This is a genomic window from Variovorax paradoxus NBRC 15149, assembly GCF_001591365.1.
Classification (GTDB): Bacteria; Pseudomonadota; Gammaproteobacteria; order Burkholderiales; family Burkholderiaceae_C; genus Variovorax; species Variovorax paradoxus.
Genome location: NZ_BCUT01000007.1, coordinates 1 through 110,496 on the forward strand (window position 1 = coordinate 1; position 110,496 = coordinate 110,496).

The 110,496-nt window shown below is 67.8% G+C and carries 106 protein-coding genes and 1 tRNA gene (1 of these 107 only partly in view); 63 read left to right on the forward strand and 44 right to left on the reverse strand.

What is annotated here, in order from left to right:
- Window positions 1–61: 61 nt before the first annotated feature.
- Window positions 62–1,762 (forward strand): bifunctional protein-serine/threonine kinase/phosphatase, encoded by a 1,701-nt coding sequence (locus VPA02S_RS25625; RefSeq protein ID WP_062366833.1) that lies wholly within the window; start codon window positions 62–64, stop codon window positions 1,760–1,762.
- A gap of 17 nt (window positions 1,763–1,779) precedes the next feature.
- On the opposite strand, the gene VPA02S_RS25630 is transcribed toward VPA02S_RS25625, so the two are convergent.
- Window positions 1,780–3,048 (reverse strand): MFS transporter, encoded by a 1,269-nt coding sequence (locus VPA02S_RS25630; protein WP_062366425.1) that lies wholly within the window; start codon window positions 3,046–3,048, stop codon window positions 1,780–1,782.
- 257 nt (window positions 3,049–3,305) lie between these two features.
- Here VPA02S_RS25630 and VPA02S_RS25635 point away from each other — a divergent pair, with 257 nt between their 5' ends.
- The gene (locus VPA02S_RS25635) at window positions 3,306–4,607 is read left to right on the forward strand and encodes an ANTAR domain-containing protein (RefSeq protein ID WP_062366426.1); all 1,302 of its coding nucleotides are present in this window, start codon (window positions 3,306–3,308) and stop codon (window positions 4,605–4,607) included.
- Between the two features lie 25 nt (window positions 4,608–4,632).
- Here VPA02S_RS25635 and VPA02S_RS25640 read toward each other — a convergent pair whose 3' ends face one another.
- The 4 genes from VPA02S_RS25640 to VPA02S_RS25655 form a co-directional block, all read right to left on the reverse strand.
- Window positions 4,633–5,442: an ABC transporter ATP-binding protein gene (locus tag VPA02S_RS25640; protein WP_012748620.1), complete on the reverse strand. Its 810-nt coding sequence runs from the start codon at window positions 5,440–5,442 to the stop codon at window positions 4,633–4,635.
- Window positions 5,439–6,350 (reverse strand): nitrate ABC transporter permease, encoded by a 912-nt coding sequence (ntrB, locus tag VPA02S_RS25645; RefSeq protein ID WP_081247633.1) that lies wholly within the window; start codon window positions 6,348–6,350, stop codon window positions 5,439–5,441. Before ntrB ends, VPA02S_RS25640 begins: the two co-directional genes overlap by 4 nt.
- Before the next feature lie 13 nt (window positions 6,351–6,363).
- Entirely contained in the window at window positions 6,364–7,608 is a 1,245-nt protein-coding gene (locus VPA02S_RS25650; RefSeq protein ID WP_012748618.1) for a CmpA/NrtA family ABC transporter substrate-binding protein, read from the reverse strand.
- A gap of 347 nt (window positions 7,609–7,955) precedes the next feature.
- Complete coding sequence (locus tag VPA02S_RS25655) at window positions 7,956–9,236, reverse strand: nitrate regulatory protein (RefSeq protein WP_062366428.1); 1,281 nt, start codon at window positions 9,234–9,236, stop codon at window positions 7,956–7,958.
- Between the two features lie 77 nt (window positions 9,237–9,313).
- Here VPA02S_RS25655 and tsaD point away from each other — a divergent pair, with 77 nt between their 5' ends.
- The gene (tsaD, locus tag VPA02S_RS25660; RefSeq protein WP_012748616.1) at window positions 9,314–10,372 is read left to right on the forward strand and encodes a tRNA (adenosine(37)-N6)-threonylcarbamoyltransferase complex transferase subunit TsaD; all 1,059 of its coding nucleotides are present in this window, start codon (window positions 9,314–9,316) and stop codon (window positions 10,370–10,372) included.
- Here the strand turns inward: tsaD and VPA02S_RS25665 are convergent.
- Both VPA02S_RS25665 and VPA02S_RS25670 read right to left on the reverse strand, forming a co-directional pair.
- Entirely contained in the window at window positions 10,311–11,066 is a 756-nt protein-coding gene (locus VPA02S_RS25665; protein WP_018905845.1) for an alpha/beta hydrolase-fold protein, read from the reverse strand. The two genes, tsaD and VPA02S_RS25665, sit on opposite strands and share 62 nt — an antisense overlap.
- A gap of 191 nt (window positions 11,067–11,257) precedes the next feature.
- Window positions 11,258–11,629, reverse strand: coding sequence for an Hsp20/alpha crystallin family protein (locus VPA02S_RS25670; RefSeq protein ID WP_062366429.1), 372 nt, complete (start codon window positions 11,627–11,629; stop codon window positions 11,258–11,260).
- Window positions 11,630–11,750: 121 nt separating this feature from the next.
- Between VPA02S_RS25670 and VPA02S_RS25675 the strand changes: the two genes are divergently transcribed.
- From VPA02S_RS25675 to VPA02S_RS25795, 25 genes are all read left to right on the forward strand, one after another.
- A complete protein-coding gene (locus tag VPA02S_RS25675; RefSeq protein WP_018905847.1) occupies window positions 11,751–13,031 on the forward strand; it encodes a branched-chain amino acid ABC transporter substrate-binding protein in 1,281 nt (426 codons plus the stop codon).
- A gap of 12 nt (window positions 13,032–13,043) precedes the next feature.
- Window positions 13,044–14,201, forward strand: a complete 1,158-nt coding sequence (locus VPA02S_RS25680) for a pyridoxal phosphate-dependent aminotransferase (RefSeq protein ID WP_062366430.1) — start codon at window positions 13,044–13,046, stop codon at window positions 14,199–14,201.
- Between the two features lie 233 nt (window positions 14,202–14,434).
- Entirely contained in the window at window positions 14,435–14,701 is a 267-nt protein-coding gene (rpsO, locus tag VPA02S_RS25685; protein ID WP_007837783.1) for a 30S ribosomal protein S15, read from the forward strand.
- Window positions 14,702–14,917: 216 nt separating this feature from the next.
- Window positions 14,918–17,236 (forward strand): polyribonucleotide nucleotidyltransferase, encoded by a 2,319-nt coding sequence (pnp, locus tag VPA02S_RS25690; protein WP_062366432.1) that lies wholly within the window; start codon window positions 14,918–14,920, stop codon window positions 17,234–17,236.
- Between the two features lie 93 nt (window positions 17,237–17,329).
- A complete protein-coding gene (locus tag VPA02S_RS25695; RefSeq protein ID WP_012748610.1) occupies window positions 17,330–18,328 on the forward strand; it encodes an NAD(P)H-quinone oxidoreductase in 999 nt (332 codons plus the stop codon).
- Entirely contained in the window at window positions 18,322–19,107 is a 786-nt protein-coding gene (gene tpiA, locus VPA02S_RS25700; protein ID WP_018905851.1) for a triose-phosphate isomerase, read from the forward strand. The genes VPA02S_RS25695 and tpiA overlap by 7 nt, the downstream gene beginning before the upstream one ends.
- 39 nt (window positions 19,108–19,146) lie before the next feature.
- Window positions 19,147–19,560: a preprotein translocase subunit SecG gene (secG, locus tag VPA02S_RS25705; protein ID WP_062366434.1), complete on the forward strand. Its 414-nt coding sequence runs from the start codon at window positions 19,147–19,149 to the stop codon at window positions 19,558–19,560.
- A gap of 117 nt (window positions 19,561–19,677) precedes the next feature.
- Window positions 19,678–19,762: transfer RNA gene (locus VPA02S_RS25710), tRNA-Leu, on the forward strand.
- Window positions 19,763–19,830: 68 nt separating this feature from the next.
- Window positions 19,831–20,190: an NADH-quinone oxidoreductase subunit A gene (locus VPA02S_RS25715; protein ID WP_012748607.1), complete on the forward strand. Its 360-nt coding sequence runs from the start codon at window positions 19,831–19,833 to the stop codon at window positions 20,188–20,190.
- Between the two features lie 15 nt (window positions 20,191–20,205).
- The gene (locus VPA02S_RS25720; protein ID WP_012748606.1) at window positions 20,206–20,685 is read left to right on the forward strand and encodes a NuoB/complex I 20 kDa subunit family protein; all 480 of its coding nucleotides are present in this window, start codon (window positions 20,206–20,208) and stop codon (window positions 20,683–20,685) included.
- Between the two features lie 13 nt (window positions 20,686–20,698).
- The gene (locus VPA02S_RS25725; RefSeq protein WP_012748605.1) at window positions 20,699–21,310 is read left to right on the forward strand and encodes an NADH-quinone oxidoreductase subunit C; all 612 of its coding nucleotides are present in this window, start codon (window positions 20,699–20,701) and stop codon (window positions 21,308–21,310) included.
- A 1-nt stretch (window position 21,311) separates the two neighbouring features.
- Window positions 21,312–22,565 carry an NADH-quinone oxidoreductase subunit D gene (locus VPA02S_RS25730; protein WP_018905852.1) on the forward strand — a complete coding sequence of 418 codons (1,254 nt, stop codon included), beginning with the start codon at window positions 21,312–21,314 and terminating at the stop codon, window positions 22,563–22,565.
- A 10-nt stretch (window positions 22,566–22,575) separates the two neighbouring features.
- Window positions 22,576–23,124, forward strand: a complete 549-nt coding sequence (locus VPA02S_RS25735) for an NADH-quinone oxidoreductase subunit NuoE family protein (RefSeq protein WP_012748603.1) — start codon at window positions 22,576–22,578, stop codon at window positions 23,122–23,124.
- A complete protein-coding gene (gene nuoF, locus VPA02S_RS25740; RefSeq protein ID WP_012748602.1) occupies window positions 23,124–24,464 on the forward strand; it encodes an NADH-quinone oxidoreductase subunit NuoF in 1,341 nt (446 codons plus the stop codon). Before VPA02S_RS25735 ends, nuoF begins: the two co-directional genes overlap by 1 nt.
- 76 nt (window positions 24,465–24,540) lie before the next feature.
- Window positions 24,541–26,703, forward strand: a complete 2,163-nt coding sequence (nuoG, locus tag VPA02S_RS25745) for an NADH-quinone oxidoreductase subunit NuoG (protein WP_062366436.1) — start codon at window positions 24,541–24,543, stop codon at window positions 26,701–26,703.
- On the forward strand, window positions 26,700–27,776 hold the full coding sequence (gene nuoH, locus VPA02S_RS25750) for an NADH-quinone oxidoreductase subunit NuoH (RefSeq protein ID WP_012748600.1): 1,077 nt from the start codon (window positions 26,700–26,702) through the stop codon (window positions 27,774–27,776). The genes nuoG and nuoH overlap by 4 nt, the downstream gene beginning before the upstream one ends.
- Before the next feature lie 17 nt (window positions 27,777–27,793).
- The gene (gene nuoI / locus VPA02S_RS25755) at window positions 27,794–28,339 is read left to right on the forward strand and encodes an NADH-quinone oxidoreductase subunit NuoI (protein ID WP_012748599.1); all 546 of its coding nucleotides are present in this window, start codon (window positions 27,794–27,796) and stop codon (window positions 28,337–28,339) included.
- 38 nt (window positions 28,340–28,377) lie between these two features.
- Window positions 28,378–29,034 carry an NADH-quinone oxidoreductase subunit J gene (locus VPA02S_RS25760; protein WP_018905854.1) on the forward strand — a complete coding sequence of 219 codons (657 nt, stop codon included), beginning with the start codon at window positions 28,378–28,380 and terminating at the stop codon, window positions 29,032–29,034.
- Window positions 29,031–29,339, forward strand: a complete 309-nt coding sequence (nuoK, locus tag VPA02S_RS25765) for an NADH-quinone oxidoreductase subunit NuoK (protein WP_012748597.1) — start codon at window positions 29,031–29,033, stop codon at window positions 29,337–29,339. The genes VPA02S_RS25760 and nuoK overlap by 4 nt, the downstream gene beginning before the upstream one ends.
- A gap of 7 nt (window positions 29,340–29,346) precedes the next feature.
- Entirely contained in the window at window positions 29,347–31,377 is a 2,031-nt protein-coding gene (nuoL, locus tag VPA02S_RS25770; RefSeq protein WP_062366438.1) for an NADH-quinone oxidoreductase subunit L, read from the forward strand.
- Window positions 31,378–31,402: 25 nt separating this feature from the next.
- Window positions 31,403–32,878 (forward strand): NADH-quinone oxidoreductase subunit M, encoded by a 1,476-nt coding sequence (locus VPA02S_RS25775; protein WP_062366440.1) that lies wholly within the window; start codon window positions 31,403–31,405, stop codon window positions 32,876–32,878.
- A 107-nt stretch (window positions 32,879–32,985) separates the two neighbouring features.
- Window positions 32,986–34,473 (forward strand): NADH-quinone oxidoreductase subunit NuoN, encoded by a 1,488-nt coding sequence (gene nuoN, locus VPA02S_RS25780; RefSeq protein WP_018905857.1) that lies wholly within the window; start codon window positions 32,986–32,988, stop codon window positions 34,471–34,473.
- Window positions 34,474–34,489: 16 nt separating this feature from the next.
- Entirely contained in the window at window positions 34,490–34,798 is a 309-nt protein-coding gene (locus VPA02S_RS25785) for a DUF2818 family protein (RefSeq protein ID WP_062366442.1), read from the forward strand.
- 5 nt (window positions 34,799–34,803) lie between these two features.
- Entirely contained in the window at window positions 34,804–35,409 is a 606-nt protein-coding gene (locus VPA02S_RS25790; RefSeq protein ID WP_026284159.1) for an NUDIX domain-containing protein, read from the forward strand.
- Between the two features lie 7 nt (window positions 35,410–35,416).
- On the forward strand, window positions 35,417–35,890 hold the full coding sequence (locus tag VPA02S_RS25795; RefSeq protein WP_012748591.1) for a DUF1178 family protein: 474 nt from the start codon (window positions 35,417–35,419) through the stop codon (window positions 35,888–35,890).
- A gap of 18 nt (window positions 35,891–35,908) precedes the next feature.
- On the opposite strand, the gene VPA02S_RS25800 is transcribed toward VPA02S_RS25795, so the two are convergent.
- Window positions 35,909–37,693 carry an ABC transporter transmembrane domain-containing protein gene (locus VPA02S_RS25800; protein WP_018905859.1) on the reverse strand — a complete coding sequence of 595 codons (1,785 nt, stop codon included), beginning with the start codon at window positions 37,691–37,693 and terminating at the stop codon, window positions 35,909–35,911.
- A 77-nt stretch (window positions 37,694–37,770) separates the two neighbouring features.
- Here VPA02S_RS25800 and VPA02S_RS25805 point away from each other — a divergent pair, with 77 nt between their 5' ends.
- Genes VPA02S_RS25805 through VPA02S_RS25820 form a run of 4 tightly spaced genes read left to right on the forward strand, consistent with a single transcriptional unit; the run spans window position 37,771 to window position 42,760 of the window.
- Window positions 37,771–38,307 (forward strand): MarR family winged helix-turn-helix transcriptional regulator, encoded by a 537-nt coding sequence (locus VPA02S_RS25805; protein ID WP_062366445.1) that lies wholly within the window; start codon window positions 37,771–37,773, stop codon window positions 38,305–38,307.
- The gene (locus VPA02S_RS25810; protein WP_062366447.1) at window positions 38,300–39,781 is read left to right on the forward strand and encodes an efflux transporter outer membrane subunit; all 1,482 of its coding nucleotides are present in this window, start codon (window positions 38,300–38,302) and stop codon (window positions 39,779–39,781) included. Before VPA02S_RS25805 ends, VPA02S_RS25810 begins: the two co-directional genes overlap by 8 nt.
- Before the next feature lie 39 nt (window positions 39,782–39,820).
- Complete coding sequence (locus VPA02S_RS25815) at window positions 39,821–41,167, forward strand: HlyD family secretion protein (protein WP_012748587.1); 1,347 nt, start codon at window positions 39,821–39,823, stop codon at window positions 41,165–41,167.
- 30 nt (window positions 41,168–41,197) lie between these two features.
- Window positions 41,198–42,760, forward strand: a complete 1,563-nt coding sequence (locus VPA02S_RS25820) for a DHA2 family efflux MFS transporter permease subunit (protein WP_012748586.1) — start codon at window positions 41,198–41,200, stop codon at window positions 42,758–42,760.
- Between the two features lie 34 nt (window positions 42,761–42,794).
- On the opposite strand, the gene VPA02S_RS25825 is transcribed toward VPA02S_RS25820, so the two are convergent.
- Entirely contained in the window at window positions 42,795–44,030 is a 1,236-nt protein-coding gene (locus VPA02S_RS25825) for an AGE family epimerase/isomerase (protein WP_062366449.1), read from the reverse strand.
- Window positions 44,031–44,212: 182 nt separating this feature from the next.
- Here VPA02S_RS25825 and VPA02S_RS25830 point away from each other — a divergent pair, with 182 nt between their 5' ends.
- The 5 genes from VPA02S_RS25830 (at window position 44,213) to VPA02S_RS25850 (ending at window position 48,906) form a co-directional block, all read left to right on the forward strand.
- Window positions 44,213–44,983 carry an ABC transporter ATP-binding protein gene (locus tag VPA02S_RS25830; protein WP_012748584.1) on the forward strand — a complete coding sequence of 257 codons (771 nt, stop codon included), beginning with the start codon at window positions 44,213–44,215 and terminating at the stop codon, window positions 44,981–44,983.
- Between the two features lies 1 nt (window position 44,984).
- Complete coding sequence (locus tag VPA02S_RS25835) at window positions 44,985–45,701, forward strand: ABC transporter ATP-binding protein (RefSeq protein ID WP_062366451.1); 717 nt, start codon at window positions 44,985–44,987, stop codon at window positions 45,699–45,701.
- Window positions 45,702–45,757: 56 nt separating this feature from the next.
- On the forward strand, window positions 45,758–46,954 hold the full coding sequence (locus VPA02S_RS25840; RefSeq protein ID WP_012748582.1) for an ABC transporter substrate-binding protein: 1,197 nt from the start codon (window positions 45,758–45,760) through the stop codon (window positions 46,952–46,954).
- An 84-nt stretch (window positions 46,955–47,038) separates the two neighbouring features.
- Window positions 47,039–47,914, forward strand: a complete 876-nt coding sequence (locus VPA02S_RS25845; protein ID WP_012748581.1) for a branched-chain amino acid ABC transporter permease — start codon at window positions 47,039–47,041, stop codon at window positions 47,912–47,914.
- Between the two features lie 5 nt (window positions 47,915–47,919).
- Window positions 47,920–48,906, forward strand: a complete 987-nt coding sequence (locus VPA02S_RS25850; RefSeq protein ID WP_012748580.1) for a branched-chain amino acid ABC transporter permease — start codon at window positions 47,920–47,922, stop codon at window positions 48,904–48,906.
- 47 nt (window positions 48,907–48,953) lie between these two features.
- On the opposite strand, the gene VPA02S_RS25855 is transcribed toward VPA02S_RS25850, so the two are convergent.
- From VPA02S_RS25855 to VPA02S_RS25870, 4 genes are all read right to left on the reverse strand, one after another.
- Window positions 48,954–50,789 (reverse strand): bifunctional metallophosphatase/5'-nucleotidase, encoded by a 1,836-nt coding sequence (locus tag VPA02S_RS25855; RefSeq protein ID WP_062366452.1) that lies wholly within the window; start codon window positions 50,787–50,789, stop codon window positions 48,954–48,956.
- 84 nt (window positions 50,790–50,873) lie between these two features.
- Window positions 50,874–51,329, reverse strand: coding sequence for a hypothetical protein (locus VPA02S_RS25860; RefSeq protein ID WP_062366454.1), 456 nt, complete (start codon window positions 51,327–51,329; stop codon window positions 50,874–50,876).
- A gap of 99 nt (window positions 51,330–51,428) precedes the next feature.
- Entirely contained in the window at window positions 51,429–52,505 is a 1,077-nt protein-coding gene (locus VPA02S_RS25865; protein ID WP_062366456.1) for a lipocalin-like domain-containing protein, read from the reverse strand.
- Window positions 52,505–53,581, reverse strand: a complete 1,077-nt coding sequence (locus VPA02S_RS25870; RefSeq protein ID WP_062366458.1) for a PLP-dependent cysteine synthase family protein — start codon at window positions 53,579–53,581, stop codon at window positions 52,505–52,507. Before VPA02S_RS25870 ends, VPA02S_RS25865 begins: the two co-directional genes overlap by 1 nt.
- A gap of 99 nt (window positions 53,582–53,680) precedes the next feature.
- Here VPA02S_RS25870 and VPA02S_RS25875 point away from each other — a divergent pair, with 99 nt between their 5' ends.
- Window positions 53,681–56,224: a penicillin acylase family protein gene (locus VPA02S_RS25875; RefSeq protein WP_062366460.1), complete on the forward strand. Its 2,544-nt coding sequence runs from the start codon at window positions 53,681–53,683 to the stop codon at window positions 56,222–56,224.
- 594 nt (window positions 56,225–56,818) lie between these two features.
- Here the strand turns inward: VPA02S_RS25875 and VPA02S_RS25880 are convergent.
- Complete coding sequence (locus VPA02S_RS25880) at window positions 56,819–59,425, reverse strand: FtsX-like permease family protein (RefSeq protein WP_174545097.1); 2,607 nt, start codon at window positions 59,423–59,425, stop codon at window positions 56,819–56,821.
- A gap of 100 nt (window positions 59,426–59,525) precedes the next feature.
- On the opposite strand from VPA02S_RS25880, the gene VPA02S_RS25885 reads away from it, so the two are divergent.
- Entirely contained in the window at window positions 59,526–60,929 is a 1,404-nt protein-coding gene (locus VPA02S_RS25885; RefSeq protein ID WP_244883761.1) for a serine hydrolase domain-containing protein, read from the forward strand.
- A gap of 18 nt (window positions 60,930–60,947) precedes the next feature.
- On the opposite strand, the gene VPA02S_RS25890 is transcribed toward VPA02S_RS25885, so the two are convergent.
- From VPA02S_RS25890 to VPA02S_RS25910, 5 genes are all read right to left on the reverse strand, one after another.
- On the reverse strand, window positions 60,948–62,177 hold the full coding sequence (locus VPA02S_RS25890; RefSeq protein ID WP_062366464.1) for an RNA polymerase sigma factor: 1,230 nt from the start codon (window positions 62,175–62,177) through the stop codon (window positions 60,948–60,950).
- Entirely contained in the window at window positions 62,174–62,545 is a 372-nt protein-coding gene (locus VPA02S_RS25895; RefSeq protein WP_062366466.1) for a YciI family protein, read from the reverse strand. The genes VPA02S_RS25890 and VPA02S_RS25895 overlap by 4 nt, the downstream gene beginning before the upstream one ends.
- Window positions 62,546–62,693: 148 nt before the next feature.
- Window positions 62,694–64,058, reverse strand: a complete 1,365-nt coding sequence (locus VPA02S_RS25900) for an NAD(P)H-dependent oxidoreductase (protein WP_062366468.1) — start codon at window positions 64,056–64,058, stop codon at window positions 62,694–62,696.
- A gap of 4 nt (window positions 64,059–64,062) precedes the next feature.
- Window positions 64,063–64,968 (reverse strand): phytanoyl-CoA dioxygenase family protein, encoded by a 906-nt coding sequence (locus VPA02S_RS25905; protein ID WP_062366470.1) that lies wholly within the window; start codon window positions 64,966–64,968, stop codon window positions 64,063–64,065.
- On the reverse strand, window positions 64,965–65,672 hold the full coding sequence (locus tag VPA02S_RS25910; protein ID WP_062366472.1) for a GntR family transcriptional regulator: 708 nt from the start codon (window positions 65,670–65,672) through the stop codon (window positions 64,965–64,967). The genes VPA02S_RS25905 and VPA02S_RS25910 overlap by 4 nt, the downstream gene beginning before the upstream one ends.
- 114 nt (window positions 65,673–65,786) lie before the next feature.
- Here VPA02S_RS25910 and VPA02S_RS25915 point away from each other — a divergent pair, with 114 nt between their 5' ends.
- Window positions 65,787–66,743, forward strand: coding sequence for a threo-3-hydroxy-L-aspartate ammonia-lyase (locus VPA02S_RS25915; protein WP_062366474.1), 957 nt, complete (start codon window positions 65,787–65,789; stop codon window positions 66,741–66,743).
- 5 nt (window positions 66,744–66,748) lie between these two features.
- Here the strand turns inward: VPA02S_RS25915 and VPA02S_RS25920 are convergent, their stop codons facing one another.
- From VPA02S_RS25920 to mutL, 4 genes are all read right to left on the reverse strand, one after another.
- Window positions 66,749–67,399: an ABC transporter ATP-binding protein gene (locus VPA02S_RS25920; RefSeq protein ID WP_062366476.1), complete on the reverse strand. Its 651-nt coding sequence runs from the start codon at window positions 67,397–67,399 to the stop codon at window positions 66,749–66,751.
- On the reverse strand, window positions 67,396–68,385 hold the full coding sequence (gene miaA, locus VPA02S_RS25925; protein ID WP_062366478.1) for a tRNA (adenosine(37)-N6)-dimethylallyltransferase MiaA: 990 nt from the start codon (window positions 68,383–68,385) through the stop codon (window positions 67,396–67,398). Before miaA ends, VPA02S_RS25920 begins: the two co-directional genes overlap by 4 nt.
- A gap of 33 nt (window positions 68,386–68,418) precedes the next feature.
- Window positions 68,419–69,417 (reverse strand): alpha/beta hydrolase, encoded by a 999-nt coding sequence (locus tag VPA02S_RS25930; protein ID WP_012748564.1) that lies wholly within the window; start codon window positions 69,415–69,417, stop codon window positions 68,419–68,421.
- Window positions 69,418–69,602: 185 nt separating this feature from the next.
- Entirely contained in the window at window positions 69,603–71,486 is a 1,884-nt protein-coding gene (gene mutL / locus VPA02S_RS25935; RefSeq protein ID WP_062366480.1) for a DNA mismatch repair endonuclease MutL, read from the reverse strand.
- A 198-nt stretch (window positions 71,487–71,684) separates the two neighbouring features.
- Here mutL and VPA02S_RS25940 point away from each other — a divergent pair, with 198 nt between their 5' ends.
- Window positions 71,685–72,353: a DedA family protein gene (locus VPA02S_RS25940; protein WP_062366482.1), complete on the forward strand. Its 669-nt coding sequence runs from the start codon at window positions 71,685–71,687 to the stop codon at window positions 72,351–72,353.
- A 74-nt stretch (window positions 72,354–72,427) separates the two neighbouring features.
- Here the strand turns inward: VPA02S_RS25940 and VPA02S_RS25945 are convergent, their stop codons facing one another.
- The 3 genes from VPA02S_RS25945 to tsaE all read right to left on the reverse strand — a co-directional run bounded on the left by VPA02S_RS25945 (window position 72,428) and on the right by tsaE (window position 74,914).
- Window positions 72,428–72,718 (reverse strand): YMGG-like glycine zipper-containing protein, encoded by a 291-nt coding sequence (locus VPA02S_RS25945; protein WP_230537887.1) that lies wholly within the window; start codon window positions 72,716–72,718, stop codon window positions 72,428–72,430.
- A gap of 133 nt (window positions 72,719–72,851) precedes the next feature.
- On the reverse strand, window positions 72,852–74,408 hold the full coding sequence (locus tag VPA02S_RS25950) for an N-acetylmuramoyl-L-alanine amidase (RefSeq protein WP_018905883.1): 1,557 nt from the start codon (window positions 74,406–74,408) through the stop codon (window positions 72,852–72,854).
- Complete coding sequence (gene tsaE / locus VPA02S_RS25955) at window positions 74,405–74,914, reverse strand: tRNA (adenosine(37)-N6)-threonylcarbamoyltransferase complex ATPase subunit type 1 TsaE (RefSeq protein WP_062366485.1); 510 nt, start codon at window positions 74,912–74,914, stop codon at window positions 74,405–74,407. Before tsaE ends, VPA02S_RS25950 begins: the two co-directional genes overlap by 4 nt.
- Between tsaE and queG the strand changes: the two genes are divergently transcribed.
- A complete protein-coding gene (gene queG / locus VPA02S_RS25960; RefSeq protein WP_062366487.1) occupies window positions 74,900–75,988 on the forward strand; it encodes a tRNA epoxyqueuosine(34) reductase QueG in 1,089 nt (362 codons plus the stop codon). The two genes, tsaE and queG, sit on opposite strands and share 15 nt — an antisense overlap.
- On the opposite strand, the gene VPA02S_RS25965 is transcribed toward queG, so the two are convergent.
- Window positions 75,985–76,902, reverse strand: a complete 918-nt coding sequence (locus VPA02S_RS25965) for an AEC family transporter (protein ID WP_012748557.1) — start codon at window positions 76,900–76,902, stop codon at window positions 75,985–75,987. The genes queG and VPA02S_RS25965 overlap by 4 nt on opposite strands.
- A 106-nt stretch (window positions 76,903–77,008) precedes the next feature.
- Here VPA02S_RS25965 and VPA02S_RS25970 point away from each other — a divergent pair, with 106 nt between their 5' ends.
- The 6 genes from VPA02S_RS25970 to VPA02S_RS25995 all read left to right on the forward strand — a co-directional run bounded on the left by VPA02S_RS25970 (window position 77,009) and on the right by VPA02S_RS25995 (window position 82,345).
- Window positions 77,009–77,983 (forward strand): tripartite tricarboxylate transporter substrate binding protein BugE, encoded by a 975-nt coding sequence (locus tag VPA02S_RS25970; protein WP_012748556.1) that lies wholly within the window; start codon window positions 77,009–77,011, stop codon window positions 77,981–77,983.
- 69 nt (window positions 77,984–78,052) lie between these two features.
- Window positions 78,053–78,964: a site-specific tyrosine recombinase XerD gene (xerD, locus tag VPA02S_RS25975; protein ID WP_062366489.1), complete on the forward strand. Its 912-nt coding sequence runs from the start codon at window positions 78,053–78,055 to the stop codon at window positions 78,962–78,964.
- Window positions 78,965–79,010: 46 nt separating this feature from the next.
- Window positions 79,011–79,967, forward strand: a complete 957-nt coding sequence (locus VPA02S_RS25980; protein WP_062366837.1) for a Bug family tripartite tricarboxylate transporter substrate binding protein — start codon at window positions 79,011–79,013, stop codon at window positions 79,965–79,967.
- Window positions 79,968–80,011: 44 nt separating this feature from the next.
- Window positions 80,012–80,602 carry a TetR/AcrR family transcriptional regulator gene (locus VPA02S_RS25985; protein WP_018905889.1) on the forward strand — a complete coding sequence of 197 codons (591 nt, stop codon included), beginning with the start codon at window positions 80,012–80,014 and terminating at the stop codon, window positions 80,600–80,602.
- Between the two features lie 93 nt (window positions 80,603–80,695).
- Window positions 80,696–81,829 carry a thiolase family protein gene (locus VPA02S_RS25990; protein WP_062366491.1) on the forward strand — a complete coding sequence of 378 codons (1,134 nt, stop codon included), beginning with the start codon at window positions 80,696–80,698 and terminating at the stop codon, window positions 81,827–81,829.
- A gap of 39 nt (window positions 81,830–81,868) precedes the next feature.
- Window positions 81,869–82,345 carry a MaoC family dehydratase gene (locus VPA02S_RS25995; RefSeq protein ID WP_012748551.1) on the forward strand — a complete coding sequence of 159 codons (477 nt, stop codon included), beginning with the start codon at window positions 81,869–81,871 and terminating at the stop codon, window positions 82,343–82,345.
- A 9-nt stretch (window positions 82,346–82,354) separates the two neighbouring features.
- On the opposite strand, the gene VPA02S_RS26000 is transcribed toward VPA02S_RS25995, so the two are convergent.
- The gene (locus VPA02S_RS26000) at window positions 82,355–83,167 is read right to left on the reverse strand and encodes a ferritin-like domain-containing protein (protein WP_062366493.1); all 813 of its coding nucleotides are present in this window, start codon (window positions 83,165–83,167) and stop codon (window positions 82,355–82,357) included.
- A 37-nt stretch (window positions 83,168–83,204) separates the two neighbouring features.
- On the opposite strand from VPA02S_RS26000, the gene VPA02S_RS26005 reads away from it, so the two are divergent.
- Together VPA02S_RS26005 and hslO are read left to right on the forward strand one after the other, a co-directional pair.
- Window positions 83,205–83,729: a gamma carbonic anhydrase family protein gene (locus VPA02S_RS26005; RefSeq protein WP_062366495.1), complete on the forward strand. Its 525-nt coding sequence runs from the start codon at window positions 83,205–83,207 to the stop codon at window positions 83,727–83,729.
- A gap of 34 nt (window positions 83,730–83,763) precedes the next feature.
- Entirely contained in the window at window positions 83,764–84,771 is a 1,008-nt protein-coding gene (gene hslO / locus VPA02S_RS26010) for an Hsp33 family molecular chaperone HslO (protein ID WP_012748548.1), read from the forward strand.
- A gap of 54 nt (window positions 84,772–84,825) precedes the next feature.
- Here hslO and VPA02S_RS26015 read toward each other — a convergent pair whose 3' ends face one another.
- The 8 genes from VPA02S_RS26015 to pyrG all read right to left on the reverse strand — a co-directional run bounded on the left by VPA02S_RS26015 (window position 84,826) and on the right by pyrG (window position 91,654).
- Entirely contained in the window at window positions 84,826–85,791 is a 966-nt protein-coding gene (locus VPA02S_RS26015) for a hypothetical protein (RefSeq protein ID WP_062366497.1), read from the reverse strand.
- 3 nt (window positions 85,792–85,794) lie between these two features.
- Complete coding sequence (locus tag VPA02S_RS26020; protein WP_081247640.1) at window positions 85,795–86,496, reverse strand: AAA family ATPase; 702 nt, start codon at window positions 86,494–86,496, stop codon at window positions 85,795–85,797.
- Entirely contained in the window at window positions 86,493–87,119 is a 627-nt protein-coding gene (pnuC, locus tag VPA02S_RS26025) for a nicotinamide riboside transporter PnuC (protein ID WP_062366499.1), read from the reverse strand. Before pnuC ends, VPA02S_RS26020 begins: the two co-directional genes overlap by 4 nt.
- 100 nt (window positions 87,120–87,219) lie before the next feature.
- Window positions 87,220–87,498, reverse strand: coding sequence for a cell division protein FtsB (gene ftsB / locus VPA02S_RS26030; RefSeq protein ID WP_012748544.1), 279 nt, complete (start codon window positions 87,496–87,498; stop codon window positions 87,220–87,222).
- Between the two features lie 17 nt (window positions 87,499–87,515).
- A complete protein-coding gene (gene eno, locus VPA02S_RS26035) occupies window positions 87,516–88,799 on the reverse strand; it encodes a phosphopyruvate hydratase (protein WP_018905898.1) in 1,284 nt (427 codons plus the stop codon).
- A gap of 34 nt (window positions 88,800–88,833) precedes the next feature.
- Window positions 88,834–89,124 (reverse strand): DUF1330 domain-containing protein, encoded by a 291-nt coding sequence (locus VPA02S_RS26040; protein ID WP_012748542.1) that lies wholly within the window; start codon window positions 89,122–89,124, stop codon window positions 88,834–88,836.
- Complete coding sequence (gene kdsA, locus VPA02S_RS26045) at window positions 89,121–89,978, reverse strand: 3-deoxy-8-phosphooctulonate synthase (RefSeq protein ID WP_012748541.1); 858 nt, start codon at window positions 89,976–89,978, stop codon at window positions 89,121–89,123. Before kdsA ends, VPA02S_RS26040 begins: the two co-directional genes overlap by 4 nt.
- Window positions 89,975–91,654, reverse strand: coding sequence for a CTP synthase (gene pyrG / locus VPA02S_RS26050; protein ID WP_012748540.1), 1,680 nt, complete (start codon window positions 91,652–91,654; stop codon window positions 89,975–89,977). The genes kdsA and pyrG overlap by 4 nt, the downstream gene beginning before the upstream one ends.
- Before the next feature lie 123 nt (window positions 91,655–91,777).
- On the opposite strand from pyrG, the gene coaBC reads away from it, so the two are divergent.
- The 4 genes from coaBC (at window position 91,778) to VPA02S_RS26070 (ending at window position 94,574) form a co-directional block, all read left to right on the forward strand.
- A complete protein-coding gene (gene coaBC / locus VPA02S_RS26055) occupies window positions 91,778–93,001 on the forward strand; it encodes a bifunctional phosphopantothenoylcysteine decarboxylase/phosphopantothenate--cysteine ligase CoaBC (protein WP_062366501.1) in 1,224 nt (407 codons plus the stop codon).
- Window positions 93,001–93,450: a hypothetical protein gene (locus tag VPA02S_RS26060; RefSeq protein ID WP_018905901.1), complete on the forward strand. Its 450-nt coding sequence runs from the start codon at window positions 93,001–93,003 to the stop codon at window positions 93,448–93,450. The genes coaBC and VPA02S_RS26060 overlap by 1 nt, the downstream gene beginning before the upstream one ends.
- Before the next feature lie 2 nt (window positions 93,451–93,452).
- Window positions 93,453–93,899: a dUTP diphosphatase gene (gene dut, locus VPA02S_RS26065; protein ID WP_012748537.1), complete on the forward strand. Its 447-nt coding sequence runs from the start codon at window positions 93,453–93,455 to the stop codon at window positions 93,897–93,899.
- 174 nt (window positions 93,900–94,073) lie between these two features.
- A complete protein-coding gene (locus tag VPA02S_RS26070) occupies window positions 94,074–94,574 on the forward strand; it encodes an outer membrane lipoprotein (protein ID WP_012748536.1) in 501 nt (166 codons plus the stop codon).
- Window positions 94,575–94,650: 76 nt separating this feature from the next.
- On the opposite strand, the gene VPA02S_RS26075 is transcribed toward VPA02S_RS26070, so the two are convergent.
- Complete coding sequence (locus VPA02S_RS26075) at window positions 94,651–95,175, reverse strand: FKBP-type peptidyl-prolyl cis-trans isomerase (RefSeq protein WP_028256233.1); 525 nt, start codon at window positions 95,173–95,175, stop codon at window positions 94,651–94,653.
- A 14-nt stretch (window positions 95,176–95,189) separates the two neighbouring features.
- Between VPA02S_RS26075 and VPA02S_RS26080 the strand changes: the two genes are divergently transcribed.
- From VPA02S_RS26080 to VPA02S_RS32255, 3 genes are all read left to right on the forward strand, one after another.
- Window positions 95,190–96,335 (forward strand): JmjC domain-containing protein, encoded by a 1,146-nt coding sequence (locus VPA02S_RS26080; RefSeq protein WP_062366503.1) that lies wholly within the window; start codon window positions 95,190–95,192, stop codon window positions 96,333–96,335.
- Window positions 96,325–96,840, forward strand: coding sequence for a hypothetical protein (locus tag VPA02S_RS26085; protein ID WP_062366504.1), 516 nt, complete (start codon window positions 96,325–96,327; stop codon window positions 96,838–96,840). Before VPA02S_RS26080 ends, VPA02S_RS26085 begins: the two co-directional genes overlap by 11 nt.
- A gap of 93 nt (window positions 96,841–96,933) precedes the next feature.
- A complete protein-coding gene (locus tag VPA02S_RS32255) occupies window positions 96,934–97,209 on the forward strand; it encodes a hypothetical protein (protein ID WP_012748532.1) in 276 nt (91 codons plus the stop codon).
- A 78-nt stretch (window positions 97,210–97,287) separates the two neighbouring features.
- On the opposite strand, the gene VPA02S_RS26095 is transcribed toward VPA02S_RS32255, so the two are convergent.
- The 6 genes from VPA02S_RS26095 to VPA02S_RS26115 form a co-directional block, all read right to left on the reverse strand.
- Window positions 97,288–98,064: an MBL fold metallo-hydrolase gene (locus VPA02S_RS26095; RefSeq protein WP_062366507.1), complete on the reverse strand. Its 777-nt coding sequence runs from the start codon at window positions 98,062–98,064 to the stop codon at window positions 97,288–97,290.
- 5 nt (window positions 98,065–98,069) lie between these two features.
- Window positions 98,070–99,164, reverse strand: a complete 1,095-nt coding sequence (gene bamC, locus VPA02S_RS26100; protein ID WP_062366508.1) for an NlpB/DapX family lipoprotein — start codon at window positions 99,162–99,164, stop codon at window positions 98,070–98,072.
- Between the two features lie 142 nt (window positions 99,165–99,306).
- A complete protein-coding gene (gene dapA / locus VPA02S_RS26105) occupies window positions 99,307–100,233 on the reverse strand; it encodes a 4-hydroxy-tetrahydrodipicolinate synthase (RefSeq protein ID WP_370880727.1) in 927 nt (308 codons plus the stop codon).
- Between the two features lie 43 nt (window positions 100,234–100,276).
- The gene (locus VPA02S_RS26110) at window positions 100,277–100,846 is read right to left on the reverse strand and encodes a class I SAM-dependent methyltransferase (RefSeq protein ID WP_062366510.1); all 570 of its coding nucleotides are present in this window, start codon (window positions 100,844–100,846) and stop codon (window positions 100,277–100,279) included.
- A gap of 8 nt (window positions 100,847–100,854) precedes the next feature.
- A complete protein-coding gene (locus VPA02S_RS32030) occupies window positions 100,855–100,995 on the reverse strand; it encodes a hypothetical protein (protein ID WP_018905906.1) in 141 nt (46 codons plus the stop codon).
- A 23-nt stretch (window positions 100,996–101,018) separates the two neighbouring features.
- Window positions 101,019–102,242 carry an MFS transporter gene (locus tag VPA02S_RS26115; protein ID WP_012748526.1) on the reverse strand — a complete coding sequence of 408 codons (1,224 nt, stop codon included), beginning with the start codon at window positions 102,240–102,242 and terminating at the stop codon, window positions 101,019–101,021.
- A gap of 179 nt (window positions 102,243–102,421) precedes the next feature.
- On the opposite strand from VPA02S_RS26115, the gene VPA02S_RS26120 reads away from it, so the two are divergent.
- From VPA02S_RS26120 to VPA02S_RS26140, 5 genes are read left to right on the forward strand one after another with little or no spacing between them, the layout of a single operon-like run.
- Window positions 102,422–104,419 carry a DNA topoisomerase IV subunit B gene (locus tag VPA02S_RS26120; RefSeq protein WP_062366513.1) on the forward strand — a complete coding sequence of 666 codons (1,998 nt, stop codon included), beginning with the start codon at window positions 102,422–102,424 and terminating at the stop codon, window positions 104,417–104,419.
- A gap of 26 nt (window positions 104,420–104,445) precedes the next feature.
- Window positions 104,446–105,333, forward strand: a complete 888-nt coding sequence (locus VPA02S_RS26125) for a lytic transglycosylase domain-containing protein (RefSeq protein WP_062366840.1) — start codon at window positions 104,446–104,448, stop codon at window positions 105,331–105,333.
- 43 nt (window positions 105,334–105,376) lie between these two features.
- Window positions 105,377–106,498: a Kelch repeat-containing protein gene (locus VPA02S_RS26130; protein WP_062366841.1), complete on the forward strand. Its 1,122-nt coding sequence runs from the start codon at window positions 105,377–105,379 to the stop codon at window positions 106,496–106,498.
- Window positions 106,499–106,544: 46 nt separating this feature from the next.
- Complete coding sequence (parC, locus tag VPA02S_RS26135; RefSeq protein ID WP_062366515.1) at window positions 106,545–108,941, forward strand: DNA topoisomerase IV subunit A; 2,397 nt, start codon at window positions 106,545–106,547, stop codon at window positions 108,939–108,941.
- A complete protein-coding gene (locus VPA02S_RS26140; RefSeq protein ID WP_062366517.1) occupies window positions 108,941–109,129 on the forward strand; it encodes a hypothetical protein in 189 nt (62 codons plus the stop codon). The genes parC and VPA02S_RS26140 overlap by 1 nt, the downstream gene beginning before the upstream one ends.
- Window positions 109,130–109,141: 12 nt before the next feature.
- Here VPA02S_RS26140 and VPA02S_RS26145 read toward each other — a convergent pair whose 3' ends face one another.
- Entirely contained in the window at window positions 109,142–110,245 is a 1,104-nt protein-coding gene (locus VPA02S_RS26145) for an MBL fold metallo-hydrolase (RefSeq protein WP_062366519.1), read from the reverse strand.
- A gap of 197 nt (window positions 110,246–110,442) precedes the next feature.
- Between VPA02S_RS26145 and VPA02S_RS26150 the strand changes: the two genes are divergently transcribed.
- Window positions 110,443–110,496, forward strand: partial view of an esterase/lipase family protein gene (locus tag VPA02S_RS26150; protein ID WP_012748519.1) — the 5' end (the start) only. It continues 1,539 nt past the right edge of the window; 54 of the gene's 1,593 nt are visible here — the first part of the coding sequence; the start codon lies at window positions 110,443–110,445; the stop codon falls past the right edge of the window.

Consider the following 110,496-nt stretch of genomic DNA (forward strand, 5'->3'; position numbering starts at 1 on the left):
TTCAACGAATCAAGCAAAGGAAGCGCACGGCGCGCGCGGAAAGCATGTGGAGAATGGCGCCATGAGCTTTGAAGTGGACATCGGCTACAGCAGCCAGCGCGGACCGCGCGACGTGAACGAAGACTTCGCGGGCGCCGTGAACGCGCCGCCTGGCGACGAGTCGCGCGGGCTCATCGCGGCCATTGCCGATGGCGTGTCCACAGGCGGGCGCGGCCTGGAGGCGGCGCAGACCACCGTCATGGGCCTCCTGGCCGACTACTTCGCGACGCCCGACACGTGGGAGCCGACCGCCGCGCTCGACCGCCTGGTTGCCGCGCAGAACGCCTGGCTCGCCGACCACAACCGGCGGCGGCAGGGCAGCGCCACCGCGCTCACCACGCTGACGGCGCTGGTGCTGCACGGCCAGAGCTACACGCTCGCGCACGTGGGCGACACGCGCGCCTGGCGCGTGCGCGCCGGCGGCGAGCCGGCCATGCCGCTGACACAGGACCACGCCTTCGAGCATCCCGACATGCGCAGCCGCCTGACGCGCGCCATCGGCCTGGACGACCAGGTGCGCGTCGACTATGCGCAGGGCGACGTGCGCGTGGGCGACTGCTTCTTGCTCAGCACCGACGGCGTGCACGGCGTGCTCAAGCCGCAGCGCCTGGCCGCGCTCGCCCTGCAGGGCAGTGCCGAGGAGGCGAGCGAAGCGCTGGTGCAGGCGGCGCTGGACGCAGGCACGCGCGACAACGCGACCGCACTGGTCATCCGCGTCGTCGGCCTCGATGTGCGGCAGCTGGACGACGAGCTCGGCGACGGCCGCCGCCTGGCACCGCCGCCCTTCCTGAAGGTGGGCGACGCGCTCGACGGCTATGTCGTCACCGCGCTGGTGGCCGACACCGGCGTGCACCTGCTGTACCAGGCGCGCAATGCGGCCACGCGCGAACTGGTGGCGCTCAAGACGCTGCATCCCTCGCGCGCCAGCGACCCGCAGGAGCGCGCGATGCTCGCACACGAAGCCTGGCTGGGCCAACGCGTGGGCAACAGCGGATTCGTGCGCGTGCACGAACGCGCCGAGAACGCGAGCGCGCTCTACATCGTGTTCGACTGGCACGGCGGGCGCACGCTGGAGCAGATGCGCAAGTCCGGCGCGCGCGGCGCGGTGGCCGAGGTGGTTGCCGCGGCCATCGAAGTGACCAAGGCCCTGGGCCGGCTGCACCGCCACGGCGTGGTGCACCGCGACATCAAGCCCGGCAACCTGCACCTGGGCGACGACGGCCGCTGGCGCATCCTCGACCTGGGCGTGGCGCTGTCGGGCCGCGAAGGCGCGGCCCAGCGGGAGCTGCATGCCGGCACGCCGAGCTACATCAACCCCGAGCAGTGGGAGGGCGCCGAAGCCGACACCGCGAGCGACCTGTTCGCGCTCGGCGTCACGCTGTACCAGTGGCTCGGCGGCCATCTGCCCTATGGCGAGATCGAGCCCTACCAGGTGGCGCGCTACCGCCGCGATCCGGCCGCGCTCTCGCGCCTGCGGCCCGATGTGCCCGTGTGGCTCGACCATCTGGTGCGCAAGGCCGTCGCGCGCGATCCGCGCGAGCGCTTCGAAACCGCCGAGGAAATGCTGCTCGCACTGGAGCGCGGCGCTTCCCGCCCCGTGAGCGCGCCCGCCGCCACGCCGCTGATCCGCCGCGACCCGGCCGCGCTCTACAAGATCGCGCTGGCCGTGTCGCTGCTGTTCAACGCACTGCTCGTGGTGTGGCTGCTCTTCTTGCCACGTTGAGGGCGGGCGGAGGAAGGTCATGGCCGCGCCGTCTTCCTCGCCGGGGGCACGTACTTGGCGTCGGCCGTGTGGGGCGAGGTGCGCGCGCGGCCGCCTTTCTCCGCCCAGGTGCGCGTCCATCGGATCTGCATCACGCGCATGACGCCCAGCATCACGAGCGACAGCGCACCGAAGAACACAAAGCCCCAGACATAGCTGCCCAGGTACTGCTTCGACAGGCCCATGGCGTTGGGCACCAGCCCGCCGCCCAGTGCGCCGATCTCGCCGATCATCGAGCCGGCCACCGCGGTGCTCGTGGGCCAGCGCAGCGGCACCAGTTGGAACAGCGCGCCGTTGCCTGCGCCCAGCGCGGCAAAGCACAGGATCAGCAGCAGCGTGGTGAGCGCGAGCGAGCCCGACGAGATGCCCACCAGCACCAGCCCGACGGCCACCACCAGCAGCACCACGGTCAGCGTGTTGACGCCGCCCCAGCGGTCGGAGATCCAGCCGCCGACGATGCGCACCGCCGCGCCCATGAAGGCGGCCAGCATCGTGAGCTGCCCGGCCTGCACCTTGCTCACGCCGAACTGGTCGTAGTAGTAGGAAGGCAGGAAGGTGGTGAGCCCGATGAAGCCGCCGAAGGTCACGCCGTAGATCAGGCTGAACACCCAGCCGTCCTTCTCGAACAGGCAGGCAATGTGCGCGCGGAAGCTCGCATGGCTGTCGACATCGGGCGGCTCCTTGGCGAACACGATCATCACGATCATCGGCACGAGGATCGCGCCGGCCGCCACGCCGTACACCGCCTGCCAGCCCAGCCACTGCGCGAGCGGCGGCGCCACCAGCACCGACACCGCCGTGCCCACGTTGCCGGCGCCCACCAGGCCCATTGCCAAGCCCTTGTGCTGCGGCGGGAACCAGCCCGAGCCCAGCGACAGCGCCACGCCGAAGCTCGCGCCCGCAATGCCCAGCAGCACGCCCATGGCGAGCAGGTCGTTGAAGCTCTTCACGAAGAAGAAGCCGAACAGCATCGCCACGGCGATCAGGCCCATCTCGACCAACGTCGCGTTCTTGCGGCCGATGTACTGCGACAGGATGCCGAGCGGAAAGCGCATCAGCGCGCCCGCGATGATCGGCACCGACAGCATCAGGCCCTTCTGCGCGGGCGAGAGGTCGAAGGTCTCGCCGATGAAGGGCGCCATCGCGCCGTTGAGCACCCAGATGCAGCACGAGAACGAGAAGTACAGGAAGGACGCAAACAGCGTCGGCCCGTGGCCGGAATGCAGAAAGGTCTTGAAGCTGGACATGGCGTTCAATCGTGCGAAATGCCGCGGCGCGGCCTTGCAGGAGCCGTGTCGACGGACGGGGTTGGGGCGGGATGCCGGCGGCGGACGCTGCCGGCGTGGGGGTGCTTCCCGGCACGTGCAGTGCCAGGACGGATGCAGGAGCCTGCAGCCTCACCAAAGCGGTGCTTCGTTACACCGCACCCTGTTCCACGCAAGAGGCGTGCCTGCGAAAGCGCGCGGGCCTGGCCTATGCTTGCACTGCTCTGCATCACCTCGCCATGATTTCCCTTCTCGCCGTCCTGCCCAATGAATTCGCCGGCTCCGCGCCGTTGCCGGAGCTGCCGGAGCCGTTGCGGCTGGCGCTCGAGGGGGCGAATGCCACCGTGCTCGGAAGGGCCACCTGCCACACGCTGGTGCAGCAGGCGAGTGCGCTTGCACCGCAACAGGCCCTGGTCCATCTGCCGGAGCCGGCGGATCAGCTGCCGGCGCTGGTCGATGCATTGCAGGCCTGGGGTGGTGCGCCGCCTTGCGCGCTGAGCCTGGCGAGTGCGCCGCTGAGCGGAGAACAGCACGAGGCGCTGGCCGCGCTCGGCGTGCATGCATGGGCGCCCATCGATGCGCTGGACGCCGTGTCGCTCGCGGCACTGCTCGCCCGCGCGCAGGCCCGCTGGCAGCGCGAGGCCGCGCTGCGCACCGAGCTCGACGCGCTGCGCACGCGCATGGACGAGCGCAAGTGGGTCGATCGCGCCAAGGGCCTGCTGATGTCGGCGCGCGGCATCGGCGAAGACGAAGCCTTCGGCCTGCTGCGCGGCGCCGCGATGCATGCCAACCTTCGGCTGGGCGAGGTGTCGCGCTCGGTCATCGAGGCCGCGCAGTGGGCCGATGCGATCAACCGCGCCGGGCAGCTGCGCATGCTCTCGCAGCGGCTGGTGCGCGTGGCGGCGCAGCTGCTGTCGGGCATCGACGTGCAGCGCGCACGGGTCCTGCGCACGCAGTCGACCGAGCGGGTGCAGCAGAACCTCGATCATCTGGGCACCCTCGAGCTGGGCGCGGCCGGCGTGCTCGCGCTGGGCGAAGTGCAGGCCGCCTGGAGCGCGCTCGCCACCTCGCTGGCCGCGCGTCCCGCGCAGCAGGGGCTGGCCGAGATCGATGCGCGCGGCGAGGCCTTGCTGTCGGCGGCCGAGGCCATGACCGAAGCGCTGGAGGCCTCGGGCGCGCGGCGTGCGCTGCGCATCGTCAACATCTGCGGTCGCCAGCGCATGCGCGCGCAGCGCCTCGCGAAGGATGCATTGCTCGCATCGATCATTGCGGCCGAGGCGTCGCGCGAGCGGCTGCTGCCGACCATGAACGAGTTCGAGGCCGCGCTGCTGGAGCTGGAGCGCGCGCCCCTCAGCTCACCCGAGATCCGCGCCGCGCTGGCGGCCGCGCGCGACGAATGGCTGCGCCTGGTCGGCGGCGTGCAGGCGCTGGACAGCCCCGAAGGCCGCGCGACGCTGGTGCGTTCGAGCGAAGCCCTGGTGGACACCTTCGAGCGCCTTACGGGTTGGTACGAGCACAGCCTGCAGGTCATCATGTCCTGACTCCGGTCGCGCCGCGCCCGTGGGATCAGGCTGCGACTTTCTCCACGTGCGCCTGGCGCGTGTAGAGGAAATCGATCACGGCCTTGCGGGCATGAACATAGGCCGGGTCTTCGGCCAGCTCGACGCGGTTGCGCGGACGCGCGATGTCGACCTTCAGCACCTCGCCGATGGTGGCGGCCGGGCCGTTGGTGAGCATCACGATGCGGTCGGAGAGCAGCACCGCCTCGTCGACGTCGTGCGTGACCATCACGACAGTGCTCTGCGTCTTCTGCACGATCGCGAGCAGCTCGTCCTGCAGCTTGGCGCGCGTGAGTGCGTCGAGGGCGCCGAAGGGCTCGTCCATCAGCAGCACCTTGGGTTCCATCGACAGCGCGCGCGCAATGCCCACGCGCTGCTTCATGCCGCCGGAGATTTCACCCGGGCGCTTCTGCGCAGCCGCCGAGAGGCCGACCATCGCAAGCGCCGCGTCGGTGCGCGCGCGCAGCTGCGCCTTGCCTTCGGTGGCCGCAAAGACGCGCTCGACGGCCAGGTACACGTTCTCGAAGCAGGTGAGCCAGGGCAGCAGCGAGTGGTTCTGAAAGACCACCGCGCGCTCGGGGCCGGGGCCCTTGATTTCCCTGTTCGCGCACAGCAGCACGCCCTGCGTCGGCGTGGTCAGGCCGGCGATGAGGTTCAGCAGCGTCGACTTGCCGCAGCCCGAGTGGCCGATCAGCGTGACGAACTCGCCCTTGGCCACGTTCAGGTTGACGCCCTGCAGCGCAAGGAAGCTGCCCTTGGCCGTCTTGAAGCGCTGCTCGACGTTGTGGATCTCGATGTACTTGGAATCATCATTCATGACTTCACCTCTTCGAACGTGAATGCAGTGGCGAGCTTGATGAGCGCGAACTCCAGCACCAGCCCGACGATGCCGATCACGAAGATCGCGATGATGATGTTGGCGACGTTGAGGTTGTTCCACTCGTCCCACACCCAGAAGCCGATGCCCACGCCCCCGGTCAGCATCTCGGCCGCGACGATCACGAGCCAGGCGGTGCCCACGGCCAGCCGCACGCCGGTCAGCATGTAGGGCAGCACGGCCGGGAACAGGATCTTCGTGAAGATCTTCCACTCCGACAGGTTCAGCACCTTGGCCACGTTCATGTAATCGCTCGGCACGCGCTGCACGCCAACCGCGGTGTTGATCACCATCGGCCAGATCGAGCAGATGAAGATGGTCCAGATGGCCGCCGGGTTGGCGCCCTTGAACACCAAGAGGCCGATCGGCAGCCAGGCGAGCGGCGACACCGGGCGCAGCAGGCTGATGAGCGGATTGAGCATGCGCGAAAGAAACTCGAAGCGCCCGATCGCAAAGCCCGCCGGAATGCCGACCGCCGCCGCCAGCCCGAAGCCCAGCGCCACGCGCTGCAGCGACGAGAGCACGTTCCAGCCCACCCCCTGGTCGTTCGGCCCCTTGCTGTAGAACGGGTCGCTGAACACCGTGAGCGCCTGCTGCCAGGTCGCGAGCGGCGACGGAAAGCCGGTGGTGCTCTTCATGGCCACCAGCTCCCAGATCAGCACCAGCAGGCCGAAGCCCGCGAGCGGCGGCAGCACGCGCATCCAGAAGGCGCGCAGGTCGAGGGGGGGGCGTTGCTTTTTGGGGTGAGGGGCCGCCTCGGCGCGGACCACACCCTCACCCCGACCCTCTCCCGCACGCGGGAGAGGGAGAGATGCGTCCATCGGCGAATGAAATACAGCGCTGACCATGATGTGTTCCTCCTCAGGCATGCAGCTTGAAAGACTCGGCGTACTTCTTCGGATCCTTGCCGTCCCACACGGTGCCGTCGAACAGCTTGCTGCTGCGCATCGTGTCCTTGGGCACCGGCGTCTGCGTGGCGGCGGCGGCCTGCTTGTAGATGTCGATGCGGTTGATCTCGGTGGCCACCTTCAGGTAGTCCGGATGCTCCTTGAGCAGGCCCCAGCGCTTGTGCTGCGTGAGGAACCACATGCCGTCCGACAGGTAGGGAAAGCTCACGGCGCCGCCGTTGTAGAACTTCATGTGGTTGGGGTCGTCCCAGCTCTTGCCCATGCCGTTGACGTAGCGCCCGAGGATGCGCTGGTTGATCGCATCCACGCTGGTGTTGACGTAGCTCTTGTCGGCGATGGTCTCGGCCATCTTGTTCTTGTTCTGCAGGCCGGTGTCGATCCATTTGCCGGCCTCGATGATGGCCGCGGTGACGGCGCGCGCGGTGTTGGGGTACTTCTTGACGAAGTCGCCCGTGGTGCCGAGCACCTTCTCGGGGTGGTCCTTCCAGATGTCCTGCGTCGTGATGGCCGTCACGCCGATGCCGTCCATGATCGCGCGCTGGCCCCAGGGCTCGCCCACGCAGTAGCCGTCCATGTTGCCCACGCGCATGTTGGCCACCATCTGCGGAGGCGGCACCGTGATGTTCTTGACGTCCTTGAACGGGTCGATGCCGGCCGATGCAAGCCAGTAGTAGAGCCACATCGCATGCGTGCCCGTGGGAAAGGTCTGTGCGAAGGTGTATTCGCGCTTTTCGCTCGCGATCAGCTTGGCGAGCGAGGCCGCGTCCACCGCGCCCTTGTCCGCGAGCTTCTTCGACAGCGTGATCGCCTGGCCGTTGTTGTTGAGGGTCATGAGCACGGCCATGTCCTTCTTGGGGCCGCTCAGGCCCAGGTGCATGCCGTAGACCAGGCCGTAGAGCACGTGCGCCATGTCCAGGTCGCCGTTGGAGAGCTTGTCGCGCACGCCGGCCCAGCTGGCTTCCTTGCTGGGCACGATCTTCACGCCGTACTTCTTGTCGATGCCCAGCACCGAGGCCATCACCACGCTGGCGCAATCGGTCAGCGGGATGAAGCCGATCTTCACTTCTTCCTTCTCGGGCTTGTCGGAGCCCTGGGCCCAGACGGCGGCGCGCAGCGCGGGATTGACTCCCACGGCGCCGATGGCGGCGGCTTGCAGTACGCGGCGGCGGCTGAGGCGGGTTTTCAGCGGGTCGGTCATGTGGCGGGCTCCGGTTGAAGAACAACAAACAAACAAAGGAAGGCAAAAAACAAAAAGGCGTCCCGCACCGCGCAGGGGCTGCTCGAAAACGAGCCCTTGCGGGATGGGGGACGCCTTTGTCCGATCGCGGTGGGCAACACCCGCCGTTGGGTGCCGCCTGCCTGGGACCCGAAGGTCCATGGACTACTTCAGCAAGCTGTGTGCCAGCTTTTGCGGCTGCCGGTTGCTATCGAATCGGCAGCAGGAGAGCGGTTGCCGGCGCATGCGCAAGGTCTGCCGGGCGGAAATCCGCAGGCATGCACGCTTGTTGTGCGCTGCACCAATCCGAACGCTTTTTGGGGCGGCGCTCAGCGCCGGGGCGCTGCATCGAGCGGCAGGTAGTCGGCCATGGCGAGCATCGACTCGGCCACGTCGACCAGGCGGCGCTTCTGGTTCATGGCCGTCTGCAGCAGCATCTTGTGCGCCTCGTTCTCGCTCATGCGGCGGTGCGCCATCAGCAGACCCTTGGCGCGCTCGACCAGCTTGCGCTCGTTGAGGGAAGCGCGCACGGTTTCGAGCTCGTCGCCCATGGCCTGCAGCCGGCGCGACTGCTCCTGGACCATGTCGAGCACTGAGCGCTCCAGGTGGCGGCCGTACTGCGCGGGCTCGGTGGCCCGGGTGTCGGCGTCGTCGAAGAACACCGCGCCCTCGGGCTCTGGCGCCAGGTTGCCGAGCACCTGCTGGTAGCGCTGCAGCTCGCTGCGTGCCTGCGCGGTCTTGCGGGCGCAGAGCTCGCGCAGGTCGGCGGCCAGCCGGTCCTCGACGGTCTTCATGGCGTCGATGCGGCGCGTGCACCAGTCGAACCAGGCCTGGCTCAGCCGGGGGTCGGGCGCAGCCGCCGAAGCCGCCTGCGCGGAGCTCACGCTCATGCGGCGCTGGCGCTCGATCTCGGCCATGACGGCCTCGGACTGGCTGTGGTGCCAGAGCGCCAGCACGCCGCTGCTCGAAAAGTCGGTGAAGACCTGGAAGCAGCGCTCCTGCAGTTCGATGAGGTGCAGCCATTGCTGGCGCTGCGCCTCGTCGCCGCGGCCCAACGCCAGCGAGGCGGCGCCGAAGGCACGCTCCTGGCCGGCAAATTCCTTGCCCTGCATGAAGTTGAACATCGCCACCAGCAGGCGCGAGATCTCGGGATCGGTGGCGCCGTCGGCCGCCTCGAATACCACCGCCAGCAACCCGGCAACGAGCTTCGCGAACGCGGCGGTGGCCTGCGCGGGCGTCAGCTCGAGCGCGCCGATGCGCCGGCGCAGGGCGGGCAGGCCGTCCAGCCCCGGAAGCACCCAGGCAATGCGGCTGAAGAGGCGGGCGCTGTTGCCGGCGGTGGCGCCGGGGTGCGCTTCGGTCTCGAGCTGGTCGAATCCGGCACGCACCTCCTGCTCGAGCGCCAGGCATTCGGCGATCTGCGGATCGCGCTGCTCGGCGAAGCGGCCGCCGCGCGAGGCGAGGAACACGTTGGACATGCCGCGCTCCCGCTGCAGCGCATGGACCAGCCGCGCGATCAGGCCGACCAGCTCGCTGGTGCGCGCGAGCTGGTCCAGCTCGTCGATTTCGCACTTTCTGGCGGCGATCAGAAAACTCAGTCCGGATTTCATGGTGGGGGAGGGGAAGCAAAGAGCTTGCTGCAACATCCGTGCCGCACGGGCATTCCTCGCCGCCTACACTCCCGGGCATGCTTCTCCTGGGAATCGAATCATCCTGCGACGAAACCGGCGTGGCGCTGGTGGAAACGCATGGCAGCGCGCTGCCGCAGCTGCGCTCGCATGCGCTGCACAGCCAGATCGCCATGCACCAGGCCTATGGCGGTGTGGTGCCCGAGCTGGCCAGCCGCGACCACATCCGCCGCGTGCTGCCGCTGACCGAAGCCGTGATGGCCGAGGCGGGCCGCTCGCTGGCCGAGATCGACGTGGTCGCCTACACGCGGGGGCCCGGCCTGGCCGGGGCCTTGCTGGTGGGCGCGGGCGTGGCCTGCGCGCTGGGCGCGGCGCTCGGCAAGCCGGTGCTCGGGGTGCATCACCTCGAAGGGCATCTGCTGTCGCCGTTCCTGAGTGCCGATCCGCCGGAATTTCCCTTTGTGGCGCTGCTCGTGTCGGGCGGCCATACCCAGCTGATGCGGGTCGACGGCGTGGGCCGCTACGAGCTCCTGGGCGAAACCATCGACGATGCGGCCGGCGAGGCCTTCGACAAGAGCGCCAAGCTCATGGGCCTGCCGTATCCGGGCGGCCCCTGGCTGGCCAAGCTGGCGGAGGCGGGCAACCCTGCGGCGTTCAAGCTGCCGCGGCCGCTGCTGCACAGCGGCGACCTCGATTTTTCATTCGCCGGCCTGAAGACGGCCGTGCTGACGCAGGCCAAGAAGCTCGGCGCCGAGCTCGAAGCGAACAAGGCCGACCTGGCCGCGTCCACGCAAGCGGCCATCGTCGAGGTGCTGCTGAAGAAATCGCTGGCAGCGCTCGGGCAGACGGGCCTCAAGCGGCTGGTCGTGGCCGGCGGGGTGGGCGCGAACCGGAGCCTGCGGGAACAGTTGAATGCCGCCTGCGCCAAGCGCGGCGTGCGCGTGCACTATCCGGAACTGCACCTGTGCACCGACAACGGCGCGATGATTGCCATGGCGGCCGCCATGCGGCTGCAGTCGGGTTTGGCAGAGGCGAGCGAGCGCTATGCCTTCGACGTCAAGCCGCGATGGCCCATGGCTTCGCTGATGGCGTCATCCGCGGCGCCGGTGGCCGCGTAGCCGACGACCCGCGCGAGCGGCCGAGCGATGGCAGCGGCAGCACATCGAGCACATTGCGCCAGAGCTGGCGCCATTGCGGCCAGTCGTGGCCGCCCTCGGTGGTGAAGACGCGGCCTTCGGGCAGGGCGTCCGCCAGCAGCTTGTGGTTGCTGGCAAAGCGGTCGCTGAGGCCGAAGCCAAGGTAGAGCTGGGGCAGGCTTTGGGATTTCTGCGGCTCCAGGTACTGCTGGAACCAGGGCCACAGCTTGCGGTCGACTTCCTCGTCGGGCAGGGGGCCGGCCGGCGCCTGCCAGGTGCGCAGGCCGCCGGCCTTGAGGATCTCGGCACCCAGCACGCGGCGCCCCAGGTAGGGCGCCAGCGCGACGATGCCGTCGACCGAGCCCGGCCGCGACAGCTCATGGATCAGCGCGCCAAAGCCGCCAATGGAGATCCCGACCAGCCAGATCGACTTGTAGCCCTTGGCGCGCTGCGGCTCGATGACGTCCGCATGCAGCCGCTCGCTGAGCGTCTGGTCGTAGTAGTAGGAAACATCGGCATCCACCAGCAGCGAGTCGGCCGCCAGATGGCGCTCGCGCACGGCGCTGATGAAGCCCTCGCGCTCGAACTCGTCAGGTTTCAGGTAGGCGCCCGGAAGGAAGACCAGGAGCGTATCGGACCGTTCATCGTCTTTGGCTGACTTGAGGTGCGTGATCATGGCGTGCCTTGAGGGGCACCCGAATCCGCACCGTCATGGATTCGGTGCGTCTGTCGAAACGCCCACGAAGAAAGGAAAATGTGAAAACGTCACATGATGTGACGTTATTCGCTGTCGTATTGTGATTAGGGAGCGTCTTCAAAGTCAAAAACAATAGATAACGACACTTTCCTCTTGTGGGCTTTGCAGGCTCAGTTGATCGGCAGCTGCGAAACCTGGCTGACCGGCACCCGCTTGCCCAGCTTCAGCGTGAGCACGCCGTTCTCGAGCTTGGCTTCGCTCGAGGACACGTCGATGTCCAGCGGCAATTCGTAGGCTGCCTTGAACTGGCGCTTGGCTTCTGCCTTGCTGTCGATGCGGACCACGGCGCCTTCGATGCCGATGGCGAGGTCTTCGCGCGAGAGGCCCGGCACGTCGACGGAAAGCGTCCAGCTCTTGTCGTCCTGCTCGACGAGCGGCGAGGTGCGCGTGCCGGCAAAGGCCTCGTTGACGAAGCGCTCGAAGGCGCGGTCGTACGAACGGGGTGCAAAGCGGGCGGTGCGAAGGGTGGGTGCGAAAAACATGTGAGAACTCCTGAATGAACACAATGGGGACAAGAAATGTGTGTCCCTTACACTGCGCGGCCATTCAATCTGAGTGCCGCTTGACACCTCATCTAGGCACAGCCGCACTCGTTTCAAGACAATGAATCCTCCCTTTATTTGGCGTCGCAAGGCCTTGAAATTTGCGGCGCTGGCGCTATGCGCGGCGCCCTTCGCAGCGCAGGCGCAGGCAGCGCCCGCGCCGATCCGCCTCGCGCTGATCGAAAGCATGAGCGGGCCGTTCGCCAACACCGGCGAGGCGGTGTTCCGCAACCTGCTGTGGGCCGTGGAGCGCGTGAATGCGCGCGGCGGCATCAAGCTGCCCGGCGGCGCACGGCCGCTGCAGCTCGACCGCTACGACAGCAAGGGGCAGAACGAAGAAGCGCTGTCGGCGCTGCGCGCGGCCATCGACGACGGCGCGCGCATCGTGCTGCAGGGCAACTCGTCGGCCACCGCCGCGGCGCTGGTCGATGCCATCGAGAAGAACAACGAGCGCGACCCCGCGCGGCGCGTGATCTTCCTCAACTACGCGGCGGTCGATCCGGCGCTGACCAACGAGCGCTGCAGCTTCTGGCACTTCCGCTTCGACGCGCACGCCGACATGCGCGTGGCCGCGCTCATGCAAGTGGTGAAGGACGATGCGGCCATCAAGCGCGCCTACCTGATCGGGCAGGACTACAGCTTCGGCCAGGCAGTGCTGCGCGAATCGAAGCGCCAGCTCGGCCTGCAGCGGCCCGACATCGAGATCGTCGGGGAAGAGCTCCATCCGATGGGCAAGGTGAAGGACTTCGCGCCCTATGCCAGCAAGATCATCGCGAGCGGCGCGCAGGCCGTGTTCACCGGCAACTGGGGCAACGACCTCACGCTGCTCGTGAAGGCCGCACGCGAGGCCGGCTTCAACGGCAGCTTCTATACCTTCTACGGCAACGCACTCGGCGCGCCGGCAGCCATCGGCGACGCCGGCATCGGCCGCGTGATCGCGGTGGCCGACTGGCTGCCCAACGTGCAGAGCGCGCAGTCCGAGGCCTTCTACCGCGCCTTCCGCACGCGCTTTCCCAAGCCTGCCGACGACTACGTGCACATGCGCATGCAATTGCTCATCGAGTCGCTCGCGCAAGCGGTTGCACGCGCGGGCAGTGTCGACGCGGTGGCCGTGGCGCGCGCGCTCGAGCAGGCCGACGTGAGCCTCTACGGACAGCGCGGCCGCATGCGCGCGGCGGACCACCAGTTCCAGCAGCAGCTGGTGGTCGGCGTGATGGACAAGCAGGGCAGCCCGGGCGTGCAGTTCGATGTCGAGGGGTCGGGCTACGGCTTTCGCGTGGTCAAGACCATCGCCCCCGAACGCGCCGAACTGCCGACCACCTGCAAGATGAAACGAATCTAGGAAACAAAAGACATGCGTGAAGCCATCCACAACCTCGAAGCCTCCAAGATCCGCGAGGTTGCCAATGCCGGACTCGGCCGCGACGACGTGCTCGCCTTCTGGTTTGGCGAAAGCGACGAGGTCACGCCCGAGGTGATCCGCCAGGCCGCCATCGACTCGCTGCAGCGCGGCGAGACCTTCTATGCGCACAACCTCGGCCTGCCCGAATTGCGCGAGGCCATCGCGCGCTACACCAGCGCGCTGCATCCCGCGGTCGATGCGTCGCGCATCGCGGTCACGTCCGGCGGCGTCAGCGCGCTGATGCTCGCGGTCCAGGCGCTGGTCGATGCGGGCGACGAAGTGGTCGCGGTCACGCCGGTGTGGCCCAACCTCACGGCGCAGCCCGCGATCCTCGGCGCCCAGGTGCGCACGGTGCCGCTGGTGCCCGCCGATGGCCAATGGACGCTCGACCTGGCCGCGCTGCGCAAGGCCGTCACGCCAAAGACCAGGCTGCTGATCGTCAACGCGCCCAACAATCCGACCGGCTGGACCATGACGCGCGAAGAGCAGCAGGCCGTGCTCGACCACTGCCGCGAGACCGGCACCTGGATCCTGGCCGACGAGGTGTACGAGCGGCTGTACTTCGAGCCCACCCTGAACGGCTGCGCGCCGAGCTTCCTCGACATTTCCAGGCCCGACGACCGGCTGGTGGTGACGCACAGCTTCTCCAAGAGCTTCCTCATGACCGGCTGGCGCCTCGGCTGGCTCGTGCTTCCGCCCGCGCTGGTCGACGGCATCGGCAAGCTGATCGAGTTCAACACCTCCTGCGCCAGCGTCTTCACCCAGCGCGCCGCCGTTGCCGCCATCGAGCACACCGCGGAGATCACACCCCGCGTGGTGGCCCACCTGAAGCAGTGCCGCGACACCCTGGTGCCCCTGCTGGCCGCGCTGCCCGGCGGGCAGGTAGCCCCCGCCAAGGGCGGCATGTACGCCTTCTTTCGCCTCGAAGGCTTCGGCGACTCCCTCGACCTCGCCAAGCGCCTGGTCGTCGAAGCCGGCCTCGGCCTGGCCCCCGGCAATGCCTTCGCCCCCGAAGCCCAGGGCTGGCTGCGCTGGTGCTTCGCCTCCAAGGACCCGCAGCGGCTGGTCCAAGGTGTGGAGCGCCTCAAAACCTGGCTATCCAAACAGTAGAAGGGCACCAGGGGGGGGCGAGGCCGCAGGCGAGCCGCCCGTTCCAGAGATGCCGCGGAACCGGCTCCGCCGGGCCGCAGGCATCGCCCCCGGTAGGGGGAGGGAGGAGCGACACGAAGTGCGCGGAGCCTGGGGGCGAGCTATAATGAATGGCTTTGCATGCCGCAAGGCGCACGGTGAGGGCAGTTCCAGCGCTCACCGCAAGTCAAACATCCCGGAACAAGGAAATCAACATGATCGCAGCCTCCATCAAGGCCGAAGTCGTCAAGGACAACGCCCGCGCCGCCAACGACACTGGCAGCCCCGAAGTGCAAGTCGCACTGCTGACCGCCCGTATCAACGAGCTCACCCCCCACTTCAAGACGCACGCCAAGGACCACCACGGCCGTCGCGGCCTGCTGCGCATGGTGAGCCGCCGCCGCAAGCTCCTGGACTACCTCAAGTCCAAGGATGCCGACCGCTACACCGCGCTGATCGCCAAGCTGGGTCTGCGCAAGTAAATCGAATCGCATGAAAAAACGCCTGGGTTAGTCCGCTAGCTCAGGCGTTTTTTACTTCGCGATCCACTTTCGGAGTGCCAAAACAGAGCGAAGCTGTGTCATTCCAATGAAGTTCCCGCCGAGCTTCGCTGGAATGGCATCGTGTTCTGAGAAGCCTCCGTCCCTGCGGAACCTGCGCCCAATGCAGGTCATCCGCTCTCAAAACAGGAGCAAAACATGAGCCTCTTCAATAAAGTCACCAAGTCCTTCCAATGGGGCGACAAGACCGTCGTCATGGAAACCGGTGAAATCGCCCGCCAGGCCAGCGGCGCCGTGGTGGTCGACATCGACGGCACCGTGATCCTCGCGACCGTGGTCGCCTCCAAGACCGCCAAGCCGGGCCAGGACTTCTTCCCGCTGACCGTCGACTACATCGAGAAGACCTACGCCGCGGGCAAGATCCCCGGCAGCTTCTTCAAGCGCGAAGCCAAGCCCAGCGAACACGAAACCCTGACCAGCCGCCTGATCGACCGTCCGATCCGCCCGCTGTTCCCCGAGGGCTTCCTGAACGAAGTGCACGTGGTCATCCACACGCTGTCGCTCAACCCCGAAGTCGACGCCGACATCGCCGCCATGATCGGCGTGAGCGCCGCGCTGTCGATCTCCGGCATTCCGTTCAGCGGCCCGATCGGTGCTGCCCGCGTGGGCTACATCAACGGCCAGTACGTGCTGAATCCGGGCCAGACCGCCCGCAAGGATTCGCAGATGGACCTCGTGGTGGCCGGCACCGAAGCCGCCGTGCTGATGGTCGAGTCCGAAGCACGGCAACTCAGCGAAGAAATCATGCTGGGCGGCGTGGTGTTCGGCCATGAACAGGCCAACATCGCGATCAATGCGATCCATGAACTCGTGCGCGACGCCGGCAAGCCGGTGTGGGACTGGCAAGCGCCGGCCGAAGACGAAGCCTTCGTTGCCAAGGTCAAGAGCCTGGCCGAGGAAAAGCTGCGCGCCGTCTACCAGATCCGCAGCAAGCAAGCCCGCACGCAAGCCCTGCGCGAAGCCAATGCCAGCGTGATGAACACGCTGAAGGAAAGCGGCGAGCCCTTCGACGCCGGCAAGGTCAACGACCTGCTGTTCGCTATCGAATCGAAGATTGTCCGCAGCCAGATCCTGTCGGGCGAACCGCGCATCGACGGCCGCGACACGCGCACCGTGCGCCCCATCGAGATCCGCAACTCCGTGCTGCCGCGCACCCACGGCTCGGCGCTGTTCACGCGCGGCGAGACGCAGGGCCTGGTCGTCACCACGCTCGGCACCGAACGCGACGCGCAGCGCATCGACGCGCTGGCCGGCGAGTACGAAGACCGCTTCCTGTTCCACTACAACATGCCTCCCTTTGCCACCGGCGAAGTGGGCCGCATGGGCTCGACCAAGCGCCGCGAAATCGGCCACGGCCGCCTGGCCAAGCGCGCGCTCGTCGCCGTGCTGCCGACCAAGGAAGAGTTCCCCTATACCATCCGCGTGGTGTCTGAAATCACCGAATCCAACGGCTCCTCGTCGATGGCCTCGGTGTGCGGCGGCTGCCTCTCGATGATGGACGCCGGCGTGCCGATGAAGGCCCACGTGGCCGGCATCGCCATGGGCCTCATCAAGGAAGACAACCGCTTTGCGGTGCTGACCGACATCCTGGGCGACGAAGATCACCTGGGCGACATGGACTTCAAGGTGGCCGGCACGACCAACGGCATCACCGCACTGCAGATGGACATCAAGATCCAGGGCATCACCAAGGAAATCATGCAGGTCGCACTGGCCCAGGCCAAGGAAGCGCGCATGCACATCCTCGGCAAGATGCAGGAAGCCATGGGCGAGGCCAAGACCGAGGTGTCGCAGTTCGCACCGCGCCTGACCACGCTGAAGATCAACCCCGAGAAGATCCGCGACGTGATCGGCAAGGGTGGCGCGGTCATCCGCGGCCTGCAGGAAGAAACCGGCACGACGATCAACATCGACGAAGACGGCACCATCACCATCGCCTCGACCGACCCTGAAAAGGCCGAGTTCGCCAAGAAGCGCATCGAGCAGATCACGGCCGAAGTCGAAATCGGCAAGGTCTACGAAGGCCCGGTCACCAAGATCCTGGACTTCGGCGCGCTCATCAACCTGCTGCCCGGCAAGGACGGCCTGCTGCACATCAGCCAGATCGCGCACGAGCGCGTCGAGAAGGTGACCGACTACCTGAGCGAAGGCCAGATCGTCAAGGTCAAGGTGCTCGAGACCGACGAAAAGGGCCGCGTCAAGCTGTCCATGAAGGCCCTGACCGAGCGTCCGGCCGGTATGGAATACAGCGAGCGTCCGCCGCGCGAAGACCGTGGCGACCGCGGTGACCGTGGCGGCGAGCGCCGCGAGCGTTCGGACCGCGGCGACCGTGGTGGCGATCGCGGCGAACGCGCTCCGCGTTTCAACAGCGAGCAGCAACAGCAGCCGCGCAGCAACGAGCAGCAGCCGGCACCCGTCGGCGAGCAGCCGTACGCACCGCGCGATTCGCAAGAGTAAGAAGGCAGGGCGCGGCGGCAGACATGCCGCTGCCGTCCCGCTTTCCAGTATTCGCTAACTACGCCCGGAAACGGGCGTTGCAGGCCAAAGACCATGAAAGCCATTGAAATCACTTCGTACGGCGCCCCCGAGGTGCTGCGCGCCGTGGAGCGCCCCGATCCGGTGGCCGGCGTGGGCGAACTGCTGATCCGCGTCGCGGCCAGCGGCGTGAACCGTCCGGACGTGCTGCAGCGCAAGGGGCACTACCCGGTTCCGCCGGGCGCCTCCGACCTGCCGGGCCTCGAAGTGGCCGGCGAGATCGTGTCGGGCGACGCCGCGGCCCTGGCCGAGGCGGGGTTCAAGGTCGGCGACCGCGTCTGCGCGCTGATCGCGGGCGGAGGCTATGCCCAGCTGTGCGTGGCGCCCGTGGCGCAATGCCTGCCGGTGCCCAAGGGCTGGAGCGACATCGAGGCCGCCTCGCTGCCCGAGACCTTCTTCACCGTCTGGAGCAACGTGTTCGAGCGCGGCCGCCTGCAAAAGGGCGAGACCCTGCTGATCCAGGGCGGAACCAGCGGCATCGGCGTGACGGCCATCCAGATCGCCAAGGCGCTGGGTGCCACCGTGATCGCCACGGCCGGCAGCGACGACAAGTGCGAGGCCTGCAAAAAGCTGGGCGCCGACCACGCCATCAACTACCGCACGAGCGACTTCGCCGAAGAAGCGAAGAAGCTCACCGGCGGCAAGGGCGTGGACGTGGTCCTGGACATGGTCGCGGGCGACTACGTGGCGCGCGAGATCGAATGCATGGCCGAAGACGGCCGGCTCGTGATCATCGCGGTGCAGGGCGGCGTCAAGAGCGACTTCAATGCGGGCCTGGTGCTGCGCAAGCGGCTGGTGATTACCGGCTCCACACTGCGTCCGCGGCCGGTGGCCTTCAAGGGGGCCATTGCCAAGGCGCTGCGCGAGAAGGTCTGGCCGCTGCTCGAAAGCGGCGCGGTCAAGCCGGTGATCCACAGCACCTTTGCGGCCGATGGCGAACCCAGCGGGGCAGCGCAGGCGCATGCGCTGATGGAATCCAACCAGCACATCGGCAAGATCGTGCTGACATGGTGACGGACAACAACACGATGACCACGAAAAAGAAGCTGATCGCGGGCAACTGGAAGATGAACGGCAGCCTGGCTGCCAACGAGGCGCTGGTGAAGGCCCTGCAGCAGGGCCTGGCCGCGGCGCCGGCCAACTGCGGCATCGCGCTTTGCGCGCCGGCCCCGTATTTCGCGCAGCTGCAATCGCTGCTGGCGGGCTCCTCGGCCATGGCGCTGGGGGCACAGGACATCTCGGCGCATCCGCAGGGTGCGTTCACGGGCGAGCATTCGGCCGTCATGCTGAAGGATTTCGGCGTGCGCTATGCCATCGTCGGCCATTCGGAGCGCCGCCAATACCATGGCGAGACCGATGAGGCGGTGGCGGCCAAGGCGGCGGCTGCGCTCGCGAACGGCATCACGCCGATCGTCTGCGTGGGCGAAACGCTGGCCGAGCGCGAAGCAGGGCGTACCGAAGAAGTCGTCAAGCGCCAGCTGGCCGCGGTGATCCACGTCAATGGCCATTGCATCAGCGAGATCGTCGTGGCCTACGAGCCGGTCTGGGCCATCGGCACCGGCAAGACGGCCACGCCGGAACAGGCGCAGGCGGTGCATGCCGTGCTGCGCGCACAGCTGCACCATGCCGCGAGCGAGCACGCCGCCGGCATCTGCATTCTTTATGGCGGCAGCATGAACGCGGCCAACGCCGCGCAGCTCCTGGCGCAGCCCGACATCGACGGCGGCCTGATCGGCGGCGCGTCGCTCAAGGCCCCCGACTTTTTGCAGATCATTTCCGCCGCTTCCCGCTGAACGCGGGCAGTGGCCGATATCAATTAGGAGTAAGAACGAATGAATGTGGTCCTCAATCTACTGGTCGGCGTGCAGATGCTGTCGGCCCTTGCAATGATCGGGCTGATCCTGATCCAGCACGGCAAGGGCGCCGACATGGGTGCGGCCTTCGGCAGCGGCAGCGCGGGCAGCCTGTTCGGTGCGAGCGGCAGTGCGAATTTCCTTTCGCGCACCACGGCAGTGCTGGCGGCGGTATTCTTTGCATGCACCTTGCTGCTGGCCTACTTCAGCCACGCACGGCCTGCGGGCGGCGGCAGCCTGCTGGAGCGCGCGGCCGTCGGTACGCTGGCAACGCCCGCTTCGGGCGCGGCAGGGCAGATTCCGGGCGGCACCTCGGGCGCAGCCCCTGCCGGTGCACCTGCTTCGGCGCCTGCCGCACCCGTTTCGGGCGCGGGCCAGATCCCGAACAAATAATCAAGTTGTTTTCATGAAGCTGTCAGTGAGAAACTGCTTCATTTCAGGGTAAACTCTAAAGCTGTTCGGAAAGCCAAACACCTTTCCAGGTACCTCATGCCATCCGAACAAAAAACCGCGGTCGTGGTGAAATTGGTAGACACGCTATCTTGAGGGGGTAGTGGCGAAAGCTGTGCGAGTTCGAGTCTCGCCGACCGCACCAAATCTCACCGGCAGAAAACCTCATCCAGAGTGTTTTCCTGCCGGTGGCAAGCGGTGAAAAATCTCCCGATGAACCTCGATTCCTATCTCCCCGTCCTCTTGTTCATTTTGGTCGGTGTCGGTGTAGGTGTCGCACCGCAAGTCATCGGCTACATCCTGGGTCCCAACCGGCCCGACGCAGCGAAGAACGCTCCCTACGAGTGCGGCTTCGAGGCCTTCGAGGATGCGCGCATGAAATTCGACGTGCGCTATTACCTCGTCGCCATTCTCTTCATCCTGTTCGATCTCGAGATTGCCTTTCTCTTTCCATGGGCCATTGCGCTCAAGGAAATCGGCGCCGTCGGCTTCTGGGCCATGATGATCTTTCTCGCCATCCTCGTCGTGGGCTTTGCCTACGAGTGGAAAAAAGGCGCGCTCGACTGGGAATGACAAGGAATCGACAAAATGGCCATTGAAGGCGTCATGAAGGAAGGCTTCGTCACCACCACCTACGACTCGGTGGTGAATTGGGCGAAGACCGGATCACTTTGGCCGATGACTTTCGGTCTGGCCTGCTGTGCCGTCGAAATGATGCACGCAGGCGCAGCCCGCTACGACATCGACCGTTTCGGCATGCTGTTCCGGCCCAGCCCGCGCCAGTCCGATCTGATGATCGTGGCCGGCACGCTGTGCAACAAGATGGCGCCGGCATTGCGCAAGGTCTACGACCAGATGCCCGAGCCGCGCTGGGTTCTTTCCATGGGCTCGTGCGCCAACGGCGGCGGCTACTACCACTACAGCTATTCGGTGGTGCGCGGCTGCGACCGCATCGTGCCGGTGGATGTCTACGTGCCGGGTTGCCCGCCCACCGCCGAGGCGCTGCTCTACGGCGTGATCCAGCTGCAGCAGAAGATTCGCCGCACCAACACCATTGCGCGCGCCTGAGGGATTGCCGACGATGACTGATTTTGCAATTTCGCCGGAGGTGCTGCGCGCCACCATTGCCGAGACGCTTGGCGCTCGCGCCAAGAGCGTGACGCTCGCACTGGGCGAGGTAACCGTAGTGGTTGCTGCCGACGCCTACATCGAGGCGGCCATGCTGCTGCGCGATGCGCCCGGCTGCCGCTTCGAGCAGCTGATCGACCTCTGCGGCATGGACTACTCCGACTACCGCGAAGGCGAGTGGCAGGGCGAGCGCTATGGCGTCGTCACGCACCTGCTGTCGGTGAGCCTCAACCAGCGCGTGCGCCTCAAGGTGTTTGCGCCGAACGAAGACCTGCCCGTGGTCGACTCGCTCCAGCCCGTGTGGAACGCCGCCACCTGGTTCGAGCGCGAAGCCTTCGACCTCTACGGCATCGTGTTCGAAGGCCACGACGACCTGCGCCGCATCCTGACCGACTACGGCTTCATCGGCCATCCGTTCCGCAAGGACTTCCCGGTGTCGGGCCACGTCGAGATGCGCTACGACGAAGAGCAGAAGCGCGTGGTCTACCAGCCGGTATCGATCGAGCCGCGGGAAATTACCCCTCGCGTGATCCGCGAAGACAACTACGGCAGCGGTTTGCACTGATATGGCCGAAATCAAGAACTACACACTCAACTTCGGTCCCCAGCATCCGGCCGCCCACGGCGTGCTGCGCCTGGTGCTCGAGCTCGACGGCGAAGTGATCCAGCGCGCCGATCCGCACATCGGCCTCCTGCACCGCGCAACCGAAAAGCTCGCCGAATCGCGCACCTTCATCCAGTCGCTGCCGTACATGGACCGTCTCGACTACGTGTCGATGATGAGCAACGAGCACGCCTACTGCCTTGCCATCGAGCGGATGATGGGCCTGGACGTGCCGATCCGCGCGCAGTACATCCGCGTGATGTTCGCCGAGATCACCCGGCTGCTGAACCACCTCCTGTGGCTCGGCGCACACGGCCTGGATTGCGGCGCGATGAACATGCTCATCTACTGCTTCCGCGAGCGTGAAGACCTGTTCGACATGTACGAAGCCGTGTCGGGCGCGCGCATGCATGCGGCGTACTTCCGCCCGGGCGGCGTCTACCGCGACCTGCCCGATGCGATGCCGCAGTACAAGGTCAGCAAGATCAAGAACGCGAAGGCGATCGAGAAGCTCAACGAGAACCGCCAGGGCTCGCTGCTCGACTTCATCGACGACTTCTGCAAGCGCTTCCCCGGAATGGTCGACGAGTACGAAACGCTGCTCACCGACAACCGCATCTGGAAGCAGCGCACCGTGGGCATCGGCGTGGTGACGCCGGAGCGCGCGCTGAACCTCGGCTTCACCGGCCCCATGCTGCGCGGCTCGGGTGTCGAATGGGACCTGCGCAAGAAGCAGCCCTACGACGTCTACGACCAGATGCAGTTCGACGTGCCGGTCGGCAAGACCGGCGACTGCTACGACCGCTACCTCGTGCGCGTGGAAGAAATGCGCCAGGCCAACAGGATCATCCAGCAGTGCTCGGCCTGGCTGCGCGCCAACCCCGGCCCGGTGATCACCGACAACCACAAGGTCGCCGCACCCGCGCGCGAATCGATGAAGGCGAACATGGAGGAACTGATCCACCATTTCAAGCTCTTCACCGAAGGCTTCCACGTGCCCGAAGGCGAGGCCTATGCCGCCGTCGAGCACCCGAAGGGCGAGTTCGGCATCTACCTGGTGAGCGACGGCGCCAACAAGCCGTACCGCCTGAAGATCCGCGCGCCCGGCTTCCCGCACCTCGCCGCCCTCGACGAAATGTCGCGCGGCCACATGATCGCCGACGCTGTCGCGGTGATCGGCACGATGGACATCGTGTTCGGCGAAATCGACAGGTGAGAAAGAGCGAATGACGACTTCCTCGACCCACCATGACACGGCGCCCTCGGCGCCTTCCGCTCCTCTGAAGCCCGCGATTCTCGAGCGCTTTGCGCGCGAGGTCGCCAAGTACCCCGAAGCCGGCAAGCAGTCGGCCGTGATGGCTTGCCTGGCCATCGTGCAGCAGGACGAAGGCTTCATCAGCATGCAGCGCGAGCGCGAGATCGCCGAGTACCTCGGCATGGCGCCGATCGCCGTGCACGAGGTCACGACCTTCTACAACATGTACAACCAGCATCCGGTGGGCAAGTTCAAGCTCAACGTTTGCACCAACCTGCCGTGCCAGCTGCGCGACGGCGTCACTGCGCTGGTCCACCTCGAGAAGAAGCTCGGCATCAAGATGGGCGAGACCACGGCCGACGGCATGTTCACGCTGCAGCAGAGCGAATGCCTGGGTGCCTGCGCCGATTCGCCCGTGATGCTGGTCAACGACCGCACCATGTGCAGCTTCATGAGCAACGAGAAGCTCGACCAGCTCATCGACGGGCTGCGTGCTTCCACCAAAGGGGAGGCCGCCTGATGTCGCCCGAACAAGTGCTCCAGCAATTCCAGGCCACGGGCGTCCAGACCTGTTTCCATGACCGCCACATCGAGCCGCAGATCTATGCCGGCCTGAACGGCACCAACTGGCGCCTGGCCGACTACGAGGCGCGCGGTGGCTACAAGGCGCTGCGCAAGATCCTCACCGAGGGCCTCACGCCCGACCAGGTGATCGCCGAAGTCAAGGCCTCGGGCCTGCGCGGCCGCGGCGGCGCGGGCTTCCCCACGGGCCTGAAGTGGAGCTTCATGCCCCGCCAGTTCCCGGGCCAGAAGTACCTCGTCTGCAACTCCGACGAAGGCGAGCCGGGTACCTGCAAGGACCGCGACATCCTGCAGTTCAACCCGCACATCGTGATCGAAGGCATGGCCATCGCCGCGTATGCGATGGGCATCAGCGTGGGCTACAACTACATCCACGGCGAGATCTTCCAGAGCTACGACCGCTTCGAGGAAGCCCTCGAAGAGGCGCGCGCCGCCGGCTATCTCGGCGACAAGATCATGGGCAGCACGTACAACTTCCAGTTGCACGCGGCCCACGGCTTCGGTGCCTACATCTGCGGCGAGGAAACCGCGCTGCTCGAATCGCTCGAAGGCAAGAAGGGCCAGCCACGCTTCAAGCCGCCGTTCCCGGCGAGCTTCGGCCTCTACGGCAAGCCGACCACCATCAACAACACCGAGACCTTCGCGGCGGTGCCCTGGATCATCAACAACGGCGGCCAGGCCTACCTCGAATGCGGCAAGCCGAACAACGGCGGCACCAAGATCTACTCGGTGAGCGGCGACGTCGAGCTGCCGGGCAACTACGAAGTGCCCATGGGCACGCCGTTCTCCAAGCTGCTCGAACTGTGCGGCGGCGTTCGCAAGGGCCGCACGCTCAAGGCCGTGATCCCCGGCGGATCGTCGTCGCCGGTGCTGCCGGCTTCGATCATGATGGAATGCACGATGGACTACGACTCCATCGCCAAGGCCGGCTCCATGCTGGGCTCGGGCGCGGTGATCGTGATGGACGACAGCCGCTCGATGGTCGAGTCGCTGCGGCGCCTCTCGTACTTCTACATGCACGAATCCTGCGGCCAGTGCACGCCGTGCCGCGAAGGCACGGGCTGGCTGTACCGCGTGGTGGACCGCATCCACAACGGGCAGGGCAGGGCGTCGGACATGGACCTCTTGAACTCCGTGGCCGACAACATCCAGGGCCGCACGATCTGCGCGCTCGGCGACGCGGCGGCCATGCCGGTGCGCGCCATGATCAAGCACTTCCGTCACGAGTTCGAGGCCCTGATCCCGGGCTACGTCCCGAAGGCGTCGGTCCAGGCATGAACCGCCGGGCCGTTCCCAAGGTGAATACCGCAGCCGAAGGCGGAGGCTGTCCGTTGGCGCGAGAAGAAACATACTCATGATCGAAATCGAACTCGACGGCAAGAAGGTCGAAGTGACCGAAGGCAGCATGGTGATGCATGCGGCCGACAAGGCGGGCACCTACATCCCGCACTTCTGCTATCACAAGAAGCTCAGCATCGCGGCCAACTGCCGCATGTGCCTGGTCGACGTGGAAAAGGCGCCCAAGCCGATGCCGGCCTGCGCCACGCCCGTCACGCAGGGCATGATCGTTCGCACCAAGAGCGAAAAGGCCATCAAGGCGCAGCAGTCGGTCATGGAGTTCCTCCTGATCAACCACCCGCTCGATTGCCCGATCTGCGACCAGGGCGGCGAGTGCCAGCTGCAGGACCTGGCCGTGGGCTACGGCGGCTCTTCTTCGCGCTACGAAGAAGAAAAGCGCGTCGTCTTCCACAAGGACGTCGGCCCGCTGATCAGCATGGAAGAGATGAGCCGCTGCATCCACTGCACGCGCTGCGTCCGCTTCGGCCAGGAAGTGGCCGGCGTGATGGAGCTCGGCATGACCCAGCGCGGCGAGCACTCCGAGATCGAAACCTTCCTCGGCGATTCGGTCGACTCCGAACTGTCGGGCAACATGATCGACATCTGCCCGGTCGGCGCGCTCACGAGCAAGCCGTTCCGCTACAGCGCCCGCACCTGGGAACTGTCGCGCCGCAAGTCGGTGAGCCCGCACGATTCCACCGGTTCCAACCTGATCGTCCAGGTCAAGAACAACCGCGTGATGCGCGTGGTGCCGCTCGAGAACGAAGAAGTCAACGAGTGCTGGATTGCCGACCGCGACCGCTTCTCGTACGAAGCGCTCAACGGCCCCGAGCGCCTCACGCAGCCCATGCTCAAGCAGGGCGGCCAGTGGCAGCAGGTCGACTGGCAGACCGCGCTCGAATATGTGGCCAATGGCCTCAAGCAGATCAAGGCCGACCACGGTGCGCAAAGCATCGGCACGCTGGTGAGCCCGCACAGCACGCTCGAAGAGTTGCAGCTCGCCGCCATGCTCACGCGTGAACTCGGCAGCGACAACATCGACTACCGCCTGCGCAACGCCGAATTCTCGGCCTTCGAAGGCGTGCGCTGGCTCGGCACCTCGATCGCATCGCTCACGCAATTGCAGCGCGCGCTGGTCGTCGGTTCGAACCTGCGCAAGGACCATCCGCTGTTCGCGCAGCGCATCCGCCAGGCCGTGCGCAAGGGCGCCGCGCTGTCGGTGATCACCTCGGCCGGCCTGATGGCCGACCGCGACGCCTGGGCCATCAGCGTGGCGCAATCGACCATCGTCGAGGCAGGCCAGTGGGTCGAGGCACTCGCGGCAGTCGCTGCCGCCATCGGCAAGACCAACGGCGCGACCGCACCGCTGGCACCCAAGAACGAGCCCGACGCCGCCGCCCAAGCCATCGCGGCCTCGCTGCTCGGCGGCGAGCGCAAGGCCATCCTGCTCGGCAATGCCGCCGCCCACCATGCAGAGGCCAGCAGCCTGCTGGCCCTTGCCAACTGGATCGGCGCGCAGACCGGCGCCACCGTCGGCTACCTGACCGAAGCCGCCAACACCGTGGGCGCGCAGCTCGTCGGCGCGTTCCCGAAGAACGGCGGCCTCGATGCCGGCCGCATGCTGGCCGCGGGCTCGGGCCTCAAGGCCGTGCTGCTGCTCAACAACGAACCGGTGTTCGACTCGGCCGCGGGCGCCGCGGCCGCCGACGTCATCGGCAATGCACAGATGGTCGTCACGCTGAGCCCCTTCAAGGCCAACCTCGAGTTCAGCGATGTGCTGCTGCCGATCGCGCCATTCACCGAGACGCCGGGCACCTTCGTCAATGCCGAAGGCCGCGTGCAGGGCTTCCATGCCGTAGTGAAGCCGCAAGGCGAGACGCGTCCGGCCTGGAAGGTGCTGCGCGTGCTGGCCAACCTGCTCGGCCTGCCGGGCTTTGCATTCGAATCGACGGCTGACGTGCTGCGCACCATCGGCGACAACGGCGCCGTGCCGGCCAACGCGCTGGACAACGCCACCGCCGCCAAGGCCGTCGCTTTGAGCGGTGCCGCTCCCGCGCCCGTGGTTGCGAGCATCTATCAACTCGACTCTATCGTGCGCCGCGCACCGTCGCTGCAACTCACCGCCGATGCGCGCAACGCATCGGCTGCTCCGGCCCGTGCCGAGGAGGCATTGGCATGATCGACGCAGTGCATGCTTTCGGCCAGGGACTGGTCCACGCGGGCTGGTGGACGGGCCTGGCCTGGCCCGTGATCTGGACGCTGATCAAGATCATCGTGGTCGTGCTTCCGCTGATGGGGGCCGTGGCCTACCTCACGCTCTGGGAACGCAAGGCGATCGGCTTCACGCAGATCCGCATCGGACCGAACCGCATCGGACCGCTGGGCCTGCTGCAGCCCATCGCCGACGCGCTCAAGCTGATGACCAAGGAAATCATTCTTCCGACGGTCGCCAACAAGGGCCTGTTCCTGCTCGGCCCGATCATGACCATCATGCCGGCGCTCGTCGCATGGGCCGTGATTCCCTTCGGCCCCGACGTGGCGCTGGCCAACATCAACGCCGGCCTGCTGTTCGTGATGGCCATCACCTCGCTCGAGGTCTACGGCGTGATCATCGCGGGCTGGGCATCGAACTCGAAGTACGCCTTCCTGGGCGCGTTGCGCGCCTCGGCACAGATGGTGAGCTACGAGATCGCGATGGGCTTCTGCTTCGTCGTGGTGCTGATGGTCTCGGCCAGCCTGAACATGACCGACATCGTGACGGGGCAGGGCAAGGGCACCTTCGCCGACATGGGCATCGGCTTCCTGTCGTGGAACTGGCTGTCGCTGCTGCCGATCTTCGTCGTCTACTTCATCTCGGGCCTGGCGGAAACCAACCGCCACCCCTTCGACGTGGTCGAAGGCGAGTCCGAGATCGTTGCGGGCCACATGATCGAGTACTCGGGCATGAGCTTCGCGATGTTCTTCCTGGCCGAGTACGCCAACATGTGGCTGGTCTCGATCCTGTGCACCGTGCTGTTCCTCGGCGGATGGCTGCCGCCGTTCGAGTTCCTGAGCTTCATCCCGGGCTGGATCTGGCTCGGTGCCAAGACCTTCTGCGTGGTCACCATGTTCCTGTGGGTCCGATCCACCTTCCCGCGCTTCCGCTATGACCAGATCATGCGGCTCGGCTGGAAGATCTTCATTCCGGTCACGCTCGTGTGGCTGGTCGTGGTCGGTGCCTGGATGCAGACCCCGTTCAACATCTGGAAATAACTGGAAGCGCCAACATCATGACTGCTGCGCATACCGCCGGCGCGCTCGCGCGCCCTTCCAAGCTCGCATCCGCGCCTTTCTCGCTCAAGGACTTCCTGGGCAGCTTCATGCTGTTCGAGCTGTTCAAGGGCCTGGCCATCACCGGCAAGTACGCCTTCGCCCGCAAGATCACGGTGCAGTTCCCCGAAGAGAAGACGCCGCTGTCGCCGCGCTTTCGGGGCCTGCATGCGCTGCGCCGCTATGAGAACGGCGAAGAGCGCTGCATTGCCTGCAAGCTCTGCGAAGCCGTGTGCCCGGCGCTGGCCATCACCATCGAATCCGATGTGCGCGACGACGGCTCGCGCCGCACCACGCGCTACGACATCGACCTGACCAAGTGCATCTTCTGCGGCTTCTGCGAAGAGAGCTGCCCGGTCGATTCGATCGTGGAGACGCACATCTTCGAATACCACGGCGAAAAGCGCGGCGACCTGTACTTCACCAAGGACATGCTGCTGGCCGTGGGCGACCGCTACGAAAAAGAAATTGCAGCGAACAAGGCGGCCGACGCCAAGTACCGCTGATCCCGCTCAGCCCGAACCCCGTACCAATTCGAATTCCAATGGACGTCAAGACCGGTCTGTTCTATCTCTTTGCCGCGGTGCTGCTGTTCGCAGCCTTCCGCGTCATCACCGCCCGCAATCCCGTGTACGCCGCGCTGTACCTGGTGCTGGCCTTCTTCCAGGCTTCGGCGATCTGGCTCTTGCTGCGCGCCGAGTTCCTGGCGATATCGCTGGTGCTCGTCTACGTGGGAGCGGTGATGGTGCTGTTCCTGTTCGTCGTGATGATGCTGGACATCAACGTCGACGGCCTGCGGCAGGGCTTCTGGAAGCACTTTCCGCTGGCTGCCGGCGTGGGCGCGCTGATTGCGCTCGAAATGGCCGCCGTGCTGATGGGCGGCTTCCGACTGGAGGCACCGCGCGCCGGTGCCGCCGCGGCAGCCCACGGCTCGAACACGCTCGAGCTCGGCAAGCTGCTGTACTCCGAGTACCTGTATCCGCTGGAGATCGCGGCCGTCATCCTGCTCGTGGCGATCGTGGCGGCCATTGCGCTGACGCTGCGCACCCGCAAGGACAGCAAGTACGTCAACCCGTCCGACCAGGTGCGCGTGAAGGCGCGGGACCGCGTGCGCATCGTGCAGATGCCGGTCACGCGCGCCGCCGAACCCGTGGTGGAAGCACCCGCAGACGCAGCTGCGGCAAAGGAAAACAAGGCATGACGCTCACGCTCGGACACTTCCTATCGCTCGGCGCCATGCTCTTTGCGCTGTCGGTGATCGGCATCTTCCTGAACCGCAAGAACCTCATCGTGCTGCTGATGGCCATCGAGCTGATGCTGCTTGCGGTGAACATGAACTTCGTGGCGTTCTCGTACTACCTGGGCGACATGCACGGCCAGATCTTCGTGTTCTTCATCCTGACGGTGGCCGCGGCCGAGTCGGCCATCGGCCTTGCGCTGCTGGTCCTGCTGTTCCGCAACAAGTCGAACATCAACGTGGACGAACTCAACTCGCTCAAGGGTTGAAAGCAACATGAGCGCAACCCTTTCCGCATCCACCCTGCTGGCCGTTCCGCTGGCACCCCTGGTCGGCGCCGTCGTCGCCGGCCTGTTCGGCACCAAGTTCGGCGGCAATCACATCGGCCGCAAGGTCACGCATTCGCTGACCATCCTCGGCGTGCTCGTCGCCTTCATCATCTCGGCCATGACGCTCAAGAGCGTGGTGGCCGACGGCGCCCGCTTCAACGCCACCATCTATGAATGGATGGTGGTGGGCGGCCTGAAGATGGAAGTCGGCTTCCTGGTCGACGGCCTCACGGCCATGATGATGTGCGTGGTGACCTTCGTCTCGCTGATGGTGCACGTCTACACCATCGGCTACATGGAAGAAGACGAGGGCTACAACCGCTTCTTCGCGTACATCTCGCTCTTCACCTTCTCGATGCTGATGCTCGTCATGAGCAACAACATGCTCCAGCTGTTCTTCGGCTGGGAGGCGGTGGGCCTGGTGTCGTACCTGCTGATCGGCTTCTGGTTCAACAAGCCGACCGCGATCTTCGCGAACATGAAGGCCTTCCTGGTCAACCGCGTGGGCGACTTCGGCTTCATCCTGGGCATCGGCCTGATCGCCGCCTACGCCGGCACGCTGAACTACGGCGAAGCCTTCGCCAAGGCCAACACGCTGGCCGGCATCACCTTCCCCGGCACCGAGTGGATGCTGGTGACCGTGATCTGCATCTGCCTGTTCATCGGCGCCATGGGCAAGAGCGCGCAGTTCCCGCTGCACGTGTGGCTGCCCGACTCGATGGAAGGCCCGACGCCCATCTCCGCGCTGATCCACGCCGCAACCATGGTGACGGCCGGCATCTTCATGGTGGCGCGCATGTCGCCGCTGTTCGAACTCAGCGACACGGCCCTGAGCTTCATCCTGGTGATCGGTGCCATCACGGCGCTGTTCATGGGTTTCCTCGGCATCATCCAGAACGACATCAAGCGCGTGGTCGCGTACTCGACGCTCTCGCAGCTGGGCTACATGACGGTGGCGCTCGGTGCCTCGGCCTACTCGGTCGCGGTGTTCCACCTGATGACGCATGCCTTCTTCAAGGCGCTGCTGTTCCTTGGCGCGGGCTCGGTGATCATCGGCATGCACCACAACCAGGACATCCGCTGGATGGGCGGCGTGCGCAAGTACATGCCGATCACCTGGATCACCTCGCTCCTGGGTTCGCTCGCGCTGATCGGCACGCCGTTCTTCGCCGGCTTCTACTCGAAGGACAGCATCATCGAAGCGGTGCACGAAAGCCACCTGTGGGGCGCGCAGTTCGCCTACTACGCGGTGCTGGCCGGCGTGTTCGTGACGGCGTTCTATTCGTTTCGCATGTACTTCCTGGTGTTCCACGGCAAGGAGCGCTACGACCAGAACCCCGACGCGCACCACCACGACGAACATGCGGAGCACGACGACGACCATGGCCACGGCCACAAGCCGCATGAATCGCCCTGGGTGGTGTGGCTGCCGCTGGTGCTGCTGGCGATCCCGTCGGTGGTGATCGGCTTCATGACGATCGAGCCGATGCTGTTCGGCGAGTTCTTCAAGGGCGCCATCGCGGTCGACGCAAACAAGCACCATGCCATGACGGAGCTCGCAGAAGCCTTCCACGGCCCGATGGCGATGGCCATCCATGGCCTGCAGACCCCGCCGTTCTGGCTGGCCCTGGCAGGCGTGGTGCTCTCGTTCTACATGTACATGGTCAACCCGGCGCTGCCGGCCGCGATCAAGCGCGCCTTCGGCCCGGTCTACCGCCTGCTCGACAACAAGTACTACCTCGACTGGATCAACGAGAACATCATCGCCCGCGGTGCGCATGCCTTCGGCACCGGGCTGTGGAAGGGCGGCGACCAGGCGCTGATCGACGGTGCGGTGGTCAACGGCTCGTGGAAGGTGGTTGGCCGCGTCTCCGGCGCGGTGCGCTGGCTGCAGTCGGGCTACATCTATCACTACGCCTTCGCGATGCTGCTCGGCATCTTCATCCTGATGACGTACTTCGTCTGGTTCAAACGCTGAGCTTTAGCGCTGGAGAAAAACAAAAATGGGTTTGTTGAGCCTTGCCATCTGGGTGCCGATCGCATTCGGTGTCGCGTTGCTGGCGTTCGGCCGTGACGAGCATGCCAGGGGCGTGCGCTGGGTCGCGCTGGTCGGCGCGATCGTGAGCTTCCTGGTGACCGTGCCGCTTTACACGGGCTTCGAGAACGGCACTGCCGCGATGCAGTTCGTCGAGAAGGGCAGCTGGATCGCGCGCTTCAATGTCAACTACCACCTGGGTGTCGACGGCCTGTCGCTCTGGCTGGTGCTGCTGACCTCGTTCATCACGGTGGTGGTCGTGATCTCGGCCTGGGAAGTGATCACCGAGCGCGTGAACCAGTACATGGGCGCGTTCCTGATCCTCTCGGGCTTCATGATCGGCGTGTTCGCCGCGCTGGACGGCATCCTGTTCTACGTGTTCTTCGAAGCCACGCTGATCCCGATGTACCTGATCATCGGCATCTGGGGCGGCCCGAACAAGATCTACGCGGCCTTCAAGTTCTTCATCTACACCTTGCTCGGCTCCCTGCTGATGCTGGTGGCGCTGATCTACCTGTACAACAAGTCGGGCGGCAGCTTCGACATCCTGAGCTGGCACAAGCTGCCGCTGGGCTCGACGGCGCAGACCTTCCTGTTCTTCGCGTTCTTTGCCGCCTTCGCCGTCAAGGTGCCGATGTGGCCGGTCCACACCTGGCTGCCGGACGTGCACGTCGAGGCGCCGACCGGCGGCTCGGCCGTGCTGGCCGCGATCATGCTGAAGCTCGGCGCCTACGGCTTCCTGCGCTTCTCGATGCCGATCGCACCCGATGCCTCGCACGAATGGGCCTGGCTCATGATCGCGCTGTCGCTGATCGCGGTGATCTACGTCGGCCTGGTGGCGCTGGTGCAGGAAGACATGAAGAAGCTCGTGGCCTACTCGTCGGTTGCCCACATGGGCTTCGTGACGCTCGGCTTCTTCATCTTCAACGAGCTGGGCGTGTCCGGCGGCATCGTGCAGATGATTGCCCACGGCTTCGTCTCGGGCGCCATGTTCCTTGGCATCGGCGTGCTCTACGACCGCGTGCATTCGCGCCAGATCGCCGACTACGGCGGCGTGGTCAACACCATGCCCAAGTTCGCCGCGTTCGCGCTGCTGTTCGCCATGGCCAATTGCGGCCTGCCGGGCACCGCCGGTTTCGTGGGCGAGTGGATGGTCATCCTGGGTGCGGTCAAGGCCAACTTCTGGATCGGCGCCGGCGCCGCCACCGCGCTGATCTTCGGTGCGGCCTACACCTTGTGGATGTACAAGCGTGTGTACCTCGGCCCGGTCGGCAACGACCACGTCAAGGAACTCACCGACATCAATGCCCGCGAATTCCTGATGCTGTCGCTGCTGGCCATTGCCGTGCTGTGGATGGGCATCCATCCGAAGCCGTTCACCGATGTGATGGACGCTTCCGTGACCGAGCTTCTTCGCCATGTGGCGATCTCGAAGCTGCCCTGATATGACCCCCACGTTTGCGGCTACGCCGCTGCTCTGCCCCCCGAGGGGGCCCTGGACCGGCTTGGGGCGGCCCTGCGCCGTCCAGCCACGCTGAAGAAGAGAACGAGATGATTGACAAACTCAGCTGGGTCGCGATCTACCCCGAAATCGTGCTGCTGGTCATGGCCTGCATCATTGCGCTGGTCGACCTGTCGAGCACCAGTGCGCAGCGCACGCGCACCTACATCCTGACGCTGCTCACGCTGGCCGCGGTGGCCGTGCTCACGGGCCTTGCCGCCAACGACGGCAAGACGGTCTACGGCTTCGGCGGCATGGTCGTGAGCGATCCCATGGGCAACTGGCTCAAGTGCTTTGCCACCGTGGCCCTGATGGTCACGCTGGTCTACGGACGGCCCTATGCGGCGGACCGCGACATGCTGCGCGGCGGCGAGATGTTCACCATCGGCATGTTCGCGCTGCTGGGCATGTTCGTGATGATCTCGGGCAGCAACTTCCTGCTGATCTACCTCGGCCTCGAGCTGCTCACGCTGTCGAGCTATGCGCTGGTGGCGCTGCGCCGCGACAACGCGGTGGCCAGCGAAGCGGCCATGAAGTACTTCGTGCTCGGCGCCATGGCCAGCGGCTTCCTGCTCTATGGCCTGTCGATGCTGTACGGCGCGACCGGTTCGCTCGACACCAACGAAGTGTTCAAGATCATCGCGAGCGGCAAGGTGAACCACCAGGTGCTGGTGTTCGGCCTGGTGTTCATCGTGGCGGGCCTGGCCTTCAAGGTGGGGGCGGCGCCTTTCCACATGTGGGTGCCCGACGTCTACCAGGGCGCTCCGACGGCGGTCACGCTGCTGATCGGCGCGGCGCCCGAGCTGGCCGCCTTTGCCATCATCATCCGCCTGCTGGTGGAAGGGCTGCTGCCGCTGGCCATCGACTGGCAGCAGATGCTGGCGCTCCTGGCCATCGCCTCGCTGCTGGTGGGCAACCTGGCCGCCATCGCACAGACCAACCTCAAGCGCATGCTGGCCTACTCGACCATTGCGCAGATGGGCTTCATGCTGCTCGGCCTGGTGGCGGGCGTGGTCAACGGCAACACCTACAACGCACAGTTCGCCTACAGCGCCTCGATGTTCTACATCGTGACCTACGTGCTGACCACGCTGGCGAGCTTCGGCATCATCCTGCTGCTGGCGCGCGAGGGTTTCGAAAGCGAAGAGATCACCGACCTGGCCGGCCTGAACCAGCGCAGCCCGCTGTACGCCGGCGTGATGGCCATCGCGATGTTCTCGCTGGCGGGCCTGCCGCCGCTGGTCGGTTTCTACGCCAAGCTGGCGGTGCTGCAGGCGCTGATCGCCTCGGGCCAGGCGCTCTACATCGGCCTGGCGGTGTTTGCGGTGGTCATGTCGCTGATCGGCGCCTTCTACTACCTGCGCGTGGTCAAGGTCATGTACTTCGACGCTCCGGTCACGGCCAGCACCGTGTCGGCGCCGCGCGACGTGCGCACCGTGCTGTCGATCAACGGCCTGCTGATCCTCGTGCTGGGCATCGTGCCCGGCGGCCTCATGACGCTGTGCGCCAAGGCCATCGTGGCCACGCTGGCGAACTGATCCCGGCCCGCCCACGGTGTCGCAAACCGCATCGGTCTGGGTCGTTCTGCTGGTGGCGCTGGTGGCGGCCAACCTGCCGTTCTTCAATGACCGGCTGTTCGGCGTCGTGCCCCTGGCCACGCGGCCCAAGCCGCTTTCGGTGCGGCTCGCCGAACTGGTGGTGCTGTATTTCGCCGCGGGCGGCGTGGGCTTGCTGTTCGAAAGCCGGGCAGGGCAGATCGCCCCCCAGGGCTGGGAGTTCTACGCGGTGACCGGCGCGCTTTTCATCGTGCTGGCCTTTCCAGGGTTCACCTGGCGCTACCTCATGAAGCACAGGCACGGATGACCGACATGACTTCTCCCATCGCCGATTCGCACCTGAAGGAAGAACGCACGGCCAGCGAGGTGCTGGTCAAGGGCAACTTCCTCCAGGTCTGCCGCGACACCGTGCGCCTGCCCGACGGCCACAGCGCCACGCGCGAGTACGTGATCCACCCGGGCGCGGTGGTGGTGATTCCGCTGCTCGACGACGGCCGCGTGGTGCTGGAGCGGCAGTACCGCTATCCGGTCGGGCACGTGATGGTCGAGTTTCCGGCCGGCAAGCTCGATGCGGGCGAAGACCCGCTGGTGTGCGGCCAGCGCGAACTGCTCGAGGAAACCGGCTACACCGCGAGCGAATGGGCCTACGCCGGCGCCATGCACCTGGCCGTGGCGTATTCCACCGAGATCATCCACATCTACTTTGCGCGCGGCCTGTCGCTCGGCAAGCGGCAGCTCGACCACGGCGAGTTTCTCGACGTGTTCACGGCCACGCCGGCCGAAGTTGCGCTCTGGTGCCGCGACGGCACGCTCACCGATGCCAAGTCGCTGACCTGCACGCTGTGGCTGCAGAACGTTCTTTCGGGTGCATGGTCACTTGATTGGCAAGCCACCGCTTCGCAGGGCGGCGCGGGATAATCCGCGCATGAAGGTTCTCGATCTGCGCTGCTCGCATGGCCACGGCTTCGAGGGCTGGTTTGCGTCCAATGAGGCTTTCGAAACCCAGCTGGCCGCCGGACTGGTGGAATGCCCGGTGTGCGCCGACACGCGCATCGTCAAGCTGCTGAGCGCGCCGCGCCTGAACCTGGGCAACGCGAAGGCGCCGGCGGAGGCTGCCGCGGCATCGGCAGCGCCATCTTCGGCACCTGCCAAGGCCCAGGCACCCGCCGAACAGTCCCCGGAGGCCCGCTGGATGCGCGCCGTGCGCGAGGTTCTCGCAAAGACAGAGGACGTGGGCGAACGTTTTGCCGACGAGGCGCGCAGGATGCACTACGGCGAAGCCGAAGAGCGCGGCATCCGCGGCCAGGCGACCCGCGAGCAGGCCGAGGCGCTGCTCGAAGAGGGCATTCCGGTGATGGCCCTGCCCATCCCCGCAGCGCTCAAGGAAACGCTGCAGTAGCCTGCAGCCGGTCCAGCATCAAGCCGTGAACTGCAGCGCGGCCAGGCGGGCATAGACCCCGCCTTGCGCCACCAGCGTGGCGTGCGTTCCCTGTTCGACGATGCCGCCGTGGTCCAGCACGATGATGCGGTCGGCCTTCTGCACGGTGGCCAGGCGGTGCGCAATCACGAGCGTGGTGCGGCCTTCCATGGCCGATTCGAGCGCCGCCTGCACCATGCGCTCGCTCTCCGCATCGAGCGCGCTGGTGGCTTCGTCGAGCAGCAGCAGCGGCGGGTTCTTGAGAATGGCGCGCGCAATCGCGATGCGCTGGCGCTGCCCGCCCGACAGGCGCACCCCGCGCTCGCCCAGGAAGGTGTCGTAGCCCTCGGGCAGCGCCTGCAGGAAATCGTGCGCGAAGGCCGCGCGCGCGGCGGCATGCACTTCGTCGGTGGTCGCGTCGGGGCGGCCGTAGCGGATGTTCTCCAAGGCGCTGGCCGAGAAGATCACGGCGTCCTGCGGCACCAGGCCAATGCGGGTGCGCAACTCGGGCAGCGCGAGCGAGGCCAGCGGCGCGCCGTCCAGCAGCAGGCGGCCGGACTGCGGATCGTAGTAGCGCAGCAGCAGCTGGAACACCGTGCTCTTGCCGGCGCCGCTCGATCCCACCAGGGCCACCGTTTCGCCGGGCGCGATGTCGAGGCTGAAGTCCTTGAGCGCCGGCGTGCCGGGCCGCGAGGGGTAGTGGAAGGTCACCGCCTCGAGCTGGACGGCGCTACCGGCCACGGGGACGGGCGCAGCCACCGGATCGGGTGGTGAAACGATGGCCGCCGGGGCATGCAGCAGTTCCATCAGGCGCTCGGTTGCGCCGGCCGCGCGCAGCAGGTCGCCATAGACCTCGCCGAGTACCGCGGTCGCACTCGCAAGAATGGCCACGTACACCACCGTCTGGCCCAGGTGGCCGGCCGTGATGTCGCCGCGCAGCACCGCCTGCGTGCCCTGGTAGAGGCCCCAGAGCAGCGCCGCCGAGGTGGCGATGATGATGAAGGCCACCAGCACCGAGCGCGCCTTGGTGCGGCGCACCGCGGTCTTGAAGGCGTTCTCGGTCGAGGCCTTGAAGCGGCCGGCCTCGCGCGATTCGGCCGTGTAGCTCTGCACCACCGGAATCGCGTTGAGCACCTCGGCCGCGATGGCGCTCGAATCGGCCACGCGGTCCTGGCTCGCGCGCGAGAGCTTGCGCACGCGCCGTCCGAACCACATGCTCGGCAGCACCACCAGCACCAGGATGCCCAGCACCTGGACCATCACATAGGGGTTGGTCCAGATCAGCACCGCGAGCGCGCCGACGCCCATGACGGCATTGCGCAGGCCCATGCTCAGCGACGAGCCGACCACCGTCTGGACCAGCGTGGTGTCGGCCGTGAGGCGCGACAGCACTTCGCCGGTCTGGGTGGTTTCGAAGAACGCCGGGCTCTGGCGCAGCACGTGGCCGTAGACCGCGTTGCGCAGGTCGGCCGTGACGCGTTCGCCGAGCCAGCTCACCGTATAGAAGCGCGCGGCCGAAAAGAGGCCGAGCGCCACGGCCACGGCAAACAGGGCGCCGAAGTGCTCGCGCAGCGCCATGGTCTGCGCGCCCTTGTCGGCGCTCACCAAACCGCCGTCGATCAGGCTGCGCAGCGCCAGCGGAAACACCAGCGTGGTGACGGCGGCCATCACCAGGAAGATGCCCGCCAGCACGATTTGGACGCGGTAGGGCCGAAGAAAAGGGCTCAGGCCCGACAGCGATCGGGGCGAGCCCTTGGCCGGTGAAGACAGAGGGGAAGAAGCCATGGCGCGGATTCTACCGACCCTTGCCATCGCAAAGGTGGCCTTGACAATAATTGCCCAGACAATTAATATTCCGACCCATGAGCGATGCAGACAATCCGCAACTCCCGCCAGCCTCCGGCGACACCGGGCGCCGGCCGGTCGACTTCTACCGTGCCGAGGACTACAAGGCCGAGGAAAGCATCGGGTATTTGATGCGCCGCATCCTCAGCGCGGTGGCCCAGGCGGTAGAAACCCGTATGTGCGAGCCCGGTGGTCCCACTTTTCCGCAATGGTTGCCGCTGTACAAGCTGCATGTCGGCGCTGCCACCACGGTGGCCGAACTGGCCCGGGCCTGCGAGCTCGACGCGGGTGCCATGACGCGCCTGCTTGACCGCCTCGAGGCCAAGGGCCTGTGCCGCCGCGTGCGTTCGCTGGAAGACCGGCGCGTGGTCAACATCGAGCTCACCGAGGAAGGCCGCGCCGCCGCCCAGGAGGTGCCGTACGTGCTGAGCCGCGTGCAGAACGAGCACCTGGCGGGCTTCACCAAGGAGGAGTGGGAGCAGCTCAAGGGCTACCTGCGCCGCATTCTCGACAACGCCCAGGCCCTGGCGGCCCGTGGAGATAAAAATGACTGAATCCCTTGCCGCGCGCGCCTTGCGCCGCACCCCCGTTGTTGCCGCCGTGCTGCTTGTGGCCGTGCTGGCCGGCTGCGCCGACATGGCCGGCATCGGCTCCGAGGCCAGGTTGCGCGACGCCGCGTCGCTCGGCCTTGCCGCGGACCGCAGCGCCGCCGCCGTGCCGGCCGTCGAGCGCCAATGGTGGCTCGCCTTTGGCGATGCGCAGCTCAACACGCTGATCGACCAGGCCGTGGCCGGCAATCCGAACCTGCAGGTGGCGCGGGCGCGGCTCGCGCGCGCGCAGGCCTCGGCGGACATCGCCGAGTCGGCACTGAAGCCCAAGGTCAACGGCGAACTCGACCTCAAGCGCCAGAAGTTCAACAGCAACTACATCTATCCCGCGCCGCTCGGCGGCTCCACGCAGAACATCGGCCTGCTGCAGCTCGGCGCGAGCTGGGAGCTCGACTTCTTCGGCAAGAACCGCACCGCGCTCGAAGCCGCCATCGGCGCCGCCAACGCCGCGGCGGCCGACGCCGATGCCGCGCGCGTGCTGCTGGCCAGCAACGTGGCGCGCAGCTACTTCCAGTGGGCGCGCCTGAACGAGCAGCTCGGCGTGGCGCGGCGCACGCTGGCCCAGCGCGAGGAAACGCTCAAGCTGGTGCATGACCGCGTGTCCGCGGGCCTCGATACCCGTCTCGAGCTGCGCCAGAGCGAAGGCGGCCTGCCCGAAGCGCGCCAGCAGATCGAAGCCCTCGGTGAGCAGATCGCGCTGCAGCAGCATGCGCTCGATGCGCTCGTGGGCCAGCCCGACGTGTCCGCATCGCTCAAGCCGCCGATGCTCGAAGCCGTCAAGCCGATGGCGCTGCAGGCCAGCATTCCGGCCGACCTGCTGGGCCGCCGCGCCGACATCGCCGCCGCGCGCTGGCGCGTCGAGGCCGCCACCAGCGACGTGGCCAACGCCAAAACCCAGTTCTATCCCAACGTGAACCTCACGGCCTTTGCCGGCTTCCAGAGCCTGGGCTTCGGCAAGCTGCTCAAGTCGGGCAGCGAGCAGTGGGGCGTGGGCCCCGCGATCCACCTGCCGATCTTCGAAGGCGGCCAATTGCGCGCCAACCTGCGCGGCAAGGCGGCCGACCTGGACGCCGCGATCGAGAGCTACAACGCCACCGTGCTCGACGCGGTGCATGACGCGGCCGACCAGGTGTCCAGCGCCCAGTCGATCACGCGCCAGCAGGCCGAGCAGCGCGCCGCGCAGGCCGCTGCCGAAGGGGCCTACGACATCGCCGTGCAGCGCTATCGCGCGGGCCTGGGCAACTACCTCAACGTGCTGACCGCCGAAACCGCCGTGCTCGCGCAGCGCCGGCTGGCGGTCGACCTGGCCGCACGCGCGCTCGACACGCAGGTGGGCCTGGCGCGCGCGCTCGGCGGCGGCTGGCAGCCGCCGGCAACCGCCACCGCCGCGGCCACCGCTTCACCTGCCGCATCGAACTGAACTGAACTGACTTTTTTCGTCTTCGGAAAGAACTCCATCATGAGCGACAACAACACTCCGACGCCCGCTGCAGCCAACGCTTCCGCAGCTCCCGAAGCACCCGCCGGCAACGGCAAGCGCCGCCGCGCACTGACCGCGCTGGCGGCCGTGGTGATCGTCGCCGGCGGCGGCTGGGGCCTCTACGAATGGCTGGTGGCCAGCCACTACGAGGACACCGACAACGCCTACGTGCAGGGCAACGTGATCCAGATCACGCCGCAGATCGGCGGCACCGTCATGGCCATCAATGCCGACGACACCGACTTCGTGAAGGCCGGCCAGCCGCTGGTGCAGCTGGACCCCGCCGATGCGAAGGTGGCGCTCGAGCAGGCCGAGGCCGCGCTCGCGCAGGCCGTGCGCCAGGTGCGCACGCTCTATGCCAACAACGGTTCGCTGGCCGCGCAGATCACGCTGCGCCAGGCCGACATCGTCAAGGCGCAGAGCGACATCGCCAAGGCGCAGGACGACCTGCAGCGCCGCCGCGCGCTGTCGGGCAACGGCGCGGTCTCCAAGGAAGAACTCAACCACGCCGAGACGGCGCTGGACAACGCCAAGAGCCAGCTCGCCGCCGCGCAGGCCGGCGTGGTGGCTGCGCGCGAAGCGCTGGCCAGCAACCAGTCGCTGACCGAGGGCACCAGCGTGGCCCAGCACCCGAGCGTGCTGGCGGCCGCCGCCAAGGTGCGCGAGGCCTACCTGGCCACCCAGCGCGTCGCGCTGCCGGCGCCGGTCGACGGCTACGTTGCCAAGCGCACCGTGCAGCTCGGCCAGCGCGTGGCGGCCGGCACGCCGATGATGTCGATCGTGCCGCTGAACCAGCTGTGGGTCGACGCCAACTTCAAGGAAGTGCAGCTGCGCAACATCCGCATCGACCAGCCCGTGAAGCTCAGGGCCGACGTCTACGGCAAGAAGGTGGAATACACCGGCAAGGTCGCGGGCCTGGGCGTGGGCACCGGCAGCGCGTTTGCGCTGCTGCCCGCGCAGAACGCCACCGGCAACTGGATCAAGGTGGTGCAGCGCGTGCCCGTGCGCATCGCGCTCGACCCCGAGCAGCTCAAGGCCAACCCGCTGCGCATCGGCCTGTCGATGGACGCCGAGATCGACATCTCGCAAAAGAGCGGCAAGATGCTGGCCGACGCGCCGCGCCCCACCGCCATCTCGCAGACGCAGGTCTACAGCAAGCTCGACCAGGGCGCCGACGCCGAGGTCGACCGCATCGTGGCCGCCAACCTGGGCCGCGGCGCACCGGCCGCCTCTGCGGCGCCGGCACCGGCTGCGGGCCGCTCCGCCGTGCCCGCGGCCGCCGCCGGCACCGCGGCACAGGCTGCTTCGCAATCCCATCCCGGCTGATCGCCGTTCACGGTTTCCGAGGCAAAGCCAATGGCCACTGCTGCTCCCGCCTACGTCGCGCATCCGCCGCTCGAGGGCGCCGCCCGCGTCTGGGGCACGATCGCGCTGTCGGCCGCGACCTTCATGAACGTGCTCGATTCGTCGATCGCGAACGTGTCGCTGCCGGCCATCTCGGGCGACCTGGGCGTGAGCACCACGCAAGGCACCTGGGTCATCACCAGCTTCGCGGTGGCCAACGCCATCGCGGTGCCGCTCACGGGCTTCATGACGCAGCGCTTCGGACAGGTGCGCCTGTTCATGGCCAGCGTGATCCTGTTCATGGTCAGCTCGCTCCTGTGCGGCCTGGCGCCGAACATGACCACGCTGATCCTGTTCCGCGCGCTGCAGGGCTTTGTCGCGGGGCCGATGATCCCGCTGTCGCAGACGCTCCTGCTGTCGAGCTATCCGCGCGCCAAGGCGGGCCTCGCAATGGCGATGTGGTCGATGACCACGCTGGTCGCGCCGGTGATGGGGCCGCTGCTGGGCGGCTGGATCACGGACAACATCTCGTGGCCGTGGATCTTCTACATCAACATTCCCGTGGGCATCGTCGCGGCCGGCATCACCTGGGCGCTCTACCGCAAGCGCGAGAGCAACACGCACAAGGTGCCGATCGACGCCATCGGCCTCGCGCTCCTGGTGCTGTGGGTCGGCTCGATGCAGCTCATGCTCGACAAGGGCAAGGAGCTCGACTGGTTCCACTCGCCCGAGATCGTCACGATGGCCGTGATCGCGGTGGTCGGCTTCGCGTTCTTCCTGATCTGGGAGTTGACCGACAAGCACCCGGTGGTCGACCTGTCGCTCTTCAAGCGCCGCAACTTCTGGTCGGGCGCCGTGGCCACCGCCGTGGCCTATGGCCTGTTCTTCGGCAACGTGGTGCTGCTGCCGCTGTGGCTGCAGCAATGGATGGGCTACACCGCCACGCAGGCCGGCATGATCATGGCGCCCGTGGGGCTGCTGGCGATCTTCTTCTCGCCGGTGGTCGGGCTCACCGTGGCCAAGATCGATCCGAGGCGCTACGCCACCTTCTCGTTCCTGGTGTTTGCGCTGGTGCTGTGGATGCGCTCGAACTTCAACACGCAGGCCGACTTCGTGACGATCATCATCCCGACGATCATCCAGGGCATCGCGATGGCGTTCTTCTTCATTCCGCTGGTGACCATCACGCTCTCGGGCCTCACGCCCGACCGCATCCCGGCCGCATCGGGGCTGTCGAACTTCCTGCGCATCACCGCGGGCGCCATGGGCACGTCGATCACCACCACGCTGTGGGAGAACCGCGCGGCGCTGCACCACTCGCAGCTCGCGGAGTCGGTGAACCCGGGCAACAACGCAGCGGCCAGCGCGATGTCGGGGCTGGCGAGCAGCGGCCTGAGCACCGAGCAGGTGATGGGCCAGATCAACCGCATCGTCGACCAGCAGGCCTTCATGCTGGCCACCAACGACATCTTCTATGCGTCGGCGATCCTGTTCCTGCTGCTGATTCCGCTGGTGTGGCTGGCCAAGCCGCAGCGCGGCGGTGCCGGGGGCGACGCCGCAGCCGGCGCGCATTGAGGGCGGTGAGGGCGGTGAGGGCGGGCGCTGCTCTTCAGGCGCCGAGTGCGCGCAGCACGTCGTGGCACGCGCCCATGGTGTGGTAGTCGGTCTTGCCGGCCGGGCTTTTTTCGTCGCTGATCTTGCGGTTGTCGGGCGTGAGGATGCGGTACCACGCGCCATGGCGGTGGTCGACGAAATGCGCCCAGCTGCAGGCCCAGATGCGGTCGTACCAGCTCCAGTAGCCGGCATCGCCGGTGCGCACGGCCAGCAGGGCGGCGGCGGCAAAACTCTCGGCCTGCACCCAGAAGTACTTGTCGCCGTCGCACACCGCGCCGTCGGGGCCGAATCCGTAGGCGAGGCCGCCATGCGCCGCGTCCCAGCCACGCAGCATCGCGGTGTCGAAGAAGTGCCTGGCGCGCGGCACAGCCCACTCCGCTTCGCGGCCCGCGGCAGCCAGCGCGCGCTCCAGCTGCAATAGCAGCTTGGCCCACTCGGTCAGGTGCCCGGTCTGGAAGCCCCAGGGCCGGAAGATGTTGCTCTTGTCGCCGCGGTTGTAGTCCCAGTCGACCGACCAGTCTTCGCGGTAGTGCTCCCAGACCAGTCCGCCGGCCAGCGCCGCCTGCCGGCCCGTGACCGACTCCGCCAGCGCGAGCGCGCGATCAAGGTAGCGCGCGTCCTGCGTGGCCTCGAAGGCCGCAAGCATCGCTTCGCAGGCGTGCATGTTGGCGTTCTGGCCGCGGTACGTACCCACGTGCCAGTCGGGGCTGGCTTCGTCGGCATAGAGCGCGTGCCGAGGCTCCCAGAAATGCCGCTCCATCAGCTGCCAGGTGGCCTCGAGCCCTGAGCGCGCTTCTTCGATGCCGGCCATGAGGGCATGCGCATGCGCGAGCAGCACGAAGGCCAGGCCGTAGCAATGCTGCGTGCCGTCCTGCACGGTGGCGCGGCCCTCGTGCCAGTCGACCTGCCACGCATAGCCGCCGCCGGGCTGCGCATGCGCGCGCTGCACGAAAGCCAGGCCGTGGCGCACACCGTCGAGGTGCTTCGGATCGCCGAAGCGCCGGTACGCCATCGCATGGTTGAAGACGAAACGCGCGCTGCTGACGAGGTGGCGCGTGCGCCGGTCGTACACCGTGCCGTCGTCCTTGAAGAAGTGGAAGAAGCCGCCGGATGGGTCGCGGCAGACCGGCTCATAGAAGGCCAGCGTGTGCACGATGTGGCCGGTCAGGAATTCGGGCGAGCGGAAGTTCGGCATGGGACTGAAGGGTTCGAACCGATGGGTCATTGTCATTGTGACGACAGTCGCGCGCCGCAGTGAGCGGCCGCGGGCGGAAGGTTGCACTGCAGCATAGGCATTTGCCCCAGTATGCAAGCGGGAGGCGGCCACGAACAATCGGTCCGCGCTCGACAGTGGCGCGATGAGATGGACCGCATGACCCACATATCTTTCCTGAACCCGGGCGACTTCGCGAGATGAGCGACGTCATCCTCGAAACACGCCAGCTCACCAAGGAATTCAAGGGGTTCACTGCGGTCAGCAAGGTCGATCTCTCGGTGGTGCGCGGCTCGATCCATGCGTTGATCGGCCCGAACGGCGCCGGCAAGACCACCTGCTTCAACCTGCTCACCAAGTTTCTCGAACCCACCAGCGGCACGATCCTGTTCAACGGGCAGGACATCACGGGCGAGCGGCCGGCGCAGATCGCGCGGCGCGGCATCATCCGCTCGTTCCAGATCTCGGCGGTGTTTCCGCACCTCACGCTGCTGGAGAACGTGCGCCTCGGACTGCAGCGCGCGCTCGGCACCTCGTACCACTTCTGGAAGAGCGAGAAGACGCTCGAGCCGCTCGACGCACGCGCCCGCGAACTGCTGGCCGAGGTCGGCCTCGCGCACGAAGCCGACGAACTCACGGTGAACCTGCCCTACGGCCACAAGCGAGCGCTCGAGATCGCGACCACGCTGGCCATGGACCCCGAGCTGATGCTGCTCGACGAGCCCACGCAGGGCATGGGCCATGAAGACGTGCACCGCGTGGCCGAACTCATCAAGCGCGTGTCGGCCGGCCGCACCATCCTGATGGTCGAGCACAACATGAGCGTGGTCTCGACCATTGCCGACACCATCACGGTGCTGCAGCGCGGCGCCGTGCTGGCCGAAGGGCCGTACGCCGAAGTCTCCAGAAATCCGCAGGTGATGGAGGCCTACATGGGCACCACCGACGGCCAGCTGCAAGGAGCCCATTGAGATGACCGCCGCGCTCGAAATCAAGGGCCTGCACGCCTGGTACGGCGAATCACACGTGCTGCATGGCGTCGACATGGTGGTGCAGCCCGGCGAGGTGGTCACGCTGCTCGGGCGCAACGGCGCGGGGCGCACCAGCACGCTGCGCGCGATCATGGGCCTGACCGGCTCGCGCAAGGGCAGCATCGAAGTCAACGGCGTGCAGACCATCGGCATGGCCACGCACCGCATCGCGCACCTGGGCATCGGCTATTGCCCCGAGGAGCGCGGCATCTTCGCGAGCCTCTCGGCCGAGGAGAACCTGCTGCTGCCGCCGCCGCTCAAGAACGGCAAGGGCGTGGGGCAGGGCATGTCGGTGGCCGAGATATACGAGATGTTCCCCAACCTGGCCGAGCGCCGCAACAGCCCGGGCACGCGGCTGTCGGGCGGCGAGCAGCAGATGCTCGCGGTGGCGCGCATCCTGCGCACCGGCGCCAAGCTGCTGCTGCTCGACGAGATATCCGAAGGCCTCGCGCCCGTCATCGTGCAGGCGCTCGCGCGGATGATCCACACGCTGCGCGCCAAGGGCTACACCATCGTGATGGTGGAGCAGAACTTCCGCTTTGCCGCGCCGCTGGCCGACCGCTTCTACGTGATGGAGCACGGCCGCATGGTCGAGGCCTTCGGCGCCAAGGAACTCGACGCCAAGATGCCCGTGCTCAGCGAGCTGCTGGGCGTGTAGGCGAGCGCACGCCAATTTTTTCTGTCGACGACCCTTTCAACTATTCAGGAGACACCATGCAAACCAAGCTCAAAATCATTGCTCTCATGCTCGGGGCCGCGGGTCTTGCGAGCCATGCCGTGCAGGCGCAGGAGAAGGTCGTCATCGGCTACATCAGCGACCTGTCGGGCCTGTACGCCGACCTGGAAGGCAAGGGCGGCGCCACGGCCATCCAGATGGCCATCGACGACATGGGCGGCAAGGTGCTCGGCCAGCCGGTCGAGGTGCTGAGCGTCGACCACCAGAACAAGCCCGACATCGCGGCCTCGAAGGCGCGCGAATGGATCGACACCGCCGGCGCCACGATGATCTTCGCGGGCACCAATTCGGGCGTGGCGCTGGCCACCGCCAAGGTGGCGCAGGAAAAGAAGCGCGTGTTCTTCACCAACGGCGCGGCCACCTCGGCGCTCACCAACGCGCAGTGCAGCCCCTACACCGTGCACTACGCCTACGACACTGTCGCGCTCGCCAAGAGCACCGGCGGCGCGGTGGTCGACACCGGCGGCAAGAGCTGGTTCTTCCTGACGGCCGACTATGCCTTCGGCCATGCGCTCGAGGCCGACACCGCCAAGGTCGTCAAGGCCAAGGGCGGCTCGGTGGTGGGCACGGTGCGGGCGCCGCTCAATGCGTCGGACTTCTCGTCCTTCCTGCTGCAGGCGCAGAACTCCAAGGCCCAGGTGCTGGGCCTGGCCAATGCCGGCGGCGACTTCATCAACTCGATGAAGGCCTCGAAGGAATTCGGCATCGACAAGTCGATGAAGATCGCGGGCCTGCTGGTGTTCCTCACCGACGTGAAGAGCCTGGGCCTGCCGGCCACGCAGGGCCTGCTGCACACCACCAGCTGGTACTGGGACGCCGACGACGAGTCGCGCAAGTGGGCCGCGCGCTACGAAGCCAAGACCAAGAACAAGCCGACCGACATCCAGGCCGCCGACTACTCGGCCACCATGGCCTACCTCAAGGCCGTGGAGGCGGTGAAGAGCACCGATGCCGACAAGGTCATGGCCTACCTCAAGAAGACGCCGATCAACGACTTCTACGCCAAGGGCGTGATCCGCGCCGACGGCCGCATGGTGCACGACATGCTGCTGGCCGAGGTCAAGAAGCCTTCGGAATCCAAGGGCCCCTGGGACCTGCTGAAGATCGTCAAGAAGGTGCCGGGCGACCAGGTCTACACGACCAAGGAAGAAAGCACCTGCGCGCTGTGGAAGTAAGCGTTGCCTGAGCGGGAGGCGGCCGTACGCGGCGCCCCCCGCGCGAAGCCGCTGCCTCCTTTCTGAACCTCGATTCCATTCACGATGAATATTTCTATGCCTGCCCTGTTGAGCCAGCTCCTGCTGGGGCTGGTCAACGGGTCGTTCTACGCGATCCTGAGCCTGGGGCTGGCGGTGATCTTCGGGCTGCTCAACGTCATCAACTTCGCGCATGGCGCGCTGTTCATGATGGGGGCGGTGCTGTCGTGGATGGCGATGAACTACTTCAACGTCAACTACTGGGTCATGCTGGTGGTGGCGCCGGTCATCGTCGGCCTGTTCGGCGTGCTGATCGAGCGGCTGCTGCTGCGCTGGATCTACAAGCTCGACCACCTTTACGGCCTCTTGCTCACGCTGGGCCTCACGCTGCTGATCGAAGGCGGCTTCCGCTCGGTGTACGGCGTCTCTGGCCTGGCCTACAGCACGCCCGAGGCGCTGAGCGGCGGCACCAACCTGGGCTTCATGTTCCTGCCCAACTACCGCGCGTGGGTGGTGGTGGCGTCGCTGGTGGTGTGCTTTGCCACCTGGTATGCAATTGAGAAGACGCGGCTCGGTGCCTACCTGCGCGCCGGCACCGAGAACCCGCGGCTGGTGGAAGCCTTCGGCGTCAACGTGCCGCTGATGGTGACGCTGACCTACGGCTTCGGCGTGGCGCTGGCGGCCTTCGCGGGCGTGCTCGCGGCGCCGGTGATCCAGATCTCGCCGCTGATGGGGCAGAACCTCATCATCATCGTGTTCGCGGTGGTCGTGATCGGCGGCATGGGCTCGATCATGGGCGCCATCCTCACGGGCCTGGGGCTCGGCGTGGTCGAGGGGCTGACCAAGGTGTTCTATCCGGAGGCCTCGGCCACGGTGGTGTTCGTGATCATGGTCGTGGTGCTGCTGATCCGTCCGGCCGGCCTGTTCGGCAGCGAGAAGTGAAGTCCATGAAGAAAATATCGCTCGTCGTCTACGGGGTGCTGCTGCTGGCGCTCATCGCGGCACCTTTCATCGGCTTCTATCCGGTGTTCGTGATGAAGGTGCTGTGCTTTGCGCTCTTTGCCTGCGCCTTCAACCTGTTGCTGGGCTACACCGGCATGCTGTCCTTCGGCCATGCCGCGTTCCTGGGCGGCTCGGCCTACCTCACGGGCCATGCGCTCAAGGTCTGGCACCTCACGCCCGAGCTCGGGCTGATCGCGGGCACGCTGGCCGGCGCGCTGCTGGGGCTGGTGTTCGGCTGGCTGGCGATTCGCCGCCAGGGCATCTATTTTTCGATGATCACGCTGGCGCTCGCGCAGATGATGTACTTCGTCGCGCTGCAGGCACCGTTCACGGGCGGCGAGGACGGGCTGCAGAGCGTGCCGCGCGGCAAGCTCTTCGGCCTCATCGACCTGCGCGACGACCTCACGATGTACTACGTTGCGCTGGTGATCGTGGTGGCGGCCTTCCTGCTCATTGCGCGCACCGTGCATTCGCCGTTCGGGCAGGTGCTCAAGGGCATCAAGGAGAACGAGCCTCGCGCCATCTCGCTCGGCTACGACGTCAACCGCTTCAAGCTGCTGGCCTTCGTGATCTCGGCCGCGCTGTCGGGCCTGGCCGGCTCGCTCAAGACGCTGGTGCTCGGCTTCGCTTCGCTGAGCGACGTGCACTGGACCGCCTCGGGCCACGTGATCCTCATGACGCTGGTGGGCGGCCTGGGCACGCTGTCGGGCCCGCTGGTGGGCTCGGCGGTGGTGGTGCTGCTGGAGAACAAGGTGGGCGACTTCGGCAGCTTCATGGCGCACCTCACCGGGGTCGACTGGTTCAACACGCTCGGCGAGTCGGTCACCATGGTCACGGGCCTGATCTTCGTGATCTGCGTGCTGGCGTTCCGCAGGGGCATCATGGGCGAGGTCATCGCCTTCATCGACCGGCGCCGCGGCAAGAAGGCCTGAAGCGAAACAAGGCGGATTCTGTCCGCCTTCTTCGTTTCTGGCCCCCCTCAGGGCAGCGCCGTGATGCGGTTGGCCGCGGGCGGCGCGAGCGGGCTGTTCGCCTTGATGTAGGCCTCGAGGGCGTCCACGTCCTGGTCGCCGCCGAGCGTGTCGGTGCCCTGGTTGAAGACCGTGAAGTTGTCGCCGCCGGTGGCCAGGAAGCTGTTCATCGTCACGCGGTAGCTCGCGCCGTCGGTCATCGCGGTTCCGTTGAGCGCCATGTTGCCGATGCGCGAGCCCGCGGGTGCCGAGAGGCTGTAGCTGTAGCTCAGGCTGCGCGAAGGCAGCAGCACCCTCGGCGAGGCGACCGTGTTGCTGCCGCTGTTGAACTGCTGCTCGAGCAAGGCCTTGATCTGCGCGCCGGTCATCGTCTTCACCACCAGGCTGTTGCCGAAGGGCTGCACGCTGAAGATCTGGCCATAGGTCACGCTGCCGTCGCCGGCCGGCACCAGGTCGGCGCGCACGCCGCCCGGATTCATGAACGCGATCTGCGCGCCGCCCTTGTTGCTGGCACTGGTGGCGGCGAGCTGCGCATCGGCGATCAGGTTGCCCAGCACGCTTTCGCGCGAGGCCGCCTGCGTGCGCGTGGCGGGGCCGGAGAGCGTGCCCACCACCCGCTGCACCAGCGGCGCCGCGACGGACAGGTACTGGCTGACGAGCCCGGCCACTTCCTGGTTCTTGCCGAACACGGGGTACTGGTCGGTCAGCGCCACCGTGGTTGCGCCGCTGGTGTAGGCCTCGCCCTGGACGATCACGTTGTCGGCCGACTTGGCCGTGACCTTGCGGGTGCGCGTGTCGATCGTCAGGTTGATGTCGGTCAGCAGGGTGCCGTACTGGCCGGCGCTGGTCAAAAGGAAGGGCTTGGCCGGGTTGGTCTTGCCGTAGTCGCAGGTGTAGGAGCGGTGCGTGTGGCCCGAGATCACCACGTCGACGGAGGCGTCGAGCTTGTCGAGGATCGGCAGGATGTCGCCGTTCAGGCCGGCGCAGCTCTTGTCGTTGTAGCCCACGGTGGTGGTGCCGCCCTCGTGGACCACCACCACGATGGCGTCGGCGCCCTGGGCCTTCAGCTGCGGAATCAGCGCGTTGGCCGTGTCGGCCTCGTCCTTGAAGCTCAGTCCCGCAACGCCGGCCGGCGTCACGATGCTGGGCGTGCCCTTGAGCGTCATGCCGATGAACGCGACCTTCACCGTGGCGCCGTCCTTGGTGAAGCTCTTGATGCCCGTGGCGGGGAACAGCGTGGTGCCGTCGCTCTTCACGGTGTTGGCCGCCAGGAAGCCGAAGTTGGCACCCGGGAAGGCCTTGTTCACGCGGCAGGGCTCCAGCGGCGTGTTCTTGGTGCAGCCGCCGTTCTTCATGCGCAGGAGCTCGGTCTGGCCCTTGTCGAACTCGTGGTTGCCGACCGCGTTGAAGTCGATCTTCATCGCGTTCACGGCCTCGATGGTCGGCTCGTCGAGGAACAGCGCCGACACCAGCGGCGAGGCGCCGATCATGTCGCCGGCCGAGACCACGGCGTTGTTCTCGTTCTTCGCCTTGAGCGACGCGATGGCCGAAGCGAGGTAGGCGGCGCCGCCGGCGGGCACCGGCACCATGCCGCCGCCGTTCGCCGGGGCGGTGATGGAAAGCCGGGGCGGCTCGAGGTTGCCGTGCAGGTCGTTGAAGGCGATGAGCTTCACGTCCATGCTGCCGGGCGCGGCGGGCGCCGGCGCAGGGGGCGGTGCCGGCGCCGGTGCGGGCGGCGGGAGGAACGGAATGAACCCGTTGTTCGAATGGCTGCTTCCGCCGCATGCGGACAAGGTGGCCAGGACCACCCCCGCCAGGGCGAGATGTTTCAACGATGCGTGCATGAGCCTCTCCTCTTTGGATGGAATGCAGCGCATGCTGGACATGGCAGATGACGTCGCCATGACCGCCCCGCGCAGGAAGCGTGATCAGGGCAGGGGAACCACGCGGATGGCCACGCCGGGGCCGAAGGCGCGCTGCAGCAATTCGCCCGCCTGGGCGCTTTGCGCGTCGCCGGGCGACTGCACGGCCAGCCATCCTTCCGCGGCTCGTCGCTGCAGGTGCCAGCCCTCCTGCCCGATGCGGATCAGGCTGGCGAGCGACGCGGCGTCCGCGATGGGCAGCGCCGCGGGCACGATGTCGAGCCAGTCCACCACCTGGTCGGCTTCGCCGCCGAGCCGCGCGGTCGCGCCGTCCACCAGCGCGCGCTGCGTGGCGGCATCCCTGACCGCGCCTTGCAGCACGATGCCGTTGCCGTGCCAGCGGATTTCAAGCGCTGCGTTCGTTGCCGATGGGGCCGGCCGCGCGGCCGCGAACACCCACGCGGCGCCTGCCGCGGCCAGCAGCGCCATCAGCAGCGCGATGAGCCGGAGTCGTCTGTTCATTCGAGCCTTGGCGCACGACCATCGTGCAAACGTCGAGTGCCGAGTTCAGGGGCCCGGCATGACGGCGTGATGACAGCCGCACAGGGCTGCTGCGCGGCCTCAGAGCCGCAGCGGTGCGGCGTAGCCGGTCATCTCGAGGTAGCCCCGGCCGACACGGCGGCCTTGCACATCGACGAGGTCGCTCAGGCCTTCCCAGTACACCCCGCCGGTGGAGCCGCGGCTGTCGAGCTCCTGGTCGTCGAGCAGCGCGCGCACCTCGAAGCTGCCTGAGGGCGTTTGCACGCGCCACCGGGTCGGGTACTTCGCCTGCGTGCGCGGGCTGGTCCACGTATCCGCGCCGTCGAAGCGCACCTCGTCATTGTTGAAAACGCGCAGTGCGCCATCGCGCATGCGAAACGATCCGCCGGCCCATAGCGCACTGCCGTCGCGGCGCCGCAGGCGAAAGGCGGTGAGGGCGCTGCCGTCGTCCAGGTTCATGCCGATCCAGTCCCAGCCCACGGCCTCCGGATGCATCAGCGCCTCGCTCCATTCGTGGTCGAGCCAGGCGGTGCCGTCGACGTCGAAGGCCTGGCCCTTGAGCGCGAGCCGGCCCTGGGTGCGCAGCTGCGGCTCGCTGTAGTAGTAGCTCGCCTGCGCTTCGTCCGGTCCCTTGCGCGAGAGCCCGGCCTTGCCCTGCAGCAGCACCGGCTGCGTGGGCGTGAAGCGCAGGTCGAGCGAGAACTCGCCGGCCGGGATGCGCGCCGAATAGCTGCCGTCGTCCCTGCGCACCAGCGACCAGTCGCGCAGTCGCACATCGGTGTCGGTTTCGCTGGCCGATGCAACGCCGAAGCCCACGCGCGCAATGCGCTGGTCGTGCAGCAGCACGCGGCCTTCGAGATCGGTGACGGCCGCATGCGCGAACACGAGGTGCCTGGCCGCGAAGGCCGAGCGCAGGCCCTGCGCTGCATCGATGCGCGAACGGAAGAAAGTCACCTGGAAGCCGAACTCGCGTCCCGCCGCGGTCTTCGCATGGCCCGTGATGTACCACCACTCGGTCTGCAGGTCAGGGTGGCTGCCGAAGTCGCGCGGGAACTGCAGCGTGCGCGCGGGCAGTGCCCAGCCTGCGGGCGCGGCGGCCAGCGCCGCAAGCAACAGGCTGCGGCGCGAGAGCTTGTGAAAGAAGGCAGGCGGCGGCATCACCCCGCAACCAGTGCGTCGATGCGCCGCTGCGCCGGCCCGATGTCGCCGAACGCGTTCTGTACCCAGGTCGCATCGTGATAGCTCGGCAGGTAGCGCTCGCCCGCATCGCACAGCAGCGAAAGGATGGAGCCCTGCCGGCCGGCCGCGCGCATCTCGCCGGCAATGGCGAGCATGCCGACGAAGTTGGTGCCGGTCGACGGGCCCACCTTGCGGCCGAGCAGCGCCGAGAGCGCGTGCATGGCCGCCACCGAATCGAGATTGGGCACTTCGATCATCCGGTCGACCAGCGAACGGATGAAGCTCGGCTCCACGCGCGGCCGGCCGATGCCTTCGATGCGCGAGCCCGCCGCGGTCAGCGTGGCGTCGCCGCTGCGGTGGTAGGCCGAGAACACCGAGCCCTCGGGATCGGGCACGCACACCTGCGTGTCATGGCAGCGGTAGCGCAGATAGCGCCCGATGGTGGCGCTGGTGCCGCCGGTGCCTGCGCCCACCACGATCCACGCCGGCACCGGATGCCGCTCGCGCGCCATCTGCTGGAACATGCTTTCGGCGATGTTGTTGTTGCCGCGCCAGTCGGTGGCGCGCTCTGCGTACGTGAACTGGTCCATGTAGTGGCCGCCGGTCTGCTCGGCGAGCGCGTGCGCTTCCTCGTAGACCTGCGCCGCATGGTCGACGAAGTGGCAGCGCGCGCCGTAGAAGGCGATCTGCGCCACCTTCTCGGGCGAGGTGCTGCGCGGCATCACCGCGATGAAGGGCAGGCCCAGCAGCCGCGCGAAATAGGCCTCGCTGACCGCCGTCGAGCCGCTCGAGGCCTCGACGATGGTGGTGCCCTCGCGCACCCATCCGTTGCACAGCGCATAGAGAAAGAGCGAACGCGCGAGCCGGTGCTTGAGGCTGCCGGTGGGATGGGTCGATTCGTCCTTCAGGTACAGGTCGATGCCGGCCGCGGCGAGCGCGGGCAGCGGCAGCGGGATCAGGTGCGTGTCGGCGCTGCGCTGGTAGTCGGCCTCGATGCGGCGGATCGCGCCGCCGAGCCAGCCGCTGCAGGAGGAAGAGGAGGGTGTTTGCTGCATGTAGGAGGAAGTCTACAAGTCATCCCTCGCAGCACCCAGCGAACGCGCAAATCGGGATACTGTGCGCTGCCAAATTCCACCCGGCAGGAGACAAGACGCATGAGAACAAGACACCTGCGCCCCACGTCGCGGCGTTCGTTAGGTCAAAGGCATTCCATTGGCGCCACGGCGCTCGCGGCCCTGGTGCTCGCGGGTTGCGCATCCGGACCACCCGATGTGCAGACGCCGCCGCGCGCGCCGTCGTCCTTCGCGGTGCCCGGCCTGGAGAAGCCCGCCGAGGTGCTGATCGACCGCTGGGGCGTGCCGCATCTCTATGCGGGCACGCTCTACGACGCGTTCGTTGCGCAGGGCTTCATTGCCGCGCGCGACCGGCTCTGGCAGATGGACCTCTGGCGCAAGCGCGGCCTGGGCGAGATGGCCAAGGACTTCGGCCCCGCCTGGGTCGAGAGCGACCGCGCCGCGCGCGCCGTGCTCTACCGCGGCGACATGTACCGCGAATGGCTGGCCTACGGCTCCGATGCCAAGCGCGTGGCCGAGGCCTTCACGGCCGGCGTCAACGCCTATGTGGCGCAGGTGCGTGCGCAGCCGGCGCTGCTGCCGAAGGAGTTCGCGCTGCTGGGCTACCAGCCATCGCCCTGGTCGGCCGAGGACGTGGTGCGCATCCGCCATCACGGCCTCACGCTCAACTTCACGTCCGAGATCGACCGCGCGCGCGCCTTCTGTGCCGGCGGCCAGGGCATCAAGGCCGACTGGCTGCGCCGCGAGCTCGATCCGCCGGTCACGCCCAAGGTGCCCGTGGGGTTCGAGCCCTGCACCATCCCGGCGGCCGAGCTGCGCGCGGCCTACCTGCGCGCCACCGAGCCGCCGCGCTTCACCAAGGACAACACACGGCTGGCCGGGGCGGCGACCGCGTCCGTGCTCCTGCAGCCCGGCAGCGCCGAAGCTGCAGCACGCAGTGCCGAGGAGGAGAAAGAGCAGCAGCAGGCGCTGCAAGGCGATCCGACGGCCGCCTATGGCAGCAACAACTGGGTCATCGCGCCGAAGCTCACCGCCACCGGGCGCCCGATCCTTGCCAACGATCCGCACCGCGCCCACGGCGCGCCGAGCCTGCGCTACATGGCGCATCTCAGCGCACCCGGCATGGACGCGATCGGCGCCGGCGAACCCTTCCTGCCGGGCCTCTCGATCGGCCACAACGGCACCATCGCCTTCGGTCTCACGCGCTTCTACATGGACCAGGAAGACCTGTACGTGTACCAGCTCAATCCCCGGAACCCGAACGAGTACCGCTACCAGGGCCGATGGGAGCCGATGACCCGCGTCACCGAGCGCATTGCCGTGCGCGGCGAGAGCGCGCCGCGCGAGGTGGTCAACACCTTCACGCGGCACGGCCCGGTGCTGCTGTCCGAGCCCGGCAAGCGGCGTGCATTCGCGCTGCGCGCTGCGTGGCTCGAGCCCGGCATGGCGCCGTACTTCGGTTCGATGGACTACATGCGCGCACAGAACTGGGACCAGTTCCGCGCCGCCATGAACCGCTGGGGCGCACCCGGCGAAAACCAGGTCTATGCAGACCGCAATGGCAACGTCGGCTGGATTCCGGGCGGCCTCACGCCGATCCGCCCCAACTGGGACGGCCTCATGCCGGTGCCGGGCGATGGCCGCTACGAGTGGTCGGGCTTTCGCAACGGCGACGAACTGCCCTCGGAGTTCAACCCCGCGCGCGGCTATGTCGTGACCGCGAACGAGAACAACATCCCGCCCGATCATCCGGCCGCGAAGAAGGGCATCGGCTACGAGTGGAGCGACGGTGCGCGTGCGCGCCGCCTCAAGGAGCTGTTCGAGAGAAAGGCCGCCTCGGGTTCGCGCTTCACGCTCGAGGATTCGGAGCGCATGCAGAACGACATCGTCGCCACGCCGGCCCAGCGCCTGCTCAAGCTCCTGGCCGGCCTGCGCAGCGACGATGCCCGCACGGCCGCCGGCTTGCGGCTGCTGCAAGGCTGGGACGGCACCATGGACCGCGACAGCGCCGCCGCTGCGCTGTATGAAGTGTGGAGCGCCAAGACGCTGCGCGCGGCGGTGCTCAAGGCCGGTGCCGGCGAAGCCGCGGCCTCGCTGGCAGCACCCGGGGACAACACGCGCATGCTGCTGCTGCTGGAGAACCCCTTCGGCTGGGTGAGCGATGCACAGCGCGATGCGCTCTTGCTCGAAACCCTGCCGCCCGCGATGCAGGAGCTCACGGCCAAGCTCGGGCCCGACATGTCGGCGTGGAAGTGGGGCGCGCTGCACCGCGCGGAGTTCCGCCATCCGCTCGGCGGCGTGGTCGATGCGGCCACGCGCAAGAAGCTGGAAGTCGGCGACTGGCCGATGTCGGGCTCGGCGTTCACGCCGATGGCGGCCAGCTACCGCGCCAATGACTACAAGCTCACGTCGGGAGCTTCGTTCCGGATGGTGCTGGACGTGGGGAATTGGGATGCCTCGCGGGCGATCAATACGCCGGGGCAGTCGGGGGATCCGGACAGTCCGCACTATCGGGATCTGGCGCCGCTCTGGCTCGAGGGGAAGTACGTGCCGCTGGTTTATAGCCGGGGGGCGGTGGAGAGGGAGACTGTGGAGAGGGTTCGGTTGATGCCTTCTTTGCCTTAGGTTTTTTGGGTTCGGGGGCCGGGTCTCGCCCCGGCGGGCGAGCTACTTTCTTTTGCTTCGCCAAAAGAAAGTAGCCAAAGAAAAGGCGACCCCACTGTCTGCGACCCTCCGCTTCGCTACGGGCAACCTGCGGTGCTCGCGTTTCGCGGGGTCTCGCAGAACTCGCCTTCGGCTCAAACAGCTGCGAGCCCTGATCCGCGAAACGCTGCGCTCCTCGGCGCATACAGAGGGGAGGGCAAACCACACGGGCCTTTGCTTCGCTCGGCCACCAAGCCACCGCGGCGCGCAGCGCCGCGGTGGTTGGTATTGGCTGTTGGTATTGAGTTGGGCTGTTGGGGCCGAGCGAAGCGAAGGCCACCCGCTCCCACCCTTCTGTATGCGCCGAGGAGCGCAGATGGAGGCGGGATCAGGGCCGCAGCTGTTTGAGCGAAGCGAGTTCTGCGGACCCCCGCCGGAATCGAGCACCGCAGGTTGCCCGCAGCGAAGCGGAGGGACGCAGACAGTAGGGTCGCCTTTTCTTTGCTTACTTTCTTTTGGCGAAGCAAAAGAAAGTGAGTCGCCCGCCGGGGCGAGACCCGGCCCCCGAACCCAAAACTACCAATCCTCCTTCACAGCCAAAACAACATCCCTCCCCGCAGCAGCCCGCCCCGCCAGCCACGCAGTCACCGTCCCCGCAGCAACCACGGCCGCGCAGAGCACCAGCAGCCGTCCCCAGGGCACCAGCAGATCCATCGTCCAGTGAAAGCTCTGTGGATTGACCACCTTCACCAGCACCACCGACACCGCGAGCCCGAGCAGGAGCCCCGCCACGGCGCCGATCGCGGTCCATGCCGCGCCTTCGCCGGCCACCACCGCCAGCACCTGCCGCCGCGTGAAGCCCAGGTGCGCGAGCAGCCCGAACTCCTTGCGCCGCGCCAGCACCTGCGCGCTGAAGCTCGCGGCAATGCCGAACAGGCCGATGGCAATGGCCACGGCCTGCAGCCAGTAGGTCACCGCAAAGCTGCGGTCGAAGATGCGCAGCGAGGTGGCGCGGATCTGTCCGACCGACGAGATCTCGACGTTCGTCGCAGTCGAATCGGAGCCATCGCCGCGTGCCGCCAGCTCGCGCACCGCGGCCTGCACCGCGCCCTCGGATGTGCCGGGCGCGAGCCACAGTGACACGTCGCTCACGTTGCGTTCGCCCGTCAGGCGCTCGAAGTCGCGTGCGTCCATCGTGATGGCGCCGAACTGCCGCGCATAGTCGCGCCACACGCCCGCGACGAAGAACGAAGCCGGGGCAGAGCCAGCGGTGGCCAACGCCGCCGACAGCGGCGCGAACAGCGAACCCGGCTTCGCGCCATACAGCTCGACCATCGGCTCGCTCACGTAGATGCCGACCTGGCCGGCGGGCACCGGCAGCGCGGGCCCCACCAGCGGCAGCGCCTGCGACGCGCCGCCCTCGAGGCTTCGCGCGATCAGCGTGACCGCGGGTTGCGCGGGGTCGAGTTGCAGCGATCGGGTTCGCAGCGTGCCGATGCGTTCCACGCCCGGCAGCCGTGCCAGCGCCTGCACGAAGGCCGGCGCGAAGGTGGCGGTGTCGCTGCTGCTCTGGGTGCCCGAATTGCCGGAGCGGCCGCTCGAGGTGGCGCGAACATAGAGATCGGCCGGCAGCACCACGTCGAGCCAATGCGTGACCGAATCGCGAAAGCTCGCCACCATCACCGTGAGCGCCACTGCAAGGCTCAGGCTCGCGACCACGCCGCTCACCGCCACGGCCGCGGTGCCGCGCATGCGCCGCGCGCGCTCGATGGCCAGCATCGGCAGCACGCGCTCTGCGAACACAGGCGCGATGCGGTCGTACAGCAGCGCAATGAGCCAGGGCAGCGCGGTGATGCCGCCCACCAGCAGGCAGCCCACCGAGAGATACGCCGCTATCGGAATGCCGCCGACAGCCGGTATGTTGGCCAGCGCCGCGCTGGCGGCAATGAGGCCGAGCGCGAGCCAGTGGCCATGGCTCTGCACGGGTGCGGCGCCCAGGCCTTTGAGCGTTTGCGCTTCGGGCAGCGCCTGCGCCGCGCGCGCGGGCCACCAGCCACCCACCAGTGCCGCGAGCACGCCGAGCCCGCCGTACAGCAGCGCCGAGCCGCTGCTCCAGTGCAGCGTGGGCGCCACGCCCTCGAAGTAGCCGCCGCCCAGGTCGCCGCCAAGCACGCGCAACGCGAAGGCCGCGAGCGCCGTGCCCAGCGCAAGGCCGGCGGCGCTTCCGATCAGGCCCAGCACCAGCGATTCGACCAGCACCAGGCGCAAGCGCTCGCGCGGCGTCAGGCCCAGCACGCCGAGCAGCGCGAACTGCTGCGCGCGCTTGGCCACGCTGAGCGCCAGCACCGAGAACACCAGGAAGGCCCCGGTGAAAAGCGCCACCAGCGCGAGCACCGTCAGGTTGACGCGGTAGGCGCGCGAGAGATTGCTCACGCGTTCGGCCGCATCGCCGGGCTCGGCAAACTGCAGGCCGGCGGGCCAGCCCGGCGAACGCTGCAGCGATGCGGTGAAGGCCGCGCGGTCGGTGCCGGGAGCGAGCTTCAGGTCGACGCGGCTGAGCTGGCCGAGCTTGTCGAACAGGTCCTGCGCGGCCCCGATGTCCAGCACCGCCAGCGCCGCGCCGCCGGCGGCGACGTGGCCTGCCACCTCGAGCTGCCGCCAGGCGCCGCCGCCCGTGCGCAGCTGCACCGTCTCCACGCGGCCTTCTGTTGCTTCGGCCGGGAGCCCGAGCGCGCTGCGCGCCGCGGCGTTGAGAAACACATGGCCCGGCGCGAGCATCGCAAAGCGCGCGGCATTCCTGCCGGGCTGCGGCATCAGCGCCGGCGCGATGCTGGGCAGCGCCAGCGCATCGATGCCGATCACGCGCATCGGCAGCTGGCGTTCGCCGGCCAGCGCGAGCCCCTGGAATTCGAGCACCGGGCTCGCGAGCGCCACCTGCGGATGCTGCGCGAGCCGTGCGAACACCGCTTCGTCGAAGCTGCCCTGCACGGCGCGCACTTCGAGATCAGGCTGGCCGTTGACCGAGCGCACGGCGCTCGAGAATTCATCGAGCGCGGAAGCATTGATCAGCTGCACCGAGAACGCGAGCGCCACGCCCAGCATCACGGCCAGCACGGCCGCGGCGTTGCGCCAGGGATGGTGGCGCAGTTCCTGCCATGAGAAGGTGGAGAGCAAGGCACGCATGCCGCGATTGTGGCCGGCGCGCGCGAAGTTCCGCGGCCGTGGCACCATGGCGCCTCTTCGATGCCTGGGGAATTCCACGATGCGGCTTTCTTGCTCCGCCTTGGCCCGTCGATGGACGGCCGCCTGGCTTGCTGCCCTGCTGCCGGCCGCCGCCGCATGGGCACAGCCGCTGCCCATCACCCTGGCCAGCGATCCCGCCGCCATCGCGAAGACGGCGCTGGGCGCCGAAAGGGGAACGCTGGTGGTCGGCGTGCTGCGCGGCGGCAACGCCGCCTATGGCGTGGCGCACAACCCGGAGCCCGCTGCGGCGCCGCGCGCCATCGAGCCGAACAGCGCCGAGCAGCCGATGTTCGAGATCGGCTCCGTGACGAAGGTGTTCACGGGCCTGCTGCTGGCGCAGTCGGTGGAGCGCGGCGAGGTGAAGCTCGACGACACCGTGGGCCAGCTGCTGGCCGGCAAGTTGGCGGCGCGGCTCTCTCCTGCGGTGGCCTCCGTGACGCTGCGCCAACTCGTGACCCACACCGGCTGCATGCCCGTGATGGCCGATGGCGTGGCCGGCGGGCCCGCGCTGGCCGCGCAGTTCCGTGCCTTCGACAAGGCGGCGTTCTGGGATGCGCTGTCGCGCATCCGGCTCACGGCGCCGGCGCCGCCCTGCGAAGCGGCGTACAGCAATTTCGGGATGGCGCTGCTGGGCCAGGTCCTGGCCGAACGGCTCGGCACCACCTGGGGCGAGCTGGTGCGCGCGCGCATCACCGAGCCGCTGGGCATGAACGACACGGTGATCCAGCTCGGCGACAAGGCCTCGCGCATGGCACCGGCCTTTGCCGGCGACCGGCGCCAGCAGCTGCTCGACATGGCGGCCTATGCGCCGGCCAGCGCGCTGCGTTCCACGGCGGCCGACATGCTCACGCTGAGCCGCGCGATCCTCGCCGGCGCCAGCGGTCCGCTGGGCCCCGCGGCCGTGCGCATGCTCACGCCGCTCGCGCGCTACGAAGGCGCCGAGATCGGCTATGCGGTGATGGTGCGCGGCCCCGAGGGCGGCCGGCGCACCTACTACCACGCCGGCGTGACCGAGGGCTACCGCACGCTGTGGCTGCTTGCGCCCGACACCGCAGAAGCGCTGATCGTGCTCGGCAGCAATGCGCGCGCGCCGCTTCAGTCCGTGATGCTGGCCATCGGCAAGAGCCGCTATCCGGTGCCGACCGCCCAGGTGCCGATTGATCCGCAGCGCCTTGCGGATTACGAGGGCGAGTTCCGCATCAACAGGGCCAAGACGCTGGGCTTTGCGGTGCGCAGCGGCCGCCTGCAGGTGCGCGAGACAGGCCGGGGCTACAACGCGCTCACGCCCATCGGCAGCGACCGCTTCGCGGTCACGGCCATCGGCGCCGAAGTCACTTTCCGGCGCGGCGAAGGCAACGCGGTGGTCGGCGTGACGCTGGCGCAGGGCGGCAGCCGGCTCGATGCGCAGAGGGTGGGCGAGGCGGTGGCCGCTCCGCAGGATTGAGCGCTCGGCGCCAGAAGATCAAAGCCGTTCCGACATTGCGTTGAGGTAGGCGCGCACGGCGGCGTTGCTGCTGAGGCCGATTGCGCGGTCGTAGGCCTGGCGTGCCGCGGCGCGCGCACCGCCGGCCGCGAGCAGGTGCGCGCGGGCGGCCCAGAACGGCTGGTAGCTTTGCACCTCGGCCGCCGGCATGGCCTCCAGCGCGCGCAGGCCGACGTCGGGGCCGCGCGCATTGGCCAGCGCACAGGCCAGGCTGACCTGGGCACCGATGCTGGGCCGCAGCGCCAGCAGTCCTTCGTAGAGCGACACCAGCACTTCGGGCGGCACGGGCGCACCGACGCGGCGCTCGCAATGGGCCGACTGGATGGCGGCCTCCAGCTGGTAGGGGCCGAGAAGTTTCATCTCCGAGGCCCGGCGCAGGCAGCGTTCGGCCTCCGCGAGCAGGTCGGGGTTCCAGCGCAGCGGGTCCTGCTGGTCGAGCGGCACGTAGGCGCCGGCCTCGCTGCGCCGGGCCGCGGCGCGGCTTTCGCAGAAGAGCATCAGCGCGAGCAGGCCCAGCGGCTCGGGCTCATCGGGCATCAGGCTGCACAGGATGCGGCCGAGGTCGATGGCCTCGGCGGTGAGGCCGCGCGGCAGGGCGTCGGCGCCGTCGACGTCGTCCCAGCCGGTGCCGTAGGCGGCGTAGATGCCGCCCTGCACGTCCTGCAGCCGCTGCGGAAGTTCGCGCGCCTGCGGGTACTCGAAGGGAATGCCCGCGGCCCGGATGCGTGCCTTGGCCCGCACCAGCCGCTGGCCCAGCGTGGAAGGCGCGGTGAGAAAGGCACCGGCCATGCGGGCCGCGTCGAGCCCGAGCACGGTCTGCAGCATCAGCGGCGCGCGCGCCGCCGCATCGATGGCCGGATGCGCGCAGACGAACATCAGGCGCAGCCGCTCGTCGGGCACGGCTACGCCCTCAGGGGCGTCGTCCATCTCGCCGGCCAAGAGCAGCAGCGACTGCGTTGCGTCGTCCTGCACGCGGCTGTGGCGCCAGGCGTCGAGCTTGCGGTGCCGCGCCACGCTCAGCAGCCAGGCCTCGGGCTGTGCGGGAATGCCGTCGGCCGGCCAGCGCTCCAGTGCGCGCGCGAAGGCCTCGGCGAGCGCATCTTCCGATGCGGCGATGTCGTGCGTGCGCGCGGACAGGATGGCCAGCAGGCGGCCGTACGACTCGCGCGCCGCACGTTCGGCGGCCTGGTGAGCCGCCGGGTGGTTCACGGTGTGGCCGCCGCGATGGCCGTGGCCGTGAAGACCGGCCGCACCTCCACGCCCCCGCTGGCTGCGCAGGGCGCGCGGGCCGCCCATTCGAGCGCGGCATCGAGGTCCGGCACGTCCACCACGAAGTAGCCGCCGAGCTGCTCCTTGGTGTCGGCAAAGGGGCCGTCCTGCACCTGGCGCTTGTCGCCGCGCACGCGCAGCGTGGTGCCGGTCATCGGCGGCAGGAGGCCGTGCCCGCCGAGCGAAATGCCCGACTGGCGAACCGCATCGGCATACGCCACCCAGCTGGCCCGGTAGGCCTGCGAGGACGCGTCGTTCCGCTGTTCGAATTCGGCCGCGGGCTGATAGAACATCAACATGTACTGCATGGTGTCTCTCCATCGTGGAAAAGAGGCTGAGCAGGATCGCTCACCACAATGACGGCCCGCAGCCGGTCATTTCGACACGGCGTCCGTGTCGAGCAGATGATTTTTTACGCGATTGCCGTTCGGCGCAACGGTTGCGCTACCTAGGCTTTCAGGCCGCCTTGGCCTGCTGCGCGGCGGGGGCGAACATGGCCTCCATCTCGCTTCGCAGCCGGTAGGCGGAGGTCGAGGTGTCCATGGCCACGTCGGCCCAGCAGAGGCTCTGGCCCTTCTTCACCGGTCGCACCAGCTTGACGCTGTGCGCCAGCCCGAGCGGCAGCCCACCCAGGCCGAGCGAGCGCTCGGCCGGCAGCAGCTTGCCCCAGACGGTGTAGCCGCCTTCGCCGTCGAGCATCTCGCCGGGCGCGAGGTCGCGCTTGGCCGTGGCCACCACGTCGGCGTTCCAGCAGGTGGCCACGCCGGTCGGCTCGCCGCGCAAGGCGACGCTGGCCACCGACATGCCGACCTCCAGGCCGATCAGGTGCCAGCGCTTGTAGAGCGTGAAGTAGCGCCCGCTCGGGTCGGTGTGGGCGTTGTATTCCTCGAAGCAGTTCTTGATGTAGTCGGTCTCGGCCTCGACCGTGACCCACACGCCCATGCGGATGTCGTAGGGGATCTTTCGCCCGTCGGCCTCGAGCGAGGAAATGACCTCGACCATGCCCTTGCGTTCGAGCACGCCGCCTTCGCTCCGGGGGCGCGTGACGAAGGGAATGTCCTCCACGCTCGCGGGCGGGTAGAGCAGGCCGTCCGAAGGCACGGTGAGGCCGGTGGCGTTGGCCACCGCCGAGCTTTCGATGGACGGCTTGGAGCCGTCGAGAAAGCTGTTGAACATCTTCGGATTGAGCCCGCCGCGCAGCGCCTGTTCGGGCGTCAGGCCGTAGTTGCCCCAGACGGTCTCGGGCGTCGATTCGGTGAAGTGCGGCAGCCACTTGTGGCCGCGTCCGGCCGCGACCACCGGAAAGCCGCAGGTGCGCGCCCAGTCGACCAGGTCGCAGATCAGCGCGGGCTGGTCGCCGAAGGCCAGTGAATAGACCACGCCGGCCTGCTGCGCGCGGCGCGCGAGCAGCGGGCCGCAGAAGGCATCGGCCTCGACCGTGACGTTGACCACGTGCTTGCCATGCGCAAACGCATCCAGGCAATGCTCGACGGCTGCCACCGGGTTGCCGGTGCACTCGACCACGATGTCGATGGCGGGTTCGCGCGTCACGGCCTGCCAGTCGTCGGTGATCCAGGTGCTGCCCGTCTTCAGGGCTTCCTGCACCGAGCCCGCCGCGGCGCGCTCCGGGTTCCAGCCCACGCGCTCGAGGTTGGCGCGCGCCGCCGCGGGCGAGAGGTCGGCAATCGCCACCAGCTGAACGCCGGGCGTGCGCGGAATCTGCGCGAGGTACATCGAGCCGAACTTGCCGGCGCCGATCAGGCCGATGCGGATGGGGCGGCCTTCGGCGGCGCGCTGCTGCAGGCGGGTGTAGAGGCTCATGGCGTCAGGCCTCCGCGGTGTCGAGGACTTCGAGCGAGGTCTGCAGGGCACTCTCGGGCAGGCCGTTCTTCCACGGCACCTCGACCGGGTAGGGCTTGAGCAGGCAATCGTCGGGCAGCAGCTCGATGGGCGCGAAGTTTCTGTGCGCGATGTACTCGGGCCGCTTGTGGCGGCGGATGTGGTTGCTGACCGCGCACAGGCTCAGGTACACCGCCACGCGGTTGAACGGCGAGAGGTTGCTGCCCGAGGCATGCACGAGGCAGCTATGGAACAGGATCATCGAGCCGGCGGGGCCCTTGGGCGAGACGATGCCGCCCCCGATGTGGCGGCCCGCCGCGTCGTAGTGGCCTTTGCCGCCAGCGCGGTCCACCAGCTGCCGGATCAGGTCGTTGTCCACCGTCCACAGCGGATAGCTGGTGGTCGTGAGGTCGTGCTTCGCATCCACCACGCCCTTGCGGTGGCTGCCCGGAATGAACATCAGCGGGCCGTTGTGCTCGTTCACCTCGTCCAGGAAGATCGCGACGTTCATTGCGCGCTCGGTGGGCATCAGGTCGTCGTTGAGCCAGGTGCCGTAGTCCTGGTGCCACTGCCATACGTCGCCTTCGAACGCCATCTTGCCGTTGATCTTGAACTGGTGCATGTAGACCTCTTCGCCGAAGAGGTCCATCACCGGCTCCACCATGCGCGGATGGCGCGCGAGCCGCGCGAAGGGCTCGCTGATCAGGTGCGCGGCAAAGTTGGTGCGCACCGCGTCCGAGCCCTTCTCGCGCACGTTGAAGGCCTCGCGCTTGCTGTACAGGTCGGGCACCGCATCGGTCAGCGCCCTGGTTTCTTCGGGCGAGAAATGGCCGGGAAAGAACAGGTAGCCGTCGCGCTCGAACTGCGCGCGTTGCTCGGGGGTCAACTTCATGCCTTGTCTCCTTTGCGGGTGGGGGTGGATGCGGATGCGGTGCGCGCGAGCTGCTGCGCGAGCCGCCGGCCCAGTGCCTCGCTGGCCCGGGCGACGTGTTCCTCGCTCAGCTGCGCGGCGCGCTGCGCATGGCCGGCCGCAATGGCGGCGGCGATGGCTTCGTGCTCGTCCCAGAGCGTCTCGCGCTGCGGCTCGGCCTGCAGCACGGCGCCCATCGCGCGGCGCAGGTGGCGCCAGTGCTGGTCGGCGCTCTGGCCGATCAGCGGATTGCCCGAGGCCTCGTAGATGGCCTGATGGAAGGCCAGATCGGCATCGATCATGGCTTCGACATTGCGCCCGCGCGCCGCGCGGCGGCCACGCTCCAGCAGCCTGGGGTCGATGCGAAAGCGCTGTGCGGCCGCGAGCCGCGCGGCCAGCACGTCGAGCGCGCCGCGCACCTGGTAGACCTTGCGCATCCAGTCGGCGTCGAGCGGCGCCACCAGCACGCCGCGGCCGGGCGCGTCGTGCACGAAACCGTCCTTCTTGAGCAGGCGCAGCGCCTGCAGCACGGGCTGGCGCGACACCGACAGGCGCTGCGCAATGTCTTCCTGCGTGATCCGCTCGCCGGGCGCCAGCGCGCCGCTGCTGATGGCGCCGAGCAGGGCGCGGTAGACCTGGTCGACGAGGTCGGGCGCGGCTTCGATGCTGACGAGCTGGGCGGGCATAGACGGCTTTCCTTGAACTCTGTATACAGAGTACGGAATCCGGAGCCGCCGCGTATCTCGGGTTTTTACCCATGGGGGCTGCAAAAGAAGGTAACCCGCCGCTAAGCTCGGCCCATGCAACTACCTACCTACGACGACGTCATCGCCGCGGCCGCGCGGCTCAAGGGCCACGCCCACCGCACGCCCGTGCTGCAATCGCAGACGGCCGACGAGCGCTGGGGCGCCAGCTTCTTCTTCAAGTGCGAGAACTTCCAGCGCATGGGTGCCTTCAAGTTCCGCGGCGCCTTCAACGCGCTCTCGAAGTTCGACGCCGCGCAGCGCAAGGGCGGCGTGATCGCGTTCTCTTCGGGCAACCATGCGCAGGCCATCGCGCTGTCGGCCCGGCTCCTGTCGATGCCGGCCGTGATCGTCATGCCCAAGGACGCGCCCGCGGCCAAGGTTGCGGCCACGAAGGGCTACGGCGCCGAAGTGGTGATGTACGACCGCTTCACCGAAGACCGCGAGGCGCTCACGAAGCGGCTTGCGCAGGAGCGCGGCATGACGGTGATCCCGCCCTACGACCACCCGGACGTGCTCGCCGGGCAGGGCACGGCGGTGAAGGAACTCATCGAGGAGACCGGTCCGCTCGACCAGCTGTTCGTGTGCCTGGGCGGCGGCGGGCTGCTGTCGGGTTCGGCGCTGTCGGCGCGCGCGCTGGCGCCCGGTTGCAAGGTCTACGGCGTGGAGCCCGAAGCGGGCAACGACGGCCAGCAATCATTGCGCGCGGGAAAGATCGTGCACATCGAAACGCCCAAGACCATTGCCGACGGCGCGCAGACGCAGCACCTGGGCGAGTACACCTTCGGCATCATCCGGCGCGACGTGGACGACATCTTCACCGTGACCGACGCGCAGCTCGTCGATGCGATGCGCTTCTTTGCCGAGCGCATGAAGACCGTGGTGGAGCCGACCGGCTGCCTCGCCTTTGCGGGCGCCGTTGCCGCGGGCAAGGCCATCGCGGGCCAGCGCGTGGGCATCGTGGTCAGCGGCGGCAACGTCGACCTCTCGCGCTACGCGGCGTTGCTCGCGTAGCCCGCTCAGGCGCGGATTCCCTCGGCCGTGAGGTGCAGCAGGCGGTCCGCACGGGCTGCCGCGCTCTCGGAATGCGTCACCAGCACCAGCGAGGCGCCGTGCTCGCGCGTCTGGCCGATCAGCAGTTCCATCACCTTCGAAGCGGTGCCCGGGTCGAGGTTGCCGGTGGGCTCGTCGGCCAGCAGCAGGGCGGGCCGGTGCACCAGCGCGCGCGCGATTGCCACGCGCTGCAGCTGGCCGCCCGAGAGCGTCTGCGGCAGCCGCGCGCCCATGCCGGGCAGGCCCACCGCGTCGAGCATGTGCGCGACGCGGCCTTCATGGCGCTTGCCACCCAGCAGCATCAGCGGCAGCGAGACGTTCTGCGCCACGTCCAGGTGCGGCAGCACGTGGAAGGCCTGGAACACGAAGCCCACGTGGCGGCGGCGCCAGAGCGCGCAGGCTTCGCCGTCGAGTGCGCCGATGTCGACGCCGCCCTGCGTGACGGTGCCGGCGTCCCAGCTGTCGAGCCCGGCCATGCAGTTGAGCAGCGTCGACTTGCCGACGCCCGATTCGCCCACGATGGCGACGAACTCGCCGGGCTCGACGCCGAGCGTCACGTTCTCGAAGACGGGCACGTCGCCGTAGTGCTTGGCGAGCCCGGAAATGCGCAGGGTCATGCGGTGGTGCCTGCGATGCGTTGAACAGCGGTCTGCAACGCGCCGGGCGCGTCGCAGGCGATGACGGTGCGCGCCGGCATGCTGCGCAGCCAGGTGATCTGCCGCTTGGCAAGCTGGCGCGTGGCCGCGATGCCGCGCTCGCGCAGCGTGCCGACGGCCTTGGCATCGGGCTGCGCGCCGCCGCATGCGTCGAGCATTTCCCAGGCCTGCCGGTAGCCCACGCAGCGCATCGAGGGAAGCTCGGTGGAAAGATCGCCGCGTGCGCGCAGCGCCCTGACCTCGTCGAGGAAGCCGGCGGCCAGCATGGCGTCGAAACGCTCGGCAATGCGCGCATGCAGCCAGGCGCGCTCGGTGGGTTCGAGCGAGAACAGCGCGCCGCCGGCCAAGCCCTTCACTGCCTTGTCTTTGTCGCCGGCATGAAAGCTCGACAGGGGCTCGCCGCTGCTCTCCCACACCTCGAGCGCACGCTGGATGCGCTGGCTGTCCTGCGGCGCCAGGCGCGCGGCGGTCACGGGGTCGACCTTGGCGAGCCGCGCATGCATGGCAGGCCAGCCCAGCGCGGCGGCTTCGGCGTCGATGCGCGCGCGCACGGCGGCATCGGCGGCGGGCATGGCGTCGATGCCGTCGAACAGCGCCTTGAAATAGAGCATGGTGCCGCCCACCAGCAGCGGCAGGGCGCCGCGCGTGCGGATCTCGCCGATGAGCCGTGTCGCGTCGGCCACGAAGGCGGCGGCGCTGTAGCTTTCGCGCGGATCGAGGATGTCGATCAGGTGGTGCGGCACGGCGGCCTGCTCGGCCCGGCTGGGCTTGGCGGTGCCGATGTCCATGCCGCGATAGACCAGCGCCGAATCGACGCTGACGATCTCCACCGGGCGCACCCGCGCCAGCGCGAGCGCCACCGCCGTCTTGCCGGAGGCGGTCGGCCCCGCGAGCGCGATGTATGTCGGGTTTTCAGGAAGGCCGGAGGCGGCAGCGGAGGGCGGCATAAGCGCCCGAGGGTAACAACAAAACCGGAAGCTTCAGATCGCCTGCGCGCTGGCGCTGGCCTTGCCGCGCGCTTCTTGCGGCAAGGCGGGCGAATCGGTGCGCGGGGACGCCGGTGCGGCCGGCAGCGATGGCGTGCCGCGCAGCACCGGCGTGCCTTCCCCTTGGCGCGAAGCCAGCGTGGTCTCGGGCTTCATGCGAAACAGCTGCGAAAGCGCCGAGCGGTACTGCGCCTCGCCGATCGAATTGGTGTTGTGGTGCGAGCCACCCTCCACCAGCACGAAGAGCTTGGGCACGGTGGCCGCGTTGTAGAGCTTGCGGCCCAGCGTGGGGTTGATCAGGCTGTCGGCGGTGCCATGCACCACCAGCAGCGGCGCGCCGATGTCCTTGACGCGGTTGATGGCCTCGAAGCGCTGCGTGATGAACGGGCCGAACGGCAGCCAGCCCCACTTGAAGCCGCTCACCACGTCGGCAATGGAGGTGAAGGTGCTTTCGACGATGGTGCCGCTCTCGTCGTTGACGCTGGCGGCCAGGTCGATGCCGATGGCGCCGCCCAGCGAGTGGCCGAAGATGTAGCGGTGCTGCCGCGGATGCCGGGCCGCAAGCCAGGTCCAGGCGGCGCGGGCGTCCTCGCGCGCCGATTCTTCCGAGGGCAGGCCCTTGGAGCTCTTGCCGAAGCCGCGGTAGTCGATGGCCAGCACCGAGAAACCGAGCTCGTGCATGCGCTGGATGCGCGGCGCCGATCCGGCCACGTTGTAGCGGGCGCCGTGCAGGTACAGCATGACCGGACGGTCGGTGGTCTCGGGCTCGCCGCCGAGCCAGAGGCCGTGAAGGCGGGCGGATTCGCCGGTGATGGAGGACTGGAAGTCGATCCAGACGTCCTGCATGCCCTCGGTCATGGTCGCGGTGTTGCCCCAGCTGCGGTCGCTGGGTTGGAAGATCCACTCGCGCTGCTGTTCGTCGAACGTGGAGCAGCCGGCCGCCAGGAGGGCGCACAGCGAAAGAACGGAGGCAAGGAGGGACCAGCGTTTCATGGACTAGAGGGACAGCGAAGCCGGCGGAAAGTTCATGCTCGAGCAAGGAGCGCGCCGACACTGCGCCCCAGCACTTCCCCCCAAGCGCCCTCAAGTGGCACTTTGTTCTACATATGCAACGCCCGTGCCCGCTTCGCGGATGACCTCCAAAAACTCCGGAAAAACCCTCAAAATGCCCTGATTTGCTATCTGCCGCGCATAAAAAGCGCGTCCAGCTCCCGAATCGACAGCTGCCGCCAGGTCGGACGGCCATGGTTGCACTGGTCCGAACGCTCGGTGGCCTCCATTTGACGTAATAAAGCGTTCATTTCGTCGATCGTGAGCCTGCGGTTGGCCCGCACCGCACCATGGCAGGCCATGGTCGAGAGCAATTCGTTCTGCGCCCGCTGCACCACGGTGCTGGCATCGTGCTGCGCCAGTTCGGCCAATACGCTGCGCGCGAGCTCCACCGGATCGCCGTCGGCCAGGGTGCCCGGCACCGCACGCACCGCAAGGGTGCGCGGCGAAAACGGCGTGATTTCCAGCCCCAGCGTGGGCAGCACCGCGGCGCAGGCCTCGGCGGTGGCCACTTCCTGGGGCGTGGCCGCGAAGGTGGCCGGGATCAGCAGCGGCTGGCTCGTGATGGCGGCGCCGTCGAGCTGGGTCTTGAGCCGCTCGTAGACGATGCGTTCGTGCGCCGCGTGCATGTCGACCACGATCAGGCCCTGGCTGTTTTCGGCCAGGATGTAGATGCCCTGCAGCTGCGCCAGCGCGCGGCCCAGGGGCCAGGCTTGCTCATTGGTGGACAGGGCGCCAGGAGCCGTCGATTCGGCCGGCAGCCCGGCAGGGGCCCGGAACGCTGCCGGCGCCGCTTCGGCAGCGGGCCAGGGGGAAGCGCCGGATCCGGGGTTCGAGCCGCCGGTCCGCTGGGGCCACAGGGCCTCGAAATCGCCGGCGCCGCGCTCCGCCGCCACGAAATTGATGCCCGGCTGGGCCCAGGCTGCACCCGACGCGGGCACGTTCGGCTTGAAAAAGGGTTGCTGCAGCGCCGCGGGCGTGACGGCATCGCCCGCGCGCGGTGCCGCAAGCGCGTTCTCGATCGCATGGCGCACCGCCTGGTGGACCTCGCGGCCATCGCGAAAACGCACCTCGATCTTGGTCGGATGCACGTTCACGTCGACGCGCGACGGATCGATTTCGAGGTACAGCGCATACACGGGCTGGCGCTGGCCGTGCAGCACGTCCTCGTAGGCACTGCGCACGGCATGCGAGAGCACCTTGTCGCGCACGAAGCGGCCGTTGACGTAGAAGAACTGCTGGTCGGCGCGCGAGCGGGCCGCATCCGGAATGCCGGCACGGCCGGCCACGCGCACCGCGCCGCCCAAGTACTCGACGGCCACGCTCTGCGCCACGAAGTCGTCGCTGAGCGCATCGGCCAGGCGCTGCTCGCGCCGGTCGGCGGCGCGCCATTGCTCCATCAGCTTGCCGTCGTGCCACACCGAAAAGCCGACTTCGGGCCGCGCCAGCGCATGGCGGCGCACGGCCTCGATGCAGTGGGCCAGCTCGGTGGCGTCGGTCTTCAGGAACTTGCGCCGCGCGGGCGTCGCGAAGAAAAGCTCGCGCACCTCGACCGTGGTGCCGGCGGCGCGGGCCACCGGCCGCAATTCGCCGGTGCGGCCGTCGAGCGCGAAGGCGCTGTCGGCGCCCGCAAAGCGCGAAAGAATGCTGAGTTCCGCAATGGCGTTGATGGCCGCGAGCGCTTCGCCGCGAAAGCCCATGGTGCCGACGGTCTCGAGATCGTTGAGGCTTGCGATCTTGCTGGTGGCATGGCGGCGCAGCGCCACCGTGAGTTCTTCGCGCGGAATGCCCTGGCCGTCGTCTTCCACCGAGATCAGCCGCACGCCGCCCGAAGCCAGCCGCACCGTGACCTGGCGCGCGCCGGCGTCCAGCGCGTTGTCGAGCAGTTCGCGCACCACGGAGGCCGGGCGTTCGACCACTTCGCCCGCGGCGATCTGGCTGATCAGCTCGTCGGGAAGTTCGCGGATCGGACGGCGCTGGGGGGACGGAATGGAAGAGGGAAGGGCGCTCACGCGAGCATTCTAGAAGCCGGCTGCCGCCGCCGCGCCGCTGCCCGCAGTAGCCCTTTCAGCCTGGCATCAGCGTGTCAGGCCGCCAGGTACATCGGGCTGCTGGCGCCAGAACAGGTCTGGATGTATCGACCTGTCATGTTGGATCTCCGAATTCGTCTGGGGACGCCATGCGGCGCGCAGCAAGGATAATCCGCGACCATGGAAATCATCAGCTTTCTCGTCGACTTCATCCTGCACGTCGACAAACACCTCGAGGCCTTCGTCGTTGCCTACGGCCCCTGGGTCTATGCGCTGCTCTTCCTGATCGTGTTCGTGGAGACAGGCGCGGTGGTGATGCCTTTCCTGCCCGGCGACTCGCTGCTCTTCATCGTGGGCGCGCTGTGCGGCGTGGGGCTCATGAGCTTTCCGCTGGCCTGCGCAGTGCTCATTGCTGCGGCCATCCTGGGCGACCAGTGCAACTACAGCATCGGCCGCTACTTCGGGCCCAAGGTCTTCAAGTGGGAGGACTCGCGCTTCTTCAACCGCAAGGCCTTCGACCAGGCCCATGCGTTCTACGAGCGCTATGGCGGCATCACGATCATCCTTGCGCGCTTCATGCCCTTCATTCGCACCTTCGCGCCTTTCGTGGCCGGCGTGGCCGAAATGAGCCGCGCGAAGTTCAGCATGTTCAATGTGGTGGGCGGGCTGGTCTGGGTGCTGGGCATCGCGACGGCGGGCTACTTCTTCGGCAACCTGCCGTTCGTGCGCGAGCATCTCGACAAGATCATCTGGGCGCTGATCTTCGTGCCGGGCCTGATCGCGATCTTCGGTGCCTGGCGCGCATCGCGTGCAGAGAAGGCGCGCGCGCAGCTGCCTTCGAAGGCTTGATCGGCACCGGACAAAAAAAGCGCGCCAGTGATGGCGCGCTCGAGCAGAGAGAGAGAGTCAGGATTGGTAAAAGGTCAGTAGTTCGGGCCGTTGCGCGGGTAATAGGTGTTCGGCGGATAGGCGCGCTGGCTCTCGTAGTAGTTGCGCTCGTCGACGCTGCGGCCCACCTGGTTGCCGATCACGCCGCCAATGGCCGCGCCGCCCAGGGTACTGCCGGTGTTGCCGCCGATGGCGTGGCCCACGGCCGCACCGCCGAGCGCGCCGATGCCGGTGCCCAGGTTCTGGTTGGGGCCGGACGCGCAACCGGCCAGCGCCATGACCGCGCCTGCCGCTGCAGCGGAAATCCAGATTCGTGCCTTCATCATCATGGTGTCCACCTTTCTAGAGTGATGGAGCCATGATGGACAAAAGGCGCCGGCCCCCCGTGTAGGAGCCTGCCGCGCCTGCCTGTGCGTTGCCACGGGCCGGCCCGCGTGGGACGGCACGGCGCGCGCGGGCTCAGAGCTGGCGGCTGCGCGCGAGCGGCGGGTTCTGCGCAAAGTAGCGCTGGATGCCGCGCATCAGCGCATCGGAAAGGTTTTCCTGGTAGCTGACGCTGCGCAGGTTGGCTTCTTCTTCGGGGTTGCTGATGAACGCCGTTTCGACCAGCACGCTCGGGATATCGGGTGCCTTGAGCACCGCGAAGCCGGCCTGCTCGACCGCGGGCTTGTGCAGCCGTGCGCCGATGCCGCGGATCTCGCCGAGCATGGCGCCGCCGAGCTTGAGGCTGTCGTTGATCTGCGCCGTGGTGCTCATGTCGAGCAGCGCGCGCTGCACCTGCACTTCGTGGTTGCCCACGTTCACGCCGCCGACCTTGTCGGCTTCGTTTTCCTTGTTGGCGAGCCAGCGCGCGGCGCTGCTCGAGGCGCCGCTCTGGCTCAGCGCAAAGACGCTCGCGCCGCGCGCGGCGGGCGTGGTGAACGCATCGGCATGGATGCTCACGAAGAGGTCGGCCTGCACGCGCCGCGCCTTCTGCACGCGCACACCCAGCGGCACGAAAAAATCGGCGTCACGCGTGAGAAACGCGCGCATCGGGTTGCCGTTGACGCTGCTCGCGTTGATGCGGTCGCGCAGGCGATGCGCGATCTGCAGCACGATGTCTTTTTCGCGCGTGCCGTTGGGGCCGATGGCGCCCGGGTCTTCGCCGCCATGGCCGGGATCGAGCGCCACGATGATGATGCGGTCGGTGCGGCTCGCGGTGGCGCTGCCGCGCGCGGACGCGAGGGGCGCGGGAGGCGCCACGGGTACGGCAGGCGCAATGGGCGGTGCGGGTGGCACGACGGGGCCGGGCCGCGTCGACTGCTGCGCCATCAGCTCGCCCAGCGGATCGGGTGCGGGCCCGGCCGCCGTGGCCGGCGGGCGGGCGGGAGATGGCGCGATGCTGCCGGGCGCGGGGATCGGCGCTGGCACGTTGGGCGACGGCCGCACGAGGATCGGCGGCCCGCCGTCGGGCGCGAGGCCCGAGGAGGGCGCGGCCGGCGGCGGCACCGACGGTGCGCTTGCCACGGCGCCGTTGCTGCCGCCGGCGCTGCTGCCGCGCGGCGCTTCGCGCAGGCGCTCGGTGATCAGCGCTTCCATCGGGTCGATGGCTTTTTCGGGGTAGAGGTCGAGCACCAGCCGGTGCTTGTACGCGGCAATGGGCGCCAGCGAGAACACCTGCGGCACCACGGCCTGCTTGAGGTCGAACACGATGCGCACCACCTTGGGGGCGTTCTGGCCGACGCGCAGGCCGTTGATGTACGGGTCGCCCGGCTTGATCTTGCCGACCAGGTCGCGCAGCTCGGGGTTGAGATCGATGCCTTCGATGTCCACCGCCAGCCGCGGCGGACTGCCCACGACCAGCTGCTGCGAATGCAGCCGCGCATCGGATTCGATGGTCACGCGCGTGTAGTCGGCCGCGGGCCACACGCGCACTGCGAGGATGGTGGCGCCGCGCGCGATCTGGTGCACGCCGAGCATCAGCGCGATGCTGCCGCCCTGCAGCAGCACGCGCCGCTTGAGGCCGGTGGCCTTCATGCGCCGAGCTGCGCCAGCAGGGTGCTGCCGCGGGGAGTGTTCGCCAGGAGGGTCACGCTGCGTGTGTCGTCTGTCATTGCTTCTATTTTAATAGCGAGGTCGGCAATTGGTGTGCGGCCGGCAGCGTTCTCTGGCCACTCCGCGAGCTTGAGGCCCGGGCCCGCGAAAATGTCACGGAAGCCGGCGTCGTCCCACTCGCGCGGATCGTTGAAGCGGTAGAAATCGAAATGGAAGATGGCCAAGCCGTCGGGCGCTTCGTGCGGCTCGACCACGGCATAGGTCGGGCTCTTGATGCGGCCCTCGATGCCGAGCGCGCGCAGCAAGTGGCGCACGAAGGTGGTCTTGCCGGCGCCGAGGTCGCCGTGCAGCGCAATGAAGGCATCGCGCAGCGCGGGCGAGGCCGCCAGCGCGCGCGCGAAGGCGTCGGTGTCTTCTTCGCTGCGCCAGTGCAGCGTGCGGCCGGCGTTCTTCGGCGTTTCTACAATCGGCAAGTGATCGTCAGCCATCCACTCGTTGCTCGTATTCAGGCATTGGCCCGGGAACTCGGATTCTCCCAAATCGGAATCGCGGGCGTCGATTTATCGAGCGCCGAGGAAGGTCTGATGCAATGGCTGGCCCATGGGTTCCATGGCGAGATGAAATACATGGCAACGCACGGCACGCGCCGCGCGCGGCCGGCCGAGCTGGTGCCGGGCACGGTGAGCGTCATCACGGCGCGCATGGACTACCTGCCGCGCGGCACGCCGCTCGACGATTGGCAGGCCGTGGAGTTCGATCGCCTCTCGCGGCCCGGCGAAGCCATCGTCTCGGTCTATGCGCGCGGCCGCGACTATCACAAGGTGATGCGTGCGCGGCTGGCCCGGCTGGCCGAGCGCATCGCCGAAGAAGTGGGCCCGTTCGGCCACCGCGCCTTCACCGATTCGGCCCCGGTGCTCGAAGCCGAGCTTGCGTCCCGCAGCGGCCAGGGCTGGCGCGGCAAGCACACGCTGGTGCTGGACCGCAGCGCGGGCTCGATGTTCTTCCTGGGCGAGATCTACGTCGACATGGCGCTGCCCGAAAGCGAGCCGGTCACCGCGCACTGCGGCAGCTGCAGCGCCTGCATCGACGTGTGCCCGACCAAGGCCATCGTCGCGCCGTACCGGCTCGATGCGCGGCGCTGCATTTCGTACCTCACCATCGAGCACGGCGGGCCGATTCCGCTGGAGCTTCGGCCGATGATGGGCAACCGCATCTACGGCTGCGACGACTGCCAGCTGATCTGCCCCTGGAACAAGTTCGCGAAGAAGAGCGCGCTGCCCGACTTCGATGCGCGCGAGGGGCTCACCGGCCAGTCGCTGGCCGCGCTCTTTGCCTGGAGCGAAGAGGAATTTCTGCGCTTCACCGAAGGCAGCCCGATCCGCCGCATCGGGCATGAACGCTGGCTGCGCAACATCGCCGTGGCCCTTGGCAACGCACTGCGCGCGGGCGAGAGCGGCGCCGCAGAGGCACTGGCCACGCGTGCCTCGGACCCGAGCGAACTGGTGCGCGAGCACGTGGCGTGGGCGCTGGCGCAGCGCCCCGAAACGCCGAACGCGTCCTAGCGCGGCAGCGCCAGCGCAAACGGCAGGCTCAGCACGCCGAGCAGCGTCGACAAGGTCACGAGGCCCGCCACGTACGGTCCGTTGTAGCCCATGCGCGCCGCCAGCACATAGGCGCTGGAGGCCGTGGGCACGGCGGAAAACGCCATCAGCACCGAGGCCTGCGTCGCGTCAAGCCGCAGCGCGAGCGACAGGCCCCATGCCACCAGCGGCAGGAACAGGTGGCGAATGGACAGCACCGACACCGCGAGCACCTTGCCGCGCCCCAGCGTGGCGAACTGCATGCCCGCGCCCGCGGCCAGCAGGCCGAGCGCAAGCGATGCGGCGCCGATGCGCGTGAGCGTGGGCGTGGCCCAGTTCGGCACGGTGAAGCCCAGCACGTTGGCCAGCAGCCCGGCCAGCGTGGCGACGATCAGCGGATTGCGCACCAGCTGCCGCGCAAAGCCGCTCTCTGCATGCCGTGCCATCGGCCAGACGGCCGCGATGTTGAACATCGGCACGCACACGCCGATCAGCACCGCAATCAGCAACAGGCCCTGCGCACCGGCCAGCCGCTCGGCGAGCGCCAGGCAGATGAAGGAGTTGAAGCGGAACCCGATCTGCGCGCTGGCCGCATGGTCGCGGCGGTCGATGTGCGAACCGAGGCCGGGCACGTAGGGCAGTGCATAGGCCATCGCGATGCCGCAAAGGCCGATGCCCACGCCTGCGGTGAGCAGGCTCGAGGTGGCGGCAAAGTCGAGCGGGCTGCGCACGATCGAGTGGAACAGCAGCACAGGAAATAGAAAGTAGTAGACCAGGCTTTCGACCTGGTCCCACACGCGGCGGTCGAGCGCCGTGTAGCGGCAAAGAAGCCAGCCGATGGCGATGAGCGAAAAATCAGGAAAGAGCAGCTGTGCGAAGTTCACCGCTTCGAGCATAAACCGTGGCGGACCATGGGTAATCCACAGCATGAGCGCGGTGTGAAGCCGCTAGCATCCGGGGCTTTGGTTTTTCGACATCAACCATTCAATCAAGGAGTTATAGATGCAACGTCGTCAATGGGGCGCCATGGTGGGAGCCGCCGCGCTGGTCGCGGCCGCGGGCCAGAGCTTCGCGCAGGGCTATCCGAACAAGCCGGTCGAGCTGAGCGTGCCCTTTGCACCGGGCGGCACGACCGACATCGTGGCGCGCGTGATTTCCGACCCGCTCGGCAAGGTGCTGGGCCAGCCGGTGGTGGTGATCAACCGCGCGGGCGGCGGCGGCATCGTGGGCGCAGCCGAAACAGCGCGCGCCACGCCTGACGGCTACAAGCTCGGCGTTGCCACGGTGTCGAGCACGGCGGCCAATCCGGCCATCAACCCCAAGGTGCCGTACGACCCGATCAACGACTTCACGCCGATCATCAACATTGCGGCCACGCCCAACATCATTGCGGTCAACCCGAGCTTCCCGGCCAAGAACTATGCGGAGTTCGTGGCCGAGCTCAAGAAGAACCCCGGAAAGTACTCGTACGCCTCGTCGGGCACCGGCGGCATCGGCCACCTGCTGATGGAGCTCTACAAGAGCCTCACCAACACCTTCGTCACGCACATTCCCTACCGCGGCGCGGGCCCGGCGCTCAACGACGTGGTGGCCGGCCAGGTGCCGATCATGTTCGACAACATCCCGTCGGCCATGCCCTTCATCCAGAGCGGCCGGCTGGTTCCGATCGTGGTGTCGGCGCCGCAGCGCCTGGCCGCGCTGCCCAACGTGCCCACCTTCAAGGAAGTGGGGCTCGAGCCGGTCAACCGCATGGCCTACTACGGCATCCTCGGCCCCAAGGGCCTGCCGAAGGAAGTGGTCGACAAGGTCAGCGCCGGCGTGAAGAAGGCGGTGGAAGATCCGGCCGTGAAGAAGCGCATCGAGGACACCGGTTCGCTGATCGTCGCCAACACGCCCGAGCAGTTCGCCGCGCAGATCAAGGCCGAATACGAGGTCTACAAGCAGGTGGTGGTGAAGCAGAAGCTCAAGCTCGACTGAGCTGCTTTTTCCTTCCGCAAAGCCGCCCGCGCCACGGGCGGCTTTTCTTTTTTTGATATCTTGCAGCGCATGACAGAGGCCGCCGCCACGCAAACCCCCGAGATCGACGACTTCATCGATGCCCTCTGGCTCGAGGACGGGCTGTCGAAGAACACGCTGGCCGCCTACCGCCGCGACCTCGCGCTGTTCGCGCAGTGGCTGGGCAGCCAGCGCAGCGGCCGCGCGCTCGACACGGCGCAGGAGTCCGATCTGCAGGCCTACATGGGCGCGCGCCTGTCGACCCGGGGCAAGGCCACCTCGGCCAACCGGCGGCTCACGGTGTTCAAGCGCTACTACCGCTGGGCGCTGCGCGAGCGCCGCATCGCAGCCGATCCGAGCATCCGGCTCGCGCCCGCGCGGCAGATGCCGCGGGCCGTCAAGACGCTGTCGGAAAAGCAGGTGGACGACCTGCTGGCCGCACCCGACGTGGAAACCCCGCTCGGCCTGCGCGACCGCGCGATGCTCGAGCTGATGTATGCGAGCGGCCTGCGCGTGAGCGAACTGGTGGCGCTCAAGGTCATCGACATGAGCCTCAACGACGGCGTGCTGCGCGTACTCGGCAAGGGCAGCAAGGAGCGCCTCGTGCCCTTCGGCGGCGAGGCGCGGCGCTGGATCGAGCGCTACCTGGACGAGTCGCGCCCCGCCATCCTCGACGGGCAGCAGACGCCCGACCTGTTCGTGACCGCGCGCGGCGCAGGCATGACGCGCGTGATGTTCTGGATCATCGTGAAGAAGCAGGCCGCCGCGGCCGGCATCCATGTGCCGCTGTCGCCGCACACGCTGCGCCACGCCTTCGCCACGCACCTGCTGAACCACGGCGTCGACCTGCGCGCGGTGCAATTGCTGCTCGGCCATGCCGACATCTCCACGACCACCATCTACACCCACGTGGCGCGCGAGCGCCTCAAGCAGCTGCATGCGCAGCACCACCCGCGCGGCTGAAGGCGCGGTGTTCCTTCACTTCACCAACAGCAAAGAGACTTCGTTCATGCAGAAAAGAATCTGGGTCGCGGCGGCATTGCTCGCTGCCGGCGGCGCACAGGCCCAGGCCATTCCGAAGACCATCCGCCTCATCGTGGCGTACCCCGCGGGCGGCGTCAGCGACGTGGTCGCGCGTGCGCTCGGCGACAGGCTCGCCTCGCAGATGGGCACCACGGTGGTGGTCGACAACCGCGCCGGCGCCAGCGGCGCCATCGGCATGGATGCCGTGGCCAAGGCCGCACCCGACGGTGCCACGCTGGGCTTCTCGGCCATCAGCCCGCTGGTGCTGAGTCCGCACCTCGGCAAGCTGCCCTTCGATCCGCTCAAGGACATCGCGCCGGTGGCGAGCGTGATGTATTCGCCGGTGCTGCTGATCGCCACGCCGGCCAGCAGGGCGCGCGACTTCCGCGCGCTGATCGCCGATGCCAAGGCGCAGCCCGGCGCGGTGCGCTGGGCCACCTCGGGGCCGGCATCGCTCGGCCACATCGTGCTCGAGCAGGTGAAGGCGGCCACGGGCGTCGATATCACGCACGTGCCCTACAAGGGCGGCGGCCAGCAGCTCAACGATGCGCTCGGCGGGCAGTTCGAGATTCTCTCGAGCAATGCGAGCCCCACGCTCACTTCGCACATCCGCTCGGGCAAGCTGCGTCCGCTGGCCGTGGGTGCGCCCGCGCGGCTCGAGAGCCTGCCGCAGGTGCCCACGCTGGGCGAGCTGGGCTTCAGTGCCGCGAACATCAATTCGGTGTTCGGCGTCTTCGCACCCGCGGCCACGCCGCCCATATTGGTCGAGAAGTACAACGCCGAGATCAACAAGGCCCTGGCCAGCCCCGAGCTGCGCGCCAAGCTCACGGCCACCGACAACGTGCCGACCGGCGGCACCCCGTCGGCCTTTGCCGCGGAGATCGCCTCGGAGTTCGAAGGCAATGCGCGCATCGTGAAGGCCGCGAACATCAAGGCCGATTGACCCTGCGGCTTGTGCTTCCGATTTCCCTACCTTATAGTAGGTAGATGAGCAGCGCCATCGCCCCCTCGACCGCACTCGCCGCCGGCAGCACCCGGGAGCAGATCCTCGGGGTGGCGCGCCGCCTGATCGAAACGCGCTCCTACCTGGGCTTCAGCTTCCAGGATGTGGCCGATGCGGTCGGCGTCCGCAAGGCGAGCCTGTACCACCACTTTCCGACCAAGGAAGCGCTCGGCATTGCGGTGATCCGGCAGGCCACGCAGCTCTTCAAGGACTGGGACGCGGCGCGGGTGCGCACGCCGAAGGACGCGCTCGAATCCTATTTCCGCATGTACCGCGACACGCTCAAGGCAGGCTCGGGCATGTGCCCCGCAGGGGCGCTGACGCCCGGCTGGGATTGCATCGACGAGGAACTGCGCCAGGCCGTGCAGGAACTGCGCAACACCCAGGTGCTGTGGCTCACGGGCGTGCTGGGCGCACTGGCGCCGGCCCGGCAGAAGAAGGGCGCATCGCTTGCATCGCAGGCGGCCTATGTGTTCTCGGTGTGCCAGGGCGCGCTGCTCGCATCGCGCATGACGGGCCGCGTCGAAGACTTCGACGAAGCCATTGCGCAGCTCAGGAGTTCCTTGCCCGGCTGATCGCCGGGCGGCCTCGCGGGCACGCAGCGCGTGCCTATTTTTTGACCTCGTTGCCTACCGATTGGATGGTAGGTTTTGCCAAGGAGTGTTTCCATGAAAGCCGTCATTTCCGCCTATGCCCGCTCGCCTTTCCACTTCGCGAAGAAGGGTGCGCTTGCCGAGGTGCGCCCCGACACGCTGGCCGCCGGCGTGGTTCGCGGCCTGCTGCAGCGCACCGACCTCGACCCCGCGCTGCTCGAGGACGTCATCCTGGGCTGCGCCTATCCCGAGGCCTCGCAGGGCAACAACCTCGCGCGCATCGTCGGCCTGCTCGCGGGGCTGCCGCACAAGGTGGGCGGCATGACGGTCAACCGCTTCTGCGGCTCGTCGATGCAGGCGGTGCACATTGCCGCGGCGCAGATCGAGGCGGGCATGGGCGAGGCCTTCCTGTGCGTGGGCGTGGAGTCGATGACGATGGTGCCGCAGGGCGGCTTCAACTTCTCGCCGAGCCCCGAACTGCAAGAAAGCACCGATGCCTACATCTCGATGGGCGAGACGGCCGAGAACGTTGCACAGCGCTGGAACGTGAGCCGCGCCGACCAGGAGGCCTTTGCCGTGGAGTCGCACCGCAAGGCCGCCGCTGCGCGCGCGCAAGGGCGGCTCGCGGGCGAGATCGTGCCGGTGCGCCTGGCCTCGGGCGAGGTGGTCGATGCCGATGGCTGCATCCGCCCGGCCACCTCGGCCGAGGCGCTGGCGGGCCTCAAGCCGGCGTTCCGTCCTGATGGCGTGGTGACGGCCGGCACCTCGTCGCCGCTGACCGACGGCGCCGCCGCCGTGCTCGTGACCAGCGATGCCTTCGCCGCGAAGCACGGCCTGCAGGCGCTCGCGCGCATCCGCGCGTTCGCGACCGTGGGCGTCGACCCAGCCATCATGGGCATCGGCCCGATTCCGGCAACGCGCAAGGCGCTGGCGCGCGCCGGGCTCAAGGCCGCCGACCTCGACGTGATCGAACTCAACGAAGCCTTCTCGTCGCAGGCGCTGGCCTGCATCCGCGACCTCGGCCTCGACGCGGCGAGGGTCAATCTCGACGGCGGCGGCCTTGCCATCGGCCATCCGCTGGGCGCGACCGGTGCGCGCATCACGGGCAAGGCGGCGTCGCTGCTCGCGCGCGAGAACGGCCGCTATGCGCTGGCCACGCAATGCATCGGCGGCGGGCAGGGCATTGCCACGATTCTCGAGCGCATCTGAATAGTTCGAGAATGCGCGCAGGCACTGAAAGGAACTCCCATGGCGGCACTCCCTGACGACACGGGCGCCAAGCGCGCGCTTTACCTCGAAGACCTGTCGGTCGGCGATCGCTTCCAGAGCGGCGAACATGCGCTGGATGTGGCGCAGATCAAGGCCTTTGCATCGCAGTTCGATCCGCAGCCCTTCCATACCGATGAAGAGGCGGCGAAGACCACCTTCTTCGGCGGCCTCGCGGCCAGCGGCTGGCACACGGCGGCGCTCACCATGAAGCTGATGGTGGAAAGCGGCATTCCGCTGGCCGAAGGCATCATCGGCTCGGGCGGCGAGCTGCAGTGGCCCAAGCCGACGCGGCCCGGCGACGTGCTGCACGTCGTGAGCGAGGTGCTCGACATCACGCCATCGCGGTCCAAGCCGGGCCGCGCGATGGTCACGATGCGCTGCCGCACGCTCAACCAGCGCGGCGAGGTGCTCCAGTACTTCACGCCCAAGCTGGTTGTGCACGCCCGGCCCGCGTAGGCCTGCCGTTCAGTCCTTGCTGCCGGCCGAGAGCGCGCGCAGCTCCTCGGCGCTGAAGCCCGCGCGGCCACGGGCTTCGAGGTTGAAGGGCGGCTTCAGGCGCGGCGCTTCGTAGCGCGCCACGAGTTCCGGATAGGTCGCCTCCGGGTCGCGGCCGGCGCGTTCGCAGAGCCAGCGGTACCAGCGGTTGCCGATGGCCACGTGGCCCACTTCGTCGCGCAGGATGATGTCGAGGATCTCGACCGCGCGCAGCGCATCGGGCGTGTTCACGCGCTTGAGCTTGGCCTGGATGAGCGGCGTGGCGTCGAGCCCGCGCGCTTCGAGCGTGCGAGGCACCAGCGCCATGCGCGCGAGCACGTCGTCCCTGGTCTTCTCGCACATGCTCCAGAGTCCGTCGTGCCCGGGGAAGTCGCCGTAGCGCCAGCCCATGTCCTGCAGGTGCGAATGCAGCAGCGTGAAGTGCTGCGCCTCTTCGTCGGCCACGCGCAGCCAGTCGCGGTAGTAGGCCTCGGGCATGCCGTCGTAGCGCCAGACGGCGTCGAGCGCGAGGTTGATGGCGTTGAACTCGATGTGGCAGATCGAATGGATCAGCGCGGCGCGGCCCTCGGGCGTGAAGGGCGAGCGCTTTTGCACGGCGGTGGCGGCCACGCGCAGCGGCCGTTCGGGGCGGCCCGGCACGCCGACGTCATCGCCCACGACGCGCAGAGGGTCGGTCGCTATGGAATTGGTAGCGGCCAGGGCAGCAGTGGCGCGCGTTGCCGCAACTTTCTGTTCAGGGTTGGTGAGTCGCAGCGCGGCCAGCGCGCTCAATCGGGGGTGCATCCCTACAATTCTAGGTTTTGCCCCCGGAGACTCCACGATGGCCCTCTATGAACTCGACGGCGTTGCGCCGCAACTCGGCACCGGCGCCTGGGTCGCCGACAGCGCGGAGGTGATCGGCAACGTGCAGTTGGGCGACAACGCGAGCATCTGGTTCGGCGCGGTGCTGCGCGGCGACAACGAGAAGATGACCATCGGGCGCAACAGCAATGTGCAGGACATGTCGATGCTGCATTCCGACCCCGGCAGCCCGCTCACCATCGGCGAGAACGTCACCATCGGCCACCAGGTCATGCTGCATGGCTGCACCATCGGCGACAACTCGCTGATCGGCATCCAGGCGGTGGTCTTGAATAACGCGAAGATCGGCCGCAATTCGATTGTTGGCGCCGGCAGCGTCGTGACCGAGGGCAAGGAGTTTCCCGACAATTCCCTGATCTTCGGCTCGCCCGCCAAGGTGATGCGCACGATCAGCGACGAAGACGCCGCGCGCCTGCGGCACGGCTCCGACCACTACGTAGCAAACGCCATTCGCTATGCGAAGGGCTTGAAGAAAATCGCCTGACATCGCGCAGGCCCAACAGAAAGAAGAATCCGTTTTGAGCGAGCTGCACAAATTCCTGTTCGATGGCCTGCCGGTGCGCGGCATGATCGTGCGCCTGACAGATGCGTGGCAGGAAATCCTGGCGCGGCGCGCCTCCAACACCGCCACCGGCGCCTACCCGCCGCCGGTGGCCGAACTGCTCGGCGAGATGACGGCCGCGGCCACGCTGATGCAGGCCAACATCAAGTTCAACGGCGCGCTGATCCTGCAGATCTTCGGCGATGGTCCGGTCAAGGTGGCCGTGGCCGAGGCCAAGCCCGACCTGAGCCTGCGTGCCACCGCCAAGGTGATCGGCGACCTGCCGGCCGATGCGCGCCTGCCCGAGATGGTCAACGTCAACAACAAGGGCCGCTGCGCCATCACGCTCGACCCCAAGGACAAGCTGCCGGGCACGACGCCCTACCAGGGCGTGGTGCCGCTGTTCGACGAGGAGGGCGAGAAGCTCGGCCGGCTCAGCGACGTGCTGCAGCACTACATGCTGCAAAGCGAGCAGCTCGACACCACGCTGGTGCTCGCGGCGGACGACCAGGTGGCGGCGGGCCTTTTGATCCAGCGCCTGCCGGTGAAGGGCGAGGGCAACCTCGAGGGCACTTCCGGCACTTCCGGCAAGGACCACGACCAGGCCAACGAAGACCAGATCGGCCGCAACGAGGACTACAACCGCATCTCGATCCTCGCTTCCAGCCTCACGCGCGACGAGCTGCTCACGCTCGACATCGAGACCATTCTTCGCCGCCTGTTCTGGGAAGAGAAGCTGCTGCGCTTCGAGCCGCAGGCGGGCCTGCTGGGTCCGCACTTCGCGTGCACCTGCGGCCGCGACCGCGTGGCGCAGATGATCCGCGGGCTCGGCGTCGAGGAGGCCGAGGAGATCCTGGCCGAGCGCGGCGACATCGAGGTGGGCTGCGACTTCTGCGGCAAGCAGTACCGCTTCGATGCGGTCGATGCGGCGCAGATCTTCAGGCCGCCGACGGACCAGATCCCGGGCAGCCCGATCGTCCAGTAACGCTTTTCACCGGGGCGAGATTCGGCGCGCCGGTGAGCCGGCCGCGCGCTCCGCTCAGCGCGGCACCTTGCCGTCGAAATCGCTGAACGCGATGTCGGGCGCGCTGGTGTTGTGGCGCGAAGGCAGGCTGCGCCCGAAGCGCACCTGCGTGGCGTTCAGCGTCTTCACGTCGGGCAGCGGCAGCACCTGCTCCGCGGCCTCGGGCGATTCCTGCCAGCGCAGCTCGCTCACGTCGGCGTTGTCGGGCGCCACGTACATCGAGCGCAGCACGGCAAAGGGCCGCGCGCTCGCCGTGGGCTTGGAAAGCGTCACGTCGAGTGCGGTGCGCTCGCGGCTGATCTCGGACACCTTGGCCACGGCGCTGCCGCCGCCGACGAAGCGCAGGTGGATGGCCAGCGGCTTCGGCACGATGCGGATCGATGCGATGTCGACCACCGGCCGGCTGCCCTGTTCGACCGGGCCGAGCAGGAACGAGGAGCCATACACCCCGTCGCCGAAGCGCGCCTGCGGCAGCGGCTTGATGCGCCAGTAGCCGTCGGCCGGGTAGAGCACCAGCGCTTCGAGCGCCTTGCCCTCTTCCTTGCGGAAGATCTGCAGCATGTGGAAGCCGCGGTCCGTGCGCGCGCCCACGCGCACCGGCACCTGCTGCGGCCGCCAGAAGCTGGGCAGCGTCATGCCGACGATGCGCCACTGCGCGTCGTCGAGCAGCACCACGCGGCGCGGCTTGAACTTGTGCGCGGGATCGGTGGGATGCGCGCCGCCGTCGAAGTTGCAGCCCGAGAAGTCGGGGGCGGTGACGTCGTTGCCGATGCTGTCGAGGTAGGCCGGCTGCAGTGCCTCGATGCGCATGCGCCGGATGCCTTCGCCGCGCAGCACCAGCGACACGTTGTCTTCCTCGGCGCAGGCGGTGGCCGTGGTGGCGTTCTCCACGGTGGCGGCGACAGGCGCGGCCGTGGCAGCCGTTGCCAGCAGCCCGGCAAGGAAGAAGCCGCAAAAGCGAGAGAAGCGAGGCGGGAACATCGATCAGGTCTCCGAGTTGGGGGTTGAAGGCGTGTCGTCGCGGCGTCCGATCAGGTCGCTGAAAAGCCGATGCTCGCATTCCGGGTCGGAGCACTTCTCGCAAGGCCATGACCAGGAGGCGGGTTTGGATTCAAGGCGGCCGCGCGCGCGGGCCCGGCCTTCGCTGCCGGCGATGGAATTGATGGCATTCCATGCATTGCAGAGCCGTTCGCCGCCGGTGCCGTGCACCACGGCAAAGGAAAGCCCCGCGCCCGCGAGCGCCGCGCGCACCAGCGCATCGGTGGGCTCGCGCGCGTGGTCGCCGTCGCGCAAGGGGTCTGCGATCCATGGGATGTCGAGTGCGGTCAGCAGGGTGATCGCATAGCGTGCCTGCGCCGCCAGCGCGTCGGCGTGCAGCGAGGTGTCGCCGAACAGCAGTTCGCTGTAGACCGCGGTCATGAGGGCCGTGGTGTCGGCCACCACCACGCCTGAAGCGGCCGCGGCATCGATGCGGCGCATCTGTTCCTGCGCGATGGCCCGCTGCTCGTCGGGCCGGGGCGTGCGGCCTTCGCGCTCGCACCATTCGCGCAGGTATTCGTCCACCAGTGTGGTGGCAATGCCGCGTTCCTGCAGGCGCTGCGCGAGCGCGCGGGCGAGTTCGGTCTTGCCGGTGCTCTCGGCACCGAGCAGCGCAATCACGCATCCGGCCGGCAGCATCGGCGTCATGCGCGCGCGGCCGCCCCGCCGTGCATGCGCGTGCGCCACGCAAGGAAGCCCGCCACGCTGAGCACCGCGAACACGGCGTAGAGCCCGACCGTGAGCCACAGGCCCTTGTGGATGAAGAGACCCACGCTCACGACGTTCACCGCCAGCCACACCAGCCAGTTCTCGATGAACTTGCGCCCGAGCAGGAACTGGCCGACGAGGCTGAGCCCGGTCGAGAACCCGTCCCACCAGGGCACGTCGGTGTCGGTGAAGCGGCGCAGGAAGAGCGCGACCGCGGGCCATGCCAGTGCGCAGGCCGCGAGTGCCAGCGCCACGCCGCGCGGCGAAAGCCGGCTCACGCGCAATGCGCTGCCATCGGCGCGGTGGCCGCGCAGCCATTGCGACCAGCCCCAGAGCGCGACCACGGCGAAGAACACCTGCAGCGAGGCGTCGCCGTAGATGCGTGCCTGCGCGAACACGGCCACGTAAAGCAGCGAACTGAGGATCGCCAGCGGCCAGCCCCAGTGGATCTCGCGCATGTTGCAGCCGACCATCGCAACCGCCAGCACCGCCGCCACGAGTTCGAGCCAGCTGACCGGTGAGCCCCAGAGCGCGAATGCGGGGGCCGAGAAGAACTCGGGCATCAGCGCGTCAGGCGTCGAGCGCCGCCGGGCCGCCCCAAGGCGCGAGCGGCCCCCTCGGGGGGCAGCGAGGACACGCAGTGCCGAGCGTGGGGGCCATATTTCAGTGCGTGACCTGAACGAACACTTCGTTGGGCTTGACCATGCCCAGCTCCTGCCGCGCACGCTCTTCGACCATCTCGAGGCCGATCTTGAGGTCGTTGACTTCGGAGGCCAGCCGTTCGTTGTTGACCACGGCCTTGGCATTGGCCGCCTTCTGGTCGGCCAGCTTGGACTGCAGCTGCGCCACGTCGCGCACGCTGCCGCGCCCGTTCCACAGCTGCCACTGCAGGATGACCAGCAGCAGCAACAGCACGATAGGTGGAACGAGGCGCGAGCGCATGCCGCCGGCTTCGCGTGCTACTTCAGGTTGTAGAACGCGCCGCGGCCCGGGTAGCTGGCGATGTCGCCAAGGTCTTCCTCAATGCGCAGCAGCTGGTTGTACTTGGCGATGCGGTCCGAGCGCGAGAGCGAGCCGGTCTTGATCTGGCCCGCATTGGTGCCCACCGCGATGTCGGCGATGGTGCTGTCCTCGGTTTCGCCCGAGCGGTGCGAGATGACGGCCGTGTAGCCCGCGCGCTTGGCCATCTCGATGGCGGCGAAGGTCTCGGTCAGCGTGCCGATCTGGTTGATCTTGATCAGGATCGAGTTGGCAATGCCCTTGTCGATGCCTTCCTGCAGGATCTTGGTGTTGGTGACGAACAGGTCGTCGCCCACCAGCTGCACGCGCTTGCCCAGCCGGTCGGTGAGCAGCTTCCAGCCGTCCCAGTCGCCTTCGTGCATGCCGTCCTCGATGCTGATGATCGGGTACTTGTCGACCCAGGTGGCCAGCATGTCGGCCCAGTTGCCGGCCGACAGCGTGAGGTTCTCGCCCGAGAGCACGTAGTTGCCGTCCTTGTAGAACTCGCTCGCGGCGCAGTCCAGGCCCAGCGCAATCTGCTCGCCCGCCACGAAGCCGGCCTTGTCGATGGCTTCGAGGATCAGCTGGATGGCCGCTTCATGGCTTTCGACGCTGGGTGCGAAACCGCCTTCGTCGCCGACGGCCGTGCTGATGCCGCGGTCGCCCAGGATCTTCTTGAGCGCATGGAACACCTCGGCGCCGTAGCGCACGGCTTCGCGGAAGCTCGGTGCGCCCACGGGGATGATCATGAACTCCTGCAGGTCCAGGCTGTTGTTGGCGTGCGCGCCGCCGTTGATGACGTTCATCATCGGCACCGGCAGCTGCATGCCGCCCATGCCGCCGAAGTAGCGGTACAGCGGCAGGCCCGACTCCTCGGCCGCGGCGCGTGCCACCGCCATCGAGACGGCGAGGGTGGCGTTGGCGCCCAGGCGGCCCTTGTTGTCGGTGCCGTCCAGGTCGATCATCGTGCGGTCGAGGAAGGCCTGCTCGCTGGCGTCCAGGCCGAGCACGGATTCCGAGATCTCGGTGTTGATGTTCTCCACCGCCTTGAGCACGCCCTTGCCGAGATAGCGCTTCTTGTCGCCGTCGCGCAGCTCGATGGCTTCGCGCGAACCGGTCGATGCGCCCGAGGGCACGGCCGCGCGGCCCATGGTGCCCGATTCGAGCAGAACGTCGCACTCGACGGTGGGATTGCCGCGGCTGTCGAGGATTTCACGGCCGACGATGTCTACGATTGCACTCATGCGTTTCTCTTTCTTTCAGTCTCGATTCGATTGATCAAAGGCCTTCGACAGCGACCATGCGCATCACCGCGGCGCCGGCACGGGCTTCGCGTGCCTTCAGGTATTCGGGCGTTTCGTAGAAGGCCTTGGCCTTCTCGAAGCTGGGGAACTTCAGGATGACGAGGCGCGAAGGCGTCCAGTCGCCCTCGAGCACTTCGACCTGGCCGCCGCGCACGCACACCTCGGCGCCGTGCGCCTGCATCGCGGCGCTCGACCACTTCTTGTATTCCTCGTACTGCGCCGGATTGGTGACCTCGACGTGGGCGATGACATAACCACTGCTCATGATTGAAAGACGTCCTCTAGAAATGCGTTCTTCTTGGTGACCTGGTCGAGCGCCAGCAGCGTCTCGAGCAGGGCCTTCATGTGCTTGAGCGGCACGGCGTTGGGGCCGTCGCTCAGCGCCTTGGCGGGATCGGGGTGCGTTTCCATGAAAAGGCCGGCCACGCCCACGGCCACGGCCGCGCGCGAGAGCACCGGCACCATTTCGCGCTGGCCGCCCGAGGTCGTGCCCTGGCCGCCCGGCAGCTGCACCGAGTGGGTGGCGTCGAACACCACGGGCGCGCCGGTCTCGCGCATGATCGCGAGCGAGCGCATGTCCGACACCAGGTTGTTGTAGCCGAAGCTCGCGCCGCGCTCACAGGCCATGAAGCTGTCTTCGGGCAGGCCGGCTTCCTTGGCGGCAGCGCGCGCCTTGTCGATCACGTTCTTCATGTCGTGCGGCGCAAGGAACTGGCCCTTCTTGATGTTGACCGGCTTGCCCGACTGCGCCACCGCGCGGATGAAGTCGGTCTGGCGGCACAGGAAGGCGGGCGTCTGCAGCACGTCGACCACCTTGGCGGCCTCGGTGATGTCGTCCTCGGTATGGACGTCGGTCAGCACGGGCAGGCCGAGTTCGCGCTTCACCTTGGCCAGGATCTCCAGGCCCTTCTCGCGGCCCGGGCCGCGAAAGCTGGTGCCCGAGGAGCGGTTGGCCTTGTCGAAGCTGCTCTTGAAAATGAACGGAATGCCGAGCGAGGAAGTGATTTCCTTCAGCGTGCCGGCCGTGTCCATCTGCAATTGCTCGGATTCGACCACGCAGGGGCCGGCAATCAAAAAGAAAGGCTGGTCGAGCCCGATGTCGAATCCGCAGAGTTTCATGCAACCGCCTTCAGGTTCTTTGCGCCGCCCGCGCTCCGGGCCTTGTGGTCGAGCGCCGCCTTGATGAAGGCATTGAAGAGCGGATGGCCGCTCCACGGCGTCGACTTGAATTCAGGGTGGAACTGCACACCCATGAACCACGGGTGCACGTCCTGCGGCAGTTCGACGATCTCGGTCAGGTGCTCGCGCTGCGTCAGCGCGGAAATGACCAGGCCGGCGGCGCGCAGTTCGTCGAGGTAGTTGACGTTGGCTTCGTAGCGGTGGCGGTGGCGTTCGGTCACCACGTCGCCGTAGATGCTGTGGGCCAGCGTGCCGGCCGAGACGTCGGAGCTTTGCGCGCCCAGGCGCATGGTGCCGCCGAGGTCGGACTTCTCGTTGCGCGTCTTCACGGTGCCGTCGGCGTCCTTCCATTCGGTGATCAGCGCGATCACGGGGCAGGGCGTCTCGGGGTCGAACTCGGTGCTGTTGGCGTTCTTCAGGCCCGCCACATGGCGCGCGTATTCGATGGTGGCCACCTGCATGCCCAGGCAGATGCCGAGGTAGGGCACCTTGCCTTCGCGCGCGAAGCGGGCGGCCGAGATCTTGCCCTCGACGCCGCGCTGGCCGAAGCCGCCGGGCACCAGGATCGCGTCGTACTTGGCGAGCCGCGAGACATCTTGCGGGGAAATGGTTTCGGAGTCGATGTAGTCGATCTTCACGCGCGCATGGTTCTTCATGCCGGCGTGGCGCAGCGCCTCGTTCAGCGACTTGTAGCTGTCGGACAGGTCGACGTACTTGCCGACCATCGCGATGCTGACTTCCTGCTGCGGATGCTCGACCTCGTACACCAGCTCGTCCCAGCGCTGCAGCTTGGCGGGCGGCGTGTTGATGCGCAGCTTGTCGCAGATCAGGCCGTCCAGGCCCTGCTCGTGCAGCATGCGCGGCACCTTGTAGATGGTGTCGACGTCCCACATGGAGATCACGCCCCATTCGGGGACGTTCGAGAACAGCGAGATCTTGGCGCGCTCGTCGTCGGGAATCGGGCGGTCGGCGCGGCACAGCAGCGCGTCGGCCTGGATGCCGATGGCGCGCAGCTCCTTGGCGGTGTGCTGCGTGGGCTTGGTCTTGAGCTCGCCGGCGGCGGCGATCCAGGGCACGTAGCTCAGGTGCACGAAGGCCGAGTTGTTCGGGCCCATGCGCAGGCTCATCTGGCGCACGGCTTCGAGGAAGGGCAGCGATTCGATGTCGCCCACCGTGCCGCCGATCTCGACGATGGCCACGTCCACCTCATGCGCGGTGCCCAGGCCGGCGCCGCGCTTGATGTATTCCTGGATCTCGTTGGTGATGTGCGGAATCACCTGCACCGTCTTGCCCAGGTAGTCGCCGCGGCGCTCCTTCTCGAGCACGGTCTTGTAGATCTGGCCAGTGGTGAAGTTGTTGGCCTTGCGCATCCGCGTGGTGATGAAGCGCTCGTAGTGGCCGAGGTCGAGGTCGGTCTCGGCACCGTCGTCGGTGACGAACACCTCGCCATGCTGGAACGGTGACATCGTGCCGGGGTCGACATTGATGTACGGATCGAGCTTGATGAGGGTGACCTTGAGGCCGCGCGATTCGAGGATCGCGGCGAGGGAGGCGGAGGCGATTCCCTTGCCAAGGGAAGATACGACACCACCGGTGACGAAGACAAATTTGGTCATGCCAGTTCCGGACCAGAGATCCGGGCAGTGGGAAATTGCGATTATAGGTGTCCCCTTTGTGCCCCTTCGGCCCAAGGCCATCCCGTTCCTGATCTTGTCGGTATGTGAGCAACAATATGACTCATGCAAGATCTCGCCGGCAAACACATCGTCCTGGGCCTTACCGGTGGTATCGCCTGCTACAAGTCGGCCGAGCTGTGCCGCCTGTTCGTGAAGGCGGGCGCCACCGTCCAGGTCGTGATGACCGAGGCGGCCGAGCAGTTCATCACGCCGGTCACGATGCAGGCGCTCTCGGGGCGCACGGTCTACATCTCGCAGTGGGACGCGCGCGAGCCCAACAACATGCCGCACATCAACCTGAGCCGCGAGGCCGACGCCATCGTGCTGGCGCCCTGCAGCGCCGACTTCATCGCGCGGCTGGTGCAGGGCCGGGCCGACGACCTGCTGAGCCTGATGTGCCTCGCCCGACCCATGGACCGCGTGCCGCTCCTGATCGCGCCGGCCATGAACCGCGAGATGTGGGCGCATCCCGCCACCCAGCGCAACCTGGTGCAGGTGGCGGCCGACGGCGCCACAGTGCTGGGCGTGGGCAGCGGCTGGCAGGCCTGCGGGGAGACCGGCGACGGGCGCATGCTCGAGCCGGCGCAGCTGCTCGAGGACATCACGGCCTTCTTCGTGCCCAAGCTGCTGGCGGGCCAGAAGGTGCTGGTGACCGCGGGCCCCACCTTCGAGCCGCTCGATCCGATCCGCGGCATCACCAACCATTCGTCCGGCAAGATGGGCTTTGCCATTGCGCGCGCTGCGCGCGAGGCCGGTGCCGAAGTCACGCTGGTGGCCGGCCCGGTGCACCTGCCGACGCCGCGCGGGGTGAGCCGCATCGACGTGCTCAGCGCGCAGGACATGCTCGAAGCCACCCTCCATGCCGCGCAGACCGCTAGCATTTTTGTAGCGACGGCCGCCGTCGCCGACTGGCGGCCCGCCACCCATAGCGAGCAGAAGATCAAGAAGGACGGCAGCGGCAAGACGCCGGTGCTCAATTTCGTCGAGAACGCCGACATCCTGCTGGCGGTGGCCAAGAGCGAACGCGCGCAGGCCCGCAAGCTGTTCTGCGTGGGCTTCGCGGCCGAGAGCGAGAACCTGGCCGAGCACGCCAAGGCCAAGCGCGAGCGCAAGGGAATTCCGCTCCTGGTCGGCAACATAGGGCCGCTGACCTTCGGGCAGGACGACAATGCGCTGCTGCTGGTGGACGCAACGAGCACGCGCGAACTGCCGCGTGCGCCCAAGCTCACCCTGGCACGCGAACTCATGACCGAGATCGCCGCCCGGCTGCCCGACTGGAGAGTCTGATGAACCCCCAATGGAACACGCCGCCCAATGGCGACTTCGCCAGCTACGTCGAGCGGCTGTCGGCCCAGGCCGCGCTGCCGAAGCGGGCGGCGCACGAGGGCGACCACGGCCTGGACGTGGGCATCACGCCCGCACCGGGCGCGCAGGGTGCGGCAGCGGCCGCCGCCCAGCGGCGCGAATCGTCGAACGGAGATGCCTCCGCGCCAGGCGCCGGGGCGCTGGCGCCCATGGCGCTCAAGCTCATGGCCGCCGTGGGGGCCGTGGTGCTGCTGGCGCTGTGGTCGGCCGGCGTTTCCCTCGTTGTGCTGGTGTTCCTGGCGGGCGCGGCTTTCTGGCTCGCCAGCAAGCTCAAGGGACTGAAGCTCACACCCGGTGTCGCCAAGTGGCAGCAGCTGCTCGAGGAAGCCGCCCGCAAGCAAAGAGAACAGCAACACAAGCAAGGCAAGTAGAAGTGAAAGTAGACGTTCGTATCCTCGATCCACGCATGGTGGACCAATTGCCCGCCTATGCCACGCCCGGCAGCGCAGGGCTCGATCTCCGGGCCTGCCTCGATGCGCCGATCACGCTGGAGCCCAACGGCTGGCAGCTCGTGGGCACCGGCATCGCGATCCACCTGGCCGACCCGGCCTATGCGGCGCTGATCCTCCCGCGCTCGGGCCTCGGCCACAAGCACGGCATCGTGCTCGGCAATCTGGTGGGCCTGATCGACAGCGACTACCAGGGCGAACTCAAGATCAGCGCCTGGAACCGCAGCGACACACCTTTCGTGCTCCAGCCGATGGAGCGGCTCGCGCAACTGGTGATCGTGCCCGTGGTGCAGGCGCAGTTTCGCGTGGTCACAGAATTTGCAGCTTCGCAACGCGGCGAAGGCGGCTACGGCTCCACCGGCAAGCACTGACCGCTCCCCGTCTTTGCGCGGCTTCGTGTCGGGCCCGTAAAGACCGGAACTGACGGTTCGCGGCGCGCTCCTACGTTTCGGTGTGTGTCCTGCGTCATCCCCACAGCGGGCAAGACGTTGGATACAGGCTTTGGCGCATCGGGATGCGCCGATTTATCCGAGGAGCCTCTCAACATGAAAATTTCAACGCGCTTCATTTCCATTGCCGCTTCCGTGGTGGCGCTTGCCACGCTCACGGCCTGCGTTGCTCCCGCGCCGGTCTATCACACGACGCGCTATCCCTACCAGGCGCCGCCGCAGGCGGTGCCCTACCAGGAGGCGGCCTATGTCGAATACGGCCACGTCGCCAACATCGAGGTGCTGCGCAGCGAAACCGGGGGCACCGGCACCACCGGCGGCGGCGCGGTGGCGGGCGGTGTGCTCGGCGGCGTGGTGGGCAACCAGTTCGGGCACGGCAGCGGCCGCGCCGCGGCCACCGCGCTGGGCATCGTGGGCGGTGCGCTGCTGGGCAACACCATCGAGGGACAGGCCAACGGGCCGCGCGCCTACGAGAGCTACCGCATCTCGGTGCAGACCGACCGCGGCGGCTACCGTGCCTTCGACGTGCAGCATCCGGGCGACCTGCGCATCGGCGACCGCGTGCGCATCGACAACGGCCAGATCTCGCGCATGTAGCCCGTGCGCCGCAGCAAGCAAAAAGCCGGGCACTGCCCGGCTTTTTGCATGTTGCGGCGGTTTGCTCAGCCGGCAGTCAGTGCAGCAGGTCGTTGCCGGGCGCCGTGGGCGGCACCTTGAAGAAGGCTGTGCCCGCCGTGCCGCGGCCGACTTCTTCTTCGGTGGCCTCGCGCACCGAGCGCACCGTGATGTCGAGCCGGATTGCGATGCCGGCGAGCGGATGATTGCCGTCGAGCACCAGATGGTCCGGGTAGATCTCGGCCACGGTGTAGATCACGTCCTTGGGCATGGCGTCGCTCACGCCTTCGGGCAGGGCGGCGCCGTCGAAGGTCATGCCTTCCTCGGTGCCTTCGGGGAACAGCGAACGCGGCTCCAGAAAGAGCAGCTGGTCGTTGAAGTCGCCGAAGCCCTGTTCGGGCTCGAGCTGCAATTGCACCCGTGCGCCGGGCTCGTGGCCCTGCAGGGCGGCTTCGATCACGTCGAAGAGGTCATCGCCTCCCACCATGAATTCCACCGGTTCGTCGAGCACGTCCAGAACTTCGCCCAGGGTGTCTTTCATCGTCCAGGTCAGGCCGACCACGCATTGTTCAGAGATTTCCATTGCAGAATTCTCCCATGGAGATTACACAACCGCTGCCGTTGCTCGGCGGCCTGAGCGCCGCGCAGTTCATGCGGCGGCACTGGCAGAAGAAGCCGTTGCTGGTGCGCCAGGCCATACCCGCCATGGTGCCACCGATCGAGCGCAGCGCGCTCTTTGCCCTGGCCGAGCGCGAGGACGTCGAATCGCGCCTCATCCGCCACGGCAAGGCCGGCTGGACGCTCAGGCACGGGCCGCTCGCGCGGCGCGCGCTGCCGCCGCGCAAGCAGCCGGCCTGGACGCTGCTGGTGCAGGGCGTCGACCTGCATCACGACGGCGTGCATGCGCTGCTGCAGCAGTTCCGCTTCCTGCCCGATGCGCGGCTGGACGACCTGATGATCAGCTATGCGAGCGACCAGGGCGGCGTGGGCGCGCATTTCGACAGCTACGACGTGTTCCTGCTGCAGGCGCAGGGCAGGCGGCGCTGGTCGATCGGCCGGCAAAGCGACCTGCGCCTGCAGCAGGGCGTGCCGCTCAAGATCCTCGAGAACTTCGAGCCCGAGCAGAGCTTCGTGCTCGAGCCGGGCGACATGCTGTACCTGCCGCCGCGCTATGCGCACGACGGCGTGGCGGTCGGCGACGACTGCATGACCTGCTCCATCGGCCTGCGGTCGTCCGCGGTGGGGGAGCTTGGCGCCGACCTGCTGGCCCGCGTGGCGCAGGCCTATGCCGAGGCGCTCGAAGATGCGGGCCCGGCCGAGCTCGCGCGCTACCGCGATCCGACGCAGCCCGCGGTCGAGGCGCCGGCCGCGATGCCGGCCGCGCTGCAGGCCTTTGCGCGCAAGGCGGTCGACGCCGCGCTGCGCGATCCGGACGCCATCGACCGCGCGCTGGGCGAATCGCTGACCGAGCCCAAGGCCAACGTCTGGTTCGACTCTGAAGGCGCCGAGGTGCCGGCCGAACTGCACGCCGTGGCGCTCGACCGCCGCACGCGCATGCTCTACGACGCGCGGCACCTCTACATCAACGGCGAGAGCTTTCGCGCAGGCGGGGCCGATGCAACGCTGATGCGGCGGCTGGCCGACCGGCGAGCGCTCGGGCCGCGCGAATTGGCGCGCGCGAGCGACGGCGCACTCGCGCTGCTGGCCGAGTGGTGCGAAGCGGGGTGGGCCCATGCCGAGTGAGAGTTTCGCGGCGGCCGCACCGGCCTTGCCCGAGGGACGCTTCGATGGCCCCGAAGCCTTCGCGGGCATGGTGCGAGCCGCGCTGTCGAACGCAGCCCGGCAGGGGTGGAAAGAGCTGGTCTTCAGCGACCCCGACTTTGCCGACTGGCCGCTCGGCGAGCGGGCCAGCATCGAGGCGCTCCAGGCCTGGTCGGCCGCGGGCCGCCGCTTCGTGCTGCTGGCGCAGCGCTTCGATGCGGTCGAACGTTCACATGCGCGCTTCGTTGCGTGGCGGCGCATGTGGGGCCACATCATCGAATGCCGCGCGGTGCGTGCGGAGGCGGGCAGCACCGCGGTGCCGAGCGCCATCTGGACGCCCGGGTGGTTCGCCCACCGCACCGATCCCGAGCGCAGCCGGGGCCTGTGCGGCTTCGATCCGCGTGCGCGGCGCGAACTGCGTGAAACAATCGATGAGTCGTGGCGAGCGGGGCGGCCCGCCTTTCCGGCCTCGGCAACGGGCTTGTAAGCCAATGCCGCGAATGAGGCCGCGAGACACAAACGGGCAGCGATGCGGGTCTAGAATTTTTTCGTTCTGACATCCATTGCCAAAGGAGTTTCCATGAAGAAGTCATCGTCCGTCCTGCTCGCTTCGTTGATCGCCGCTGCCGCACTCGTGGCCTGCGGAAAGAAAGAGGACGCCGCGCCGGCGGTTGTGACACCCCCGCCCGCTCCGGTGACCGAACCGGCCCCGCCGCCGCCTGCCGCTGCGCCGGCCCCGTCGACCAGCACCGATCCGTCGGCCGCAACCACGCCTTCGCCGGGTGCATCCTCGGCGCTGGACGCTGCCAATGCCGCGACCGAGGCTGCCAAGAAGAACGAAGCGCCGAAGCAATAACCAGGGTGTTCATTCACCCCAGCAAAAAGCCGCCTGGTGGCGGCTTTTTGCATGGGGGCTCGGAACAACGCCGCGCCGTCACACGTCCAGCCAGGGCGAGCCTTCCGACGCGCTGGCCGTGAGCATCTCGGCCTCGTGCCCGCCGAGGGCTTCGGCCATCAGGCGGCGCACGATGTCGGGACGGTTGTTCTGCTCGCTCAGGTGGGCCGCGACCACGTGGCGCAGGCCGTCGTGGCGCACCGCGCGTGCGATTTCCGCGGCCGCATCGTTCGACAGGTGTCCGTGCCTGCCGCCAACGCGCAGCTTCAGGAAGGCCGGATAGGCCGAATTGGCCAGCAGTTCGCTGTCGTGGTTGAACTCGAGCAGCAGCGCATGCACGCCGCTCAGGCGGGCCAGCACGTGGGCGGTGGCATGGCCCAGGTCGGTCAGCACGCCCAGGGTGCGGGCGCCGTCGGAGCAGCGAAGCTGCAGCGGCTCGCGCGCATCGTGCGGCACGGTGAAGGGCTGCACCGCAATGTCGCCGACCGCAAACTCGGCATCGTCCCGCGCCAGGTTGAGCCGGCCTTCGAAATCGCGCGCCCCGGTGGCCAGCCAGGTGCCTTCGCTCATCCAGACGGGAATGCGGTTGCGCCGCGACAGCGAGTGGGCGCAGCCGATGTGGTCGCCGTGCTCGTGGGTGATGAAGACCGCATCGATGTCGCCGGCCGCGAGGCCGGCCTTGGCAAGCCGCAGATCGAGTTGCCGCAGGCCGAACCCGCAGTCGACCAGGAGCCGCGAAGTGCGCCCGCCGCTGGTGGATTCCACCAGCGCGGCGTTGCCCGTGCTGCCGCTGCCGAGGCTTCGGAAGCGGAGCATGCGGCTTACTTCAGGTCGTCAGCAATGACCTGGACGATGCGCTGCGCGTTCGCCGAGGTTTCGGGCGCGCCGTTCGCGTTCAGCACCGAGACGATGGTGCTCTCGCCCTGGCCGCCCTTCACGAGGATGCGGAACTTGATCGGTGCTTCGTTCTTGTCGGAGCTGCCGAACAGCTTGCCGAAGAAGCCGGGCTCCTTCTTGTCGGGGTTCGGCGTCACGTAGCGCACGTAGTAGATGCCGGCGCTGCGGTCGCGGTCTTCCACGGTGAAGCCGGTGCGATCGAGTGCCAGGCCCACGCGGCGCCATGCGCGGTCGAAGCCTTCGCTGATCTGCACGACCGGCTGGCCGCCCACGTTGGCGACGGTGGCGGTCTTGGACGGTGCGGTGGTGGCGGCCAGGATCTTCGACTGCTCTTGCGTCACGCCGAGCTTGACCATCAGGCGGCGCAGGAACTCGGTCTCGAGCTCAGGATCGCTCGGACGCGGCTGCCACACGGTCTGGTCCTGGCGGCTGTTGTTGTAGACCTCCTGCATGCCGCGGTGGCTGATGAAGATCTCGGTGCCCGTGGGCGTGCGCTCCAGGCGTGTGCGGAAGCGGTCGAGTTCGCCGGTCGAGTAGACCGAATCGACCAGCTTGCCCAGCGTGCCGCGGATGATGTCCTGCGGCAGCTTGGCGCGGTTCTCGGCCCAGTCGGTTTCCATGATGCCGAGGTTGCGCTGCTCGGTGGTCAGGAGAAAGCCGCTTTCCTGCCAGAAGTCCTTCACCGGATCCCACAGCTGGTCGGGCGAGCGGTTGATGACGATCCAGCGCTGCGTGCCCGAGCGCTCCATGCGCACGTCGCCGATGTTGGCCACCGCGGTGGGGATGCCCGGCGCATTGGCGGCACCGGCCTGGTAGGCGTTGGCCGTGACTGCACCGCCCGGCACCGCATAGCGGTTCTCGCGCGAGAGCTGCGACAGGTCGGGCGGGACTTCGAGCGTGGGGGCCTTGCCGGCGCTCTTGTAGTCGATCTTGTCGCTCTCGAGAACGGAGCAGGCGGCGAGGCTGACAACGAGGGTGGCCAGCAGTGCAGCTCGCGAAATGTGCGAAAGGTTCTTCAACGTCGTCTTCCTTGTTGGAATGGGTTCGGTCAATCTGTGGGCCGCATTGCCCGCACTCTCTGAGCACGGTTCAGGCAAAAGGTTGCGTAACCTCGATGCGGCAGGGGAAAGCGATGGGGGTGTCGAGAAGAAAACGGGAGGATCAGCCCTTGAGCAGGCCGGTGGCGCGCAGAGCAGCCTCGACCACGGGCCGGTTCGTTTCCGCCAGCTCGGTGAGCGGCAGCCGCAATGCGCCGCCGCACAGCCCGAGCCTGGACATGGCCCACTTCAGCGGGATCGGATTGGGTTCCACGAACAGGTGGCGGTGCAGCGGCATCAGTTCGAACTGGATCTGCATGGCACGCCGCACATCGCCGGCAATGGCCGCCACGCACAGCTCGTGCATCTTGCGCGGCGCGATGTTGGCCGTGACGCTGATGTTGCCCTGGCCGCCGCAGAGCATGAGGGCGACTGCAGTGGGGTCGTCGCCCGAATAGACGGCAAAGTTCTTGGGCAGGTCGCGGATGAGCCACTGCGCGCGTTCGATGTTGCCGGTGGCTTCCTTGATGCCGATGATGCCCGGCACCTGCGCGAGGCGCAGCACGGTGTCGTGCGCCATATCGGCCACGGTGCGGCCCGGCACGTTGTACAGCACGGTGGGCAGGTCGCCCACGGCTTCGGCGATGGCCTTGAAGTGCTGGTACTGGCCTTCCTGCGTCGGCTTGTTGTAGTAGGGCACGACCTGCAGCTGTGAATCGGCGCCCACGCCCTTGGCGAACTTGGCAAGCTCGATGGCTTCCTTGGTCGAGTTGGCGCCGCAGCCGGCCATCACGGGCACGCGGCCCTTGGCCTGCTCGACCGCCACGCGGATGATCTCGCAATGCTCTTCCACGTCGACCGTGGGCGATTCGCCGGTGGTGCCGACCACGCCGAGGCAATCGGTGCCTTCGTCGATGTGCCAGTCGATCAGCCGGCGAAGGGCGGGGTAGTCGACACTGCCGTCGTCGTGCATCGGCGTGGCGAGAGCGACGATGCTGCCTGTCAGTTGCTCCAAGGGGAATCTCTCTGTCGGGTGGACGAAAGCGCCGATTCTACTGACTCCGGCATTCCCGGAAACGGCTGCCCCGGCGGGCTCAGTTTCCCTGCAGCAGATGGCGCGGGGGCCGGCCGGCGTCGGCATCGCCGGCGCGGATGGCCGCGATGCGCTGCACGAAGCGCGCCGGTTCGGCAACAAAGCCGTCCTCGTAGGCCACCACGCGCAAATCCTTGCATGCGGCCAGCAGTTCGCCGGGCTGCAGCAGGAAGTCGGGGCGCGAGGGCTTGCCCACCGTCTCGTTGCCGGCCGCGAAGGTTTCGTACAGCAGCACGCCGCCGGGGGCGACCGCGGCCACGATGTCCGCCATACGCGGGCGCCACAGGTAGTTGGTGACGACCACCGCGCCGAAGGCCTGGCCCGCGAACGGCCAGGGGCCGGCCTCGATGTCGGCGACCAGCACGCGGCCGAAGGCGCCCGCGGCCTCGGCGGCTTCCGCCGAGCGGTCCACGCCCGTCGCCGCATGCCCGCGCGCCGCGAACCACCGCATGTGCCGCCCGTGGCCGCAGGCCACGTCGAGCACGGTGGCGCCAGCGGCGAGCAGGTGCGACCACCGCACGATCCATTCCGACGGCGCGGTTCCGCCATGCGAAGGCGCTACATCTTTCATAGCAATCATCAGAAGCAGGACCAGACCTGGTCGACCAGCGTCACCAGGAAATCCGGGTGCACGTAGAGCACAAAGACGCCGCCCAGCGCCGCCAGCGCGGCGGCCAGCCAGCCGGCGTGCACGAGGCGGTGGCGCATCTGCGGAGTCATGGGGCCATTGTCCACGGCCAGGGTCAGCCGGGCATGGCGGCCGGCCGGCCGCCGCGCGCGATGGCGCTTTCCTTCACCGGCAGGTTGATCAGCGCCGCGAACACGCCCAGCGCGATCGCGATGTACCAGACGATGTCGTAGCTGCCCGTGGTGTCGTACAGGTAGCCGCCCAGCCAGACGCCGATGAACGAGCCGACCTGGTGGCTCAGGAACACGAAGCCGCTGAGCATCGACAGGTGCGCCACGCCGAAGATCCCCGCAATGATCGCGTTGGTGGCGGGCACCGTCGACAGCCAGAGAAAGCCCATGGCCGCCGAGAACACGTACACGCTGAGCGGCGAAATGGGCGCCAGGAGGAACAGCGCGATCGAGACCGCCCGCGCAAAGTAGATGGCCGCGAGGATCTTGCGCTTGGCCAGCTTCTGGCCCAGCAGCCCGACCGTGTAGGTGCCGAACACGTTGAAGAGCCCGATCAGCGCCAGCGCGTAGCCCGCCACCTCGGCCGGCAGGCGCTGGTCGCGCAGGTAGGTCGGCATGTGGATGCCGATGAAGGCGAGCTGGAAGCCGCAGACGAAATACCCCGCCATCAGCAGCCCGAAGCTCGGGTAGCGGAAGGCCTCGCCCACCGCCTGCAGCACCGACTGGTCGCGGTGCCCGGCGAGCGCGCCGCGCTGCGGTTCGCGCAGGCCGAAGGCCAGCGGCATGATCACCAGCGCCAGCATCGCCACCGCCGCGAGCGCGCTCTGCCAGCCCAGCTGCCTGATCAAGAGCCCCTCGATCGGCGCCAGCAGGAACTGCCCGAACGAGCCGGCCGCCGCCGCCACGCCCATGGCCCAGGAGCGCCGCTCGGCCGGGATCTGGCGCCCGATCACGCCGTAGACGACCGCATAGGTGGTGCCGGCTTGCGCCGCGCCGATCAGCACGCCGGCGCTCAGCGTGAACAGCAGCGGCGTGGGCGAATACGCCATGCCCAGCAGGCCCAGCGCATAGAAGGCCGTGCCGGCGATCAGCACCCGGAAGGCGCCGAAGCGATCCGCCACCATGCCCGCGAACACGCCGAAGATGCCCCACGACAGGTTCTGCACGGCCAGCGCGAACGAGAAGGTCTGGCGGCTCCAGTCCTGCGCCTGCGTGATCGGCTGCAACCAGAGGCCGAAGCCGTGGCGGATGCCCATGGAGAGCGTGACGATCATGGCGCCGCAGATCAGCACCTGCTTGATCGAGAGAGTGGGAGAAGAGGCTTGCATGGCGTCGAATGTAGCGACTTGCCCACTTTGGCAGGTGCGCTGGCGGCCATGGCCATTGATGATTTGTGGCGCGGGCTTTGATGCGCGGTACGCATCAAAGCCCGCGGCTTGCCCTGAACGCGCCGCGTGCCTGTATGGGTATCCAGTTGTTTGGCGGCGACTGACTACAATCCGCCCCCATGGCGACTCCCCCCAAGACTCCCCCCAGTTCATCGTCCGCGTCCTCCGGGTACTCGGAAGGCTCCATCCGCGTGCTCAAGGGCCTGGAGCCCGTGAAGCAGCGCCCGGGCATGTACACCCGGACCGACAACCCGCTGCACGTCATCCAGGAAGTGCTCGACAACGCCGCCGACGAGGCGCTGGCGGGCCACGGCAAGAAGATCAAGGTCACGCTGCATGCCGACAACTCGGTCAGCGTCGAGGACGACGGCCGCGGCATTCCCTTCGGCCTGCATCCTGAAGAAAAAGCCCCCGTGGTCGAACTGGTCTACACCCGACTGCACGCCGGCGGCAAGTTCGACAAGGGCTCGGGCGGCGCCTACAGCTTCTCGGGCGGTTTGCACGGCGTGGGCGTGTCGGTGACCAATGCGCTGTCCAAGCGGCTCGAAGTCACGACCCACCGCGAAGGCTCGATCGCCAGGCTGGCCTTCAGCGGCGGCGACGTGATCGAGCCGCTGCAGGTGCGCAAGCTCGAAGCCGGCGAGCGCAAGCAGGGCACCACCGTGCGCGCCTGGCCCGACGCCAAGTATTTCGAGACCGCCGCGCTGCCGATGGCCGAGCTCACCCACCTCTTGCGCAGCAAGGCCGTGCTGATGCCGGGCGTGAGCGTCACGCTCACGGTCGAAAAGACCAAGGAAACCCAGCAGTGGCTCTACAAGGGCGGCCTGAGCGACTACCTGATGCAGACGCTCAACGGCGACCCGGTGATCCCGCTGTTCGAAGGCAGCGGCCACGCCGACAAGAACGCCGACAACTTCGCCGAGGGCGAGGGCGCCGACTGGTGCGTGGCGTTCACCGAAGACGGCCAGCCGGTGCGCGAGAGCTACGTCAACCTGATTCCCACCAGCGCCGGCGGCACGCACGAGAGCGGCCTGCGCGACGGCCTGTTCACCGCGGTGAAGGGCTTCATCGAGCTGCACTCGCTGCTGCCCAAGGGCGTGAAGCTGCTGCCCGAGGACGTGTTCGCACGCGCCTCGTACGTGCTGAGCGCCAAGGTGCTCGACCCGCAGTTCCAGGGCCAGATCAAGGAACGCCTCAATTCGCGCGATGCCGTGCGCCTGGTGTCGAGCTTCGTGCGCCCCGCGCTCGAGCTCTGGCTCAACCAGCACGTCGACTACGGCCGCAGGCTCGCCGAACTGGCCATCAAGGCCGCGCAGACGCGCCAGCGCGCCGGCCAGAAGGTCGAGAAGCGCAAGGGCTCCGGCGTGGCCGTGCTGCCCGGCAAGCTGACCGATTGCGAGAGCAAGGACATCAGCCACAACGAAGTCTTCCTGGTCGAGGGCGATTCGGCCGGCGGCAGCGCCAAGATGGGCCGCGACAAGGAAAGCCAGGCCATCCTGCCGCTGCGCGGCAAGGTGCTCAACACCTGGGAAGTGGAGCGTGACCGGCTGTTCGCCAACACCGAAATCCACGACATCTCGGTGGCCGTGGGCGTCGATCCGCACGGCCCTGCCGACACGCCCGACATGAGCGGCCTGCGCTACGGCAAGATCTGCATCCTCTCGGATGCCGACGTGGACGGCTCGCACATCCAGGTGCTGCTGCTCACGCTGTTCTTCCGCCACTTTCCGAAACTCATCGAAGCCGGCCACGTGTATGTCGCAAAGCCGCCGCTGTTCCGCGTCGATGCGCCTGCGCGCGGCAAGAAGCCGGCCTCCAAGGTCTATGCGCTCGACGAGGGCGAACTCACGGCCACGCTCGACAAATTGCGTAAAGATGGCGTGCGCGAAGGCGCCTGGAGCATCAGCCGCTTCAAGGGCCTGGGCGAAATGAGCGCGGAACAATTGTGGGAAACCACGCTCAATCCCGATACCCGGCGCCTGATGAAGGTGCAATTGGGGCGCTTCGACTTCAGCTCCACCCAGGGCGAGATCACCAAGCTCATGGGCAAGGGCGAGGCAGCCGCCCGGCGCGAACTGATGGAACTGCGCGCCGACGATGTCGACATCGATGTTTGACCACCCTCGTGAAAATTCCAGATTTCATGCGTCCGTTGCTCCTGGCCCTGCTGCTGTGCGCGCAGCAGGGGCTCGCGCACGCCGCTGACGTCTACGGCTACATCGACAGCAAGGGCGTGGCGCACTTCGCGTCGGAAAAGATCGACGAGCGCTACCAGGTCTTCTTTCGCCGCGGCCAGAGCTTCGACACCGCGCAGGGCCTGGCGCCGTTCGCGCGCGGCGGGCGCAAGCTCGATGGAAAGGTGCCGCAGGCCTCGCAAACCCTGCTGGCGCTGTTCGAGGCCTCGCCAAGCTACAAGACCGCCAAGGCCGCGCTGCGCGATGCGTCGAACAAGCATTCGATCGACTACGAACTGCTGCAGGCACTGATCGCCACCGAATCGGGCTTCGATGCCCAGGCCGTTTCGCCCAAGGGCGCGATGGGGCTCATGCAGCTCATGCCGGCCACCGCGCAACGCTACGGCGTGGCAGCCGACAAGCGCAGCACCATCGAGAAGAAGCTGTTCGACCCGCGCATCAACATTGCCGCGGGCTCGCGCTACCTGCGCGACCTGATCGCCATGTTCCCGGGCCAGATCGAGCTGGCCCTTGCTGCCTACAACGCGGGCGAAGGCGCGGTGCAGCGCGCGGGCAACAAGATCCCCAACTACAAGGAAACGCAGAACTACGTGCAGACCGTGCTGCAGCTCTACGCCTACCTCAAGCCGTCGGCCGGGGGCTCGGCCATGGCGGGCGGCGGCGCGCGCGGCGGCAAGGCGCCGGGGCGCATCCGCATGGAACTCACGGTGCCCAAGGGCGGCGCCCTGGGCCGCGGCAACATGCCGCCCGACGCGCCGGGCGCCATGCCGGCCATGCCCGATGCGCCCGAGCCATCGGCGGTGCCGGACAGCGGCTCGGACGCGCCGGTGTCCTGATGGCCCGCCCCGCCTTTCCCCGCCGATGAAGGAGCCCTTCTTCATGCACCGCCGAAGCTTCGTCCTTGCGACCGCCGCCTGTGCGGCGGCCGGCGCCGCGCGCGCGCAGCACGCGGCCACCCACGACACGCTGCCGCCGGCGCCTTCGTCGAAGGAGCCCTATGCGCGGCTGCAGGGCGGCGTTCCGCACCACATGACGCCCGAGCAGGAAGCACAGCGCGTCACCGACAGCCCCGCACCGGCCGGTCCCGCGGGACGCTGGGAGCCGCGCGCGGCGCTGCCCATTCCGCGCAGCGAGATGGCCTGGGCCACTGCGGCGCAAGGGCGGATGCACGTGGTCGGCGGCTATGGCGAGGGCGCGGTCAACCGCGACTACCACCACATCTACGACCCCAAGGCCGACCGCTGGCTCGACGGCGCACCGCTGCCGCGCGGCGCCAACCACGTGGCGGTGGCGGCCGACGGCGACCGGATCTACGCCCTGGGCGGCTTCGTCGAGCAGAACCGCCGCTCCGACACCAACGCCTACGTCTACGAGATCGCAGCCAACCGCTGGAGCGCCATCGCGCCGCTGCCGCGACCGCGCGGCGCCGCGGCCGCGGTGATGCAGGGCGGCGTGCTGCACCTGATCGGCGGCGCCTCCGAGCCTGCGGCCGAACGCGCGAGCGTGGGCTGGCACGAGGTCTACGACCCCAAGGCGGACCGCTGGTCCTCCGCCAAGCCGCTGCCCGGTGCGCGCGATCACGTGGGCTGCGTGGCGCACGGCGGCCAGATCCACGTGATCGGCGGGCGCTTCAACACCTTCGAATACAACACCGACCTGCACCACGTCTACCTGCCTGCGCGCGACACCTGGGAGCTGCGTGCGCCGCTGCCCACGGCGCGCTCGGGCCACGGCCTCGTGGTGTACCGCGGCCGCTTCTTCGCGATGGGCGGGGAGGGCGGCTTCCTGGTGGGCGGCGTGCCGCGCCAGGCCAGGGTGTTCGGCCAGATGGAAAGCTACGATCCCGTGGCCGACAGCTGGCAGCGCCATGCGCCGATGCCCACGCCGCGCCATGCGGTGGGCGCCGCGGTGATCGGCGACTGGATCTACGTGGCCGGCGGCGGCGCGGTGCTCGGCGGCGCCGTGCAGTCCGCAGTGCACGAGGCTTTCACACTAGGCTGAACGCGCAAGCGCACGGCCCGCAACTGTTTCTCTTTCTCTCTTCTCCATGGACGACTCCCAACCTCCGCTCGATCTCCAGGGTCCCACCGACGGCGACACCACCCTCACACTGGCCGACTACGCACAGACCGCCTACCTCGAATACGCGCTCAGCGTGGTCAAGGGCCGCGCACTGCCCGACGTGTCCGACGGCCAGAAGCCGGTGCAGCGGCGCATCCTGTATTCGATGTCGCGCATGGGCCTGGGCTTCGGCGGCGCCAACGGCACCGTGGGCGCCAAGCCGGTCAAGAGCGCGCGCGTGGTCGGCGACGTGCTCGGCCGCTTCCACCCGCACAGCGACCAGGCCGCCTACGACGCGCTGGTGCGCATGGCGCAAGACTTTTCGCAGCGCTATCCGCTGGTCGACGGCCAGGGCAACTTCGGCAGCCGCGACGGCGACGGCGCCGCGGCCATGCGCTACACCGAGGCGCGCCTGGCCCGCATCACCAGCCTGCTGCTCGACGAGATCGACGAAGGCACGGTCGACTTCATCCCCAACTACGACGGCAGCACCGAGGAGCCGCGCCTTCTGCCCGCGCGGCTGCCCTTCACGCTGCTCAACGGCGCGAGCGGCATCGCGGTCGGCCTGGCCACCGAGATCCCGAGCCACAACCTGCGCGAGATTGCCGATGCCTGCGTGGCGCTGATCAAGTCGAACGGCAAGCTCAGCGACGAGGAACTGCTGCAGATCGTGCCCGGTCCCGACTACCCGGGCGGCGCGCAGATCATCAGCGGGCCGGCCGACATCGCGGACGCCTACCGCACCGGCCGCGGCTCGCTGAAGGTGCGCGCGCGCTGGAAGATCGAGGACCTCGCGCGCGGCCAGTGGCAGCTGGTGGTCAACGAGCTGCCGCCGGGCGTCAGCACGCAGAAGGTGCTCGAGGAAATCGAGGAAATCACCAACCCGAAGGTCAAGGCCGGCAAGAAGGCCCTGAGCGCCGACCAGACCCAGCTCAAGGCCGCGATGCTCTCGGTGCTCGACGTGGTGCGCGACGAATCCAGCAAGGACGCCGCGGTGCGCCTGGTGTTCGAGCCCAAGACCTCGCGCATCAGCCAGGAAGAATTCATCACCACGCTGCTCGCGCAGACCTCGCTCGAAACCTCGTCGCCGATCAACCTCACGATGGTGGGCATCGACGGCAAGCCCACGCAGAAGTCGCTGCGCCAGATGCTCAACGAGTGGATCGCGTTCCGCGAGGTCACCGTCGAGAAGCGCTCGCGGTTCCGCCTGAACAAGGTGATGGACCGCATCCACATCCTCGAGGGGCGGCAGCTGGTGCTGCTCAACATCGACGAGGTTATCGCGATCATCCGCGCGGCTGAAGATCCGAAGGCTGCGCTGATCGCGCGCTTCAATCTCAGCGAAATCCAGGCGGAAGACATTCTTGAAATCCGGCTGCGCCAGCTTGCGCGGCTGGAGGCGATCAAGATCCAGCAACAACTCGACGAGCTGCGCACGGAGCAGAAGAAGCTCGAGGACATCCTCGGCAGCCCGGCCGCGCTGCGCCGCCTGCTGGTGAAGGAAATCGAGGCCGACGCCAAGACCTTCGAAGACCCGCGCCGCACGCTGATCCAGGCCGAGAAGCGCGCCGTGGCCGAAGTCAAGGTGGTCGACGAGCCCGTGACCGTGATCGTCTCGCAGAAGGGCTGGGTCCGCGCGCAGAAGGGCTGGGCGAGCGAGAAGGCCGCCGGCAACGGAGGCACTGCGCCCGAATACAGCTTCAAGTCCGGCGACACGCTCTACGGTGCCTTCGAATGCCGCAGCGTCGACACGCTGCTGGTGTTCGGCTCGGCCAAGGACAAGAGCGTGCGCGTCTACACCGTGCCCGTGGCCTCGCTGCCCGGCGCGCGCGGCGACGGCCAGCCCGTGACCACGCTCATCGAGCTCGATGCCGGCACGCACGTCACGCACTTCTTCGCGGGTCCGGTGGGCGCCAGCGTGCTGCTGGCCAACACCGGCGGCTATGGCTTCATTGCCACCGTCGAGAACATGATGTCGCGCCAGCGCGGCGGCAAGGCCTTCATCGACGTGGGCGAGGGCGAGCAGCTGTGCCGCCCGTCCCTGGTGGGCGGCGCGAGCGGCGCCGAGCCGATGCCGGCCGCCACGCACGTGGCCTGCGCCTCGACCGGCGGCCGCATCCTGACCTTCGACATCGCCGAGCTCAAGAGCCTGCCCAAGGGCGGCCGCGGGCTCACGCTGATCGACCTCGACGCCAGGGACACGCTGGCGGGTGCCGCGGCCTACACGCGCAGCGTGAAGATCGAAGGCATCGGCCGCGGCGGCAAGGAGCGCGATGAAACCCTGGAAATCCGCACGCTCAACAATGCGCGCGGCAGCCGAGCGCGCAAGGGCAAGGCGGCCGACCTCGGCTTCAAGCCGACGAGCATCGTGCGGGTGCTGTGATGGGCGGCATCGACATCAGCGTCATCGGCCTCGTGATCGCGGTGGTCACGGGCCTTGCAAGCTTCTGGTTCGGCCGGCGCATGCGCCTGAAGCGCGGGGCCAAGCAGCGCGAGAAGGACCGCATCGCGGCGCAGGCCGGCGAGACCCGGCAGCAGCGCCGGGCACGCGAGCGCAAGGAACGCGGCTAGCGCCTTTTGGCCTCAGCGCAGGCCCTGCCACCAGCGCTCGTTGGTGCGGGCCTTTCCCACCGTGAGCACTTCGCCGATCACCGGCGTGGCGAGCTCGATCTTCTTGGCCTGCGACAGGTCGGCAATGCGGTCCAGCGGATCGTGCCAGGTGTGGAAGGCGAGGTCGAAGGTGCTGTTGTGCACCGAATAGAGCACCTTGCCGCGCAGGTCCTCGAAGGCCTGCACGCTCTGCTCGGGCGTCATGTGGACGGCCGGCCAGTAGGCGTCGTAGGCACCGTTTTCCATCAGCGCCAGGTCGAAGCCGCCGAAGCGCTCGCCGATCTGCTTGAAGCCCGCAAAGTAGCCCGAGTCGCCGCTGTAGAAGATGCGCTGCTCGCCGCTTTGCACCACCCATGAAGCCCACAGCGTGCGGTCGCGGTCGGTCAGCGTCCGGCCCGAAAAGTGCTGCGCCGGCGTGGCGGTGAGCTTGACGCCGTCGTGCTCGCCGCCTTGCCACCAGTCGAGCTCCGTCACGCGCTCCGCAGGCACGCCCATGGCCACCAGCCGCGCGCGCACGCCCAGCGGCACGAAGTAGCGCTGCACGCGCAGCGCGAGGTACTCGATGGTGGCCACGTCGAGGTGGTCGTAGTGGTCGTGCGAGAGGATCAGGCCTTCGATCGGTGGCAACTGCTCGAGCGTGAGCGGCGGCTTGTGGAAGCGCTTGGGACCGACGAAGGTGAACGGCGACGCGCGCTCGCTGAACACGGGGTCGATCAGCCAGTACTTGCCCCGCAGCTTGAGCAGGTGCGACGAATGGCCGAGCCGCACCACATGGTTGGCCTTGGGATCGAGCGCCTCCAGGTCGGCGGTGGCCAGCATGCGCACCGGGATCGGGTCGACCGGCACGGTGCCCACCTTGTCGCCGACGATGAAGCGCGACCAGATCCGCCATCCGCTGGCCGAAGGCAGCACGTCCGGGTTCGGCGGGTTCTGGAAGCTGCATCCCTTGAACTGCGGCGATGCGTCGTAGCGCGCCTCGCACCCGCTGTTGCTGGCGCAGCCCGCGACGAGCGCGCAGCTGGCCGCGAAGAGCGATGTGCCGTAGCCGCGAAGGCGGCGCTTCAGAAAGGAGATCATGGCGAGGTGTTGTCCGGTTTTGCGGCGCGAGCTTAGCCGCCGCGCCGCCGCCAATGGTTTCAGCGGCAGAAACATTCGGCGCACAGGGATATTTCCGCGCCGCTCGTCGTAGGCCATGCGTTCTATGGCCGCCCGCGGCATCGCGCGGCACACTGAAGCGCGCCACGTTCCGCGGGCTTCAAGGAGGCGACCACACCATGAGCAGCAACCGCTATCCCATCATCTACGTGCGCGGCTACGCCATGACCGAG

What these genes read in the sequence shown, in the direction of transcription:
- pnp (WP_062366432.1), top strand. Translation starts at nt 14,918, where the DNA reads ATGAGCCTCTTCAATAAAGTCACCAAGTCCTTCCAATGGGGCGACAAG.
- VPA02S_RS25835 (WP_062366451.1), top strand. Translation starts at nt 44,985, where the DNA reads ATGACCGCCGCGCTCGAAATCAAGGGCCTGCACGCCTGGTACGGCGAA.
- VPA02S_RS26125 (WP_062366840.1), top strand. Translation starts at nt 104,446, where the DNA reads ATGCGTCCGTTGCTCCTGGCCCTGCTGCTGTGCGCGCAGCAGGGGCTC.
- ntrB (WP_081247633.1), bottom strand. Translation starts at nt 6,350, where the DNA reads ATGGTCAGCGCTGTATTTCATTCGCCGATGGACGCATCTCTCCCTCTC.
- VPA02S_RS25860 (WP_062366454.1), bottom strand. Translation starts at nt 51,329, where the DNA reads ATGAACAGACGACTCCGGCTCATCGCGCTGCTGATGGCGCTGCTGGCC.
- VPA02S_RS25905 (WP_062366470.1), bottom strand. Translation starts at nt 64,968, where the DNA reads ATGAAGTTGACCCCCGAGCAACGCGCGCAGTTCGAGCGCGACGGCTAC.
- VPA02S_RS25880 (WP_174545097.1), bottom strand. Translation starts at nt 59,425, where the DNA reads ATGCGTGCCTTGCTCTCCACCTTCTCATGGCAGGAACTGCGCCACCAT.
- VPA02S_RS25805 (WP_062366445.1), top strand. Translation starts at nt 37,771, where the DNA reads ATGAGCGATGCAGACAATCCGCAACTCCCGCCAGCCTCCGGCGACACC.
- VPA02S_RS25875 (WP_062366460.1), top strand. Translation starts at nt 53,681, where the DNA reads ATGAGAACAAGACACCTGCGCCCCACGTCGCGGCGTTCGTTAGGTCAA.
- VPA02S_RS25720 (WP_012748606.1), top strand. Translation starts at nt 20,206, where the DNA reads ATGGCCATTGAAGGCGTCATGAAGGAAGGCTTCGTCACCACCACCTAC.
- tpiA (WP_018905851.1), top strand. Translation starts at nt 18,322, where the DNA reads ATGGTGACGGACAACAACACGATGACCACGAAAAAGAAGCTGATCGCG.
- VPA02S_RS25695 (WP_012748610.1), top strand. Translation starts at nt 17,330, where the DNA reads ATGAAAGCCATTGAAATCACTTCGTACGGCGCCCCCGAGGTGCTGCGC.
- VPA02S_RS26080 (WP_062366503.1), top strand. Translation starts at nt 95,190, where the DNA reads ATGGAGATTACACAACCGCTGCCGTTGCTCGGCGGCCTGAGCGCCGCG.
- VPA02S_RS25855 (WP_062366452.1), bottom strand. Translation starts at nt 50,789, where the DNA reads ATGCACGCATCGTTGAAACATCTCGCCCTGGCGGGGGTGGTCCTGGCC.
- VPA02S_RS25850 (WP_012748580.1), top strand. Translation starts at nt 47,920, where the DNA reads ATGAAGAAAATATCGCTCGTCGTCTACGGGGTGCTGCTGCTGGCGCTC.
- VPA02S_RS26020 (WP_081247640.1), bottom strand. Translation starts at nt 86,496, where the DNA reads ATGACGCCGATGCTGCCGGCCGGATGCGTGATTGCGCTGCTCGGTGCC.
- VPA02S_RS25910 (WP_062366472.1), bottom strand. Translation starts at nt 65,672, where the DNA reads ATGCCCGCCCAGCTCGTCAGCATCGAAGCCGCGCCCGACCTCGTCGAC.
- VPA02S_RS25930 (WP_012748564.1), bottom strand. Translation starts at nt 69,417, where the DNA reads ATGAAACGCTGGTCCCTCCTTGCCTCCGTTCTTTCGCTGTGCGCCCTC.
- nuoN (WP_018905857.1), top strand. Translation starts at nt 32,986, where the DNA reads ATGATTGACAAACTCAGCTGGGTCGCGATCTACCCCGAAATCGTGCTG.
- VPA02S_RS25680 (WP_062366430.1), top strand. Translation starts at nt 13,044, where the DNA reads ATGCGTGAAGCCATCCACAACCTCGAAGCCTCCAAGATCCGCGAGGTT.
- VPA02S_RS26140 (WP_062366517.1), top strand. Translation starts at nt 108,941, where the DNA reads ATGGGCGGCATCGACATCAGCGTCATCGGCCTCGTGATCGCGGTGGTC.
- VPA02S_RS25675 (WP_018905847.1), top strand. Translation starts at nt 11,751, where the DNA reads ATGAATCCTCCCTTTATTTGGCGTCGCAAGGCCTTGAAATTTGCGGCG.
- VPA02S_RS25915 (WP_062366474.1), top strand. Translation starts at nt 65,787, where the DNA reads ATGCAACTACCTACCTACGACGACGTCATCGCCGCGGCCGCGCGGCTC.
- VPA02S_RS26015 (WP_062366497.1), bottom strand. Translation starts at nt 85,791, where the DNA reads ATGTTCCCGCCTCGCTTCTCTCGCTTTTGCGGCTTCTTCCTTGCCGGG.
- VPA02S_RS25730 (WP_018905852.1), top strand. Translation starts at nt 21,312, where the DNA reads ATGGCCGAAATCAAGAACTACACACTCAACTTCGGTCCCCAGCATCCG.
- VPA02S_RS32255 (WP_012748532.1), top strand. Translation starts at nt 96,934, where the DNA reads ATGAAGAAGTCATCGTCCGTCCTGCTCGCTTCGTTGATCGCCGCTGCC.
- VPA02S_RS25980 (WP_062366837.1), top strand. Translation starts at nt 79,011, where the DNA reads ATGCAGAAAAGAATCTGGGTCGCGGCGGCATTGCTCGCTGCCGGCGGC.
- VPA02S_RS25665 (WP_018905845.1), bottom strand. Translation starts at nt 11,066, where the DNA reads ATGATCACGCACCTCAAGTCAGCCAAAGACGATGAACGGTCCGATACG.
- VPA02S_RS26120 (WP_062366513.1), top strand. Translation starts at nt 102,422, where the DNA reads ATGGCGACTCCCCCCAAGACTCCCCCCAGTTCATCGTCCGCGTCCTCC.
- VPA02S_RS25965 (WP_012748557.1), bottom strand. Translation starts at nt 76,902, where the DNA reads ATGCTCGAAGCGGTGAACTTCGCACAGCTGCTCTTTCCTGATTTTTCG.
- nuoH (WP_012748600.1), top strand. Translation starts at nt 26,700, where the DNA reads ATGATCGACGCAGTGCATGCTTTCGGCCAGGGACTGGTCCACGCGGGC.
- VPA02S_RS25900 (WP_062366468.1), bottom strand. Translation starts at nt 64,058, where the DNA reads ATGAGCCTCTACACCCGCCTGCAGCAGCGCGCCGCCGAAGGCCGCCCC.
- VPA02S_RS26095 (WP_062366507.1), bottom strand. Translation starts at nt 98,064, where the DNA reads ATGCTCCGCTTCCGAAGCCTCGGCAGCGGCAGCACGGGCAACGCCGCG.
- VPA02S_RS25790 (WP_026284159.1), top strand. Translation starts at nt 34,804, where the DNA reads ATGACTTCTCCCATCGCCGATTCGCACCTGAAGGAAGAACGCACGGCC.
- VPA02S_RS25640 (WP_012748620.1), bottom strand. Translation starts at nt 5,442, where the DNA reads ATGAATGATGATTCCAAGTACATCGAGATCCACAACGTCGAGCAGCGC.
- miaA (WP_062366478.1), bottom strand. Translation starts at nt 68,385, where the DNA reads ATGCCGCCCTCCGCTGCCGCCTCCGGCCTTCCTGAAAACCCGACATAC.
- VPA02S_RS25990 (WP_062366491.1), top strand. Translation starts at nt 80,696, where the DNA reads ATGAAAGCCGTCATTTCCGCCTATGCCCGCTCGCCTTTCCACTTCGCG.
- nuoF (WP_012748602.1), top strand. Translation starts at nt 23,124, where the DNA reads ATGTCGCCCGAACAAGTGCTCCAGCAATTCCAGGCCACGGGCGTCCAG.
- nuoK (WP_012748597.1), top strand. Translation starts at nt 29,031, where the DNA reads ATGACGCTCACGCTCGGACACTTCCTATCGCTCGGCGCCATGCTCTTT.
- VPA02S_RS25625 (WP_062366833.1), top strand. Translation starts at nt 62, where the DNA reads ATGAGCTTTGAAGTGGACATCGGCTACAGCAGCCAGCGCGGACCGCGC.
- VPA02S_RS25655 (WP_062366428.1), bottom strand. Translation starts at nt 9,236, where the DNA reads ATGAAATCCGGACTGAGTTTTCTGATCGCCGCCAGAAAGTGCGAAATC.
- VPA02S_RS25825 (WP_062366449.1), bottom strand. Translation starts at nt 44,030, where the DNA reads ATGACAATGACCCATCGGTTCGAACCCTTCAGTCCCATGCCGAACTTC.
- rpsO (WP_007837783.1), top strand. Translation starts at nt 14,435, where the DNA reads ATGATCGCAGCCTCCATCAAGGCCGAAGTCGTCAAGGACAACGCCCGC.
- VPA02S_RS25940 (WP_062366482.1), top strand. Translation starts at nt 71,685, where the DNA reads ATGGAAATCATCAGCTTTCTCGTCGACTTCATCCTGCACGTCGACAAA.
- tsaD (WP_012748616.1), top strand. Translation starts at nt 9,314, where the DNA reads ATGCTTCTCCTGGGAATCGAATCATCCTGCGACGAAACCGGCGTGGCG.
- VPA02S_RS26075 (WP_028256233.1), bottom strand. Translation starts at nt 95,175, where the DNA reads ATGGAAATCTCTGAACAATGCGTGGTCGGCCTGACCTGGACGATGAAA.
- VPA02S_RS32030 (WP_018905906.1), bottom strand. Translation starts at nt 100,995, where the DNA reads ATGACTCCGCAGATGCGCCACCGCCTCGTGCACGCCGGCTGGCTGGCC.
- VPA02S_RS26145 (WP_062366519.1), bottom strand. Translation starts at nt 110,245, where the DNA reads ATGATCTCCTTTCTGAAGCGCCGCCTTCGCGGCTACGGCACATCGCTC.
- ftsB (WP_012748544.1), bottom strand. Translation starts at nt 87,498, where the DNA reads ATGCGCTCGCGCCTCGTTCCACCTATCGTGCTGTTGCTGCTGCTGGTC.
- VPA02S_RS25840 (WP_012748582.1), top strand. Translation starts at nt 45,758, where the DNA reads ATGCAAACCAAGCTCAAAATCATTGCTCTCATGCTCGGGGCCGCGGGT.
- VPA02S_RS25630 (WP_062366425.1), bottom strand. Translation starts at nt 3,048, where the DNA reads ATGTCCAGCTTCAAGACCTTTCTGCATTCCGGCCACGGGCCGACGCTG.
- VPA02S_RS26040 (WP_012748542.1), bottom strand. Translation starts at nt 89,124, where the DNA reads ATGAGCAGTGGTTATGTCATCGCCCACGTCGAGGTCACCAATCCGGCG.
- pyrG (WP_012748540.1), bottom strand. Translation starts at nt 91,654, where the DNA reads ATGACCAAATTTGTCTTCGTCACCGGTGGTGTCGTATCTTCCCTTGGC.
- nuoG (WP_062366436.1), top strand. Translation starts at nt 24,541, where the DNA reads ATGATCGAAATCGAACTCGACGGCAAGAAGGTCGAAGTGACCGAAGGC.
- VPA02S_RS26000 (WP_062366493.1), bottom strand. Translation starts at nt 83,167, where the DNA reads ATGCACCCCCGATTGAGCGCGCTGGCCGCGCTGCGACTCACCAACCCT.
- VPA02S_RS26110 (WP_062366510.1), bottom strand. Translation starts at nt 100,846, where the DNA reads ATGAAAGATGTAGCGCCTTCGCATGGCGGAACCGCGCCGTCGGAATGG.
- VPA02S_RS25760 (WP_018905854.1), top strand. Translation starts at nt 28,378, where the DNA reads ATGGACGTCAAGACCGGTCTGTTCTATCTCTTTGCCGCGGTGCTGCTG.
- VPA02S_RS25650 (WP_012748618.1), bottom strand. Translation starts at nt 7,608, where the DNA reads ATGACCGACCCGCTGAAAACCCGCCTCAGCCGCCGCCGCGTACTGCAA.
- VPA02S_RS25670 (WP_062366429.1), bottom strand. Translation starts at nt 11,629, where the DNA reads ATGTTTTTCGCACCCACCCTTCGCACCGCCCGCTTTGCACCCCGTTCG.
- VPA02S_RS26130 (WP_062366841.1), top strand. Translation starts at nt 105,377, where the DNA reads ATGCACCGCCGAAGCTTCGTCCTTGCGACCGCCGCCTGTGCGGCGGCC.
- VPA02S_RS26070 (WP_012748536.1), top strand. Translation starts at nt 94,074, where the DNA reads ATGAAAATTTCAACGCGCTTCATTTCCATTGCCGCTTCCGTGGTGGCG.
- eno (WP_018905898.1), bottom strand. Translation starts at nt 88,799, where the DNA reads ATGAGTGCAATCGTAGACATCGTCGGCCGTGAAATCCTCGACAGCCGC.
- VPA02S_RS25795 (WP_012748591.1), top strand. Translation starts at nt 35,417, where the DNA reads ATGAAGGTTCTCGATCTGCGCTGCTCGCATGGCCACGGCTTCGAGGGC.
- tsaE (WP_062366485.1), bottom strand. Translation starts at nt 74,914, where the DNA reads ATGGCTGACGATCACTTGCCGATTGTAGAAACGCCGAAGAACGCCGGC.
- VPA02S_RS25725 (WP_012748605.1), top strand. Translation starts at nt 20,699, where the DNA reads ATGACTGATTTTGCAATTTCGCCGGAGGTGCTGCGCGCCACCATTGCC.
- VPA02S_RS25815 (WP_012748587.1), top strand. Translation starts at nt 39,821, where the DNA reads ATGAGCGACAACAACACTCCGACGCCCGCTGCAGCCAACGCTTCCGCA.
- pnuC (WP_062366499.1), bottom strand. Translation starts at nt 87,119, where the DNA reads ATGCCCGAGTTCTTCTCGGCCCCCGCATTCGCGCTCTGGGGCTCACCG.
- VPA02S_RS26115 (WP_012748526.1), bottom strand. Translation starts at nt 102,242, where the DNA reads ATGCAAGCCTCTTCTCCCACTCTCTCGATCAAGCAGGTGCTGATCTGC.
- VPA02S_RS25985 (WP_018905889.1), top strand. Translation starts at nt 80,012, where the DNA reads ATGAGCAGCGCCATCGCCCCCTCGACCGCACTCGCCGCCGGCAGCACC.
- VPA02S_RS25635 (WP_062366426.1), top strand. Translation starts at nt 3,306, where the DNA reads ATGATTTCCCTTCTCGCCGTCCTGCCCAATGAATTCGCCGGCTCCGCG.
- VPA02S_RS25775 (WP_062366440.1), top strand. Translation starts at nt 31,403, where the DNA reads ATGGGTTTGTTGAGCCTTGCCATCTGGGTGCCGATCGCATTCGGTGTC.
- VPA02S_RS25845 (WP_012748581.1), top strand. Translation starts at nt 47,039, where the DNA reads ATGAATATTTCTATGCCTGCCCTGTTGAGCCAGCTCCTGCTGGGGCTG.
- secG (WP_062366434.1), top strand. Translation starts at nt 19,147, where the DNA reads ATGAATGTGGTCCTCAATCTACTGGTCGGCGTGCAGATGCTGTCGGCC.
- VPA02S_RS26085 (WP_062366504.1), top strand. Translation starts at nt 96,325, where the DNA reads ATGCCGAGTGAGAGTTTCGCGGCGGCCGCACCGGCCTTGCCCGAGGGA.
- VPA02S_RS25895 (WP_062366466.1), bottom strand. Translation starts at nt 62,545, where the DNA reads ATGCAGTACATGTTGATGTTCTATCAGCCCGCGGCCGAATTCGAACAG.
- VPA02S_RS25800 (WP_018905859.1), bottom strand. Translation starts at nt 37,693, where the DNA reads ATGGCTTCTTCCCCTCTGTCTTCACCGGCCAAGGGCTCGCCCCGATCG.
- VPA02S_RS25865 (WP_062366456.1), bottom strand. Translation starts at nt 52,505, where the DNA reads ATGCCGCCGCCTGCCTTCTTTCACAAGCTCTCGCGCCGCAGCCTGTTG.
- VPA02S_RS26060 (WP_018905901.1), top strand. Translation starts at nt 93,001, where the DNA reads ATGAACCCCCAATGGAACACGCCGCCCAATGGCGACTTCGCCAGCTAC.
- VPA02S_RS25810 (WP_062366447.1), top strand. Translation starts at nt 38,300, where the DNA reads ATGACTGAATCCCTTGCCGCGCGCGCCTTGCGCCGCACCCCCGTTGTT.
- VPA02S_RS25715 (WP_012748607.1), top strand. Translation starts at nt 19,831, where the DNA reads ATGAACCTCGATTCCTATCTCCCCGTCCTCTTGTTCATTTTGGTCGGT.
- VPA02S_RS25950 (WP_018905883.1), bottom strand. Translation starts at nt 74,408, where the DNA reads ATGAAGGCCACCGGCCTCAAGCGGCGCGTGCTGCTGCAGGGCGGCAGC.
- nuoL (WP_062366438.1), top strand. Translation starts at nt 29,347, where the DNA reads ATGAGCGCAACCCTTTCCGCATCCACCCTGCTGGCCGTTCCGCTGGCA.
- VPA02S_RS25820 (WP_012748586.1), top strand. Translation starts at nt 41,198, where the DNA reads ATGGCCACTGCTGCTCCCGCCTACGTCGCGCATCCGCCGCTCGAGGGC.
- VPA02S_RS25920 (WP_062366476.1), bottom strand. Translation starts at nt 67,399, where the DNA reads ATGACCCTGCGCATTTCCGGGCTCGCCAAGCACTACGGCGACGTGCCC.
- VPA02S_RS25735 (WP_012748603.1), top strand. Translation starts at nt 22,576, where the DNA reads ATGACGACTTCCTCGACCCACCATGACACGGCGCCCTCGGCGCCTTCC.
- VPA02S_RS25995 (WP_012748551.1), top strand. Translation starts at nt 81,869, where the DNA reads ATGGCGGCACTCCCTGACGACACGGGCGCCAAGCGCGCGCTTTACCTC.
- VPA02S_RS25870 (WP_062366458.1), bottom strand. Translation starts at nt 53,581, where the DNA reads ATGCAGCAAACACCCTCCTCTTCCTCCTGCAGCGGCTGGCTCGGCGGC.
- kdsA (WP_012748541.1), bottom strand. Translation starts at nt 89,978, where the DNA reads ATGAAACTCTGCGGATTCGACATCGGGCTCGACCAGCCTTTCTTTTTG.
- coaBC (WP_062366501.1), top strand. Translation starts at nt 91,778, where the DNA reads ATGCAAGATCTCGCCGGCAAACACATCGTCCTGGGCCTTACCGGTGGT.
- xerD (WP_062366489.1), top strand. Translation starts at nt 78,053, where the DNA reads ATGACAGAGGCCGCCGCCACGCAAACCCCCGAGATCGACGACTTCATC.
- VPA02S_RS25970 (WP_012748556.1), top strand. Translation starts at nt 77,009, where the DNA reads ATGCAACGTCGTCAATGGGGCGCCATGGTGGGAGCCGCCGCGCTGGTC.
- VPA02S_RS25945 (WP_230537887.1), bottom strand. Translation starts at nt 72,718, where the DNA reads ATGATGAAGGCACGAATCTGGATTTCCGCTGCAGCGGCAGGCGCGGTC.
- nuoI (WP_012748599.1), top strand. Translation starts at nt 27,794, where the DNA reads ATGACTGCTGCGCATACCGCCGGCGCGCTCGCGCGCCCTTCCAAGCTC.
- parC (WP_062366515.1), top strand. Translation starts at nt 106,545, where the DNA reads ATGGACGACTCCCAACCTCCGCTCGATCTCCAGGGTCCCACCGACGGC.
- VPA02S_RS25830 (WP_012748584.1), top strand. Translation starts at nt 44,213, where the DNA reads ATGAGCGACGTCATCCTCGAAACACGCCAGCTCACCAAGGAATTCAAG.
- VPA02S_RS26005 (WP_062366495.1), top strand. Translation starts at nt 83,205, where the DNA reads ATGGCCCTCTATGAACTCGACGGCGTTGCGCCGCAACTCGGCACCGGC.